Origin of the sequence: Xylanibacter ruminicola, assembly GCF_900142525.1 — a bacterium.
Lineage (GTDB): Bacteria > Bacteroidota > Bacteroidia > Bacteroidales > Bacteroidaceae > Prevotella > Prevotella ruminicola_A.
In genome coordinates this window covers 1-115,343 of sequence record NZ_FRBD01000007.1, presented here as the reverse complement: position 1 = coordinate 115,343, position 115,343 = coordinate 1, and the positions used below count along the sequence as shown (strand labels likewise).

The window sequence follows — 115,343 nt, the reverse complement described above, 5'->3', positions numbered from 1 at the left end:
TTCACCCGCTACCTGCCTTCACTCTATCTCTGGCAGATTCTGGATGAGATCAAGGGTACCGACCAGCGTTACAATGGCACCCTGCTCACCGAATATCGCGTACATCCCGACCTGGCTGGCAATGCTGCCAACTATCCAAAGATGGCCGATCAGACTTACAAGACCTACGACGAGGCTTACGCCGAGGATGGTAACTACTTCAACGGTGGTGTGATTGGTATCCAGTACGCCCTGATGGATGGTAACTCAGCCGAGGGTCAGGCTCTGCAGGCCGAGGCCAAGGACAAGTATCGCTTGCAGTTCGCATTCGGTGGCGACATTCCTGTTTACACCTCTGGCGATCCTGCTACAGCCCTGCCTACTGAGGGTGGAAAGGATATTAGCGATGTATATGGCGACGCCCGCTACAAGAGCGAGAAGATTGAAGGTCGCCGTTCGTTCCCTGGCATCAAGAAGTTCCTTGATGATCAGTACGAAGAGGATTATCCTACCTTCGATATTTCACACCGCGACATCATGGTACTGCGCTTAGCCGAGATGTACCTGATTAAGGCCGAGGCTGAGCTGGCAACAGGCGGCGATGCCCTGAAGACCATCAACCAGCTGCGCGCAGCCCGCGCCATCGCTGGCAAGGACAATTCCATCAGCGGTACCGTTACTATCGAGACTATCCTGAAGGAGCGCGCTATCGAGCTCTGCGGTGAGTATCAGCGCTGGTTCGACCTGAAGCGTACTCACACTCTGATCGACCACGTGAAGAAGTACAATGCACAGGCCTCTGGCAAAATCGCTCTGAAGCACTACTATCGTCCTATCCCTCTCTCTGAGTTGGAATCGGTTACCAACCGTAGCGACATTGCAGTTCAGCAGGATGCATACGGCGTACTGCAGTACAATAGCACATCAGAGTCAATGTGGCAGAATCCTGGATATTAAAAGGAACAACTCATTAAATAAAATCTCTTAGAGAGAGGCACTCAAAAAGTAATGAGTGCCTCTCTTTTTGTCTTTACACTCGAAAACGTTTACGTAATGTTTTTCGTTAAAAGCAGAAGAAAAAATTGTTTTTTCACAAAAATTTATCTAAATTTGCAGCAATTTAGAGACTAACTCCTAATAACGACATCATTCAAAACAAGTACTATTTTAAAACTAGTATAATTAATAACTTAAAAACAAAAGTATGAATCAAGCAATGAGAAGATTGTGCAAACTTTGCCTCTTAGCTGCATTCTTTGTTCTGGCTCCCCCCGAGGTGCTGGCACAGACTATTGCGAAAGGCCAGGTTTTTGACTCAACCAACGAGCCCGTTATCGGTGCTACAGTTGTAGAAAAAGGTAGTCCTAAGAACGCTACTGTCACCGATTTCAATGGAAACTTCGAGCTGAAGCTGCAAAGCGGCAAGCAGGTAGTTATCACCTACATCGGAATGAAATCGAAGATTGTTAATGCAACCTCAAACATGAAGGTTGTGATGGAAGACGACAACACCACTCTGAACGACATCGTAGTTATCGGTTATGGTGCTGTACGTAAAAAAGATTTGACAGGTTCTGTAGCAACAGTAGCTGGTCAGGATCTTGCAAAAGTTCCTGTATCAAACGTTTCTGAGGCTCTGACCGGTAAAATGGCAGGTGTTAACATTACTACTACCGACGGTTCTCCTGATGCAGAGGTACTGATTCGCGTACGTGGTGGTGGTTCTATCACAGGTGACAATACCCCTTTGATCGTTATTGATGGTTTTCAGGGTGGAAGTATGAGTGACCTTTCACCTAACGACATTGAGGATATTACAGTTCTGAAAGATGCATCTTCAACTGCCATCTATGGTTCTGAAGGAGCTAATGGTGTAATTCTTATCACTACGAAGAATGCTAAGGGTGGTAAGACTCAGGTTAACTATAACGGTTATCTGCAGACCAAGAAAGTGTCTAAACGCATGGACGTTCTCGACACCTATCAGTACGTCATGTCAAACTACGAATATGCAGCTCTTCGCGGCGAAAGCGCACTCAATTCTTTCTACAAGCAGTTTGGCGTATTCGATGACCTCTATCTTTATAAGAGTATAGAAGCTATTGATTGGCAGGAAGACTTGTTTGGTGCCGATGTTATTTCTCAGAGCCACAACCTGAGTTTGCAGGGAGGTACAGATAAGACCAAGTTCAACCTCTCAGGTACATACGACTTCAACGCAGGTCTGATGCCTAACAACGATTTCTCACGTTTTGCATTCCTCTTCAAGTTGAATCACGACATCAACAAGAGTCTGAAATTCTCTATGACCGCTCGTCTTACAGACCAGATTGCAAATGGTCAGGGTACTCAGGGCGGTACATATAAAGTACGTACAGAACAAGCTCTCTATGGTGTTGCCACTAAGGGACTTTCTGGTATGATTACTCCTGATTTCTCAACGATGTCGGATGACGAAATCACAGAATGGCAGCGTGCCAACATGTCACTGGCAGAGCAGTCTGAGCAATACTGGCGTCGCCGTAACAACCGTAGTTTTGTATTCAATGGAGCCTTAGACTGGAAAACTCCTCTGAAGGGACTTACAGCTCACTTGGAGGGTGGTTACACCTATGGATTCAACGAGGTTAAGAACTGGTATGGTGCAACAACCACACAGGCTTCTTACGTTGGTGGTAACCCTCTTGCAGACTGGACAAAGACCAACACCCGTTCTATCCGTGAGAGCTTCACTCTTACATATGATACAAAGATTAACAAGATCCATCACTTGAATGTAATGGGTGGTCAGGAAATTCGTTCAAGCCGTTCTGACTATAGCGCAATGAGTGCCAACAACTTCAGCCAGGCATTCACCGCCGAACAGGTATTTGCTAATTTCGATCTCAGTACGATGCAGTCTATGACTGGTTATGTAGCAGCTAATCAGAATAAGGTTTCATTCTTCGGGCGTATCAACTACACACTCCTTGACCGCTATCTGCTGACTGTTACTCTGCGTGAGGATGGCAGCTCACAGTTTGGCAGTGGACACCAGTGGGGTTTCTTCCCTGCAGCAGCTGCTTCATGGCGTATTATTGAAGAGCCTTGGATGGAAGGTGTGCGTAGCTGGATGTCAAACCTGAAACTCCGTGTATCTTACGGTAAGGTAGGTAACGATAAGATTGGTAATACCCAATATGTACAACTCTACAACAGTGGTGATGCCGTAACAAAAAAGCGCTATGGTGTTGGCGATGTTGCTAATGTACAACAGGCTGTGTCAACAACCCTGGCAAACCCACTGCTGACATGGGAGAAACGCACCACACGAAATATCGGTTTGGATTTCGGTTTCTTCCACGAGCGTCTCTCTGGAAACATTGATGTTTACTGGAACAGCACTGATGACCTGCTGATTAACCACGACATCGCAGCTCCTGGTTACACCACTGTCTGGGAGAACTCTGCTTCTACCAGCAATAAGGGTGTTGAGCTGACCTTAAATGCAGCAATCATCCAGAATAAGAATTTCCGTCTGAATGCTAACTTCAACATTGGCTTCGACAAGTCGAACGTAAAGAGTCTGGCTAACGGACTTCAGGAGATGACCTTCGCTTCCGGTTGGGCCAGCACCGACAACAAGAACCAGGATGATTACATTGTACGTATCGGCGATCCTATCGGACTTGTATACGGATGGCAGAGTGATGGTTACTACACTACCGACGACTTTGCAAGCTATAATGAAACCACAGGTGCCTATACCCTGAAGGATGGCGTTCCAACCACATCCCTACTCGGTGGTACTATCGGTATCCGTCCAGGTGCAATGAAACTGAAGGATCTTAACGGCGACGGCGTTGTTGATGCCAAGGATATCACTGTCATCGGCGATACTAACCCTGACTTTGCCGGAGGTTTCGGATTCAGCGGCGAGATCTATGATTTCGACTTCAACGTGAACTTCACATATAAAGTGGGTAACGACATCTACAATGCAAATAAGATTCAGACGACATCCCGTTATCGCGCAGGTACATATCCTAATATGCGTGCAGAGATGAGCCAAAGCAACGCCTACTCTTACATCAACCCGGAGACAGGTGTACTGCTTAAGAGTCTGGAAGATCTGAAGTACTGGAACGAGGGTGGCAACGGACTGGCTGCCAAAGCTATGTGGAGCCCCTTCTCTACCGGTGATGCAGTAGTTGTTCCTACAGACTGGGCTATGGACGATGCATCGTTCCTGCGTCTGCAGAGTTTGACCATTGGCTATACTATTCCTAAGAATATCACCAAGAAGTTCGGTGTACAGCGCCTCCGCGCTTATGTAACCGGTACAAACCTGTTTGTCATAACAAGCTATCCAGGCTTCGACCCAGAAGTAAGTTCTTACGCACGTAATAGCAGCTACTCTGGTCTGACTCCAGGTATCGACTTCTCTTCTTATCCAAAGAGCCGTGCATTTACCTTTGGTTTGAACGTAACGCTGTAATATAACAACAAACAATTTACAAGATTATGAAATTCAAGAATAAATATATTGCAATTGCAGCTCTTGGAATACTGGGACTAACGTCATGTAATGATATGCTCGACGTTGAATCTCCCTCACAGATGGACCAGAACATGGTCTATAGTACTACAGAGTTCGCAACTAACGCCATCAACGGCGTATATGTACTGTTCTGCGAAGACCCATTCACCAGCCGTATGTGTGGTGTATGGATGCAGAACACCGACGTGGAAGCTATGGCAGTCCAGGAGGCTGTTGCCACCAACCACCGTCAAGCAGTATGGCCCTTACAGGGAGCAGGAAACGTAGGCTGGAGTGACGTCAAGAAAGTATGGGACAATAACCTTCAGGCTATCGAGCGTGCTAATCAGGTTCGTGCAGGCGTTGATGGCAGCGCCATAGGCAGCCAGGACGAAATGCAGCAGATTAAGGGTGAGGCAACCTGTTTGAAGGGTTATCGCTACTACCTGATGTGCAACTTCTTCGGCGACGTTCCTTACTATGACGAGGCTGCCAAATGGGGTGACGAGATTGACAAGCCCCGTACTGACAAGAACGTTGTTTACAGTCGTGTTCTGCAGCAGTTGGTTGACATTGAGCCCAACATGAAATGGAGCGATGTGAACACCGGTGGTATAGAGCGTATGAACCGTGATTTCGCTATTGGTCTGATTGCTCGTTTGGCTTTGTTCCGTGCAGGCTACGGTATGACAAAGGACGGTACCATGAAGCGTGCTGACGACTATCTGACAGTTACAGCCGACTCTCTGACCGTTACTTATAAAGATGTAAATGGCCAGCAGAAGACAGCACAGACTTATACACAGTATTACCAGATGGCAAAGGACTATTGTCAGAAACTCATCCAGCTGAAGCCACGTGATCTCTATGCAAACTTCGAGCAGTCATTCATCAATGAGATGAACTATACCTGTGAGAATAATGCAGAGGTTCTTTACGAAGTTGCCTTTGTACAGAATTTCGGAGGAGATATCGGTTGGAGTTTCGGTGTACCCAACACTGGTACAAATGTTAATGGTAACACAACTGCTCAGGTGGCTGTAACACCGACCTACTACATGTCGTTTGCCGACAACGATAGCCGTCGTGATGTATGTGTAGCAAAATACCAGCACGTAAACGACACTATCCAGGCTGTAGCATCTACTGGCCTCTATGCCGGTAAATGGGATCGCGCCCGCGCTGCTAAGGAACTTGGCTCTGGTTCTTCTAAGGGAACAGGTATCAACTTCCCGTTGATGCGTTACTCTGATGTACTGCTCATGCTGGCCGAGGCTGAGAATGAACTGAATGGTCCTACATCAATTGCCAAAGAAGCTCTTACAAAGGTTCGTGCACGAGCATTTGCAAACAGCCCTACTTATGCAGACGATGTAACCGAATATGTAGCTAATCTTAATACAAAAGAAGATTTCTTCAATGCCATCGTTGACGAGCGTGCATGGGAATTTGGTAGTGAGGCTTTGCGTAAGTTTGACCTTGTACGTTGGAATCTCTACGCCAAAAAGATTGAAGAGGCTATGTACACAGCTCTCTGCTGGGGTATTGCAGCAAACGAAGATTTGATGAACGATCCTACTGTTTTGGCAAACTATCCAGAGGCAGCCAACTACACCACTTGGGCAAACAAACTTTGGTATGCTAAGAGTGGTAAAGACAACCGCAAATCAGACATTAAGTGGTTTAACGAGAAGTATAAAGCTCTTGACGAGACAGGAGTTCCTGTTGACGATGCCACAATGACAGCTGCAGGCTGGAAATCAGTAAACTGGGGTTCCAATATGCTGAAGCGTACACGTACCTATATTTATGATGGTAAAGATTACGGCACTACCACACCTACCAAGGTCGCAAATGCTGATGGCAGCACCACATACACCCTGGGTACAGCACCTAACACCAAGGAAGTTACTGTAGCAGCTGGCGAAGCTACTGGCATTACAAGAAAAGACGTATATGCTGCCAGCGACTACTACACTCGTTTGTATCGCGGTTACTCTAATGGTGCACTCCAGGGTAGCGGTGTAGTACCTTATCTGTTGCCAATCACCACCGAGACTATCTCAGCAAGCTCAGTTCTAAATAACGACGGCTACCTGATTCTTGACAGCAAGATGGAGAAGGGTGTCAACGTGGAAATAGCAACGATTGAACAAGAAAACTACAAATAATTAGGAAACGCATTATGAAAAAGATATTTAAGACCATGTTGCTGCTTGCAGCAGTAACCACAGGAATGGGAACATTTGTCAGCTGTAGTAGCGACAACGATCTCCCCAAGGCCGATGCTCTCTTCCGTCCCATCATCAATGATGATGATAATCTGGAGTTGGGTCTTGATGAGGACAACGTTCCCTATATGATCGTTAAATGGGACAACTATACTGATGCTAACCAGTATACAGTAAAGGCTGTGCCCGTAGATGCAAGTGTACCAGCTAAGGTAATCACCACCTCAGAATTGACATGTCGTTTTGACGGACTGGAGTATGATAAGGAGTATTTCGTGTACATCAGTTCTGCTAATACAAATACAGGACTTTCGTCTAAGGAGTATTCTATTACAACAACAACTCCCGACTTTCCAACAAACCTGATTAATCCAGCAGCTACTGACCTGATTGACATTCAGGCACGTATCAGTTGGCCAACAAGCGTGTCTTACGACAAGTTAGTTATTATTAAGGATTCAAGTGATGAAACAGTTGCTGAGTTCGAAGTTACCGAAGACGACAACGCTGCAGGCGAGAAGATCATTGGTGGTCTGGAGCCATCAACAACCTATCGTGTTGAGGCATGGAAAGACGACAAATATCAGGGAAAGAAGCGCTTTAAGACTACCGCATCTGAAACCTATAGCGGAACTGTTGTCGATCTCCGTTCACTTTCAGCCGATGAGAGTCTGAAATGGGTAAGTACAGAGCACCTCGACTCACTGGTAACACTCTATCCTGATCAGGATATCACTATCGTTATGCAAGGTGGAATGAACTATCGTTTAGGGGCTGTTAGTCTGCCTTCTACTACAGGTAACATCAAGTTCGTTACAGGCCTTAGCCTTAAGGGCTTCGCTATCTGGAACGTAACAGGAAACTTCGACCTTGCCAATGGTGTCAACCTGGGTGGTATCTACTTCGAGAAGATTGATTTTACCGATGATGAAAGCAAGCCTAAGTCAAGCAGCAACTATGGTGGAACCTATCTGTTCAACCCCAATAGCGATGCTACTGTTGGTACCGTTTCATTCAAGTCATGTAATGTCCGCTACAAGCGCGGTGTACTTCGTATCCGTAGCACCAACATGGTAGAGAACTTCATTGCCGACGACTGTATCTTCGAGTATATCGGTGGTTATGGTGTTACCAACGTAGACAACAAGGGTGCAGCCATTAAGAACATCAAGGTAACAAACTCTACATTCGCAAACTGCTCACGTTTGTTTGTTAATACCAAGAGCAAGGATATCGAATGTGGCACAGCCTTGATAGACCACTGCACATTCGCATACTTCTCTGGTAATAGCCGTGGTGCAATAGAGTTGCAGGAGAGTACTTGGAAGGGTGGCATCACAATCAAGAACTCTATCTACGGTTCTTGTGGTGAGGTTCACACCAAACCACAGGAAGGTATCAAGGGTTGGATTGGAACTGTTGTACCTACTACCGACAACGTATTCTTCACAAGCGACTTGGTTTGGGCCATCAGCGAGGTCGACGGCACTCCGGTTAATCCACTTGATGGAACCAAGTTGGCTACCGAAACAAAGAAGACTTTCAAGGATCCAAATCCAGAAGGAACTTTGATGCCTGGTGATTATACACTGATTAATTCTGACGCTATTAAGGCAAAGGTTGGCGATCCACGCTGGCTGCCATAATGTGCTGATCTAATAAAGAAAGGGCGAATGCTAACAAGGTGTTCGCCCTTTTTACAAAATAACAAGGATTACTACCTAAAGAAAAAAATGTCGAAACGAAACTATCTCTTATCACTTATGATGCTTGCGGCCAGTGTGACTGCAAACGCCCAAGTCATCAGTTTCTCAATGGACGCAGAAGAGGCTGGCAAGAACACCCCTGAGGGATGGACAGAGGTGAACCTCCCCCAAGACCTTCCTGCATTCACCGAAGCTAACACTTTCTATATCACCAGTTTCGGAGCATCAAGCGCTTCGGCCGATAACACCGCTGCCATTCAGGCTGCACTCGATGCAGCCAACGAGGCTGGTGGCGGCATGGTGGTAGTACCTGCCGGCGAATGGCTGTTTGGCCGAATCACCGTTAGTTCTAAAACGGTATTACACCTATGCGCTAACGCCACACTGAAACTACTAGCATACAGCGATCAACCTGACCACATCACTAAAGTACCATATATCACAGGCAAAAGCAATGCCTCTGACATCGTGATTGAAGGCGAAAGCAAAGAAACCTCCATCATCGAAGGACAAGGCGGTCCATGGTGGGACGCTGTAGAGAATAAGGAATCAGGACTACAGCGTGGTTCCATCATCCGATTCCATCAGGGACAACGTTATCTGTTCCGCAACTTCCGCATTCAGAATGCACCCGGCACCAACCTCACCTTAGGACAATCGGGTACGGGTGCTCATAACACGGTTCACGACATCAGCATCTATGCCCCCAGTTCGTCGGCATCCGATCCTTCACACAATACCGATGGCATCCCTGTCTGGGCGCCATATGCAAACATATACAACTGCGACATTGATACTGGCGACGACAACATCGTGACCGACAGCAATGCTCATCATATTCACGTATGGAATTGCGATTTCAAAGCCGGACATGGTGCATCACTAGGCAGCTATACCATAGATATGCACCATATCATCTACGAAAACCTGACTTTCGATGGTACCGACTGCGGTTTCCGACTCAAATCTAACACAGACCGTAGTGGCGATGTTCACGACATCATCTTCCGTAATTGCGCGATGACGAATGTGGCCACTCCTATCCAGATAACTGCTTGGTACGATAAGGTGCCCAACGACCCTGCAACGGCAGCAGCATCGCCAGAGACCAAGAAATCTACCACACCAGAGTATCACAACATCCTGATACAGAATGTCACTGCTACAGGTTATAATACTAAGAACAGCAACGACAAGAACTATAATGGCATCATGATTTACGGACGCCCTGAAAGCTACGTTTACGATGTCACCTTCGACAACGTACAGATCGCGCATCGCAATGGCGTTCGCCTGTTCTTCTGCAAGGATATCAAGTTCATCAACGGATGCACATTCACCAAGACGCGTACTAACCAGACCGTAGAAGCGACAGATCAGAACCTGAGCAGCGTAATGGAGAACTTGTACGAGGCTACCTATACTTGGCACAACGTAACGTCTGGTATCAGTAATCTCACCATGCCACAACGCTTACACCAATCAGATACATATTATAACTTGCAGGGAGGTCAGCAGAAATCCAGACCTACCCGTAAAGGTCTCTATATCCACAACCGAAAGATAATAATCATCAGATAAACCATACAGAAATGAAACAGTTTAAGATTTTATTTGCATCATTAGCCGTACTATTGTTTATATCGGCTGTACCCGACAAGCGGACCACCATCTTTGTTATCGGCGACTCTACCGCGGCCAACAAGGATACTACTGGCGGCAAGAAAGAGCGCGGTTGGGCCATGATGCTGCAGCAGTGTTTCGATGCCAACAACATCGTGGTAGACAATCATGCCGTAAACGGTCGCTCGTCCAAGAGTTTTATCGGCGAGGGGCGCTGGGATAAGGTTCTGAAGAAGATCAAGCCTGGCGACTACGTCATCATCCAGTTTGGTCATAACGACGAGAAGGCACAGCCCGATCGCCATACCGACCCGGGCAGCACCTTCGATGCCAACCTGGAGAAGTATATCACTGAGACACGTCAGCGTGGCGGAACGCCCATTCTGATGAACTGCGTGGTTCGTCGCAACTTCTTTGTCGAGGCACCTCAGATAGCCGACGATGAGCAGCTGCGCACCTCCACCTTCAAGGACGGTGTGAAGATGATTGAGGGCGACAAGCTGATTGATACCCACGGACTCTATAAGGAGGCTCCAAAAGCTGTTGCCCGCCGCATGAACTGCATTTTCGTTGATGCCAACAGAATCACCCACGATCTTGAACAAGGTCTGGGCCGTGAGGCGTCGAAGCAGCTGCACATGTGGTTCCTGCCTGGCACTGAGCCCAGCGAGCCAAAAGGTAAGCAGGACAACACCCACTATAACATCCTGGGCGCCACAACCGTGGCCAACCTGCTGGCCGATGCCATCTGCAACGAGGTGCCCGCACTCAAGCCGTATCGCAAGTTGCCTGATTACAAGAACCCTCAGCTCAGTGCCGCTCAGCGTGCTGACGATTTGCTCAGCCTACTCACACTCGAAGAGAAAGTGAGTCTGATGATGGACACGTCGCCTGCCATCCCTCGTCTGGGCATCCCCCAGTTCCAGTGGTGGAACGAGGCCCTGCATGGCATAGGTCGCAACGGCTTTGCTACCGTATTCCCTATCACCATGGCCATGGCAGCATCGTGGGACGACGCCCTACTACACCGCGTGTTTACTGCCGTGAGCGACGAGGCCCGCGTCAAAGCCCAGCAGGCCAAGCGTTCGGGCGACATCAAGCGCTATCAGAGTCTGTCGTTCTGGACACCCAACATCAATATCTTCCGCGACCCACGCTGGGGGCGCGGACAGGAGACCTACGGCGAGGATCCCTATCTTACCGGAAAGATGGGACTGGCCGTGGTACGTGGTCTGCAAGGTGTGGGCTACAACGGCGAAGACCTCGGCGTGAGCCCCTATCGCAAACTGTTGGCCTGTGCCAAACATTTTGCCGTGCATAGCGGTCCTGAGTGGAACCGCCACACCTTTAATATCGAAGACCTGCCCGAGCGCGACCTTTGGGAGACCTACCTGCCCGCCTTCAAGGCCCTGGTTCAGGAAGGTAAGGTAGCCGAGGTGATGTGCGCCTACCAGCGTATCGACGGACAAGCCTGCTGCGCCCAGACACGCTACGAGCAACAGATACTACGCGACGAATGGGGCTTCGACGGTCTCATCACCAGCGACTGCGGCGCCATCCGCGACTTCCTGCCCCGCTGGCACCATGTGGCCAATGATGGTGCCGAGGCATCGGCTAAGGCCGTGCTGGCCGGTACCGATGTAGAGTGTGGGTCAGAGTATAAGCATCTGCCCGAGGCTGTGCGCCGTGGCGACATCAAGGAGGCCGACCTCGATCGCAGTCTGCGCCGCCTGCTGATTGCCCGTTTCGAGTTGGGCGACTTTGACAGCGACGAGCTGAACCCATGGACTCAGATTCCTGAAAGCGTAGTGGCCAGCGATGCCCATAAGCAGTTGGCTCTCGACATGGCCCGTAAGAGTATCGTCCTGTTGCAGAACCGCAACAACGTATTACCACTGGCCAAGAGCTCAAAAATAGCCGTTCTTGGCGCCAACGCCATCGACTCGGTCATGATGTGGGGCAACTACTCTGGCTTTGCCACCCGCACCGTCACCGCCCTAGAGGGCATCCAGCAGCTGGCACCTCAGGCCCGCTTTATCAACGGCTGCGGCCTCACCCGCAACGAGGTGTTCGAGAGCCGCTTCGGTCAGCTGAGAGCGCCCCTCGGCCCCAAGGGCATGCAGGTAGCCTATTTCAACAACACCGAGATGCAGGGTATGCCTGTCACCACGGTTCACCTCACCTCGCCCACCATGCTGAGCAACGGCGGCAACACGGTGTTTGCCCCAGGTGTCAATCTCGAGCACTTCTCTGCCCGCCTCGATGCCACCTTCATCCCAGAAAAGGACGAGACCGTCATCTTCAATATCGCTGGCGACGACAAGGTACGCCTCATCGTGAATGGCGACACCTTGGTCAACATCTGGAAGGTACGCAATCGCATACAGACTGCCCAACAAGAGATGGCTGTCAAAGCCCGTCAGCACTACCGCATACAGATAGATTATGTGCAGGAGTCCGACTATGCTACTTTAGCCTTCGACATCCAGCACAAGGTGGCCCCCACCCATCAGCAGCTGTTGGCACAGATTGGCGATGCCGAGACCGTTGTCTTCGTTGGCGGTATCTCGCCCAAACTCGAGGGCGAGGAGATGCGCGTAAACGAGGAGGGCTTCAAGGGGGGCGACCGCACCAACATCGAACTGCCCAAGGCGCAGCGCGAAACCCTTGCCATGCTCCACAAGGCAGGTAAGCGCGTCATCTTCGTCAACTGCTCTGGCTCGGCTATTGCCTTGGTTCCCGAACTGGAGTCGTGCGATGCCATCGTCCAGGCATGGTATGGTGGCGAGCTGGGAGGTCAGGCCCTAGCCGAGGTACTCTTTGGCGATTACAACCCCAGCGGCAAGCTGCCCATCACCTTCTATAGGAATACCGACCAGCTGCCCGACTTCCTCGACTACACCATGAAGAACCGTACTTACCGTTACTTCACCGGCGAGGCACTCTTCCCTTTCGGCTTCGGTCTCAGCTATACCACTTTCAACATCGGCAAGCCTATATATAAGAACGGTAAGCTGCAGGTCAGCGTCAAGAACGCAGGCCAGAAGGATGGTCTGGAAACGGTACAGGTGTATATCCGCTCACTGGCCGACAAACAGGGCCCACTCAAGACGCTCCGCGCCTACCAGCAGGTAGAGCTGGCAGCAGGTCAGAGCAAGACCATCAGCATCGCCCTGCCTCGCAAGAGTTTTGAGCTATGGGATGCCAAGACCAACACCATGCGCGTGGTACCAGGCAAGTACGAGGTCATGGTAGGCTCATCCAGCGCCGACAAAGACCTAAAGAAGATCGTTGTTGATATAAAGTAAATCATACTTTTTCTAGTCCTACTTTATTGTTTTGTTGTTATCACGGCCATTAATCTCTGATTTTTCAGGCGGTTGGCTATGATAACAACAAAACTTTTAAGTCACGGTCGGTTCTTTTGATCATTTTTTCCATTATTTCTTTTGCAGATTACAAATAAGTTTGTATCTTTGCTCTCAAATTAATAAACCATCGGTAATAATGGCAAGACAGATTAGAAAGAAAAGCGGGACTGGTCTCCGTCAGATTACTATTAATTAGATAAAAATGTAACATCCATATGAGAAAACTGAAAACATTGTTGCAACAACTGTTGCAAAGTCCACTACGCTTCCCCGTAGAGTTTGCATTGGGAGTAGCTTTCTTTGTCATTGCAGTATGGGATAGTGAGTCAACTGGATGGAATAAAACAACTGCACAATGGGATAGTTCGGTTAATGGAGATATACTCTGGCTGTTCGTTCCCTTGATGGCACTAACGTTTTGGCTCCATCGAGTCAATCGTTGGGCTTATCTTGCCTCGTTTTTTCTCTTTCTGCCCTTGATGGCTCTTGACCTGAAGCCGTTCTTATGGACTTACGGCTTTGGATTTACCTATGTATTGGCTGTTATTCTGCTTATCGTAGGCAATAAACGGATGGACAATCGCCCATTCGCCGCTCATGCTCTGCATGTGGTCACTCAGATGTTCTTCGGTTTGCTCATTACTGGCATCTTTAATTTGGCGGTGATAACTATCTTTGCCTCTTTCTTCTATATTTTCGGCATCGACGAACCCAAGCATTTCTACGAGCATATCTATCAGTTTATCTGGTTTGTGTTGGCTTCTCAGGTTTGCTGTACCATGATTCGTCAGAACGAAGACGAGGTTGCCGAACCTTTTAAGGTTCTCCGACTTATCCTCAACTTCATCCTTTCGCCCGCTGTCATCATCTACACTGTTATTCTTTATACCTATTTTATTAAGATAGTATTTGAATGGAACTTACCCAAAGGCGGTGTAGCTTGGATGGTGATGGGTTTCATCGCAGTGGCTTTGATTGGACGTGTGGCCCAGTCTATTCTCAGCCAGCGTTACTACGACTGGTTCTACCGCCGCTTTACGTTTATCGCCATTCCTCCACTCATTATGTATTGGATTGGTTCCATCTACCGCATTAGTCTCTATAGTTTCACCGAGAGCCGTTTCTACCTGATGGTGGCTGGAGTGCTGATGACGCTCTTCGTGCTGATGTTATGGAAAGAGCGTACACGTAGATTCCAACTGATGGCACTCATCTTTGGAGCAGCTATCATACTCTTCACATATATTCCTGGCATCTCAGCCAAAAGCATCGGACTGAGTTGTCAGAAGCAACGTCTCGCCCAACTCATCAGCGAGATGAAGTTGGCAGATGCCAAGACGGGCAAACTGAATGATGAAATAGAAGACATGAGGCGCATCCAGCAAGACAGCCTATTGTGCGAGCAATACAAGGATGTGACAAGCGTCATAGACTATGTTCGCCACGAAATCGGAACCGACGAGTTCAAGAAGCAATATGGCGAGTGGTCGCACTCGGAGTATAGCTTTGCTTACATTAAAGACTCTGTCAATGCAAGCGACAACTTTTATTTCAGGAAGAAACCTGTAGAGTTGGGCGAATATACAATTATGCTACCCTCTAAAGCTTACCAATTCAACTTCAATGACCAGATTATTACAATCACTCAGGGGGAGAATAAAGTTGTTCTCAGATATCCTATCCAAGAGGTTATCAGACAGGATACTATGCTCCTCCATCATCCAGAGCAACTGCTCACCTATCGCAACGACTCGTTGATGCTGGTACTTGAAGGTATCTGCTTTAAAGACACCGTCGTTACAGATGTAAGGTACTATGGCCTACAGTTATTTAAGAAGAAACAATAAGAATAATGTAAAAAAACGTCCCTTCTGTGTTTATTTCCATCAGAAGAAAAGGAGACGTTTTTAAAAGAACATAAACATTGGTAAAAATAAAGCAGAGAAATGATGATTAAAAGTAAGATAGAGTTTATAACCGCGTACAAATAGCATAATGATTAATCCTCTGCCTAAAGGACTCGAGTCCTCCTACTAAAGGACTGGAGTCCTCTAGGCAGAGGACTCCAATCCTGGGTAAAGATGACTGATAAAAGAATTAGTCGAACCAGCAGAGATGCTTCTCATAGGCATCGAATTCCAAGTGTTCGAGGCCTATTTCTTTTAGCGCCGATTTCACCACTTTGATTTCGCTTGGTGAGCAAAGCCTTGCCCCCTTGCGACGATCAAAGTAGGGGTTACGTCCAAACTTGCCTATCAGTCGATAGCGGAAGGTATCATATTGACTAGGTAGCATCTGCTTCTGCATATTGGTGAACCCACGGCCATAAACCTGAGGTTCATCGCTGCGATAGTACTTGCAATTCTCTGATGGCTCAGGGAGCTGCGGATTAATGATCGGAACACTTATCTGATTTTTGGGAACAGCTTGCATCGCCATCTGGCGCAAACAATGACTAGCCATGGGGCAATCAGCCTCAAGACAATGCATAAATCCATAAGGAACTTCGTTGTAATTAATCTTATTCATAGTTTCTCTTTTTTTATATCACACTTACCATAATCTCTCGAAACGCCCTTGTACACAGGGCCTGCGGCATGGTAGGTCTTGGCGTGAGACCTACCACAGACCTACCATAGACCTACCATCAGGCAGCCTTGAGCGGAACCACATTGTATACCGACACATTCGAGTGTTTCTTGAATTCGTAGCCAAGTTCGAGCAGGGCATTACCCAAGCACACCTTATTACTATGGGTGTTCCTGATTGATGGGAAATCCTGCTGAATCAAAGAGAGAATCTCAGAACAGCTCATCTTCTTAACCGCCTCGCCCTCTTTGGGCTTGCGCAGACAGGTCTTAACGATGTCGGCTATGTCCTTCTGGTCCATATACTCCATGTTAAGTTCCTGAATACGTGCCACTTCGGAATTGCTGTACCAATAAGGCTCGTTCAGTACATTAAGCTCGTAAACCAGCTGAGCATAAAGCTGCTCGTAGTCAATCTCGCCCTCATTGTCGATCATCTCGCCATCAGGGATGGTGAAGCAGAGGAATCGACGGCTACCTGTGGCATCCTGAAGAGGATGATGATTGTTGGTAGTAGCTACGAACGATGCAAAACGAAGTCGATCCTGCTGGGTTCGACCAAAAACAGGTCGACCATTAACCTTATTCAACGACAGGATCTGTTTCAGGGCTGTCCATTGGCGACGCGTATAGACATCAACCTCGTCGAGATTAACCACCAGACAATCCGACAGGGCCATATCTCTATCAAACTTGTTGGTTACGTTGAAGTGGTCCAGATAAAAACAACGCAGAAAAGGAGGCAGAAGGCGACGCACAAAGGTAGTCTTTCCGCATCCCTGCGAGCCTATAAACATAGGTACGCATTCGTTTCCGTGCAGCATATCCTTCTGCAACCAATGGGCCACCATAGCCCTAAGCCAGATGGCAAGATAGTTGTGCATCTCCGTGCTGAGGCCAGGAATGCGGTTCAAAAGCTTGCCTACGTGGTTCTGACCATCCCATTGGGGCAGATTATTCAGGAAATCTGCAATTGGGTTGTAGGCTACGACTTCGGCTGACTGGACGTACTCCATAATTTCCGTTTTAGGATTGCCCTTATCCATCACATGTTCGCGCTTAGCACGAATCACGATACTCAGGATTTCCTCTTGAGTAAGGGCTTTCCACACAGGTTTACCGTCAATGGTTGTAACCCTGATGTCAACAAACTCCACCTTCCTGTTAAGCACGTTTCTGCGAAACAGATAATTCTCACTAAGGTACTGCTCGATGACGAGCGCATCCTTCTGAGAGGCCGCAAGGGTCTCTCCGTTAACTTTCATTTCTTCCATTATTTAAGTATTCTCAGTTATTAATAAATGTGGTTAAGATCGCATGCACTTTTCATACCGCTAGCTAGTAATCCTGCGTGCGTGTTTTCATTTCCGGCGTGCAAAGGTACAGCTTTAATTTTGCGGTTACAAATATTTTCCGTTATTATTTTCTTAAATTCTGTTAATGTTAATTTCCCCCTATTTTTGCATGGTAGGTCTATGGTAAGTCTATGGTAGGTCTCAACACAAGACCTACCATGTCTCAGCCCCTGTGTACAAAAGCATTTCTAGAGATTATGGTAGGTCTTGAGATAAATACACTTCACTGGGATTCTCTCGAAAAAAAACTATTTTAGTCCCGTGTTATTGTTTTGTTGTTATCATAATTAACTATTTGATTATTATAAGGTTACGCCCGCGCTAACAACAAAACAACATAGTCGGACTAAAAAAAAATATGAAAAGAAAAACCATCAAATTCATCGTCCAGCTTATCGCATCGATAGCATCGGCAGTATTGACAGCACTTGGCGCCACATCGTGTGTAGGCGTCTGAACCTAAACCTAAAGTATCGCAAGCAATCAACGCTTGTGATATTTTTTTAGTGATTTATTTGGCGAAATGTTTTTTTTGCCGTACCTTTGCAGTAACTAATTAATTCTTACATATAAAAGAAAACCTATCGAAATGATACAGAATAATCTTTTTCGCAGTTTTGCTTTGCTGATTACAGCAATCACACTTTCATCTTGTAGTAGCAGTGACGACAGTATCGAGGAACGACATAACTGGCGTCTGGTTTCAATACAATACAACGCATCGGATTATAGCTATCAAGACAGATTTAGCTATGACAACGCTGGCAGAGTAGTAAAGTGGGACCGATACCAAGACGATAAGTGCTATACCAATACCTATACATATGCTAACGACAAGATAACAGTCGACAACGGCTTGTATTTATACGAATGCACTCTTAGCGGTGGACGCATCGTAAGACAGGAAAGGGTAAACAGAATGCCTGAAATAATAGATTACTATTACGACAACGAAGGCAGAATGACAGGCGGAAGTGAGGATATAAAGTTCGAATGGAACGGCGAGAATATGACGAAAGTGACTTGGGGGGCAATATTTGAGTATACTTATACCACTATACCAAACAGTATTCCATTCATCACATCTCATTGTGATGATATACTGGAATGGCAGGGATATTTCGGAAAAAGAACAATGTATCTGCCCAAGAAAGTGAGCCGCATCACTTATTTCTATCCAAAAGATGCAAGTGTACATGATGAAACAAATGGGTCGCTAGAGTGTTATCAGTATGATGACTATGAATACGCAATAAAAGATGGAATTGTGACAGAAGTGAAACGCTCCACACATACAATAAGAGATTATAGTGGAACAACCATTCCGGAAGAAGTATATTTATGTAATTGGAAATTAGAATACGAGGAAATCAAGTAAACTAAATACGCTGGGCATGAGTGTCCCGTACCTGGGCCACCGAGGGTCACTCGGTTCCGCTGCCCAGACTGGGAACCATGCGTTTCGGTGTTCGCTCTAAGGCGGTAGAGAACCTGGAGGATGTAAAGACCGGTCTGATCAGTGTGCGTCGTATCATCTTCACTCCTAACACTGAGGTGAAGGAAGAGCTGAAGAATACCTCAATCCAGATTACCTGTCTTGACGAGGATGGCAACGTGCTGAAGCGCGTAACCTCTGGCGACAGCGGCGACATCGAAGACCCCGAGAGCGGCAACCAGAACGGTGAGCAGGGTGGTAGTCAGAATCAGAACCAGTGCGGCAACACCAGCGGTGGTGGAAACACCTCAGGAGGTGGTAACACCGGCGGCGGTGGCGGCGATGATGACGACGTAACCTACGATTAAACCACAGCCCCCTCTGTCATCTCGACTAAGCGTAGCGCATGGAGAGATCTTTACGGCATTCGAGGAGATTTCTTGGACAAGCCAAGCGGCAAAGCCGAGCGCTCGACTACGCTCGAGATGACAAGGTATGGGGCTCGAGATGACAGCCGAAGGGGGAACAAAATCAGTAAAATTCGTAAAATCCGTAGGAAAAACAAAATGCATATGACAAAGAAGGATTTTCTTTCATCTCAAATCAAAAGGACAAAAATATCACTATATTTTTAGAGGTTTTATTTCTTAATCTGAAAAAAAGTAGTACCTTTGCAACCAGAACCGCCAACTATTAATATGCGAAAAAATGTTTTTATAGCAATCTGCTTGCTAACGGGATGGGTAAAAACGCTCTGCGCCCAATCGCAATGTACCGTTACTCACTACGATGAGTTCAGCGGTATGGCGCAATGGTATGTCACCCAGATTGTTCAGGACAATCAGGGAATGATGTGGTTTGCCACATGGAATGGACTGAACCGCTACGACGGCTACGAGTTTGTATGTTTCAAATCGAGAGTAGGCGACGGCATCGACATGGCATCAGATCGTATTCAGGACATGGTGCTGATGGACGACGGAAATCTGCTATGCCAGGTAGAAGGTGTACCTTTTATATTCGATGTCAAGACCTGCCAGTTCCGCACCATAGCCGATAAGCAGAAAGCGGAATATAAAAGCATATTTGACGATAGGCAGAAGAAAGGTAGAGAAGGCGAAGGTGCACCTTATTATATATATGAAGACCATTATCACACAAAATGGAAAATAGGCACTAACGGCTCATTGACATATCTTGACGCAAAAAGCGGACAGGAGATACCATACTGGGCAGCAGGCGAACAGATGCCGGAGGTTCAGTATAACACTACCGACAGGAACGGCAATGTATGGCTATGCAGCCATTATGGAGCCTACAAACTGGCATTCCACAAAAAAGCCTATAACTATTTTCCGCAAGAAAAAACATCACAAATAAGATCATTCTATATAGACAATAAGAAACGCTATTGGATAACGAGCAAAGACGACGCCACCATCAGATTATTTAGTGCCGACAACCGCATGTTAGGCTATCTGGGACAAGACGGAAATCTGCACTCACAATACACCTCATTTAAGGAGGCCGTATACACCATGACACAAGACACCAAGGGTGTATTCTGGTTAGGAAGCAGATTTAACGGACTCTATAAGTTAGAGGAACAACCTAACGGCACTTTCCACATTGAGAGTTTTCAGCACAAAGCAGATAACAGCTACTCGCTGAGCGACAATTCTGTTTTCGATATAAAGGAAGACCGCCAGGGACGTCTATGGATAGCATCTTTTAACGGCGGACTGAACTGTATAGAAAAGCCTCACCAGAAAGAAATAAGTTTTCTGAATAAGAATAATGTTCTGAAATACCCCAAAGATATTGCGCAGAGGGCACGTCAGATATTCATAACCAAAGAAGGCAAGATGCTGCTTGCCACCACCACAGGCTTAATGATTGCCGACATTACATCTACCAAAACCAGAAACATTACCTTTAAACGCCATACAAAGGATGCGCACCGCAAAAACAGCCTCAGTAACGAGGCTACCATGTATGTGGCCGAAGACAATAAGCACAGGTTGTACGTATGCACGGAGAGTGGCGGTGTAAACCAAATCATCACCCAAGATCTTACTGCCGACCAGTTAGAGTTCCGACATTTCAACACGTCTACAGGTCTGCCATCCGACGTAGCGCTATCGGCCATCCCCTATGGCAACCAGCTGTTAGTGGTTAGCAACAACCAACTCATCATGCTTAAGCCCGATTCTGATGATGCTCAGAACTACGAAGCTTTCTTCTGGAAAGACAGACTGCGTTTCTCGGATGCCACCCCGACAATATTGCCCGACGGCAGAACTATCTTCGGTTTGCAGGATGGTGCATTCACCATCAGGCTTTCGGAAATACAGAAGAGCACTTTCGTACCACCGATAGCACTCACCAGTCTGTCGATAGAGAATGGGCAACCAAATTGTGCCGCGAATGCGCTCGACACCTTAATTTTGTCGCCAAAAGAAAGAGATATCACCCTACGTTTTGCCGCACTCGACTATTCGGCAGACAATCAGATTCTCTACGCCTTCAGATTCGGCGATGGTGATGAACCATGGAATCACATCGGCAAAGACCATTCGGCAACATTCCTGGATCTGAAACCAGGAACCTATCAGCTACAGATACGTTCTACCAACAGCGATGGCGTATGGGTAGACAATATTCGCACCATGACCATCATAGTAAAGCCAACCTTCTGGGAAACAAGATGGGCACAATTGCTTTACACCCTGCTGTTCGCAGCATTTATATGGGCAATTCTGCGCACTCGCCGATACATCAAGACCTTGAACCGCCGTCAGCGCGAACTGCACGAGGCATATCTGGCACTGCTTAATGCCAATAATGCACCACAAAGCAACAAGAGACAACAGGGTACTGCTGCCACCAAGCCTGAAATGAAACCGGAAGACGAGGCCTTCATGCAGCGTGCCATGAAGTTTATCGAAGAGCATATTGGCGACTCTGATATCAACATTGGCGATATGGCCGATGCCACAGCCACCAGCCGATCAGGACTGAATCGCAAGATGAAGTCGCTGCTTGGCGTTACTCCACTCGACTTCATCCATGAAGCCCGCATACGCAAGGCTTGCCAGATGCTGGAAGCAGGCTGCTCGGTTTACGATGTAGCCTATAACTGCGGCTTTACCGATCCCAAATACTTTGGCAAATGCTTCAAGACCGAGATGGGCATGACGCCTACTGAATACAGGAATCAACATTAAAACATACCGAAAAGAGTAAATTTGTGTCAACAAGGGTGGAATTTTATATCAAATTCCACCCTTGACGCAATTTTACACCCGTTTTGAATTGATATTGCGCTACAATTCATAAATAGGATTATACTTTTGCTGCGTCAAATTTTAAACGACATAATAATAACCAAATTCTTAAAATTAACAAAAACAAAATGAAAAAGTTTAAGCAGTTTGCAGCTAGGACTTTGTTAATGGCAGTCACATTGCTGGCAGCTCAGGGAGCTACAGCCCAGTCAAAGACCGTCAAGGGCAAAGTAACCGATGGTAGTCATGAACCACTCATCGGTGTAAGTGTAACTATTAAAGGTACTAACAACACAGGAGTAATAACCGACGTAAACGGTAATTACTCAATCACCGTACCTAACGAAAAATCCGTTCTTCTGTTCAACTATATCGGTTTCAGCGAGGCGGAACAGAACGTAGGAAACAAATCGACCGTAAACGTAGAGATGAAGGAAGACAACATCGGTCTGGACGAGGTAGTTGTTATTGGTTATGGTAGCGTGAAACGTAAAGACCTGACAGGAGCCGTAGCATCTGTAAAAGGCGATGACCTGGCAGCAGTTCCTGTCAACAACGTAGCACAAGCCTTACAGGGAAAGCTGGCCGGTGTGAACGTCATATCGGGCGACGGACGCCCAGATGCAGATGTTACCATTCGTGTGCGTGGTGGCGGTTCTATCACCCAGAGCAACGACCCACTCTTCATCGTAGATGGTTTCCCCGTATCAACCATCAGTAACATTCCTGCATCAGAAATCGAGAGCATTGATGTACTGAAAGACGCATCGTCTACAGCTATCTATGGTGCACGCGGTGCCAACGGTGTCATACTGGTAACAACAAAGAAAGCAGAAGGCGGCAAGGTAAAGGTAAGTTACGACGGATATGTGCAGGCAAAATCAGTTGCCAAGACATTGGAAACACTGAGTGCCCAGGACTACGTGTTATTCCACTGGGGCTACGGTACCTCACGCGGAAAGGGTGTTGGTGATGCTGTTGCCAAATATTTCGGTCTTGGCAGCGCCTACGGCAATCACTATGCACAATACGCAAATATGAGTACCCACGACTATACCGACGATCTGCTTCGTACGGCATGGACACACAGCCATAACGTAGCCGTAAGCGGTGGTACAGATAAGACACATTTTGTAGCTAACGTAAACTATATTAATGATAAAGGTATCAAAATACGTTCAGGTTTAGAGAAATTCTCTGCATCGCTGAAACTCCAGCAGCAGTTGCTCAGCAATCTGACCCTCGACTTTGACCTGCGTTACACAGAAGCATCGAAACAAGGTCAGGAGGGACTGCAAAACGGACGCGGCACTGAGATTTCAGGTGCTTACAAATACCGCCCTATCGACAATCCACTTGGTGGTGTAAGTGTATCTGAAATATCAGGTTTGAGCTTTGGTGTAAAGAACATCGACGACAGCTATCATGCTAACCCATTGCTCTTGGTAGAAAGTGTTACCAACGAGAGTGTTTCGCGCAACTTGCGCGGAAGCAGTGCACTATCGTGGGAGATAGTAAACGGACTAACAGCACGCACAGAGATTTCTATCTCACGCTCAAGCGGCACCAGTAAGTATTATGACAACGGCTATAACGATGCTGCTGAAAAACGTGCCACACTTAGTCGCAGCACAGGTACAGGCTTACGCTGGTTAAACACCCTGAACTACAATCTGGCTCTAGGTAAGAACCACTCACTGAATTTCCTGTTGGGCCATGAGTTGATTACAAACAACTCGGAATCGACTCAACTGAGCGGCTACGGATATCCCAACAACTTTGACTACGACACAGCCATCGGTATGATCAATACGGCCACACGCTCATTCTCGGCCATCAACTCGATTGCTGTTCCCACACGTACGGTTTCTTACTTCGGTCGCGCCAACTACTCTTTGCTTGACCGTTACCTCTTCACCGTAACCATGCGTGCTGACGGCAGTTCAAAATTCGCGCCCAACAACCGCTGGGGTTACTTCCCTGCAGCAGCATTCGGATGGCGCATCAGCGAGGAGCCTTTCATGGCTGGCACAAAGGATTGGCTCTCTAACCTGAAGCTACGCCTATCTTATGGAACATCAGGTGCTGACAACATCAGCCCTAACCTCTGGCGCGAAACATGGAAAACCACCAGTGCTGCCAATAACAAGGTAACAATTAACGGTGAGAAGACACCCTTCTATCAGCCTGATGGTCTGCTGGCCAACAATGATCTGAAGTGGGAAACCACCATCTCACGCAACCTCGGTATCGACTACGGATTCCTGGACGGGCGCATTAACGGTAGCATCGAACTCTATTGGAATACTACCAAGGATCTGTTGATGCTGGTTCCTATCGACAACACTACCGGATACACCTATCAGTATCAGAACTTCGGAAAGACATCAAACCGTGGTTTCGAACTCTCAGCTAATGTTGACATTATCCGCACCAAGGATCTGCGCTTCAACGTAGGTGTCATCTACAACTACAATAAGAACAAGGTTGACGAACTGACAAATGCTGATAACTACCTCTACTCTTCTTACTGGGCATCATCGGCCCTGATGCCAGTAAACGATTATATGCTCGTAGAAGGCAAGTCGGTTGGTATTGTACGCGGATTCAAATCTAAGGGATTCTATACAGTTGATGACTTCAACTATGTCAACGGACAATATATATTGAAAGAGGGTGTTGCCGACTTCGACCGCTCTATCTCTGCCAATTATATGAATCCCTTTAATCTTCCACAAGGCCAGTCAGCATTCCCCGGTGCAGCCAAGTTCGAAGATGTTGACGGAAACGGTCGTGTTACACTCGATGACGCTACAGAACTGGGCGAGGTAATGCCGCATCACACAGGAGGATTCTCGATGAACCTGCAATATAAGAACTGGGATGCCAGTGCCAACTTCAACTATGTACTGGATGGTAAGATATATAATGCCAACGCCATGATGAACCTCTCTGGTGGTGAATACAACGATCTGACAGCACAGAAACTGGCTTTCATATCAGAAGCTTACAAGATCTATAATGTAAACTCATCAGGCGAGCTCTATGCAGTAACCGACCCCACAGAGCTTACAAGTCTGAATGCAGGTGCAAAATATGCGGTTCCTTATCATCAGAACGGTATCGTGACCGACGAATTCCTGGAGAGTGGCGCATATCTGCGACTGCAGACACTGACCATTGGCTACACTTTACCAAAGACAATTCTGAAAAAGATAAGCATCAGCAACTTGCGACTCTACCTTACAGCAAGTAATCTCTTCACTATCACAGGCTACTCTGGCGTTGATCCTGAGGTTAATGCTAGCACAACAGGTAGAACAGGATTCCTTGAGAGCGTGAAGGTGCTGCCAACACTGAATATGGACTGGGGCGCCTACCCACGTGCACGAACATTCACCTTCGGTGCAAACATCAATTTCTAACTACAAGTTTAACAATTAAGAATCTAGAAAAATATAGATATGAAAAATAATATAATCAAGGCAATTGCAGCGGGAATGCTGCTACTTGCAACAGGATGCAGCGATTATCTGGAGACCACTTCACCTAGCGTGGTTGATAAGGATTTCGTATTCTCCGATGTAGAGTCGGCACGCGCTGCCCTTTACTATGGTTACCAGACACTACAGAACAACCGCAGTGTACACTCAGTGGGCTATTTCTGGTGTCCTATATGGGGATCGGATATTGAGGATGCCCAGGACACATATAGTGAAGGTAGTGCTGGATGTCAGGAGAAGACTTTCTACCCAGGTGGAACAGAAAACTACAATATTAATTCTGGTGAGGGCACTGAAGTGTTTGGTATGCTCTATCAAACTATTGCAGTCTGCAACTCACTCATCAACGCCTTTGAGGAGAAAAGCGACTTCGAGCAGATTATGAGTGGAGAGCCTAATGATATGTCGGATATATACGGACAGGCTGTTGCACTTCGTGCCACATGCTATTGGGAACTCTTCAAATGGTATGGCGACGTGCCTCACGCTCTGAAGACAGGTGAAAAGGCCGAGGGACTGACCTCACGCTTTGCCATTGCCGACTATCATATCCAGAAGCTGCGCGAGGTGGAGCCTCACATGTTCCGTGTGGGTGAGAGCAGCCATCGTGCAGACGTAATGAACCGTACATATGTTCAGGGATTGATTGGCCGTTTGTGTCTCTATAATGCAGGTTATACAACCCGTAGAACAGATCTTGGTGCCGATTTCTATGTAGACGGTGACGGCAAGCAAATCACATTCGAAGACTGGAGTGTAGAGAAAAACAAAGCCATCTACGGCCGTCGTAGCGACTGGCGCAACATCTATCAGATTGCAAAGGAATATCTGCAGGCAGCTGTAAATAATCATGGTTCTATAGAACTCCATCTTACCGACCCACGTACTAACGATGCAAATGGTCGTGAATACGGCAATCCGTTCCAGTATTGTTTCCAACAGATGCATTGCGGTATCACAGACGGACTGGCAGATGAATCTGTTTACGAGATTCCTATGGAATACAACAACGGTTCCGATCGTCCCGCATATATCGGTCGTCCATCGCGCGGTGGTAATGGCGATGCACCTTGCGTAGGCTGTGGTCAGGATCGTGTACAGGCCTGGTTCTACTACGGAGCTTTCAACCCGAAGGATCTGCGTCGCGATGCTTCCATCACTGTAACGGGTAGCGACGGTCAGGGTCATGAGGATATCCAGTCGTTTGAGCGCTCGAACTGGGGCTGCGGCGCCGGACCTGCCACCAACAAATGGGATTGGAACCGTCTGCCAGCTCCTAACACAAACAGCTATGGTACTTCTGGTATCAATGTAAGCTACATGCGCATCTCCGACATCTACCTGATGCTCGCTGAGGTTCAGGCAGCACTAGGAGAAGACAATGCTGCGAAATCAACACTGGCTATTGTACACAATCGTAACTATGTAGGCGGTGTCGACACTAACTTTGATAAGTACATCAATGACTGCGGCTCAGTATGGGATGCTGTTATTCAGGAACGTGCCTTTGAATTTGTTGGTGAAGGTGTTCGTCGCTTCGACCTCATCCGTACAGGAAAGTTACCAAAGGCTGCTGTTGAGAACCGTAAAGAGATGAACCGCATTATCGACGAGGTGGTGGCCAACGGTTATGCTCAGTTTGATAATGGCAACCAGTTGCCTGCCTATATCTGGACTAAGATGGTAGACGCTCGCAGCCAGTATGGTTATCGTCTCACGGGTCAGTGTCCTGTAGGTAAAGAGGATGATCCCGTACTCTATCCCAGCTGGCGCGGACAGCATGATGATTGGGGAAGCCTCTATCCTAAAGTTGCCGGTGCTACAGAAACCAACGTAGCCATCAAGGGCTTGTTTAAGTACATTGCCCCAGGCAGTGCCGAAGCCCAAGCATTGGAAGCAGCAGGTTATGTACAGAAGCCATGGGCTGTTGATATGGACAAATATAGAGACTCGTATGCCACCAAACTGCTGGCTGGTTATAGCGATGCCGACTATGCTGCAAAGAATCCACCGATTTACCTGCTTCCGTTTACATACAACACGCTGACAACCTCAAATATCACCAACGGATATGGTTTCCGCCAAGAACAATAAACGATTTAGGTAATATATTAATTAGTTAGTTATAGTTAGTTACATGCGTAGAGAGGGGGGAATGCGTGATGTATTCCCCCTTTTAAAAAGAAAACAAAAAAAATGAGAAAGAAGATAATAGGTATTTGTTTATTTCTATTTGCTGCTGCAAATGTAAACGCAGCCAGTAAGATCTATCATGCCATTGTAGCTGCCGACGGCAGTGGCGATTACACCACTGTTCAGGCTGCTATCGATGCTGTTCCGGAAAACAACTTGAACCAACACCTTATATATATTAAGGCAGGTACATACAAAGAACATGTTTTCATACCGCAGAACAAAGGCCGATTGAGCCTGATAGGCGAAGGACGCGACCGTGTGTTCATCACCGACAATAAAAAGAGCGGAGGCCCTGATGCTATTCCCGTAGACAAAGGCGCTACCGTTGTAGTACACGCCAGCGATATTACCTTCCAGGGCATTTCGTTCGTCAATTCCTATGGTGTAGAGGCCGAAAACGGGCCACAGGCATTGGCGCTCTATGCCAAAGGCGATCGCATCGCTATAGACCACTGCAACATCATGAGCTATCAGGACACATACCGTACATCCGAAAGCGACAATGGCCGCAACTATGTCAGTAACAGTTTGATTCTGGGCGCAGTAGACTTTATCTATGGCAGTGGCAATGCATGGCTGGAACGCTGTACCATCAAGATTAACCGCAAATCGGGCGGATGGATTGTAGCGCCTAAGCATCGTGCAGAAACACGCTGGGGCTATGTGTTCAATCATTGCACATTGACTGCCGACGGCAATCCTGCCGAGACAAGTATCCTGCTTGGTCGCCCTTGGCATCACAAGCCTCAAACGGTTTTCCTCTACACCCGCAGCGATATTACCATTCCTGCCGAAGGTTGGTGCCCCACCATGAATGGTCTGCCTTCTGTTTTTGCCGAATATCAGACAACCGATGCAAACGGCAAGCTGCTTGATCTCTCAAAGCGCATAAACCGTTATTACCGCTTTGACGAGAATAAAGACACCATCTGGTGTACTGCCAAAAACACGCTAACTGCCGAAGAAGCAGAGAAGTATACCATAGAAGCCGTTATGAGCGGCGACGACAAATGGAATCCTGAGCTGATATTCCAACCTGCAGAGAAACCGATTGGTTATGTTACCATCAATCGAAAGAAACTGCCCGTTAACCAATATGGATGCTTTGAAAGAGAGGAAAAATAAGAGATTTTCTTTGTTATGTGAATTTAAAATCGTATTTTTGCACCCAATAAAACTACTTAATAAATGAATAGATACAATTCTGTAGGGTTCATGAAGGTCGTAGTGCTGGTTTGCGCTATCATCTGCTCTATTTCGGCACTAGCCGAGCGCTCGAGCTCTGCTCGCTCGCTACCGCAGGGACGCGAGAATTATCCCTACCGTTCAGACTATCTGTGGACAACGGTACCCAATCATGCTGACTGGCTGTATAAGACTGGCGAGAAAGCCAAAGTTGAGGTTGGATTTTATCTCTATGGTGTTCCGCAGAATGTAGAAGTTGCTTACGAGATTGCCCCCGACATGATGTCGGCCACATCTACAGGCAAGACAACCCTTAAAAACGGACGTGCCACTATAGATATGGGCACCATGAAGAAACCGGGATTCCTTGACCTCCGACTTTTGGCCGAGGTTGGCGGCAAGAAGTTCCAGCACCACGTAAAGGTAGGATTCTCGCCTGAGCAGCTGAAGCCTTACACCAAGAACCCTGCTGATTTCGATGCTTTCTGGAAGGCCAATATCGAAGAGGCACGCAAAACGCCCGTCAGCGTCAGTTGCAAGCACGTTGATAGCTATTCTACTGCTGAATTTGATTGCTATCTGCTGAAGATAAAGACCGATCAGCGTCATAGCATCTATGGTTATCTGACCAAGCCCAAGGACCATAAGAAGCACCCCGTGGTGCTCTGTCCTCCAGGCGCAGGCATCAAGACTATCAAAGAGCCTATGGCAAACACCCACTACGTTAAGAACGGCTTTATCCGCTTGGAGATGGAGATTCATGGTTTGAATCCAGAGATGACCGACGAGCAGTTTAAGGAGATTACTACTGCTTTCGATTACGAGAACGGCTATCTTACCAACGGTCTCGACTGCCGCGACAACTATTATATGAAACACGTCTATGTGGCTTGCGTTCGCGCCATCGACTTCCTCTGCTCGCTACCCGAGTGGGACAGTAAGAACGTGTTTGTTCAGGGTGGCAGCCAGGGTGGAGCCCTGTCGCTCATCACCGCAGGTCTTGACCCTCGTGTGTCGGCTTGTGTAGCCAATCATCCTGCACTGGCAGATATGGCCGGTTATCTCGACAACCGTGCCGGCGGCTATCCACACTTCAACCGTCTCAGCAATATGCTTACGGCCGATAAGGTTAAGACCATGGCCTACTTCGATGTGGTGAATTTTGCACGTCGCATTACGTGCCCCGTATATCTTACATGGGGTTATAACGATAATGTTTGTCCACCAACAACCAGCTACATCGTGTGGAATCTCATTTCAGCGCCCAAAGATGCGCTCATCACTCCCATCAACGAGCACTGGACCAGTAAAGAAACTAGTATCAAACAAATGCAATGGCTAAAAGATCATACACGTTAATTCTCTGTCTATTCGCAAGTCTGCTGCTGTGGGCTGGCGAGGTGAAGACTTACACCATATTCCGTGCGGCTGATGAGACCGACCACTATACCAACGGCGTGGTGATGACAGCATTTAAGGGTAAGCTATACTGCATGTGGCAGAGCTCGCCCAAGGATGAGGATACCGACGACACTTGGGTGGCCTACAGCTGGAGTAGCGATGGAGGTAAGACGTGGGCTAGTCCGCAGAAGCTGGCCGTGCCATCGGCTTCCGACTACTGCACATCGGGCGGTTGGCTGGTGCGTGGCGGCACGCTCACGGCTTATATCGACCTGTGGAAGAAAGGCCTGACGCCGCGTGGCGGACGTACCTATTATATGACCTCTACCGACGGACTGACATGGAGCAAGTTGCAATCCGTCAGGATGGCCGATGGCAGCGCTATGCAGGGTGTGCTGGAGCAAGACCCCTATACGCTGAAAGACGGCCGACTGGTGGGTGCTGCCCACTTCATGCCAGGTTTGCACATCTGCCCTGTATACACCGACGATGCCAACGGCGTGAGCGGCTGGCAGAAAGCCCGCTTTGAGGCCGAAGACAAAGGCAAGACATCGCGCGAGATTGAGCCCAGCCAGTATATCCGCCCAGACGGCACGCTAGTCATGCTGTTTCGCGACCAGAGCAGTTCGTTCCGTAAGCTGGCCTCATACAGCACCGATCGCGGCGAGACGTGGACCAAGCCCACACTGACCGATTATCTTGATGGTCGCACCAAGCAGTGTGCCGGCAATCTGCCCGATGGCACGGCCTATATGGTGAGCTGTTCCTCAGGCAACAAAGAGCGCTGGCCACTGGTGTTACAGCTCTCAGAAGACGGAAAGACATTCAGCGAATCCATCACACTGCGCACCAAAGAGCAGCTGCCCCCGCAACGCTACGAGGGCCGATACAAAACCCTGGGCTACAGCTATCCCAAGGCGTTCTATCACAACGGCAGCCTTTACATCGGCTACTCAGTCAACAAGGAAGATGTAGCATGCACCATCGTCAAGCTAGACCAGCCGAAGCCTAAGAAGAAAGAGACCTCTCAGCAGAAGCGACAGAAATACGAGTTTGAGCGCAATCTGCCCGTTTATGCCAAGCAGCTGATAGCCGACCTCACCTACCCTATGGCGTGGGGCAACAGCAGCATCAAGAACTTCAGTAAGTGGAAGAAGGCCGCACGCCAGAAGGTCTTCGACTGCATGCTCACGCCACCACCCGCCCCAGCCGATGGCTACAACGTAACCGTTTTGGCCGAAGAGCAGCGCAACGGCTACAAGGCCCGCAAGATAGAAATCCAACTATCAAAGTACTATAAGGTGCCTGCCTACGTGCTGATTCCCGACGGCAAGGGTCCCTTCCCCGCCGTTAACGCCCTGCACGACCACGGTGCCCACCTGTTTATCGGTAAGGAGAAGATGATTCGCCCGCTGGCGTGCGAGACCGACGAGGTGAAGGCCGATGCCGAAGCCTGGCTGGCAGGCTACGAGGGGCAGTTCTTTGGCGACTACCTGGCACAGCACGGCTACGTGGTGTTCTCGGCCGATGCACCCATGTGGGGCGAACGCGGCCAGAAAGAGGGTGCACGTCGCGACCGCTACGACATGATAGCCGGCAACATGATGATGTACGGCATAGACCTCTCGGCCTATATGACCTACGACGATATGGCCGGCACCGAATACCTGGCACAGATGCCCGAGGTAGATGCCAACCGCATCGGCTGCACGGGCTGGTCGATGGGTGCCTATCGCGCCTGGATGCTCTCAGCACTCTCCGACCGCATCAAGGTGGGAACAGCTATCTGCTGGATGGTGACTACCGACGAGCAGATGGGCTTTAAGTACGATCGCACCGAGAACGGCGGCTTTGCCAACTGCTTCCCCGGTTTGCGCCGCTGGCTCGACTATCCCCATGTGGCCAGCATCGCCTGCCCCAAGCCCATGCTCTTCATCAACGGCAGTCAGGATAAGCTCTTCCCCGTGGCTGGCGTCGAGAAGGCGTTCAGTACGATGCACGACACCTGGAAGAGTCAGGGCGCCGACGATAAGTTGGAAACTGAAATATGGGATATGCCTCACAGCTGCCCGCTCAAGGCACAGCAGCGTGTACTCGACTTCTTTGACAAATACTTGAAATAATGAACAAGATAACTACTATTGTAATTGCAACAGGCCTGCTGACCGCACTGTCGGCATCGGCCCAATACCGTTCGCAGGTGTGGAGCCCCGACAATGGCAACGGCACCTATACCAACCCCGTGATTAACGCCGACTACAGCGACCCCGACGTGTGCGTGGGGCCCAGTGGCGAGGATTACTATATGACGGCGTCCAGCTTTCACTGCACGCCCGGCTTGCCCATTCTGCACTCAAAAGACCTGGTTAACTGGCAGATTGTGGGCTACGCGCTGAAGAACCTCTATGAGGGCCACGATGCCCTGCTTCAGCACTTCAGCAGTCGTCCGCAGCACGGCAACGGCGTGTGGGCGCCCAGCATCCGCTACCACCAGGGGCAGTACTACATCTACTGGGGCGACCCCGACTTCGGCGTGATGATGGTGAAGACCAAGCACGGTGATCCTGCCGGTGAGTGGGAGCAGCCCGTATGCGTGATTCGCGGCGAGGGCTACATCGATACTACCCCACTCTGGGACGACGACGGCCGCTGCTATCTGGTTAACGGATGGGCCAACTCGCGCTCTAAGTTTGCCTCGGTACTCACCGTGCGCGAGCTGAATGCCGAAGGCACCAAACCCATCGGTCAGCCCGTCATCGTGTTCGACGGCAACGGCACCGAGAACCGCACTTGCGAAGGCCCGAAGTTCTACAAGCGCGAAGGTTGGTACTGGATTATGTGTCCGGCTGGCGGCGTGCCCACGGGCTTCCAGTTGGCCATGCGCAGTAAATCGCCCTTCGGCCCTTACGAGCACAAGATAGTATTGGCACAGGGCAAGACCAAGATTAACGGCCCTCATCAGGGCGGTTGGATACATACCAAATACGGTGAAGACTGGTTTCTGCACTTCCAGGATAAGGAGGCTTACGGTCGCGTGGTGCATCTGAACCCTGTTGACTGGAGCAGCGGCTGGCCCATCATGGGTAAGAAGGGCGAGCCCGTTTCCACCTATCGAAAGCCCAAATCGTCGAGCAGCGTCATCGTAAATCCTGTTGAGAGCGATGAGTTCAACGCACCTACCATGGGGCTGCAATGGCAGTGGCATGGCAACTACGACGAGAAGTTCGGCGTGCCCACCGCCTTCGGCACCTTCCGCATCTATACCTATAAGTTGTCGGAGGGCTACAAGAACTTCTGGGAGGTTCCCAATATGCTGCTACAGAAGACACCAGCCGATGCCTTTACTGTTACCACCAAGATGCGCTTCACCTCGAAGGCCGAGGGCCAGATGGGCGGTCTCATCATGATGGGTCTCGACTACAGCGCCCTGGTGGTTCGTCGTGCTGGCAACAGTTTCGAGTTAGTTCAGATAACCTGCCAAGCAGCCGACAAGGGCCGCGCTCAGACAGAACACATTATAGCCACACTGAAACCCACTGCCGTCGACAAGATTGACTACAAGCCAGGCATCCACGAGGACATCTATCTGCGCCTCAAAGTGGCCGACTCTAAGCTACACTTTGCCTGGAGCATGGACGGCAAGAAGTTTAAGGATTGCGGCAATGAGTTCCAGATGAAAGAAGGCAAATGGATTGGGGCCAAGTTCGGATTCATAGCCGTAGAGACTGACTCTAAAAGTGATCGCGGCTGGCTTGATGCCGACTGGATCAGGATAACAAAATAGCAAAAAGTAGAGGCCCGCATCATTGCGAGCCTCTATTTTTCGTTTTGATAACAAATTAGAAAATAGTCGTTCTTCCAGCACTGACATTATCACCTAGGTTTGGATGAGAAGTACCACCACTTACTACATCGAGCTGCTCCTCGTCAAGCTCAGTCTGCTCAAATTTCTTGTCTGACATAATCGTAAATTTTAAAATGTTAATAAATAAGTTCCAATTCTTTATCTGTGGCAAAGATACAAATAAGTTCTCAATCACAACACAAAAAATACGTTTTTTGTTAAATTGGCACAAAGATTTTGTAAACTTGGCACAAAACAAGCATATTCATGGTAGACCTCAGCCGTTAATCCTCTTTACCAATCGTCGTTGTCATTTCCTACGATGCCGTTTTTGACGGCTTCTTCTACCTTATCGATGATGGCATTGCTATAGGCGTGGGTCATGACGAGGGCCTTTGAGCAGGTGCGCTTCTGCGCGTCCTTCTCGACAAACGGATAGTGGCGGGCTATCTCCCACTGCTCGTCGTAAAGGCTGGCATTGGTCTTATCGTCGGCCTTGCGCTTGGCATCGCCATACGACTTGTTAGGACCATCGAGAGCCACTCCGAACCATCCGCCGCTGATATCGTTCAGCACATCGTAGGTCTGAACGGTATAGGTGACGCGTATCTTGCCATCCTTGATATCAAGGCGGATGATAGGCGTGATGCTGACAGAGTACTTGCTGACGGTACCCATGTGCTCGGCGATGTTCTTGATGGTAGACGAGATGATTATGCAACCGGCATCCTTATCGTTAAGGGTAATGGCGTTATTATCCTTGAACGTGGCCGTGGCCCAGTAGTTAAGAGCCACATAGAGCTGCTGCTTGGTCTTGCCGGGAGCCTCGACCACCTGCTGGTAGGTAAGGCTCTCGTTCTTATCGAGCGTAAGGCCGCCTGCCAGATTCTTGGCTGCATCGAGCCACTTATCGCCATACTTCTGCTTGGCATACTTCTCAAGGTCGGCCGACTTCATGACCTGAGCCTGAACCGACGTATAGCCGCAAAGAAGGGCTACCGACAGGAATAACATACAAACTTTCTTCATACGTGCTAACATTTTTTAGAAACTCCAGTTATTTTTTGGGGGTATAGTTCATGTGTACATGCTCCCACGAGTTGGTGCCATCGAGCTTACAATTTACGCGCACCAGATAATCGCCTGGCTCGGGGTTGTTGTCCTCGCTCATTGAGTCGAGCGTGAGATACTCGATGCCATTAACGGTCTGGTGATCCCACTTATGTACGTGGCCTAGGAACACGATGTTGGCATTCCACTCGGCAAACTTGTCGAGCAGGAAGAACATCTCCTCGCGAGGGAAGGTAGATGCGAACTCAACCGAGCGCGGACGGAAGATGTTGGTATGACTGAACACGAAGGTGTTGCGAATCTTGACGCCATTCTCCTTCTCAATCTCCTTACCATCCATGATACCCTCTTCGATGAGCTTAACCTGCTCTCGGCCCAGTGTACCACTGGCTGAATCGAGGAAGATAAGATGGTCGAGCGCTACGATATTCTCATTTGCATCGAGAACGATGATGGGAACCTGATAGAACGACGAGTGGAAGATGTTTGACCACAGGGCCCAGCCATTGTGAGTGATGTCGTGATTACCCACAACAGGATAGAACGGCAGCGGCACATTATCGAGCGTATACACCATATCGGCAACATTGTCGACATAGACATAGAACTCTTCGGAGTTCATCTGATACTCGTTGCCTTCTTGGCCCACATATACCTCTTCAAAGTGCTTTTCGGCATATTTCTTTCTGAACTCGGTAATAACATCTTCGAGCGTGACATAGTACTCGGCCTTGGTGTCGGCAATATCACCCAGATGGGCCCAGAACAGGTCGCCGTGGTCGAAACCTATCTGAAGCATCTCCGCCATTCGTCCATCGTCGGTAGTCATATGACTATCGGCTCCAACCAGGAAGCTGTAGTCGCCCTTGGCCACCAGATATCGGAAATCATTCTTATGCTCATCGTAATACTTGCTCGACATTTTTACACGATCCTCAACGCCTGTACCCGATACAAGCACACCGATGGGACTCACCTTATCGCACGAGGTGAAGACGATGGCAGCTACGGCTGCCAGCAACGTATATTTCATGTTTCTCATAATTACCAAACGTATTTAATTCCTAACTTTCCTGATGTCTCGTACTTACTGGCCAGCTGGCTCATACTGCCTGCAGGACGGATGTTGAACTCACCAAAGAAATTCATGGTAGAGTTGATGCGGCCGTAAAAGTTCAAGCCCCAGTTGATGTTCCAGTTCTCGAAGTAGAAGTCGTCGTAGTTGCGGAAGAAGATGCCCACATTCCACGAGTTCCAGCGCGGACGCATCTGAGCGCCAAAGCCGAAGGTTAATGTGAGGGGCTCGGTATAACCGAAGTCGCGAATACTCCAGCGGATGTACGACTCGCCCACGCGCAGATAGAGATAAGGTGACTCTACCGTTACCGAGAGGTTGGCTATCTTCTCGTTGGCCTTCCAGCGCTCATAGCGGTTGTAGAGCAGCGTGGCATCGAAATAGAAGTCTAAAAACTTGAAAGGCAGGCGGTAGCCTCCCTTGGCATCGACAGAGTAGAGTTGCTTGCCCAGCTGTGCCTGCGCATCGCCGCCCACCGTCCAGCGATCGGTAAGGTGATACTTATATGAGGCAGCAAGGCCGCCATAACCCTGAACCACGACATTGTTGCCACCCATGAAGTAGCCCGACAGCTCGTTCTTATGTTCGCCGTCGTACTTGTGCTCGCCAGTAAATACCTGTGCGCTGGCGGTAGTAGCCAGAGCGGCAAGCGCCAAGGATAGAATAATTGTTCTTGTCTTTATCATACAGTTAAATAAATGTTGTTTTATTGCTACGGGTTAGTAAATCATAACTATTTATGGCGCAAATTTAATCAAAAATTTAAAAACTTTCAAACATTTTATAAAAAAAACAAAAAAAGGCCAGCATTTTTATGCCAGCCTATATAAATTAATGTACGCGTACGTGTTAGCGGCGAGCTGCCTCGGCAGCCTCACGTTTAGCCTTGTAGCAGCGGTCGATAAAGTCTACCTGCTCGCGGTTGGGGCGCATAATGAGCGAGGCACCGTTAGAGAACTGCATGGTGGTAGGCTTAGAATCGTCGAAGGCAGGCCAGTAAGGCAGGCCCTTGCCGTTAGGATTGCAAGTCTTGGCAAAGTTTACCCAGTACTGCTGGATGATTTCGGCCACGGCACTCTCAGCGGGATATTTGTCGCCCTGCAGCAGGAAGTGACCATTCAGGTACATGATATCGTCGGCATGGGCCACACCACGACGGCGTGGATCCTGCGAGAAACTCATGGTTGAAGGCTGAGCCAGATAAGCGGCATAGGCAGGACTCTTACCGGTCTTGTTCTGCAGGCTAACCCAAGCGTAAGACGGCCATGCAAAGCCCATATCGCGGAAGGCATCGCCAAAGCCGTGCCAAGCCTCATCGTCGGTGGCACCGGGGTAATACTTCAAAGCCTCATCGGCCCAATCGCCAAAGATGCCCTTCAGTGTTTTCTGATAATTCTCGGCCGTCATATTGCGAGGTGCAAAGAGGGCCCCCTCGTCGCTGTTGGTCATCACGATGACAGGCACATCGTTATACTCGCCACGCTCGTAGAGGCGATACTGGTCGTCGCAGATCACGTAGCCATCAACGCAAGGCCAGAAGCCGCTGAAGCCCACATCGCCATCGCACAGCAACATGGCATCCATCTGGCGCATCTGCTTGATATTCTTTTTCTTGAGATGCTTCATGAAAGCCACACCCTGCTGCTCGACACCCTTCTGCGAGGCATCCATACCCAGCGAACGGGGCTTATCGGTCCAAGGGGCAAACGAGCCGCCACTCTGACTGATGCAGGCACGGAACAGACCCTTGGCCATGGGCGAAGCACACAGCATGCTGCAGCTGATGGCACCAGCCGACTCGCCAAAGATGGTAACCTTTGAGGGGTCGCCACCAAACTGGCCGATATTGCGCTGAACCCACTGCAGAGCGAATATCTGGTCGAGCAGACCGTAGTTGCCCGAATGGCCCTCCTTGTTCTCCTTGGTGAGCTCAGGGTGAGCCATGAAGCCCAGAGCACCCGTGCGATACTCGATGCTAACGATGACCACACCGCGCTGAGCCAGATGCTTCCAGAGGTCGCCACCGTACCACTCGGTCTGGAATCCACCACCGTGAATCCACACCATCACTGGCAGTTTCTCGGCCTTACTTTTGGCGGGCGTAGCGATGCCCAGATACAGGCAGTCTTCGTTCATCATATCGGATGTACGGCCTGGACGTGTGGGCTGTGGGGGCATAGGTCCGAAGGTATCGCACTTGCGCACACCATCCCAGGGCAGTGCGGGCTGCGGAGCGCGCCAACGCAGATTGCCGATTGGAGGTGCAGCATAAGGAATAGCCTTGTAAACAGCCAGGCCATCGTCGAGAACGCCCTCGACATCACCTGTTTCAACATGGGTGCTCAGCAGTTGTGCCTGAGCGCTGACTGATGCTGCCATCATGAGGGCAGCAAACATGAATGTCTTGATGATTGATTTCATACTTTTGGTTTTCTAAAATAACTATTGTTTAGGGGTTGTACATTCGTTAACAAGATACACAATACTCATATAAGGGATGCCGGTATTGGTTTCGAGTCCTATCTCGCAGGTACGACTGTTAGAGTAGCCCACCTCGATGTGGTTGGCCTCAATCTGCGGGCGCAACTTGCGCAGACCGTACTTGTTGAGCTCGGGGAAGGTGAAACCACGATCGCCGGCAAAACCGCAACAGCCCACGCCCTCGGGCAGGAACACATTGGTAGAGCACAGCTTGGCCAGATTAATCAGGTCGTCGGCCACACCCATCTGACGGGTAGAGCATGTGATATGCAGGGCGATAGGACGACTGATGGGATGGAAGTCGAGGCGCGGCACCAAATACTTCATGATAAATTCGGCAGGCTCATAGAGTTTCATCTTCTTCATGACTTTTTTCATACGATGCAGGCAGGGGCTCTGGGCGCAGAGCACGGGGTACTTACCTTGCTCGGAGGCTTTCCACAGGGCGGCCTCGAGTTCGGCACTCTTGCGGTCGGCAATGTCGAGCATACCCTTCGATTCCCAGATCTGTCCGCAGCACATACGCTCCATGCCCTCGGGGAAGATGACCTCGTAGCCCGCCTTGGCCATGAGCTGGATGACCTCATCAACCAGGTCGTGAATCTTTCCGCCATGGCGCGACTGGCCCATGGTCTGATTGATACAGCTGGGGAAGTAAACGACTTTTGATTGACCATTGACCATTGACAATTGAACATTATTGGCATCCGTACCCTTTTGCGCAGCAGAATGGTCAATGGACTCAATGATAAATTGAGTCAAATCACTCTTCTTGGGCTGGCGATGCTTCTTAGGCATGGCGGTGGTCCAGAGCGGCAGACCCATCTTGTTCATGGTGCGGCACACGGTAGTCATCAGCGTTGGGCCCAGCGTGACGTGGGCGGCATGGGCCACATCGAGCACCACGCGCAGACCGCTCTTGATGCCTGCCATGTGGTTGGCTGCAAACTCACCGAGCTTATAGCCCATAGGACTCTGGTTCATATCCATCTGACGAATCAGGTGCGTCAGCTCGCCGGTATTGATCTTCATCGGGCACGATGTTGAGCAGAGTCCGTCGGTGGCGCAGGTCTGGTCGCCATAGTACTTATACTGCTTTTTGAGCGTAGCCAGGCGCTCGGGGTTAGAGCCCGTAGCGGTGAGATAGCGTATCTCGCGCTGAACGGCGATACGCATACGGCTGGAAAGCGTGAGTCCGCACGACATACAGTTGACCTCGCAGAAACCGCACTCGATACACTTGTTGGCACGCTTCACCTGCTCGATGGTCTCCTTAGCCGTTGAGAGGGCTGGATCCATGAGGTAATGACCGCCATCGGGTACGCTGCTGAAGTCAAAATCGAGCACCGGCAGCGGCTTGAGGCACTTGATGAAGCAGTCAGGATCATCGTTGAAGATAACGCCTTGATTCAGCAATCCTTCGGGGTCGAAAATCTGCTTGAGTTCCTTCATGGCCTCGTAGGCCTTATCGCCCCACTCGTACTTCACAAACGGTGCCATATTTCTACCAGTGCCGTGTTCGGCCTTGAGCGAACCGTCGTAGCCCTCCACCACCAACTTAGCCACATCGCGCATCATCTCAGCATAGCGAGCCACCTCATGCTCGTCGGCAAAGCTCTGGTTCAGAATGAAGTGGTAGTTGCCCTCGAAAGCGTGGCCGTAGATGCAGGCATCGTCGTAGCCGTGGTCGGCTATCAGTTTCTGCAGTTTTACTGTTGCCTCAGGCAGACTCTCGATGGGGAATGCCACATCCTCAATGAGGCACGATGTGCCCACCGGACGGGTGCCGCCCACACTGGGGAAGATACCACTTCGGATGGCCCAGTACTTGCCGTAGACTTTCGGGTCTTCGGTGAACTCAGCCGGAATGTACAGACGGAACTGCCCCAGACACTCCTGTATCTTTGCTATCTTATCGAGCAGCTGCTCGTGGGTGATGCCCTTTGTCTCTGTGAGGATGGCGGTGAGGTTGTGGTAATCGCCAGGCTCCACGCCCTCAATCTTACCAGCATCCACATCCTTCTGATACTGCAGGTAGACGGGATCGTCGACCGAACTGAGCGACTTGTAATCGAGCATCTCGGCACTCTTCACCACCAGATTCTCGGCGCTGTACTCCAGGTCTTCCTCGCCAGCCTTCATCTTCTTCATAGCCACCACAGCCTCGCAGCTCTCCTTCATGGTCATAAAGTAAACCATGGCCGAGGCCTTGAACGGATAGTCCTTCAGCGTCTTCATGGTAACCTCAGAGAGGAACGCCAAGGTACCCTCGGAGCCAACTATCGAGTGGGCAATGATGTCGAACGGATCATCGTAAGCCACCAGCGGGCGCAGATTCAGTCCGGTCACATTCTTGATACTGTATTTTCGGCTGATGCGGTCGGCCAACTCCTTATCTGCACGTACCTTATCACGCAGCGCCTCGATTTTGGCGATGAACTCTGGGTGCGACTGGCGGAAAGCCTCGCGACTCTTTTCGTCGCCCGTATCGAGCACGGTGCCATCGGTCAGAATGATGCGGGCCGAGAGCAGCATGCGGTCGCTATTAGCATGCACACCGCAGTTCATGCCCGAGGCATTATTGACCACGATGCCGCCCACCATGGCCGAACCGATAGAGGCAGGATCGGGCGGGAACACGCGGCCGAAAGGCTTTAATATCTGATTCACGCGCGCGCCCACAATGCCGGGCTGCAGTTTTATCGACTCCTTATCGGCAGCCAGCTCGTACTGCTCCCAATGCTTACCAGCCACAATGAGCACGCTGTCGGTACAGCTCTGACCACTGAGCGAGGTGCCAGCAGCACGGAAGGTGTAGGGCAACTTGTATTTGCGACAGGCGCACACGATCTTGGCAATCTCATCCTCGCTATCGCTGCGGACGACGACCTGTGGAATCTGACGATAGAAACTGGCATCGGTACCCCAACCAAGGGTACGGAGCTCGTCGGTGTAAATACGCTCATCGGGCAGGAACTGCCGAAGCTCTGACAGGAACTGAGTAATCATAGGGCGTCTAAGTTTTTAGTTATACTTTGATTTTTGCGAGCAAATATACAAAAAAAATCGGTATAGAATAGCATTTTTAGTATTTTTTCGTATCTTTGGCCCGATAAAATTCTCAAGACGTGATAAACAGTAGGATTTTGATACTACATACCATCTGGTTCGGCACACTGGCATGCGAGGCACAGAGCTTTGAACTGAAGAAACAGAACGACAGCCTATACTACCTTAACGGTTGGCGACTGCCCTACCCCGTGTATCAGTATCAGACGGGCGATGTAGATGGCGACGGAAACATCGATGCCATCGTGGGCGTGATCAAAAGCACACGTTTCTATCCGCAAAAGGCACGCAGAATATTCATCTTCAAGCAGGTTAACGGCAAGGCCCGCCCACTGTGGTTGGGCTCGAAACTGGGCGGCATACTTGAAGACTTCCGCTACGTTGACGGCAAGATTCGCGCACTGGAGCAGACCGGCAACGGACAGTATGTGGTATCGGACTACAAGTGGGGAGGATTCGGAATGGCCTTCGACCACTATATTATAAAAGGTGTAAACAAAGAAACAGCAAAAAAGACCTTTGACCAATGAAAAAGAGTAAAGTAATTATGTTGGCATGCATGGCAAGCCTGATAGCAGCCTGCAGCCAGAAACAGAGTGTGGTACAAGTACCGGTATCGACCATAGATGCCGAGAAACTGCGTGACAGCATCGACTACAACATGGACGTGTCGGGGCTGAACCTGAGCGACCTGCGCATACTGCGCAACGCCCCAGCTGCACAGCGCGGCTACCCGTTTAAGGACTCGTACCTGCGAGGCATATACGGCGTTACATCGTGGTACGACTCGCTGATGTATGTGCTCGACGAGAAAGTACAAAACGTAGACACCAAGGAGGGTGAGAACTGGCGTGATGCCTATCTGCGAACCATCGACGAGCAGAAACTGATAGTATACAACGACGAGGAGATGCAGTTTATGAAGCGACTGAAAGAGCGCGAGGACGAGCTGCAGAAACAGAACTTCGAGGTGGGAGAAGGGCTGCGCGTGAACATGAGCAATCTGCTGAATCCGCAACAGCTGAAAGACTTCGACTCTACGCTGTGTCAGAAACTGGCCGAAGAGGGATTCGCCATCGTGCCATCAAACACCGCACAGCTGTTCCACATCTACGAGCGGAACGACTACTCAGACTTCCCCAACTTTGTGACTACCGACCTCTACCTGCAGCTGTATCACCTCTACATAGACTGCATGCTGCGCGAGCTGGAGGAATATCAGCTGCTGCCACTGATGACATCATACTCGCAGGATATGATTGACGCCATGCTGGCCATCATCCACAACGCAGGCAACGACGACAGCGAGACCAAGCGTATAGCCGGCAGAAATCTGCAGTTCTTCCGCGTGGCTCTGCACTTGTTTAACGGCAAGCCGATTGATGCCAGCTACACCACCGAGAAGGCCGAGATAGAGAGATGCCTGAAAGCAAAGAACGAACGAAGCAGCATGCTGATGGACTATATGGGCGAAGTATCGTTCCCCTACAGCTTGTTCCGAGCCCGCGGCCACTACACCCGAAGCGACGCACTGAAGCGCTACTTCCGCGGTATGATGTGGCTGCAGACCGCCACCATGGGAATGGACCACGCGACCGAAGTGAAGCAGGCCGTACAGATGGCATTTGCCATGAAACTGTTTAAGAATACACGCCAGAAGTACGACAAGATAAACAACCTGATAACCATGCTGATGGGTCAGCACGACAACCTGAGTCTGATACAGGTAATGAGCGAGGTTGACAAGACGGGCATGGCAATGGAAGAGCTGCTGAACGACGACAAGGAGATGGCCAAGCTGACCAAGGTGCTGAACGAGATAGGCGACAAGCAGACACGCATACGACCGAAGTTTGAGAAGACCAGTCATAACAAGATAAACGTGATGCCACAGCGCTACCAGCCCGATGCCGAAGTGCTGCAGGAGATGGTGGACTACGACAGTAGAATAACCCAGCGCGGTGTGCCTAAGGGCATCGACGTGATGGCTGCCATGGGCGTATCGGCCGCCGAGCAGATTCTGAAGGAAGAGAAGACCGAGTGGAAAAAGCTGTTGCCCACACTAGACAGAATGAAGAAGCGTATGGGCGAGATAGACTGGCAGGAGACCACAGCCACTCAATGGATGCAGACACTGAAAGTGCTGACCACAGGCACCGACAGTCAGTCGCCCTACTTCATGCAGAACCCCAACTGGAGCAAGAAAGACCTGAATGCCGCCCTGGCATCGTGGGCCGAGCTGAAGCACGACGCCATACTCTATGCCAAACAGCCCATGGGAGCCGAGTGTGGTGGTGGCGAGAGCGTGCCCGACCCAGTGGTAAAGGGATATGTGGAGCCCAACGTGAAGTTCTGGAAGAAGGCCTCAGAGCTGCTTGAAAACACCGCCAAATTGCTGAAGGACCAGAACATGATGACCGAGAAGATAGAGGGTGTGACCGAGCGACTGAGAGAAGAAGTGACATTTCTGCTACGCGTGAGCGAGAAGGAACTGGCCGGCAAAGTGCTGACCGACGAGGAGTACGACCAGATATCGTACATAGGCGCCACATTCGAGAATATATCGCTCGACCTGCTGCGTATGCCCGATCAGAATCTGTATAACTGGGTAGACATAGAGGGTGCCGACCGCAAGGTGGCTCTGGTGGCCGATGTCTATACCGCCAACGCCGACAACAACCCCGACAAGGCCATACTATTCGAGGCTGTGGGTGATGCCGACGAGATTTACGTAGTAGTAGAGATAGGCGGCTATCTGTATCTGACACGCGGCGCTGTACTCAGCTATCGCGAGTTTGTACAGCCTATAGACCAGCCACGACTGACCGACGAGGAGTGGCAGAAGCAACTGGAAAGCAATCCGCGTAAGGGTGTGCCCGACTGGATGAAGCCCATACTGCTGCCACTGAAAAAGATGCCCGAACCGAATGAAGAGGTATTCTATAGTTCTGGTTGTTAGTTTGATGTTCAGCGTATCGGCGCTCTGCGCTGATACGCTGAATATCGTATTTACCGGCGACATTCTGCTTGACCGCGGGGTGCGGCGCGAGATCAGCAAACATGGAGTAGACCACCTGTTCTCCGCAGGTGTCGACTCCGTATTCCGTTCGGCTCAGGTGGTAGTGGGCAATCTGGAGTGCCCTGCCACCAAGATCCAGTCGCCCGTACAGAAACTTTTTATCTTTCGTGGCGAGCCTGAGTGGCTCGGCACGCTACGCCAGCACGGCATCACCCACCTGAATCTGGCCAACAATCACTCGATAGACCAAGGGCGAGCGGGACTGATGGACACCAAGTGCAACGTGATAGCAGCAGGCATGGTGCCCATAGGTGCCGGACAGAACATGCAAGAGGCCGCAGAGCCCGTGCTGCTGGCATCGCAACCACGCAACGTGTGGCTGGTGCCATCGCTACGACTGGCGCTGGAAAACTACGCCTATCTACCCGACAAGCCCTGCGTGAGTCAGGAACCGATGGACTCACTACTGAACCGCGTGCATCGGCTGCGCAAAGCTGATTCTACAGCGGTTATCATCGTATCGCTGCACTGGGGTGGCGAACACACACTGCAGCCAGTGAACAGACAACGTTGGGATGCCCACCAACTGATACGTGCCGGGGCCGACGTGCTGATTTGTCACCACACCCATACACTGCAAACCATCGAGGAATTCCACGGCAAAAAGATATACTACAGCGTGGGTAACTTTATCTTCGACCAGCAGAAACCACTCAACACAAAAGCCTGCATGGTGCGACTGAAAGTGAGCGCCGAAAATGTGGAAACTGAGACCATTCCGGTAGAAATTCGCAATTGCGTGCCCACAATTGTAAGCTATTTTTGATTTTTAACTAAATATTTGTGTAACATTGCGGATTTATTCGTATATTTGTCGGCAGAACTTATATAAATAACAAACTAATAACTAAAAGCCCTATGGCAGCAATTGTATCTGTAATTCCTATTATTCTGCTCTTCGTACTTATGATGGGCCTCAAGATGTCAGGCTGGAAGAGCGCGTTAATAACGCTTGTAGTAACCATTCTTCTAGCCGTACTCGTAGCACCGTCTATGGGCATCGTGCCAGATAAGTACGTGGGATCATCCATCTACGCCATCACTTTCTGGTCGATCATAGAAGGTGTGCTAAAGGCTTGTTTCCCCATTATCCTGATTATCATCTGCGCTATCTTCAGCTACAACATTCTGGTGGAGACGAAGGAAATTGAGACCATCAAGACGCAGTTTATACAGCTGACTAGCGACAAAGGTCTGCTGGTGCTCCTGCTAACATGGGGCTTTGGTGGTGTGCTCGAAGGTATGGCAGGATTCGGAACTGCCGTAGCTATCCCTGCCGCCATCCTGATAGGACTGGGATTCAAACCCATGTTCTCGGCTGTGATCTGTCTGGTGGCTAACACCGTGGCCGTAGGTTTCGGAGCTGTGGGACTGCCCGCCACCACACTGGCCAATCAGGTGGCCGATGGAACCGCTTCGCCCGAAATGCTTTGCGAGGTAGCCACCTTTATTATATTACAGCTATCGCTGATGTTCTTCATCACCCCGTTCCTCATCCTGATGATGACCGACCGCACCAAGATACTCAAGAATATCTCGCTGGCGCTGTTCGTGGGCTGTTTCTCAATCATCGTACAGTTCTGCTGCGCTTACTTCCTCGGTCCTGAAACGCCAGCTATCCTCGGCTCAGTAGCCGCCATCATCGCCATGCTGATTTACAACAAGCTGTTTATACACGATGAGAACCCCAACGACGAAGTGGTGGTTGAAAAGAAGAAATTCGGCATGACAAAGACGCTGAAGGCTTGGAGTGTTTACGGACTGATTATCTTCTTCATCCTGATTTCAAGTAAGATTGTGCCACCAATGAACGATCTGTTGAAGTCAACATTGGTTACCAAGTTTGACATGCCTGTTATCGGCAATACCTTCTCGTTCGGCTGGCTGAGCAATGCCGGACTGATGATTTTCCTGGGCGCCATGATAGGCGGACTGATTCAGGGACTGAGCTTCGGCAAACTGATGAAGATGCTGGCCAAGACCACCATCAATCTGCAGAAGACGGCTATCACCATCTGCTGTCTGGTTGCTCTGGCCATGCTCATGAACAATACCGGCATGACGCTTGCCATCGCTACAGGACTGGTAGCTGTGACGGGAGCAGCCTACCCATTCTTTGCGCCACTTATCGGTTCTATCGGAACATTCGTAACGGGTTCGGCTACATCGGCCAACATCCTGTTCGGAAAACTGCAGGCTGCTGCTGCCGGACAGCTTGGACTGGTTAACGACGCCCAGTTCTTCGGCGTGAACGGTAATGAGACCAACTGGCTGGCTGCTGCCAACTGCGCAGGCTCTGAGGGCGGTAAGCTGCTATCGCCACAAAGTATCGCCATCGCTACCGCAGCATGTGATATGGAAGGACAGGATGGTGACATTATGCGTAAGACGTTGCCGTTCGCTATCTTCTGGATACTGATGAATGGCATTATGGTATTCCTAGGATTACACGTTATCTGAAAATAGAAATCCCCTCCTGAGCAGGAGGGGATTCTTATTATTATTTGGTCATTTTAAGTAATTGCTTTGATGGAGCAGCATCGCCATCGAAAGGTTTGAGATACCAGCGAACCGTATATTTCACCTCCTGACCAGGTTGGAGTGTGGTGTAAGCGCCTTGGCTCTCGAGCTCGATATAGCTCTTGCCACGATTAACATAAACCTGAATTTCGGCCTCATCGGGAGCTGGCTGATCAGCTTTCAGATCATCGAACTTCTTGAGCAGCAGCAAACCGTTATTAGCGTAAGCCAACCAACCCTTACCATCGGCATTAATCTTACGGTTCTGGTTAGCCTCATCAGGGCAATACCATACAGCACCGTATTTTTCCTTAAACGCCATCAACCCTGCTGGGGTAATGCCCTTGAGCGGCGCCTTGAAGAAGATGACACCACCATCGTTGATGACGCGCGTAATCTCCCATGGAGCCACCTTACGCTCCTCGCCACTCTCGTTGATAATGGCGTAGGTAATCACAAAGGCACCATCCTTCTCATCGGTAGAGAACTCCTTGCGAATGCGGTATTTCAGGCGATTAGACACCTCGCCGGTAAGAATCAGCTTGCCGTCTTTTTCCTCAACAGTGTATGGATTCTTATCAAACTCAGGTACTGGAGGCCAGTTCCACTCCTTCTGAGGACTAGTCCAGAACGTTGAGCCAAACGACTCGGGGAACTTTGACTGCGAAATCATCTCCTGATCCTTGTACTTCAGCGAGAGGATTTTACCGCCCTGACGTGGCGAGATAGTCATCACTACATCGCCCACCTTAAGCTGGCGCCGACTCTGCTTGTCGCGGAATTCATCGAGCTGCTGGAAGCAATGCTTGTCGATAATCTCAGCCAGTTTGCGGTCGTGATTATGACGGAACTGCAGCTTGTCGCCAAACTCAAACAGTTCGCCATTCTCCTTGGTATAAGGATGCCAGGTATCGGGCAACCAAGAAACATTAGGATTGCCTTCTTTAGCAAAACGTGCCCAGATAGTGCTCATGGCATCAGCCAAACCTACCGAAGGATGCTCGGGTGAACCGGCATCGATATTGTCGAAACAGTACTTTAGCTCGGCACCATGAACGCATCCCTTGTTGACATCCGAACGTTTGGTAAACAGATACATATAGGTGGGTGCCTGGCGGGTCTGAGCTATCTCATCGGCGGTGATGATGGTCTTAGGACGGAACATCCAATCGATACTGAGCAGATCCTGAGGCGTATAGTCGGGATAAGCCTCGGCAAAGGCCTTGATATATGCCTGGGTGTCGAATCCGAAGGTGCGCATCAGCTCACGACGGGCTTCGTCGAGTGTCATATCCTTGCCATAACGCAGGGGCTGCACCTCGTTGAAAGTAGTACCTATCAGCAGAGGAATGTTATCGGAAATCTTAGCAAAACCATTCTGGAATGGCTGCTGCAACAACACCTCACCATCGGGCGTAGGACCAAAGCCCCACATCATCGGGGTGCCGGGCTTGCGTGCACCAATGCTGGCTGCCATGGCCTTCTGTCCGGCGGCACGCAGTTCTGCATAGGGTACATCCTTGATACGGTCAACATCCTCGGGCGCGATATTCAACTCTTTCAGCACGGCCTTACCCAGTTCTTCAGTCATCTGTTTGGTGTTGACATTCAGAATCGTTCCACTCATAATGATTGCCTTATGGAACAGTCCTTTGGCAGGTGGCATACACATCAGTGTGCCAACCTTGCCGCCGCCACCCGACTCGCCGAAGATGGTCACATTATCTGGATCGCCACCAAACTCGCGGATGTTGGCTTGCACCCACTTCAGGGCCTCAACGATATCGAGCATGCCAACATTGCCCGAATACTTGTATTTCTCACCAAACGGCGAGAGATCAAGGAATCCCAGAATATTCAGACGATGGTTAACGCTAACCACCACCACATCGTGCTGAGCCAGTTTCATGCCAGGGTCCCACTCTGATGTGCCAAAATCGAAAGCACCACCATGTAACCATACCATAACAGGTTTCAGCTTCTTGGTCGCAGAATCTTTCTGAGGCAGTTTGTCGGTCCACACATTGAGTACACAGCACCATTTCTCCGACATCTTATCTTCATCCAGTTGTTGTCCATTGGTGTTCTGCATGGCCTGAGGCCCCCACTTGTCACAATGGCGCACGCCTGGCCACTTGCCTATAGGCTTCGGAGGCATGAACCTCTCGACCAAAGCATAAGGAATACCAAGGAAGCCAACCGAACCTTCGTGGTTGAAACCTTTCACATAACCCGACTGGATCTTAACAATGAACGACTCTTCCTCCTGGTTAGGATCGTGACAATCTTGCGCCCAACTCGTCAACCCGAAGAAAAAAGTCAGCAGTAGCAATGATAAAGTACGTTTCATACAGTTTTTTTAAGCTATTATTTCAAAAATTTAGACGTAACAGACAGTCGAAAGTATATTCGTACACCTATTTATTATATAATGTTAACGTTACTTTGACCGATTACCGACCGAAAAAGTGTACCTTTGCACCCAAATATGGAAAGACTTTGGAACAGGAACTATTGCAAGGTGATGACAGCAAACTTCACGCTGTTCTTCGCCTTCTACATACTGACACCGTTGCTACCGCTATATCTTAGCGAGCACTTCGGCGCCACCAAGGACGTTATTGGACTGGTACTTTCGGGCTATACGATTACCGCACTGTTGTTCCGTCCGTTCAGCGGATATGTGGTTGACTCGTTTCCACGCAAGATGGTACTGATGATTGCTTTCGGCGCGTTCGCCATCGTCTTTGCCGGCTATCTGGCAGCCTCAACCCTACTGTTGTTCACCATTGTGCGCACATTGCATGGCGGACCATTCGGAGCGCTAACAGTGGCAAATTCAACGGTAGCCATCGATGTGCTGCCAAGCAGCAGGCGTACCGAAGGCATTGGCTATTACGGACTGAGCAACAACCTGGCAATGGCCATAGCGCCAACCATCGGTATCTTTATCTATCAGCTCACCCACAGCTTCGAATTCCTGTTCTGGCTAGCATTCATTGTAGCCTGCTTAGGCTGGCTGGTAGACTCTACGGTTAAGATTGAAAAACGCCCATGCACCAACGCACCATCAAAGTTGTCATTAGACCGCTTTTTCCTGATTCGTGGATGGTTGCTCGGACTGAACATGGTGGCCTTCGGCTTCAGCTTCGGTGTTCTCAGCAACTATTTAGCTATCTATGGTAAAGAGGTGATGGGCATTACAGGTGGCACCGGCACATACTTCATGCTTTGCTCGATAGGATTGATACTCTCACGCCTACAAGGCGGCAAAGCCCTGCGCAACGGACGCGTCACTCACAACGCTGCCGAGGGGATGGTCATCTCGTTAGTGGGCTACACCATTTTCATTCTGCTGCCAACAGTATCCTCACTCCTCCCTACTCCTTCCTCGCTTCTTGTTTACATCGGCTATTACGGCTCAGCCATACTCATCGGTCTTGGTAACGGCCATATGTGGCCCGCATTCCAGAATATGACTATTAATGTGGCTCATAATAACCAACGAGGCACAGCCAACAGTACCATACTCATATCGTGGGATATAGGTATGGGACTCGGCATACTTGTTGGTGGAATCGTATCAGAGTTGCTAGGCTACAGTGCCGCTTTCTGGACTGTTGTAGCCGTAAACGCCACAGGTGTGGCCACATTCTTCCTGGCCACACGCACATTCTTCCTGAAAAGGAATCTGAATGAAACCGTAAGGTAACTGTTTTACTTCTTATTGATGGTGTAATCAAGTGCGGCACCGATGGCGGTGCAGTACTGTGAGTATTTCGGAATATGGAATCGGATGTGATAGAGCGATTCCAGCGCAGGAAACACCTCTTTACACTGTGGCAGCAATGACAGATTACCAATCAGCACAAAGTCGCGGATATCGCTACCTATCGAAGCCAACCAAGCAGCCGACCCAATTGACTGCAGCACCATGTGTATCAGTCCTGCAGCAATATCTTCCTTAGAAGCATCGCTCTGAGCATTGGCAAAGTTAGATGCGGTAGTATCCATCGTCAGTCCAGGTACAGGAATAGCACTGATGTCGCCGATAGTAAGGTCGATATTACGGATATTACCATGCTTAGCCATGGTGGCCACCTGCTTAATATCGCTTGTGTTAAGCATGATGCGGGCCAAACCTGCTAACGTACCGCCCCCAACGCCGATACCTCCAATATGGCGCATATCGTTGCCGTCGCACTTAACAAACGATGTACCAGTACCCATCGACACAACAATAGTATGGTCGAGCTTCGACTCGAAGCGGGCGCCAAGTCCGTCGGCAATAAACTCCTGACTCTTTGCAGTTGGCAGTCCGTAGATAGACTGATCGATATATGCAGCGCCTACACCTGTAAGCATCACCTGCTCTACATCTTTCAGGTCGATATCGTTATCGTGCAGATACTTACCAAATGCACCAAATAGTGATGTGATAGGATCGGCAGCAGTAATACTGATAGGTGCTGACACCTTACCATTTTTGATTCCTACGATTTTTGTGGTCGAAATACCCACATCGATACCAATAACTATTCCCATGTTACATTATACATTGAACATTAAACATTAAAATGTACAAATACGAAAAAACCCGGCTGCATTACTGCAAGACCGGGCTAATGAAAGGAGGAGTGGTACCTCCAGGAATCGAACCGGGGACACACGGATTTTCAGTCCGATGCTCTACCAACTGAGCTAAGGCACCAACATTTCAAATTCGTTTTGCAAACATCCTTTCGTTGTTTTGCGGGTGCAAAGGTACGACTATTTTTTGAACCCACCAAACTTTTTAACGCTTTTTTACAAATTATTTTTCAGACCACCCCTATCCCCTCCTACTCAGGAGGGGGAATGCCTAGGGGCTATGTCAATGGATTCCACCCCTGTGCTTTCAACGTAAACTCCTGATTATCACGGGATACAAGCACCTGACCGAACTTTTCGTCGGTAATATGACCAATCAGCTTAACGCCGTCAATCTGCTCAATTTTCTCGTGATCGCCTATGGGAACAGTGAACAACAATTCGTAATCCTCGCCACCATTCAGGGCACAAGTAGTCACGTTCATATTCATCTCTTCGGCCATAACGGCTGTCTGATAGTCGATAGGGATGTTCTTTTCGTAGATACGACAACCTACCCCACTCTGCTTACAGATGTGCATCAGCTCTGACGACAATCCATCGCTGATGTCCATCATAGCTGTAGGACGTATGCCAGCCTCGTGCAACTTCTTAATGATGTCGCCACGAGCCTCTGTCTGCAACTGTCGCTGAAGCAGATATTCCTTACCACTGAAATCAGGCTGGAAGTGCGACAACTCTTCAAGCGCACGTTTATCGTTCTTCTTTTTAGCCTCTTCCACCTGCTGGTAGTACACGCTTTTCTCGCGCTCCAGCAGCTGCAATCCCATATAGGCTGCACCCAGATCGCCACTAACGCATATCAAATCTGTATCCTTGGCGCCACTGCGATACACAATATCCTCTTTAGCCGCCTCGCCGATACAGGTGATGCTGATAGCCATACCTGTATACGATGATGTGGTGTCACCGCCAATCACGTCTACACCCCACTTATCGCAAGCCAGCTTAAGTCCGCTATAAAACTCCTCGATATCCTCAACCGAGAAGCGCTTGCTGATGGCCAGTGATACCGTCATCTGCTTTGGAGTACCGTTCATGGCGAACACGTCGCTGATATTGACCATAGCCGACTTATATCCCAAATGCTTCAGGTCTATATAAGTAAGGTCAAAGTGCACGCCCTCCATCAACATGTCGGTTGTCACCAGCACTTCCTTATCGGGATAACTCAGCACGGCACAATCGTCGCCAACACCCTTCTTGGTACTGTCGTTCTTAATCTCAATGTTTTTTGTTAGTCTGTCTATCAGACCGAATTCTCCTATTTTTGCGATTTCCATTCTTCAGTAGGATGAGCAGTGTTAAATTGTTCCTTGTTATGAGCCTCAATACTCTCGGCTCTTGCTATCATCTCGCGCATAATGGCAGTCATCAGTGGCTGTGCCATGTTAGCAGCCTCCTGTACCTCTTCATGACTAACCTCTACGGGTACATCAAATCCGCCCAGATCGGTAATCACCGATATGCCAAAGGTCTTGATGCCACAATGGTGTGCCACAATCACCTCGGGTACGGTCGACATACCAACGGCGTCGCCACCCAATATGCGATACATCTTATATTCGGCTGGGGTCTCGAAGGTTGGGCCCTGCACACCTACGTACACGCCATGCTGCAGCTTGATTCCCTTTTCCTTAGCTATCTCTTCGGCCTCAGCTATCAGGTTGTGGTCGTAAGTCTCGTGCATATCTGGGAATCTTGGACCTGTTGGGAAGTTCTTACCACGCAGCGGATGCTCGGGGAAGAAGTTGATATGATCGGTGATAATCATCAGGTCGCCGATTTTGAAATCAGGATTCATACCGCCGGCAGCATTCGACACGAACAGGGTTTCTATGCCCAGCTCGTACATCACACGCACGGGGAACGTTACATCCTTCATCGAGTAGCCCTCGTAGAAGTGGAAACGGCCCTGCATTGCCATGATGTCAACACCACCCAGCTTACCAAAGATAAGCTTGCCTGAGTGTCCCTCTACGGTTGACACTGGGAAATTTGGTATCTCCTGATATGGAAACTCGTATCTATCAGTTATTTCTGAAGCTAATTGTCCGAGACCTGTTCCCAGTACTATCGCTGTTTTGGGACTTGTGGTCATTCTTTCTTTTAGCCAGGATGCTGTTTCTTGAATTTTTGTATACATAGCCTAATATTTTATTGTTGAATTCTTCCTCTTGTCCTTGCATAATGACTATGCGCATGGGCAGAACAAACAAGCTGCTCTTCACCTCATCGCTCAGTCCTTCTACAGCCACCAGTCGGGTAGCATCCTTCTCGGTGGTTAAAATAATCTTTGGCTCAACCATCGATGCAAAAGTGTTGTTGATATTTGCCACATCCTTTTTGCTGAAGTTATGATGATCGCCAAACGTAAGCGGAGTGATTTGCGATTTCAGCTCCTTCAGGTCGTGCATCAGTTGCTCAGGCGAGGCAATGCCTGTAAGTAGCATGATGTTCTTGCCGTCGAGGGCATTAAGTTCCTCAAGCTCATTCTGCTTGGCCACATCCTTAAACACCGCCCTTGGCGCATCGTAATCGTGCGATGAGAAGAACAACTGCTGATATGGATACAGTTTCATGGCCTTGGTGATGACACGGAATTCCATCGGCTTCAAGTCCTTCGGACATTTCGTAATAATCACTATATCAGCCCTGTCCTTTGCCCTTACAGGTTCACGCAGTCTTCCTGCCGGCAGCAGTCTGTCGTATATCACTAGTCTGTGATAGTCTACCAACAATATGTTGATACCAGGTTTCACGTAACGGTGTTGGAAGGCATCGTCGAGCAATATAACGTCAACATCAAGTCCGTTACCCTCTTCAGTAAGATTTTTGATACCACGGGTGCGTTTCTTATCAACTGCCACTGTAATATCGGGGAACTTATGCTTGATCTGATAGGGTTCATCACCTATCATTCGCATAGGGGTATCCTTATCTGAGAGGACATAGCCACTGCTCTTTCGTTTGTATCCACGACTTAACACTGCCACATTCATCTTGTCCTTCATCAGTCGGATCAGATATTCCACATGCGGCGTCTTACCAGTTCCGCCCACGGTGATATTTCCTACCGAAATCACAGGAGTCTTAAACGAACGGCTCTTCAGCACCCCCATCTCAAAGAGGATGTTTCTGATACCAACTCCCAAGCCGTATAACCAGCTCAGCGCCAGCAGTTTCTTATTGATTGTTATAAAGTCGCCTTCAACTCTCACTATTCACTCTTCACTATTCACTATTCACTATTCACTCTTCACTTCATGCGGATATCTTCAAGCATACGAGCCTGAATGCGACTATTGTTCTTGATGTCGTTACGAATCTGCATCAGTGGCAGATAGGCATCGCCCAGAAGCTCGCGGAGCTCTGCATCAAGATATGACCCCTTGTTATCTTTCGACAGCAGGTTGTCAAGCCAGCTTACCTCTCCAGGATAAGCTGCCGTATGATACTCGTCGAGCTTAGCCAGCTCAGCAGCCTTCTTTACGGCGTCATCAAGGCTTCCAAGCTTATCCACCAGTTTGATCTTGATGGCATCGGTAGCCAGCCATACGCGTCCCTGAGCAATCTCGTTCACCTGCTCAGGCTTCATGCCACGACCTTCGGCCACTACATTCAGGAAGTTCTGATAACCGCGATTGATATTATTCTGCAGTTTCGCCATGATCTCTTCGTTGTTCTTACCTACAACCAACTCAGTATCATAGTCAGCAAACTTATTGGTCTTCACACCATCGAAGGTCACACCCAGCTTATCGGTAACCAGTCCGCTGAAGTTAGGAATCAATCCGAAGATACCGATACTACCAGTGATGGTAGTTGGTTCGGCAATGATATAGTTGGCAGGCGAGCTAATCCAGTAGCCACCCGATGCAGCAGCACCACCCATAGATACCACAACAGGCTTCTTAGCCTTCACCAGCTTGATGGCATGACGGATATATTCTGATGCCACAGCGCTACCGCCACCAGAGTTTACACGGAACACAACGGCCTTCACGTCGTCATCTTCGGCCAGCTTACGCAGGTCCTCGGCCGTAGTCTTACCAACAATGCAGTGGCCACCGCCATCGAGCATATTCATAGCCTCGTTATCAACAATGCTACCATAAGCATAGTAGATAGCGATCTTGTCGCCCTTCTCCTTTTTCTTCGACTTCACATTCAGCATGTCTGCCAGTGTCAGCTGCTCAATATCGTCGTCCTTATCCAACTTCAGGCGCTGCTTAATTTCGTCCTTGATTTCTTCTGGGAACATAATCTTGTCTACCAGCTTAGCCTTCACATAGTCTTCGGTAGCAGCAAATGCCAGCAGACTGTCGTTCACCAACTGATCCAGGTTGGCGGCTTTAATCTTACGACCCTCGGCCATCTCCTTCAGCATATGGTTCCAGATGCCTTTGTAGAGCACCTCACGCTGTTCGCGGTCGTACTCGCTCATACCTGTCTGGGTGTTACTCTCTACATAACTCTTATATTTACCCACCTTGGCCACCATATATTTGATGCCAAGCTTGTCATACAGTCCTTTATAATATTCGCCCTTGCCACCAAGACCGCGAAGATCAATCGAACCCTCGCCGTTCAGATAGATTTTATCTGCCACGGTAGCTACATAGTATGAAGACTGATAGTAATCGTCGGCATAGCTCACAATCCACTTGCCACTCTTCTTAAAATCTTTCAGAGCATCACGCAGTTGCTGTGTTGTAGCAGGACTGTCGAAACTGGCTTCACCGCCTTCGATATAGATACCCTTGATGTTCTCTTCGTCCTTAGCCTTACGGATGCTGGTCACCAGGTCGTCCAGCCCCATAGAGCCTTCTCCGCCAAGTCCCAGCAGGTCATCAAACGGTGTTCCTGCCTCAGCGCGCTCGTTGATCGATCCATTTAGTTTAATTACAAAAACTGAGTTCTCCTTAACTTTAGTAGAAGCCGAATCGCTAGCCAGCATACCTACCAAAGAGATGGTAAAGAACAATGTCATTACCAGCCCCAGAACTACAATACCACAGATAGTGGCAAGTGTCATTTTTAGAAATTGCTTCATAAATGTCAATTAATTGGTTACGTAACAGATTGCAAAGATAGTAACTTTTTCTAATACTACAAACATTTTCGGCGAAAAACTCAAAAAAAACTGACTGTCATCACGACAGCCAGTTCCAAAAACAAACTACTTAAAAACTAATCTACTAAAACAAATCAAAAAAATTTTTTATTTGCGGTTGCAAAATTAGCGGGTTTTCATTTAATCCACAAAACTTTCCAGCATAAAAATGAGGTATTTATTTTAAAATAACTAAAAAAGGGGATAGATTCTAAAATCCATCCCCTAATTTGTTATGCTAAGTTTGCAAAATTACATCATTCCGCCCATTCCTGGAGCACCACCCATTGGCATGGCAGGCTCCTTCTCAGGCTTGTCAACAATCAGGCACTCAGTAGTCAGGAACATGCCTGCGATACTTGCTGCATTCTCCAGAGCTACACGAGCCACCTTGGCTGGATCAATAACTCCTGCCTCGCGCAGGTCCTCGTACTTGTCGAGACGGGCATTGTAACCGAAGTCACCCTTACCCTCGCGAACCTTCTGTACTACTACAGCACCCTCGCCACCGGCATTGGTAACAATCTGGCGCAGAGGCTCCTCAATAGCACGACGGATGATGTTAACACCAGTCTGCTCGTCGGCGTTGTCGCCCTTTACAGCCTCCAGGGCCTCCTGAGCACGGATGTAGGTTGTACCACCACCAGCTACAACACCTTCTTCGATGGCAGCACGGGTAGCGCACAGAGCATCGTCAACGCGATCCTTCTTCTCCTTCATCTCAACCTCGCTGTTAGCACCTACGTAAAGCACTGCTACACCACCGGCCAACTTAGCCAGGCGCTCCTGCAGCTTCTCCTTATCGTATGATGAGGTTGTATTCTCAATCTCCTTCTTGATCTGAGCAATACGATCCTGAATGGCCTGCTTGTCGCCAGCACCATTCACGATAGTGGTGTTATCCTTTGATACAGTTACCTTGTCGCAGGTACCCAGCATCTCGAGTGTAGCCTGCTCAAGCTTCAAGCCCTTCTCCTCGCTGATAACTACGCCACCAGTCAGAGTAGCGATATCCTCGAGCATAGCCTTACGACGATCGCCGAAGCCAGGAGCCTTTACAGCACATATCTTCAGTCCACCACGCAGACGGTTTACAACCAGTGTGGTCAGAGCCTCAGAGTCAACATCCTCAGCGATTACCAGCAATGGGCGTCCGCTCTCAGCAGCAGGCTGCAGGATAGGCAGGAAGTCCTTGATGTTCGAGATTTTCTTGTCGTAGATCAGGATGTATGGGTTCTCCATCACGCACTCCATCTTCTCGCTGTCGGTGATGAAGTAAGCTGAAAGGTAACCACGGTCGAACTGCATACCCTCAACAACACCGATATGAGTATCGCGGCTCTTGCTCTCCTCAATGGTGATAACACCGTCCTTGCTAACCTTGCGCATAGCCTCAGCCAGCAGCTCACCAATCTCCTTATCGTTGTTGGCAGATACAGTAGCTACCTGCTCAATCTTGTCGTAGTTGTCGCCCACCTGCTCAGCGCTCTTAGCGATGTGCTCGGTTACAGCCTTCACTGCCTTGTCGATACCGCGCTTCAGATCCATAGGGTTAGCGCCGGCAGTAACATTCTTCAAGCCCTCGGCTACGATAGCCTGAGCCAGGATGGTAGCAGTTGTTGTACCGTCACCAGCATCGTCGCCAGTCTTCGATGCTACACTCTTAACGAGCTGAGCACCTGTATTCTCGAACTTATCCTCGAGCTCAATCTCCTTTGCTACAGAAACACCGTCCTTAGTAATCTGAGGAGCACCGAACTTCTTTTCGATAACCACATTGCGGCCCTTAGGACCAAGTGTTACCTTTACTGCGTTTGCCAACTGGTCAACGCCCTGCTTCATAGCATCGCGGGCGTCAATATTGAATTTAATATCTTTTGCCATAGTTTTATTTTTTATATTTCCTACGGATTTTACGGATTTATCGGATTTTCTATTTCTATATTAATTCGTATAATCTGTATCGCTCGGCTTTGCCGCTTGGCTCGTCCAAGAATCCGTAGGCCTTATTAAACATTTATTTTTCGATCACTGCGAGTACATCACTCTGACGCATCATCAGATATTTTGTTCCCTCAAACTCGAGCTCAGTACCAGAGTACTTACCATAGAGCACTTCATCGCCCTCTTTCAGTATCATAGCCTCGTCCTTTGTGCCCTGTCCTACGGCCTTGATAGTTCCGTGGAGTGGCTTTTCCTTAGCGGTGTCAGGAATAATAATACCGCCGATCTTCTCTTCTGCAGGTGCTGGCAATACCAACACACGGTCTGCTAATGGTTTGATGTTCATAATAACTTTATATTTTTATATTTAACTTTAATTTCTGCCACAACATCTGCCAAAACCGTGCCAAACCCTGACACGGTTTCATATTATGCCACATTGGCAGATTATTTTCTTTTTTGGTTACGAAAGAGTGATGATCTCATCACAAAGCTCACTAACCGTTGGACGATGCGTGATAAAAATCATAGTGGTATTGGGATGAGCAGCAAAAAGACGACCGTAGAGTTCTCGCTCTGTAGGCTCATCGAGCGAGCTGCTTATCTCGTCCAGCAGCATGATATCGCCCGGATGTAGCAGTCCACGCGCTATGGCTATGCGTTGTGCCTGCCCCTCACTCAGTCCGCCGCCACGCTCGCCCAGTTCGGTGTCGATACCATCGGGAAGCTCCAGCACAAAGTCGGCACATGCCGTGTGCAGCGCCTTCAGCATCTCCTCGTCGGTAGCATCGGGCTTAGCCAGTTGCAGGTTATAGCGTATGGTGCCGCTCATCAGCGTGTTGCCCTGCGGCACAAAGCAGGGCTCGCTGCCCACCTGCACACGTCCTTCTGTTGGCGTGATAAAGCCCAGGATGAGTCGGAACAGCGTTGTCTTTCCAATGCCTGTCTCGCCCATGATGGCAGTCTTGGTGCCAGACTTGAACTCATGACTGAAGTGCGACAGAATCTCGCGGTCGCCCGAGGCGTAGCGGAAGCTGACGTCGGTGAAGGTAACGCTTTGCGAATTGCAAATCCGCCTATCAGTGCAGCCGCATTGCCGCTCGGCTTTGCCGCTTGGCTTGTCCAAGAAATGCGGCTGAACGGTGGAAGAGGCTGTTAGCTCCTCCAGCCTGTCGATGCTGGCAGTGGTATGTATCACCGTTGGCACCATGTTAAGCAGCTGCAGTATGGGGTGCTGAATCATACCCACCAGCTGCAGGAACGATGTCATCACACCAAACGTGATGGCGCCCGAGCGCAACTGCAGTCCGCCCCACACAAAGGCCAACATATAGCCAAGGCCGAACACGCATCCCATTATCAGGCGCATCACTACGGTGAACTTCAGTCGACGCATCACATTGCTACGCAGTCGCTGCTGCATGGAGTCAAGACGGTCGGTAACCCACTGCTCGCTGCCTAAACTCCTCCGAATACTCAGGCCGTTCGCCCTGACCAATAGTCAGGCTAAACAGCTGTTCAGGCGCACTTGCAACCCTAAACACCTCATAGTTCTCCATCAACTGAAAGCATTCCGCCTCAGCCTCCACGCAGAACCCATGTCCTGCCACTATATAGTATCTTGCTTCTCTCATTATGTTGATTTGCCAATTCGCCGGCAAAGTTACAAATATTTAATAAGATTACAAAATAAAATACCACAAAAAAGTTAGCCAAATTGCAATGAATAAAAGCATAGCTTTCGCATAATGAAAGCTATGCTTTTGGAGGGTGAAAGCTATGCTTTCGAGGTGCAAAACCTATGCTTTTGTAGAAGCACTACGCGCATGCTAAAAATTCTGGCCAAGGGGGCCTACGGGGGAGTCATATGCATCAGGCTGCGTGTCGTTAAGACACACGCAAGCCTGCCTTTTTCTTTATTTTCTTTTTCTATTTCTATATCTATATATATCTATATTTCACGCGCGCAAATTATAAGTACGCACGTGAGTATAGCAACCTTGGCGCAACTTTGGTGCAACTTTGGCGCAACTTTGATGCAACTTTGATGCATCTTTGCCGTACAGTTGCAGCATCCATCATGTCGGGATCGAATAGTGAAATGCATAGAAGGGCGCCACCTCAGCCGTAGCCGTCGTGGCGGTGAGCATTAAGAGTAGATTCAGTAAAAGTTTCTTCATGCTTTCTTTATTTTGTTAATTACTTGATTCTAATGCGGGTAGTTTTTACACCAAAACAGGCAAAAGATTACAAAAAAAAATGAAATAAAATGTTCAAAAATCGCAAATGGTGTTAGAAAATCCACAATTAGGTGTTAAAAACGTGGCCTTTTTAACACCTAACACACGCCAAAACTGTTTTGAGATACAAAATATGCATAATCCTCCTTTTATGATCTCAAGTAGTTTGCTTGTTAAAAAACGCGCAAAAAGCATCTGAATTATTGCTAGTTACAAATAATTATTGTATATTTGCAGACTGAAACCATACTATAGGAATTATTACATGATGGAGAATCTAAGAAAAATATTTGTGGGTGCTATGCTGCTGATGACATGTACAGCAGCTGCTCAAGACATTAACATGGTGGTTGACAGCGTGAAGTCGGGCTTGAAGGCAGGCTCGGTAAAGAATGCCTACAACACTGTTTCGGATGCCTTTAAGGTGAAACGAGCCGAAGCCGACTCGCTGGTAGGGACCTGGATATATTGTGAGCCAGCGGTATATGCCACGAAGGGGAACGTGCTGTTTAGAATGGTGGAAAATGCCACGACAACGCAACTGGAAAAAATGCTAAACAACTATCTGGAGAAATGCCATATCACCCCCAAGAATACAAAGTTTACCTTCCACCAGAATGGCACGTTCGAGCGCGATATCGTAGGCCATAAGGCTCAGGGAGTATGGCTGGTAAACGGCGACAGACTGATATTAGGCATTAAAAACGTGATGACAGCCGACATCACTACGCACCAGGATGGCGAAAAACTGATGTTTCTGATTGACATCGATAAACTGATGAATGCCTTAAAGATGCTGGGTGCCATGGAAGATAACAAAACGAACAGGGCGCTCATCAAGTTGACAAAAAAAATACCCGGCCTACAGGCCGGGCTATCGTTTGTTAAGAAACATCGTTAATTTACAGATTGCTAACTGAACCTTGGTAATCGATGTAGTCGCGATCTTCAGGAGTAAGGTGGATGCTGGCAGTACCGGTGTTATCGACGATGATTCGGAACTGATAGTCATCGCCTGAATAATTGATTTTGAAGGTGATGATACCGCACTTCTTTTTAGGCTGATACTGCAGCAGATAGTTCTGCACCTCACCACGATACTCAATCTTTGAGTCCATACGTACCTCACCACGTGTCTTCATGTGGGGGATGTCTTCGCGACCTACGTAGGGCAGACTGCAATCAATCTGATTACCATCGATCTTGAGCCAACGGCCCATGATGGTCTTACTGGTGCCACGCATGGGAGTCATAGAGGTGACGCTGATGCGATACTGCTGACTGCCAACACTGGCTTTTACCATCTTGAGGTTCTCAGCCTGACGGGCTGCACGCTCCTCGGATGTAGCACAAGATACAATTGCCATAACGGCAACAATCATTACGAGAATCTTTTTCATATTACTGCATGTCATAAACTACTTGCATCAACTGCTTGCCTAACTCGTCGGCCTGCTCCATGGTCTGAGCCTCGCTATAAACACGGATAATGGGCTCGGTGTTAGACTTGCGAAGGTGTACCCAACGATCAGGGAAATCGATTTTAACACCGTCGATATCGTTAACTACAGCTGAGTTATCTTTTGCAAACATCTCCTTAACCTTAACCAGAATAGCATCTACATCGGTTTCTGGAGTGAGGTCGATACGGTTCTTGGCAATCTGATATTCAGGGAAAGTGGCACGGAGCTCACTAACCTTACAGCCCTTCTGAGCCAGACTGCTGAGGAACAGAGCGATACCTACGAGGGCATCACGACCATAGTGGCTCTCGGGATAGATCACTCCACCATTACCCTCACCACCGATAACAGCTCCTACCTCCTTCATCTTGGTGGTAACATTCACCTCGCCTACTGCAGCAGCTGTGTACTTGCCACCATGCTTCTCAGTAACATCGCGCAGAGCACGGGTTGAACTGAGATTGCTAACGGTATTACCTACGGTGTGGCTGAGCACATAATCGGCTACTGAAACCAGGGTGTACTCCTCGCCGAACATTTTTCCGTCTTCACAGATAAAGGCCAAACGGTCAACATCGGGATCAACAACGATACCAAGATCGAAACCACCCTGCTTCATCTTATCCATAATACCCTGGAGATTCTTCTCAAGGGGCTCTGGGTTATGAGCGAAGTCGCCAGTACACTCGCCGTTAAGTATCTCGTAGTCTACACCAAGTGCCTTAAACAAATCGGGCAGGATGATGCCACCTACAGAGTTGATGGTATCAACACAAACGCGGAACTTGCGCTTGCTGATAGCCTCGCGGTCAACAAGTTTGAGTGCAAGCACTGAGTCGATATGACGCTGATTAAATGAATCATCAACAGTACAAGTGCCCAAATGATCTACCTCGGCATAGTTAAAGTCCTCGGCTTCAGCCATACGGAGCACTTCTGCACCATCAGCAGCAGTCAGGAACTCACCCTCGCTGTTAAGTAGCTTCAAGGCATTCCATTGACGTGGATTGTGAGATGCGGTAATAATGATACCACCATCGGCACCAGCCATACGTACAGCCAACTCTGTAGTTGGTGTAGTTGCATAGCCAATATCTATTACATCGTAGCCCATACCCATCAAGGTTCCAACAACAACGTTGCGAACCATCAGGCCCGAGATACGGCCATCGCGGCCAACTACGATTTTTTTGCCTCCAATAAACTGGGCATAGGCAGTAGTAAACTTTACAATGTCTAATGGATTAAGTGTGTCACCAGTACGTCCGCCAATAGTACCGCGGATACCGGAAATAGATTTGATAAGTGTCATATTAATTAACTAAATAAATCGTTATGATTCTCGTTGATATGTTATTTCATAATAGCACGGAATAACATTGCTCGACGCAGTGGCATGCCCCTGAGAATGAGGAACAATAATACGCACTTTTGCACAGTCATCTGTAGCCGACTGAGGACGCCCCACCTTGATATACGACAGTGGAACCAACCAACCAGAAGGAACCGAAGCACTGCCATAAACCTTATACATGATGCCACTCTCGAACGAAGCACTGAAAGAGCCACTGGTACGTGTTACCTGAATGATATCAGGCAGAGCCACAACCGAACGGCCATAATAGTACAGTGATGGATTATTGTTGCACACCGTAGTTGTATCATCAAGAATATCGAACTCAGAGAATCGGCATACCAAACGAGTGGTCTCACCATCCTGCAGCTTAGTGCCACATCCCTCACGAACAATCTGCATGTAAACACCGCTCTTGTCGAACTTAACAAACTCATTACGTGACAGATTTGTGGTATAACCCTGCTGATTGAACTGATCTTCGGTAATAACAACAATAGAAGAGTCGGAAATGAACTTAGCAATAGCGTTACGCTCCTTTTCCTTCTTATCGCCGTAGGTCTCATAGTCATTACAACTACTGAGAACAGCGGCAAAAGCTATCATGATAAACAGTATTTTCTTCATTATATAATCAAATTGATGGTGCAAAAATACGAATTATTTCGCAAACTGCACCAACATTTAGGCTACTTTAACTTGTTTTGATAAGCAATAATAGCTTTTTTTGTAATTTCGATAGCATCTTCGATGCTTCCATCTACCCTTCCACCCGATGCATTGAGGTGGCCTCCACCATTAAAGAACTCCTCGGCCATAAGGTTGCAAGGGAAGTCATCGACCGAGCGCAGACTCACCCAAACCAGGTTAGGCTTTTCGGTATCTTCGCGCAACGAGATAGAGAGTTTCAGGCCCTTAATCTGCTGCGGGATATTAACGAGTCCCTCGGTATCGCCCTTGATATAGTTGAAGCGCTTAAGTTCGTCGCGGGTAAGCGAGTAGAACGCAGCATGATACTCAGGCATATACTGCAACTTCTCATACATCACATAGCCCATGAGGCGAATACGGTTCTCAGAATAGTTGTGGAACACATTTCGATAGATGCGGTCCTTATCGATATGCTTGGTGAGCAATTCGCTGATGATGAGAAAGATTTCAGGACGGTTGCTGTTGAAAGTAAAACCACCAGTATCGGTCATCATACCGCAATAAACAGGAACGGCAAACTGCTTGTCGAGCTGATCGAACGCTCCCATCTGCCAAACAATACGGAACACGAGTTCGCAAGTGCTCGAAGCCTCTGGATGCGACACCACGAGTGCAGCATCGAGATCGGGCTTAAGGTGATGGTCAATCTGTACCTTCTTGGCAGGACTGCTTACCAAAGCCTGCTGCATCTCATCGACACGACTGGGCGTGTTGAAGTCGAGACAGAAAATGAGATCGGCAATCTTAAACAGCATATCGCACTTCTCGGTGTGCTTGTCGTAGCGCACAATCTTCTCGGTGTTAGGCAGCCACTTCAGGAAGTCGGGATACTGATCGGGCACGATAACGGTAACGTCTTTTCCACGATGACGCATGAACTCTGCCCAACCTAATGTGGAGCCAACAGCATCGCCATCGGGACTCTTGTGACATACTACGAGTACGGTATTTGCATCAGAAATCAGCTGGTCCATCAGAACCAGCTGATCATTATCTAAAATGTTGATATTCATTTAGAAAAGTTTGTTTGGATATACGCCCTCATCAACGAGCTTCTTAATGCGAGCCACAGTTGCATCGCGATCGGCTGCATAGGTAACACCGAACCACTTGCTGGTGGTATCGAGCACCTCGACAGTAGCAGTGCCCTCATTGATAAGCTTGTTAACCATCAGAGGAATAAAGAACTCGGCCTTCAGGTTCTCCATGTTCTTAGGATCGCTGAGGAACTCCTTGAAATACTCCTCAGAGTACTGGAAGTAATCGGGAGTGAAGCCCCACATATTCATTGAAACAGGGGTGTTATCCTCTACTGCCACCCACTTGCCGTCTTCATCTTTATAACGAACAGGCTCGCTGGCAGCACCGGCGTTTGAACCATCGGCAGCGCAACGTACAATCTCAGTGCGCTCTACTACTGTAGTAAGATGACCCTTCTCGTTCTTAGAGCATACGCCACGAGCCACAGTACCGTTCTCGCTCAAGGTATTACCTACACGGAAACCTACCATAGCATACTGGTTCTTAGCGTCCTCAGGCAGATTAGCCAGATACTTACCGATAACCATAAAGGCATCGCGGTTATAGAAATCGTCGCAGTTAATTACGCAGAAAGGCTCCTTGATAACATCCTTACCCATGAGCACAGCGTGGTTAGTACCCCAAGGCTTCTGACGCCCTTCAGGAACACTGAATCCTTCGGGCAGAGCATCGAGTGCCTGGAAACAGAGCTCACACTTAACCTTACCTTCGTACTTAGCGAGAATCTGAGTGCGGAACTGCTCTTCGAAATCCTTACGGATAACCCATACAATCTTGCCGAATCCAGCCTGGATGGCATCGTAAATACTGTAATCCATAATTGTCTCGCCGTTAGGGCCCAGACCGTCAAGCTGTTTCAGGCCGCCATAACGACTTCCCATGCCAGCTGCAAGCAGAAATAGAGTTGGTTTCATAAAGCTGTAATTTTTTGAGTTATATTAATTTGCGTGCAAAGTTACAAAAAATATCTTGATTAAGATACGTATTAACGTGCCTTAACAATTAAAATGGATATCCGATGGCAAAATGGAGTGTATGGGCCCCTTTAAAGCTTGGTACATTAAAATAGCCCGACTTGCCTGTGGGATACGGGCAGTGGAGTGCTATACCCCAGTCGAGACGTATTACCAAGAAACCCATATCGTAACGAACGCCTACTCCAGTACCTAATGCCAGCTGGTCGAAGAAGTCGCCAACTGATTTAGGATAATCGCCCTCTGTAAATTCACTCTTAAAGTTCCACACATTACCAGCATCGAGGAACACAGCGCCATTCAAATCGCCAAACAACTTGGCGCGATACTCTAGGTTACCTACCAGTCTGGCTTCACCATTCTGTACCAAGTAATCAATCTGGCGTGAATAATCTCGGCCATCAAAATTACCTGGTCCTATCTGGCGCACACCAAAGGCACGAACCGTATTGGCACCACCCACATAGAACAACTCGCTGAACGGCGCGCTTTCGCTATTACCATAACAATAGATGAATCCGCCATTGGCATGACCTACAAGCTGTGATGTAGGTGTGAGGTTCCACGTCTTACTGAAGTCGCCCTCAAGTCGCACAAACTGCGAATATGGTGTTTTGAACATGGTCTTTCCTTTCTCATTGAACGAGTGGCCTCCGGCTATATCCCAAAGCGATACCAGATTGCCAGCCTCTTCGAGTGTTGCCTCGAAACGGATGGGATGGCGCTTAGACTGCGGACTGCTATACATAAAGGTATAACGCATCTTCGGGATGAAACAGTCTTCCATTGTTGCAGCCAGATAAAGGTTGTTCACGATAACAGAATCGAACTTCGCTGTAGAGCTGTTCATATACTGATACTTGACCGTAAGTGGCGAGAACTCATGGCGAACAGTAGCCGAAGATTGCCAACGATAGGTCCACTCACCGCTTACGATATGCATCTTGTAATACTCTGGGCGGCGAACCACATCGCTCGAAACCTTGGCATAGGTAGTAGGCGAAGAATAGAAGCGGCGACGGATAGGTCGACCGTTCTTATCACGACGTATACGGTCGCTATTATAGAAAGGCGCGATAATACGCGGAAACTCTATCGACAGATCGGCACCATACTGGTAGCTGTTCATATCAGAGTTAGCTCCCTTCTGCCACTCGTAGGCGCCATGCAGGTTTAGATCGAGCTTCTCACCGGCACGGAAGGCATTACGACGCGTAAGACCGATTTTAAGCTCAGGACCGTAACGGCCACTGGTACGACCTTTGGCATTGCCCTCGATATAGAAATCGTAAGGCTTATCGAAAGTGCAGTTCAACTTCAGGTCGAGGGTATCAGTACCTGGTCGAGGCGTAAACTGGAAGTCGGTGCTTGAGAACACACCGGTAGCATTAATCTTACTAGCTGACTCCTGATACTTCTCGTAACTGAACTCCTGACGCGGACGTAGACGCATATTGCGCAATACCACGCGAGGCATGATGGGCGACTTCTTACCATTGAAGTGCAACGTCAGCGTGCGACGCTTAATAGAGTCGTTCAACACCTCGCGAGACGACTTACGGAAGTTAACATCCAATTTACCGATATACCACTTCTGCAGCGCCTGTTCGGGCAGTCCAGATGCCAGTTGGAATCTGAGCTGCGTTTTATTATCAACAGCAAACGTATCGGCCAGATACGATGAATAGCTCGAGTTGTAGTAGTAATAGCCGTTGTTACGCAGCAGCGTGTTGATGCGCGAGCGTTCGGCATCAAGATTATTGATACTGAACGGCGACTGGCTCTTAATAAGACTCTCTTCGCTAGTAGAATCGATGAGTGCCTGCATAGGCGCAGGGAAGTTAACGTAGCTCACAGAATCGAGTTTGAAGAGCGAATCGAGATGGATGGTATAGCCTATCTTGCACTTCTTGGGATTCTTCTGCTGCACAAGGTCGAAAGTAACATCGCCACGGAAATAGCCGTTGTTGCGAAGCACCGAACGGGCTACCGAACTACGTAGCGTGGGGTTTACCTGACTCATCAGTACAGGAGCCTTACCAAAAGTCTTGGTCATCCAGCGTGCAAAGCCAGAATTCTTGCCACTATACGTATTATATACCCACAGATGCCACGACCAGGGCACCGTGTAATAGCTACTACCGAACAGCGAACCGTTAGGCTGGGTAGCCAGAGCTGCCTCCAGCTCCAGTTTGGTATTCTCCAGATGTTTCTCGTACGCCTCATTTTCGTATTCTCTATCGTCTGGATAAGCAATCTTGGTCAGACCCACAAAGAGTTGTTCATCTTCGGGGATGTTTTTTGTCATCGAACAGGATACGAGACAAAGCGTAATGGCTATATACTTTATTTTATTTAGCATTTCGATCTCTGTTTATTGGTCTGACACTATCGGTGCGCAGGCTATCGCGCGATGTTGCAGTAGGCGATGTTCTAGGCGCCATCGTAGGCTGTGGTTCCTTCTTCCAGAAAGTGAGCACATCAAGCAGACTGTTGAGTTTGCGACGCCATACGAAACCGATACCGTATTCGCCGGTATAACCCTCAAGCCAGTCGTACACGTTCTGATTGTAGAACACCTTCAGGTTCTTGGTAGCGTCCTGATTCAGGCGGTACTCCATCGTTACATTGTCGAAGAACGACTGGTTGCTGCCCACAGCCTCGCTAGCTCCCGACGATACCTTTCCGCCCAATTCAATCTTCAGACGGTTGTTAAAGAATCGCTTGGCAAACTTAAACGAATAGTCGGTACGCATGGTTCCTGAGGCATCGGTGGTATTGTCGATACCCACACTCAGGTCGAGCGTTTTGAGTGCTGAGCCGGCAATATTGTTGATTTCGCTCTGCAAGAACGAGCTGAGCGCCGAGTTCATTGAGAATCCGCCAGTGTTTCCATCGGCCAGATACATACCCGTGGTAAGCATGGCCACGGCCATCTTACCTCGCTCTTCCTTCGACATGGTGGCCAACTCACCACTAATATTCTGATCCTCGGGTGCATCGATGGTAAACTCAAGACCCATATCGTTCAGCGTCTTGGTGATGATAACACCGCAATCGAACTGAACGGTGCGGCTGGCACCCGACTCATCGGTAACATTCGATTTTACACGCTCGGTAGCCGTAATGTTCAGCTTCGGGTTCATCGGGTCGCCCGTAAACTCTACGTAGCTGCCCTCCTTAACGGTAAACGTCTTCAGGGGGATGACAGGCAGCGAGTACTTCATCTCGCCGCTCGAAAGCGTGTATCTACCCTTCAGGTCTATACCCTCCGAGTTGTATTTCATTCTCAGGTCGCCACCACCCATCAGGTCGACATAGTTCGACTCGTCGGCATTCAGATTGCACACAATGTGGGCGCCCTGCGATACATTGACGTTGAGGTCGATATTAAGTCCTGTTGGTGCGGGATGAGTTACCACTACCAGCGTTGAATCGCTGAAGTCGGTAAACTTAACCAGTTCATCCAGTCGGTTATCGGTAGAAAGTGGCGAATCGAGCAACAGGTACTTCATATCTGTTGATCCCAGCACATCCAGACGGCCACGCATGTTCAGACTCTCAATCGGGCCCTGCAGTCGAGCCAGGAAGTTAACGTAAGCTTTACCCCAGGCCACACTCTTAGCCTGCTGCTTCGAGTCGATCAGCAGGAAGTTGCGGGCACGCATACGCATATCCATCGTCATGTGGTCGGTATCCGAGAAGTCGATGTTACCCATCAGGTTCAGCAGGTCGTTATTGCTGGAGCGCAAACCGAAGTTCTCGAGCAAAAGCTTTGAGTCAACGATACGCACAGGGTCATCATCAAATCGCATGCGGATGCCGTATGGGATGCTCACCAGGAAAGCCGAATCAACAAACATCTCGCCGTTAACCTCCGGATGACTTGTAGTGCCGCGGATGGTTACACTACCCTCGCCATAACCCTCAAGACCCACCATCTGATCGGGCACGAAACCATTAACCAGCGATAGCGGCAAACGGGTCATATTGAAAGTGGCATCAATAAATCCTTCACCCTCGTTCTGATAGGTTCCGCTCAGCATACCGAACTCCTCATCGTCCAGCATCAATCGGGCTTCTACGGCATGCTTGTCGTCCTCCTTCATCAGATAAACCATTTCGGTACTGATGTTACCTATGGGCGAACCCTCGTAGGTCATCTGATGTACCGACATATCCGCTGCTACTGATATATTCTCGTTGCGGTCCTGCAGTATATGGTAGTCGCCGTTCAGCTTTCCGGTAATGCGGGGCAGATATGGAATTACAGATGTCAACTCACCGAGATCCAGCCTGTTGATACTCATGGTGATATCCTGCAGCATGGTAGAATCCTGATTCTCGGTATACAGTTTGATACCGGTCTTATCGTCGGCTATCAGGTCAACCTTGGCCTGTAAGCGCTTGTTACGGCCCATAAACAGATAGTTATCCTTGTTCAGGTTGAACACCTTATATCCGATGGTGGGGCGCTCGGGCAGCAGCCTGAAGCGTATGCCATCGCTTTCCATTTCGGCAGTAGCACCTAAGCGTACTCCCAGTCGGTCTTTATCATCATAATATCGCAAGCCTGCCAGTGCACCGTGCTGATGGATGGTACCATCGAACAAGGCATTGAATACAAACTGCGGATTGCGCTTGTTATTACGCACCTGTCCCTGATATGTCAGTCGGTCGCCCTTCTGCGTCAGGTTCAGCCTGATGGTGTCTATGCGCGTACTATCGTAAATCAGCGAGTAGAGATAGCTCTTACCATTGATACCCGTTTGGGGCGATGTAGCCACATCGAGCATCATCTCCTTGAACTGTATGTCGAGCACCTGCATCAGGTTGGCTATCGGGTTATCGCGCTTACTCTCGATATGTACCTTCATCTCGGGCAGCAGACGCTTGATGGCAGACTGGTCGATAATACGCTTGTCCATCTGTGCCATCACCGAATCGCCCAGAATAGTCAGCTTGTTCAACAAGCGCTCGTAGTTTCCGCTGGCATCCAGTTTCACAATGAAGTCGCCGCTCTGCATGCGGAAGATAACGGTGTCGAGATTGGTATTGATATGCAATCCGATAAAGTCAGGACGCAGTGTACTCTTCTGTCCGGTGATGTAAATCTCATCTACCAGTCCGGTTACCTTATGCGTGAGTTTCATGTCCGACACCACATCAACCGAACCGCACAGTCCGATAGCCAATGGCTTTTCTACCAGTCGCATACGGTACAGGTCGGCCTTATCCAGGTCGGCACTGATGGTGGCCATGAGTTTCTTGGTGTTCAGCAGGGCATCTACACCAATGGTACCGTTCAACAGCTCGTTGTGGCCCACTATCGATGCCAGTGCATGGCCGTTAGCCAGAGTAGCCTGGGCTGTGATGTTCTTCAGGTTCTGCCTACCGTATTGCAGCTGATGCACTTTAGCGTCGGCAGTCAGTCGGCTCTTGTTCGACAGGAAGTCGGTACCATAACCCTTAGCCTTCACATCGGCAGTAAAGGTGTAGATAGAGTCGCGAGGCATAAAGTGATGCAGGTTCAGGCGGTTGATGCTGATATCGGCATCGTAAGTCATAGCCTCGGTTACCAGATCGCCCTTAGCATTGAGCGGAATGCTGGCGCCGCCTTTAAACTTAACCGTTCCAGCACCCTCGCGAGCTATCAGGTTGGTTTGGTAGCGCGTGCCGTTGGCCTTCAGCGTTCCGTCTACCTGCAATCCGTTAGGTATGCGGTAGTTACGCATCAGTGCGGGGTCGGCCAGCCCTAGTGTAAAGTTGATGTTCTCTGCACGGGCACTCATTTTGATATCTGCCTGCATGCGGGCCATATCGGTCACGTTGTCGGCCGTACCGGTGGCAGTCATTCGGAATGCCGTTGGCAGATGTATGTCGAGCCCTGTAAAGGCCATGTGCTGCATGTTGCCGTTGATAGAGCCTTTGATACTGATGGGGTGGTTAGGATAGTTTTTAACGAAGGCCTGCGGCATGTCGCCCATAAAGCGCATCAGGTCTTGCTTACCTATCTGTGCATTCATACGGAAACGCATGGCTCCTGGATTCAGTTCGTCGAAGGTATTGAAGTCCATGGCCAGTTCGGTTTCTATGTCAGTATCAGGGGTTTTCAGCTTCAGTGTGGGTATCATCAGGCGCTTATCATCCATCGTAATCTTAGCCATCAGATTACTGATTTGCAGTCCGCTCTTCTCCTTGGCCTGCAGGCTCCTGATGATAAGCGATGTGTTAGGGTCGATGTATTCTATCGAATCTACGCGCAGGTTGATATCGGTCAGCGACAGATGGTTGTAGTCCAGTCCGTCGGTCTCGGGTTCGAAGCGGTTGTCGTATTTCAGTCGGCCGTCGGTCCAGTCCAGACTTTCCACCTTATATATATTATGGCCCAGGTCGGCCAGCACCGTGCGAGCCACTGCCCTACCCATATAGGCCTGAGCATTCAGCGTATCGCCTGGCAGATGAACCATCAGATTGCTCTTCAGGATACTCACCGAATCAGCATTCACTATCCATTTAGCTGTTGATTCCGTGGTGTCTACAGCCGCTGTATCGCTGAGTGCGATATCCAGTCGGGCTTCTGAGAGTCGGGCGCCGTTCACCTCTACGGTTTCCTTATCGAGGTCGATGCCGCGCGACGAAAGCCATAGTTCCTGCAGCTCACCTTTTACGCGCAGGTCGCCGATAAAACCATTGGTGTTAATCTTAGCCTGAGTCATCGACAGTTCGTCGATAACCACACGTTTTTCAAGTAGTGGCAGCAGCTGCACATCGCACACCATTTTCCGCACATCGGCAATGGTATCCTGCAGTTGGGGGATAGAGTCGTTCTTGGACGAGCCAAGCGGCGAAGCCGAGCGCGGATGTAATGCACGGAAGCCCTCGATGCCAAGGTCTAACGGAAATTCCAGGTTCACATGCTCTATGGTAATCTGCATGCCTGTTTTTTCTGAGGCGATAGATGCTACCTTCTTTACCGCCCAGTTTTGCACGGGTGGTAAATACAGAAGTACGGCCAGTATAAGAATAAGCAGTATGGGCGTTATGGCCGCAATACCCAACCACTTCAGTGTTTTTTTCATTTCCTATCTGTTAGCCGCAGCCTGCCACAACGGGTCGTTAGGCAGTGGGGCTTCGACAATGATGGTTTCTTTCGATACCGGATGCACAAACTCTACTCTGCGCGACATCAACGAGATACTGCCGTCGGGATTGCTGCGGGGCGCGCCATACTTCAGGTCGCCCTTGATGGGACAGCCCATAGCGGCCAGCTGGCATCGTATCTGATGGTGACGTCCGGTCATCAGGTTTACTTCGAGCACGCTGTAGTTGTCGGTATGTCCAATCGTGCGATACTTCAAGATGGCTTTCTTGGCATTGGGCCGCTCTTTATCGTATGCGTAGCTTTTGTTTTGCTTCTCATTGCGCACCAGCCAGTTCTCAAGCGTACCTTCGGGTGCTTTGGGCCTATTTTTAACTATTGCCCAATAGGTTTTGTGCACTTGGCCCTCGGCAAACATTTTGTTGAGTCGGGTCAGTGCTTTCGATGTGCGGGCAAAGACTACGAGTCCGGAAACAGGACGGTCTAAACGGTGCACCACCCCTAGAAAAACGGCTCCCGGCTTGGCGTACTTTTCCTTGATATAGTCTTTCACTATATCAGAAAGGGGGCGATCGCCAGTTTTATCACCCTGTACGATCTCCCCACTCTGTTTGTTTACTATGATAATATGGTTGTCTTCGTAAACGACTTCCATAATGTTCAATGTTCAATAATCAATGTTCAATGAACTACATGTTCATACCACCATCTACCTGGATAACCTGTCCGCTTACGTAGCTAGACATGTCTGAAGCCAGGAAGGTAGCCACGTTAGCGATATCCTCAACCTGACCGCCACGGCGCAGAGGAATCTTATTGCACCACTCCTTGCGGATATCCTCGGGCAGAGCTGCAGTCATGGCAGTCTCGATGAATCCAGGAGCGATAGCGTTGGCACGGATACCCTTTGGTCCCATCTCCTGAGCGATACTCTTAGCCAGAGCAATGAGTCCAGCCTTTGAGGCAGCATAGTTAGCCTGACCGGCGTTACCGTGAACACCTACTACCGATGCCATGTTGATGATAGAACCGCCACGCTGACGCATCATAACGGGCACACAAGCATGGATAAAGTTGAAGGCCGACTTCAGGTTTACTGCGATTACGGCATCCCACTGCTGCTCGGTCATGCGCAGCATCAGGCCATCCTTAGTGATACCAGCATTGTTAACCAGAATATCGATTGAACCGAACTCCTCTTTCACAGCCTTTACAACCTCCTCGGTCTGAGCAAAATCGGCAGCGTTGCTGGCGTAGCTCTTAGCCTTTACACCGAGTGCTGCAATCTCCTGCTCAGTCTCCTCGCAGATGTTGAGGTCGGTGAATGCGATGTTACAGCCCTCTGAGGCATACTTCAGTGCGATAGCCTTTCCGATACCGCGTGCAGCACCTGTAATCAGCGCTGTCTTACCACTTAATAATCCCATAATTCTTAAATTCTTTATTTAAATTAATAACTGTCATTTGTCATCTGTCATATTTACCTGCGCTGCAGTTTTCCCAGCGCACCGTAAACCACCTTGGCCACCTGCGGCTTGGTATCCTCCTCTTTCATACCGTGGGCAATACGTCCATATATATAAGGTACTTCGAGGCCCTTGATACAGTAGTGGGTAATGTCGGCCACCAGATCTACATTATCTATGTCGAACTCGCCGACTTCCTTTCCTTCGGCATACACCTTGCGAAACAGCTCTATCTCGGCATCGTCAAAGTGGCGGCGCACTTTCTCTACCATCCAGATATTACGGAAGAACTCGGCGCGCAGATTACCATTACGAACCACGGTTTCGCGAATCATGCTCAGATGGGTGTAGATAAGCTCGATAATCTTATCCTGCGGACGGATTTTTCGGGCTGCCACCTCGTCTAGCTTATCGCTCAGTCGCTCAAGCTCGCTTTCGATAACGGCATAATAGATTTCCTCTTTAGATTTAAAATAGGTATATAGCGTACGGCGACCCTTACCCGACTGCAGGGCAATATCATTCATCGTCGTATTCTCCAGTCCATTCTTAGCGAATAACTGTCGGGCTACATCAACCAGTTTTTGTCTTGTTTTCGAAATCGACATGACTGTTTTCTTCTATTTTTAAAAATTGCACACATTAATATGATGTGCAAAAGTAAGGTATTTCTTTTAAATACACAAGAAAAACGGGCAAAAAAGTTACAAAAACAACAAATTTATAAAAAAATCGCCCAAATATTTGGTCAATTCAAAAAATGTTCGTACCTTTGCACCCGCAAAACAGGAAACGCCCTGATTTGCAGCGAAAATTTAACATCGCGGAGTGGAGCAGTTGGTAGCTCGCCAGGCTCATAACCTGGAGGTCGCACGTTCGAATCCTGCCTCCGCAACTAATGAAGAAAGCTCGACATTAAGTCGGGCTTTTTTCGTATGCGTTTGATCAAATACAAAAAAATATTCCGGTCGTCGGGGTTCGAACCCTCGACAACCGGATTAAAAGATCCTTCTACTTCATCTTGGCCAGTACCTTACGATAGTACCTGTTTGTGGCCTTGACACTGTACTTAACTCCTCCATTCCATGAACGTATAGCCTTCTCGACGTTGTTCTCTGGGTTAAAGTACTTTTGGATTAACAGGAACATCTCCTTCGATTTCTCTACACTGTAGCGATCGGCCATCGTGTAGCGCTTATTACTCTTCTGCTTCTCTAGAATATTGTTACATTCCTTTACAAGAATCGGAGTAATCTGCATCGCGCCTACTGAGTTTCCACTCACGGCATTGGGATTTCCTTCGCTCTCTACAAGAATAATTGCATCCATTACTGGATTCCAGTCGAAAGCTGATGTCGTAGCGCTCTTTAAACTATCTCCGCCTGCAGAAATCGTTATGCTCACCAGCAAAAGAGCCATCAGGACGACTGCCTTTTTAATAAATTGAATCATATCTCTATACTTTAAGCGGCCCCTTGCGGATACCGCGTTATCCTTTAGATCTCATCTTCATATTCAGTCGACTTCGCGTCGATTTCTGGGTGCAAAGTTACGAATTATTCCTATAGGTGGTTCAAATGTTAAGTTCTTTTAACTTTTATTGTGTACGCACACTGACTTACATCAATTATTTAACAAATTCTATTCTAAATCAACAACTGTTATACCTGAGCCACCAAACTGCACATGCTCATCGCGATAGTGGGTAACGTTTGGAATCGTGGCCAGATACTGGCGAATAAGCTGGCGCAGAATGCCCGTACCGGTACCATGCAGTATGCGTACGCGCGATACACCCACCAGTATGGCATCGTCTATAAAATAGGTAATGGCATTGATGGCCTCGTCGCCTCGCATGCCGCGCACGTCGATATCCTGCTTGAAGTTCAGCTTGCGGTTGTCTATCACATTGCGGGTGTCGCGCGATACCACGCCATACGATCCTGCTATGTTCTGGTTGCGCTCTTCGGCTTTGGTAGTCGATGTCTTGGGCTTTTCAGCATGCTCCAGGCGGTCGGCGCGCATTTTGGTTTTCATGCCGCCAAAGATAACTACGGCCATCTTACCGTCGATGCTATCAACCACGCCCACCGATGTTAAGCCCTTTATGCGCACGGTATCGCCTAGCTTTAAAGGAATACTAGCAGTACTAGTCATACTAGCCGGGCTAGTTTCTCCCTGGCCGAGTCGGCCAGGGGCACTAGCAGCTTTTTCGGCTTTTTCGGCCTTTCGCTTCTCGCGGCGCTCTTTGCGCTCCTGCAGCTGGCGTATCTTGCGGGCTATAGCCTCGTCGTTAGCTCGTGTATCTATCTCGGCCACCTCTTCCTTAAAGGCATCCAACTCCTCACGTATCTTGCGGGTGCGCTCTTTCTCGGCCTGCTGCTCACGTATCTCGCGTATGGCGTTTTCTATTCGCTTGTTGCTCTCGCGCAGCATCTCTTCGGCCTCCTCCTTAGCCTTGCGTAGTATCTCTTTGCGCTGGCGTTCTATCTCGGTCAGTTCGGCTTCCAGTCGTTCGCCGGTAGCCTCCAGCTTCTTCTCGTGCTGATGAATGGTCTGGCGCTTGCCCTCCCAGTATCGCTTATCACGCACGATATCCTGCAGATACTTATCGCTCTGAATATAGTCCTGACCTACGATGTCGCTGGCATCGCGTATCACCTCCTCGGGTATGCCCGTCTTGCGGGCTATCTCGATGGCAAAGCTAGAGCCTGGCTGCCCGATGGAGAGCTGGAACAGGGCCTGCATCTCGTGGCGGTCGTACAGCATGGCGCCGTTAACCACACCTTCGTGGTCCTCGGCAAAGTGCTTCAGATTCTGATAGTGGGTGGTAATCACACCAAAGGTTTTCTTCTTCCAGAACTGCTTGAGCATGGCCTCGGCTATAGCACCTCCGATGGTGGGCTCGGTACCGCTACCAAACTCGTCTATCAGCAGTAGCGAACGCTCATTGGCCGAGCGCATCATCTGCTTCATGTTCATCAGATGGCTCGAATAGGTAGAGAGGTCGTTCTCTATGCTCTGCTCGTCGCCGATATCAATCATGATGCTCTCGAAGAGACCTACGGTAGAGCGATCGCCTATGGGTATGGGCAGTCCGCATTGCAGCATGTACTGCAGCAGTCCCACAGTCTTCAGGCACACCGATTTACCGCCGGCATTCGGACCGCTGATAATAAGAAGCCTACCGGCTTTTTTCCTCACTCCTCCCTCCTCACTCCTCGAAAGCGTTATATCCAAAGGAACAACGCTTGCACCCTTCTTCTCGAGCGAGAGCTGCAGCAGGGGGTGGACGGCACGAATCCAATCGATTACGGACTCGGCCTTCACGGTGGGTTCAAAGGCGCTGGTAAGCTTGGCCCACTCGGCCTTGGCCTGAATCAGGTCTATCTGTGCCAGCAGTTGGTACGAATCGATTATCTCGCGCACGTACGGGCGTACCTCATCTGTAAATACGGTCAGTATGCGGATAACCTCGCGGCGCTCTTCGGCCTCCAGCTGGCGCACCTTGTTGTTGGCCTCTACCACCTCGGTAGGCTCTATAAACACGGTTTTACCAGTAGCACTCTCATCGTGCACTATACCGCTTATGCGGCGCTTCAGCTGCGGCTGTACGGGTATCACCAGTCGGCCGTCGCGCATAGCGGGTGCGGCATCTCTGTCCACCAGTCCGTCGCGCTGTGCAGCATGCAGTATAGTATATAATGTACGCGAGATGGAGCCCTGCGTTTTTTCCAAGTCGTGGCGGATTCCAGCCAGCGTCATCGAGGCCGAATCCTTGATTTTGCCGAATTTATCCAGTATCGAGTCGATGCGTCGCAGCATGGCAGGGAAGGTTACAACGCCGTCGGTCAGTCGATGCAGCGCCGGATAAGGATACTTCACATCGCCCTGAGCCGTCTCTTCAGCACCACGCTCCAGATAGCGCACAATATTCACAATGGTTTCCAGCGAGCGGCGCAGATCCCACACCTCATCCTCTTCCAGATGGGTGTTTTCCAGGCGTATGCGCGCTATGCTCTCGCGCACATCAAAGAAGTACTGTAGCGGAAAATCATCGTGCTCCTCCTGCAGTCGGCGGAACTCGCGTACCTGCGCCAGCCATTCGTTAACAACATCGGCATCGGTAGAGAAAGCCATTTCATCTACTTTCTCCTGCCCAAGAGTGCTCTGGCAACGTGCCTTTAAGAGCTTTCTAATCTCATCGAATCCGAGCTTGCGCTCAAAGTTATTTGGATAAATCACGCTGCAAAGGTACGATTTTTATATGAAAAAGGGGCAAAAATAGGCAAAAATGCGATTTTTTTATAAAAAGTTGGCCAAAAATTTGTTTGTTTCAAAAAATCTCCGTACCTTTGCACCCGCTTTCGAGACAATCAGAGCACTGGAGAGATGGTAGAGTGGTCGATTACAGTAGTCTTGAAAACTACCGTGCTGAGAGGCACCGGGGGTTCGAATCCCTCTCTCTCCGCTAAAAAAAATGGGAACCGATTTGGTTCCCTTTTTTTGTTTTCTACGAAGAGGGCTCTCACCCTTTTGTTTCTACAACCCCAAACATGAGGTGGTTCCGAGTGCAGTAACAATAGCAGTTGCTATAGCCGCAATCATCTGCACAATAAACTTAATGGTTTCTTTCTTGCTCATAGTTGTTTTGTTTTTAAATGGTTAATACTTTCCGATTACTTAATCCCCAGGATTTGGAGTGAGGCCGCCGGTTGGGCCGTCATCTTCGGGATCCTCGATGTCGCCACTATCGGTGCTGGTTACTCGCTTCACCTCCTTGCCATCGCGGTCGTAGCAGGCAATCTGGATGGCGGTATTGGCCAACTCATCCTTCAGCTCCGTGTTGGGGGTGAAGATGATACGACGACTCGAAATCAGACCGGCCTTCACCTCATCTACCTTCTCGACCGACTTGGCGCGCAGTCCGAATCGCATGGTGCCCAGACCTGGCAGCGCTACCGAGTGGCCCTCGGTGGCCCACGCCTTGATCACCTCGCCGGCTGCATCCCAGCAGGCCTGCATCACGCCTCGGCTCACACCGCTGCGGAGGGCTGCCTCCTTAATCACTTTCTCCTGCGAGAGCGCCGTATAGAGCTCGGGCATCATCACGTAACGATACGTGTCGGCATACTTGCCAATCTTAATCAACTGTTCTTTTGCTTTTACTTTCAGTGCCATAACTTTGTGTGTTTTTTAAAGGGTTAAACTTATGTTTTTTTACTGCCTAACTAGGGAGATTTTTTTCTTTAACTAGCGCGCTGTTTTCTCCTTTGTTTTTGACAATGCAAAGGTACAACATTTTTGGTGTGTTTCCAAATTCCGACCGCCGATTTGGACCGATTTTCAGCACAAATTCGTCGAATTCTGAAATGACAGATGACAGATGACAGATAATTGATAGTCAACCCCAAAAGTAAGATTAGTATTATATAATATATATATTATATATATACTAATACCTCTTCTTCTTTCAATTTTCATAAACTGTCATCTGTAAGAACTGTCATTGTCATCGCCGGGCAGAGATCTATAACTTTCTGATAATCACCTGATTGACATATGTTAACACTAGGAGGTCTGAAAAAAAGCACTTTTTTATGCTTGTTTTTAAGCAGAATTTACTAATTTTGCAAACCGAAATGAACCAAACCAAAGTGCTAACACAACAATGACAGAATTTGAAGTTACAGGGATAACTTACCAGATTGGGCGGGGATTGCCCAGAGAAGAGGCAAAGGCCGCCGCCAACAAATTTATCATGAGCCTAAAAGCCGGCACACCGCTGATATTGGTTGCCGAGCCAAACAATGCGCATGATGAAAATGCAATAGCCGTTTACATTAACTACACCCAGCACATAGGCTATATCAAGAGCACATCGTGTCTTGAAGTAAAACCTCTGCTCGATGAAGACGGGCAGTGCAACGCTCTAGTATCGGGCAACGATGGCAACATCACCATGTTTATAACCATACCCGATGTGCAAGACCCTCCTATTACCACCCGAACCCACAAGCGAGTGCTGCCTGCCAATCCGCTGCCCGAGGTGTTGTGCATGGACTATACCGAGCAGGAGAAGGCCCTGCAGGTGGTGGCTCCACGATTATCGAAGATGAAGCCCACCGTAGAGAACATCCCCACCCTGCTTACTATGGTACAAAGTTATATGCCGCTGGCAAGCTTATCATTATGTTATGAGGACTACTACTGGCGCGACCATATACTGAGAAACCTCAGGAGTGCATGCAAGCTGAACCTGGAGCCCGAACTGAAACAGAAACTGACAGAGATAAGAAACAAACTGTCGGATATTGAGGGCGATATGACCCGATCGGTCGACCACCCAAAATTCAAGCTGATGGAACGGCAGTTGGAACAGCTTCGCACGCTAGCCCAAAGCAACGACGGACTGATAGCAAAATTCGATAAGCACATAGCCACCAGCGGGAGCACGGTAAAAGAGGAGTTGAAGAAACTGACCGACTGGTTTAAATCCATGCCCCGACTGATGCTACGTGATTATCAGAACCACGAGAAACTGGCAGAATGCCTAGGCTACCAACACGTATCGCGCAAGGAGCTATATGAGGTCTATGCAGCCATCATCATTATAGAGATGTACACGCGCGTATCCGACGAAAGCACCGACGACTTTAACGACATACTAGAATACACAGGCAGGGTTAAGGGCATGCTGGCTGCCAGCTGGACTACCGAACGCTACGACGCCCTATGGGACGCCATACTCAGCATCCCTGCAGTGAAGTGGCAGGCCAAGAAAGTAGGTAAACAGCAAAACACCACATTCAATCGAAACCTGATAGCCAACATTCTGCACACCATGATAGATAAGCATGTGTTTGCCCCATCGGCCAGCAACCAAACCATCTGCGAGGCGCTAGAGGGTACTAAAGACCACTCGGTTAGATCGGCCCTAGGTACAGCTCTAAAAGACAAAGCGCTGAAAACCGACATAGAAAGACTGATAGAAGAAATGAATCGATAATAGTTTTTGTATTTACATAACTCACTGATTATCAGCAGTGAAAGAAGAAAGAAAGTTGGCGTAGCTTTCTTTCTTTTTTTCTCTACGCCACTCGCCGTACCTTTGCACTCGAAATCAGATAACAATAATGTTTAACCCTGAGTTGGAGTGAGGAGGATGTTCCCGGGTAAATGCGCAAAGATTCCAACCTTCTTCTCGCAAACACAACTCAAAAAAAATGAAGAAAGTTAACAACACTTACAAGGAGCAGATTTTGCACAACGTCCAGATGGACACACAGACCACATTTATGAACAACGGCGACATCAACATCTACCCATGCGTGTGGGAGCAGGATAACAAGCCCGTAACGGCCGATGGCAACAGTAGGATTCGCTATCGTGCAGGAGTAACAGTTGATGAAGATGGCAGAACCCACATGAAGCGTTACCGCGACGGACTGAACGGACCGAAGCATGAGACTCTCTTTGAGACAGCCCACGGAGCAGTGAAGGCAACCCGACCATATTACCGCAAAACCGCGTGCGGAGGGCATAAGGCTGGCGAGCGCATAATTAACAGGGAATATGTGTACGTAACCTTCAAGTTCCCCAAGAAGTACGGCCGAGCACTCATCATGTCGCTCTATCAGGAGGAGGCCGACCAGATCATGTCGTACCTTAAAACCAGAAAGGAGGAAACCATATGGTAGAAAACGAACATAGAAATTATTTTACATGCATAGGCAGGGGCCATGGCGCCCCATGCCTGCCTGCATCGCGAGAGTATTGGGAGATAATGCGCCGCGAGCCTTGGCTGGCCGACATGTGCTCGAGGATAGAGAAAGGCGATGACGAGCTAAAGCACCGCTTGCCGGTATGGACGCCCAGTTGCGCCGAGTTTAAGAACAACCATCGCGCTGCAGCCGATGCACTCAAACCTTTGAACCGCCTGATGATAGATTTTGACGAGAAAGGACACACCACCGAGATCTTTGAAAAGTTGAAAGATGCCGCTCAGCCCGATATCAGAGGCATGTGGGTGCTGCTGGTAGAGGAATCGGCCCGCCGAGGTACACACGTGCTGGTGGAGCTGCCCGCGGGTATGGATGCCGACACGGCTCAGCAAATCATGAAGGAGGTGACCGGATTTGAGCCCGACAAGCAGGTGAAGGGCATAGACCGATGTATCTACATGGTGCCAGAGGACCATACCAGGTTTGTATCAGAGCGGCTGTTTGAGGCATCGCCAACCAGTTTGGGTAAACAAGGTGGTTCGGATGCATTTGCATCAGGAGGGGAAAACAAGTACCCTCAGGAATTCAGCGGTATACCCTACTCCGAAATCATCGCTGAGTACTGGCGGCGTACGGGGGGCGAACCGCCCATCGGCAAGCGAAACACACGACTGCACCAGTTGGCCGTTAACCTGCGAGCTATCTGCGATGATAACGAGGAATGGCTGCTGCAGGTGATGCCCCGCTTTGAACTGAAGGAGCAGGAGATGCGCAGCATTATCCATTCGGCCTGTAAGGAGCCTACCAAGGGTTCGAAGCTGATGGATAAGATAGTGAGAGAGATACCCCTGTTGCCCCCCGAAGAGGGCGCTGGTGAAGCCGAAGACATATCACCCTCGGCCGACGACAAGGGGATGCCCCCGATGCCTCATAGGCTGCCTCCGATAGTCAAGTTGCTCACCTCGAAAACGCCCGACATCTACAAGCCGGCTGTGGCTCATGCCATCTTTCCCTCGCTGGGCGCACACCTGTGGAAGGTTAGGTTCAAATACATCGACAATGTGATGCACGAGGCCACGTTTATGAACGTGCTGATGGCCGGAACGGGTGCTGGTAAGGACTGCATATCGCAACCCATCAACCACATCATGGCCGACATCCGTAAGCGCGATGCCGAGAACCTGAAGCGCGAGGCCGAATGGAAGAAGGAGGTAAACTCGAAGGGCTCGAACAAGGACAAGCGCCAGCGCCCTGAAGGCCTTGTGATACAGGAGGTTGACCCCGACATGACCAACCCCGCCTTCGTGATGCGTATGGCCGAGGCCGACGAGCACTTCCTCTACACCAAGATGAACGAGATTGACCAGTTTGACGCCCTGCGCGGTTCGGCTCATGGCTCGCAGCAGTTTCAGATTATGTGTCTGGCTTTCGACCCCGACAACCGCTACGGACAGACACGTGTGGGCACGCAGAGCGTAACCGAGAAGGTGTGCATCCGATTCAACTGGAATGCCGCCACCACCATCCAGAAGGGGCAGCGCTACTTTCGCAACGTGCTGACCGATGGCCCTATCAGCCGCATCAACTTCTGCACCATACCAGAACGCGAAATAGGAGCCGACATGCCCGTGTATGGCACGTACGACTCTGAGTTCGACGAGGAGTTGCGCCCCTATATCGACCGCCTGTGCCGGGCTGCTGGTGTGGTAGACTGTCCGCAGGCATTCCGACTGGCCAAGAAGCTAAAGGATGAGTGTGCCGAGTTTGCCCGCCTCTCGCAATCGAGGGTCTACGAGAATCTGTCGTTCCGCGCCAACGTAATCGCCTACCTGAAGGCCTGCGTGCTCTACATCTGCAACGACTACAGATGGAGCAAGGAGATAGAAGAGTTTGTGCGCTGGAGCCTGCAGTACGACCTGCACTGCAAGATGACATTCTTTGGCGAGGCCATCGACAGCGTGAACCGAGGGGCAGAAGAGAAACAGCGTCGCGGACCGCGAAACCTGCTCAGTTTGCTGCCCGACGAGTTTACCACACACGATGCCGAACTGATACGCCAGGCCAACGGTATGGACACTCGCGGCACCCGAAACATGCTGTCGCAGTGGGTTCACCGAGGTTACATCTTACAGATGACAGATGACAGTTTTAAGAAATTAAACATTAAACATTAAACATGATGGAATTGATACTAGAACGCATAGCAAAGCGCAAGACCTACACCATAGGCCACCTTTACATCCGCCGCGAGGTGATGGATGAATACCGCCCAGGCACAGCCGACGAATACTTCTGCGACACACTGGAGCCCACATGGCGCGATTACGAGCACGGAGCGTATAAAATCAAGGGCCACTCGGCCATACCCGAAGGCCGATATGCCGTGGTCATATCGTGGAGCCCTAAAATCAAGCAGTGGCTGCCCATTCTGCTGGGTGTGCCCAAGTTTGAGGGCATACGCATCCATGCGGGCAACACGGCCGAAGACACCGAGGGATGCATACTGGTGGGCAGGAATCGCGAAGTGGGTAAAGTACTCGACAGCCGCATCTGGCTGCACCGGCTGAAGCAGAAGATAGTAGAAGCCAAAGACCGAGGCGAGCCCGTGTGGATCACCATCAAGTGAAAATAGTATAATAAATTTGGTATTTTAAGCACTTATTCGTACCTTTGCAGCATGAAACAGGTTATAAAGACACTTTCGGTGTACGGCGTGGCCTATTTTGTGCTGCTTTCGGTGGTGCTGGTACTGCTCTGCATGTATCCCAAACCCGAGCTGCACATGATGCTGAACGCCCACCACACCGGTTTTCAGGATGTATTCTTTAAGTACTACTCTGTGCTGGCCGAGTGGCCGCTATATGTGCTGATGCTGCTGATACCACTGCTGCTGAAGAAGCGCGAGCTGATACTATACTTTGCGATGAGCGAACTGGCTAGCGGAGCGGCGGTGCAGATACTGAAGCACGCGTTTCACGCAGCGCGACCCATCGTGCTGTTCGAGAGCTACCCCGACATGCTGCTGCCGCTGGTTCAAGGCGTAGAGATGCGCCACAGCAACTCGTTCCCCTCGGGCCACACCTCTACCTTCTTCGTATTCTTTACCTGCTGCGCCATCCTGCTGGCCTACCACTATCTGCATGCAGCCCGCCAGCGTAATGCCCGCACGTTTGTAGCATTCAGCTTAGGCTCGCTGGTACTGCTGGCCATGGCCGCACTGGGAGGCTACTCGCGCATCTATCTGTCGCAGCACTTCCTGTCGGATGTCTGCGTGGGCAGCATCATCGGCTTTACCATGCCCTGGGTGGTATTCTACTATAGTAGAGAAAAAATAATGAAACTCAGAAAATGAAGAATCAAGGCATCAAGAATCTGATAAAAAAGCCTATCTCGCTTCTGGCCTTCTCGGCCATTGTGAGTCTGGCCACCATGTTGCTTTACAACATACCTTTCTTTAACTACGTGGCCCACAATACCAATGCGGGCCCCATGGGCCGCATGTTCCTCATGGCCTCGCTGGTAGTAATCATGCTGCTGGTAAACTTCCTGATCACTTATCTCATCATGTATCTCATGAGGATGGCGGGGCGCATTCTGCTGGCCATCATGGCCATTATCAATGCCACATCGCTCTACTTCATACTGACCTACAGCGTGATAATCGATGAGGTAACCATCGGCAACGTGTTCAACACGCGATACTCCGAGGCCTCGGCATTCTTCAACTGGCAGCTGTGGGCCTTCATCGCGGCCTTTGGCGTGCTGCCTGCCCTGTTCTGCCTGCTGCAGCCAGTGGTGCGAGGCAAGGCCAAGAAAATGGGTAAGTACTGCGGAACATCGCTGGGCATCGTGCTGCTGGTGGCTCTAGCTAACATCAACCAGACGCTATGGATAGGCGAACACGATACCGAGCTGGGCGGCTATCTGCAGCCATGGTCGTACGTGGTTAACAGCATACGCGTGGTGAGCATCAACATGGCCAAGCAGGCCGAAGAAATAAAACTGCCCGACGGCAAAATTACCGACAACCAGAAGACCGTGGTGGTGCTGGTTATAGGCGAGTCGGCACGCAAAGCCAACTTCCAGCTGTACGGCTATCAGCGACCCACCAACCCGCTGCTATCCAAACAACAGGGGCTGAAGGTGCTGCAGGCCGAATCGTGCGGCACATTTACCACTGCCGGCGTGAAAGCCATACTCGAACCCAAAAACTCGGGCGACCTGTATGAGCCCCTACCCAACTACGCCTTCCGTACAGGCGCCGACGTGGTATGGCGCTCGTTTAACTGGGGCGAACCACCCATACACATCGACGAGTACGTAACCGATAAGGATCTGGCCAAACAGTATCCCGAAGCTAACAGAGACTACGACGAGCTGCTGCTGGCCGGACTGCGCGAGCGTATAGAGCAGAGCACCAAAAACAAGGTGCTGATAGTGCTGCACACCAGCACCAGCCATGGGCCCACCTACGCGCTGAAGTATCCTAAGAAGTTTGAGGTGTTTAAGCCCGTGGCCCACAACGTAGAAGAAGGTGAGAAAAACGTAGACCGACTGGTGAATGCCTACGACAACTCTATCGTTTACACCGACTTTCTGCTAGACAACATCATCAACACCCTGCGCCCCATGACCCACTGGAACAGGGCTATGATATTTGTATCAGACCACGGCGAATCGCTGGGCGAGAACAACATTTTTATGCACGGACTGCCCATGAAGCTGGCCCCGAAAGTGCAGTACGAGATACCCTTGCTGGTATGGACATCCGACGGATTCAGAGAGTATAAGACCGATCTGCCACAGGTCATCGACCAGCATTACATCTTCCACTCTGTGCTCAATCTGCTGTCAATCCAATCGCCGGCTTACAATCAGGAATTAGACATCTTCAAAAAATAAATAGGAGTTTTTTTGATTTAAAACTCCTATTTTCTCATTAATATTTCGTATCTTTGCACCCGAATTCAAACTTGATAATGACAGGACTTAGAAATACACAAATACTGATAGCTTTGCTGGCAATGTTAGCTATTGCTGGCTGCAAGAAGCATGAACACTCTGAATCGGCTGGTATCTACGAATATTACGAGACCGACGGATTCAACCGTGCCGACTCAATCATCGATAAAATCAGCGATACACGCGAATACGACTATATGCTGTTTGCTATCGACAGTCTGAACAATATTGGCGAACTCTCGAAGACCAAATACCTGTTCTATCGCACCATCACGCTTAATCTGATTAATCAGCAGCTCCAATCGCTCAAGCTGTACTACCAGCTGGATACGCTCGACCTGAAGCAGATTAAGACGCAAACCGACATAGAATCGTATGTGTACACCTACAACAACTACGTCAGGATGCTGAGCGAGATGCGCCGCTTTGACCGTGCACTGCGCGAGGCCAACAAAGCCGACAAGCGACTGAAATCAATAGGCTACACCACCTTTACCGAGCACCACGACATCGCTCAGATTATAGGCGAGTGCCAGCTGTATATGGGAGAGGAAGATTCGGCTGCCATCAGCTTCCAGAAGTCGCTGGCAGGCATATACAAGCGCCTGGAGCACCACAACGGTCCGCTGGATCTGCGTGAGTGCCAGAAAACCATGAACGCCATAGCAAAGGCTTACATACACAAAGAAATGTTTGATAAAGTGGAGAGCTGGATAACCATACAAGACACACTTTACAACATGGCTGCCAGAGACTCAAGGCGCGACTCGGTATATCTTGACGAGATGAGCGCCGAGATAAACTACAGCAAAGCCCTGCTGGCCATTAAGCAAGGCAAGAAAAAGGAGGCCGAACAGGCCTACGAACTATACAAGCAGACCAACACCGCCAAGCTGCTGTACAACGTGGTGAACAACAACGAATACCTGATGTTTGCAGGGCGCTATGCCGAGGCTGCACGCAACTTTGAGCGCCTCGACGAATTCCTGCTGGGAAACGGATACAAGTGCGATCTGGAAAACATAGGCCGATACATGATACCGAAGTATCGCGCTAACATGCTGGCAGGGCGCCGCGATTCGGCCATACACGTAGCCAATGTAGTAGCCGAAAACTACAACCGCGCGCTAACCGACCAGAAGAAAAACGATGCCGACCTGCTGACCATGGTTTACGATACAGAAGGCAAAGAGCGCCAGATAGCCGAGAAAGAGGCTGAGATATCAAAGCAGCGACTGGTAGCCGTGGTAATAGGACTGATAGTACTCACACTCTTCTTCCACATCTATGGCATGATGCGCCGCCGAGCCTACCGAAAGCTCGACGCTACCAACAAGCAGCTGAAGCTGGCCAACGAGCGTGCCGAAGAATCGAGCCGCATCAAGTCGAAGTTTATCAAGCAGATATCGCACGAGGTGCGCACACCGCTCAACGTGCTGTCGGGATTCAGTCAGGTACTGGCCTACACCGACATCGAGATAGATAAAGAAGAACTGAAGAGCATCAGAAAAAAGATAGTAGAAAACACCGAGCGTATTACGCAGCTGGTTGATAAAATGCTGGATTTGAGCATGGTTAACAGCGAAGCCGACATAGAATGCCACGACAAGATGACCCCACTAGATATGGCATACAAGGCCATAGAGCAGAGCGGCATTAACCATGCATCGCATCTGGTACTTGAACTGCAGCATGAGCCAGAGGCTCAGACCACAAAGATACTGACTAACCAGAAGGCGGCAGTAAAAACACTGGCTTTGCTGCTTGATAACGCCAAGAAGTTTACCCACCCGCTGGCATATAAAGGCAGCATTGTGCCAGAAGGAAAGGCTCGCGTAACCATGACGATAGCTATCGGCCACAAGCAAATGAGGTTTACCATTGAAGATACCGGCATAGGCATACCGGCAGAACAAGCCGAGAATATATTCACAGAGTTTGTACAGATTGATGAATATACCGATGGTGCCGGACTAGGCCTGTCGATAGCACGATCGCTGGCTCGCCATATGGGTGGCGACGTACAGCTGGACACCAGCTATACCGATGGCGCACGCTTTGTGGTAACACTGCCACTACGCAAATAACCAGACGAAAAAAAGAGAGACGGACAACTTAAAAAGTGCCCGCCTCTACTGTCAAAAATTAATGGACTGATAGTTTAGTATGTCTTAGAAGTTCAGATACAAACCAAAGCTCAGTTTGTTGTCCAAGTCGAGCTCAAATGAATTAGTGCTCTTGTCGGCACCCTTAACCTTTCTAGTCTCGTAGCCCAGGAAACCGAAGTGAGCAACAAAGCTCAGCTTGTCGTTAAGGTTTACAGCAACACCTGGCTCAATACCTACGTTAAAAGAATTGACCTTAGCACCAGCTAAGTCAGTGTGAGTGTAGCCTACACCACCATCCAGGAATACATTAACCTTGTCGAGCTTAGCAACAGTGTAACGTACATAAGGAGCAACTGTGAAGTTCTTTAACTTAGCATCGCCCTTACCACTCTGACCATAACCGATTGTAGTACCGATAGCCCAGCTGTCGTTGAGGTTATAACCTACTTCAGGCATGATGCTCCATGTTGTTGTGCTCTCACCATCGTAAGAAGTGGTTTTAAAACCGAGGCTACCACCAATGTAACCCTGAGCGTTCATAGCAGTTGCAATGAAAGCAGCTACAATAGTCATCAAAATCTTTTTCATGTTCATTTCTATTTTAAATGTTAAACTTTCAGCATTTAATCCTTTCAGATTGCCTGCCCTTAACTAATTGCGGTGCAAAGGTATGAATAAAAACCGAAATCGAAAGAAAAGTTTTCCTATATTTACAAATGTTAACCATTTTATTGATTAAAATCATTATTTCGGCACAATTCAGCCATTAATCGAATAAAAGAGGTCCGTTTCCGTGACCAATATTAACATTTACGGAACGCTGAATAGCTGCAGAAACAAACTGTTTGGCCCGACTAACCGCCTCCTTCAGACTGCATCCAAGGGCAAACTGCGCTGCAATAGCCGATGAGAGCGCACACCCGGTGCCATGCAGATTACGGCTGGTAATACGCGGTGTAGAGAAAGCAGCCTTGCTACCATCGGGCAGATACAACACATCGGTCATCTCGTAGCCCTCAGCATGCCCGCCCTTCAGCAGATAGGCATACGGGCTAAGGCTATCGCCCAGACGTTCGGCCTCAGGCAGATTAGGCGTAATCAGCGTGCAGAGCGGAAACAGGTGTAGCGCAATATACTCGATGGCCTCAGGATCCATCAGCAGGAAACCACTGGTAGACACCATGACTGGGTCGTAAACCACGGCAGCCTGATGCGACTGCAGGTAACCGTCTAACATTTGCACTACAGCCTCGGCCACCGATTGATCGGGCAGCATACCAATCTTAATGGCGCGTGGCTCTAAATCGGTGAGTACCGCACTGAGCTGCGAAGCTACAACAGCAGGCGGAACCGTCATGGCCGACTGAACACCCAGCGTATTCTGCGAGGTAATAGACGTGATAACAGTGGCACCATAACAACCATGTGCCACAATGGTTTTAAGATCTTGCTGGATACCGGCACCTGCCGACGAATCGCTACCAGCTATGGTTAATACTACTTCCATGCGTCACCAAGTATCATGGCTCCTCCGAAACCCATTTCTAAAACATCATTTACTTTCTCGAAAGTTACGCCGCCCAGTGCCATCACGCACTTATCAATCAGTCCCTGCCGCCTAGCCTCAGCTATCTGCCCGGCACTAAAAGCTGACTGGTAGCCAGGCTTAGAGATACTATCGAAAATGGGGCTCAAACTCATGTAAGCGTAAGGCTGCTGGCGGCATTCAGCCAGTTCACTAAGCGAGTGGCACGATATGCTGACAGCACTCTTAAAGCCCTCGGGCGGCTGCGGATTTCGAGAGTTAAGATGAACCCCACGCAACCGATACTTAACCGCCAACTGATGATGGTCGTGCAGCACCAACCGATCGTAAACATCAGGCGGCAGCTGCTGTATGAGCTGCTCAACCTGATGCATACTGGCTTTAGGTTTACGAATATGTATGATATCAGCAGCACCGCTAGTCAGCAGCCAGCTGATACGCTTAGCTTCACCATCAAAGAATTCGGGCTTAGTTATTACTATAATCATTTGTCCCTTTATTCCCTTTAACTTCCCTTTAACTTCCCTTTAACTTCCTTTTCCATTCCCTTTAACTTCCTTTTAACTTCCCTTTAACTTCCTTTTAACTTCCCTTTAACTTCCCTTTAACTTCCCTTCCATTCCCTTCCATTCACAAAATCAAAACTCGCATCCCAATCCTTCCAAACCGGCTCGCGGCCCAGCTCTTTCAATCGGGTGTTGATAACCTTGGCCGTACGTTCATCACTCACAGTAAACTGCTCGAGCGCCTGCGGATAAGTATGGTAGCCACCAGGATTAACATGGCTCTCGGCCGACATGGTGGTAACACCCAGCGTACACATATTATCGCGTATGTACGCGGGCTCGCGCGTAGAATAAGATATGTCTACATCGTGGTCGAAGATTCGCATGGCAAACGTGGCCTGAGCTAACTCGCGGTCGGTCATGAAGCAGTTAGGTTGGAAACCTTCGTTCTGAGCGGGGCGCATACGGGGAAAGTTAATGGAGTACTTGGTACGCCAGTAGTGCTTCTGCAGATAGCGCAAGTGGTGAGCCATCATGGTTACATCGGTGCGCCACTCCTTTTCCAGTCCTATCAGCACACCCATACCAATGGAGTGAACACCCGCCTGCCCCATACGGTCGAATCCATCGCAGCGCCACTCAAAGCGGCTCTTCATGCCTCGGGGATGATACAGCTGGTAGTGCTCGCGGTTATAGGTTTCCTGAAAGCATATCACGCCGTTCAGGCCGTGGTGAGTCAACTCGCGATACTCCTCCATTTTGAGCGGCATCACCTCTATTTTGATGTTCGAGAAGTAGCGCTTAGCTATATCGATGGCCTTGGCCAGATAAGGCACGCCGGCCTTAGCCGGATTCTCGCCCGTTACCAGCAGGATATTCTCAAACGGCGCCAGCTTTTTAATAGCACGGTATTCGTCCTCAATCTGCTCGGGAGTAAGTATGGTGCGTGCCATCGGGTTCTCGCGGTGGAAGCCGCAATACACGCACGAGTTACTGCACGAGTTGGTGATGTAGAGCGGAATAAACATCGACATGGTGCGGCCAAAACGCTCCTCGGTATATCGGCGTGATAAGCGGGCCATCTGCTCCAAGTAAGGCTCAGCAGCAGGCGACAGCAGCGCCATAAAGTCGTTGACATCGCAACGCGATTTGCTGAGTGCTCGGCGCACATCAGCATCTGTCATCGAGGCAATACGATCGGTTGTCTCGTCCCAACTGATATTTTTTAGTTCGTCTGAAAACATTTTCTATTTTGATTTACAGGGTTGAAATGCATATTCCTTTAGTTCGTGAATGGTAGGGTTGCTACCACAAAGCTCACAATCGTTACGATGCGGGAAATCAAAACGATTCCACTGCATCGAGAGGGCATCGAAAGTGAGCAGAGCATTAGTTAACGGCTGCCCCACACCAGCAATACATTTGATACACTCAGTGGCCTGAACGGTGCCCAGCATACCGGCAATAGAACCCAGCACACCCACCATCGCACAGGTTTCTACATCCTGCTTAGCAGGGGGCTCAGGAAACAGGCAGCGGTAGCAGGCCGAGCCAGGAACGTGCGTCATCAGCTGTCCGCTATAGCGGTTGATACCACCCATAGAGAAAGGCTTATTGAGCATTACGCAGGCATCGTTAACCAGATACTTCGTGGCAAAGTTATCAGTGCCGTCGATAACAAAATCGTACGGACGAATCAGCTCCAAGGCATTGGCCTCGCTCAGATAGCACTCGTAGGTTTCTACCTGCACATCGGGGTTCAGCATGCTGATGCGTTGCTTAGCCACTTCTACCTTTGGTCTGCCCACATCGGATGTAGCGTGCAGCACTTGGCGCTGCAAGTTGGTTAGGCTCACGCTGTCTCCATCTACAATACCAATGGTGCCTACACCTGCAGCCGCCAGATACAAGGCTACAGGCGAGCCCAAGCCACCAGCACCCACAAGCAGTACCTTTGACTGCAACAGCCTCGTCTGAGCCTCAACACCAAAGCCATCCAGCACCAGGTGCCGATTATATCGCTGCCGTTGTTCGCGCGTAAGTTCCATCAATTTTTATTTTTACATTTTCTCATTTTTTAATTCTCCTAAGGTCGTGCGACAGCTTGGCCGCACAGAAGTTGGGCCCGCACATGGTGCAGTACTCGCCATCAGTATGTCCAGCCTCCTCGAAATACTGCAGTGCCCTCTCAGGGTCGAGCGACAGATGAAACTGATCGCGCCAACGGAACTCGAAACGAGCCTTCGACAGGGCGTTATCGCGGATGGTAGCACCAGGATGGCCTTTAGCCAGATCGGCCGCATGTGCAGCTATCTTATAGGCAATGATTCCTGCGCGTACATCTTCTTTATTAGGCAGTGCCAAATGCTCCTTAGGGGTAACGTAGCACAGCATGGCCGTGCCTAGCCAGGCTATCTGAGCACCTCCAATAGCGCTGGTAATATGGTCGTAGCCAGGAGCAATATCGGTAACAATCGGGCCAAGCGTATAGAACGGAGCCTCATGGCATTTATCAAGCTGACGCTCCATATTCTCCTGGATTTTGTGCATGGGTACATGACCAGGCCCCTCAATGAAGGCCTGCACACCTTTATCCCAAGCCCTCAACACCAGCTCTCCCATCGTGTCGAGCTCGGCAAACTGAGCTGCATCGTTAGCATCGGCTGTACAACCAGGGCGCAAACCATCGCCAAGACTCAATGCTACATCATACCGGGCCACAATATCGCAGATATCATCGAAATGGTCGTAAAGGAAACTCTCTTGGTCGTGAATCAGGCACCACTTGCTCATAATGCTACCACCGCGACTCACAATGCCACACAGACGGCTATCGGCCAGGTGCACATTATGTCGACGGATGCCGGCATGGATGGTGAAGTAGTCTACACCCTGCTCGCACTGTTCTATCAGCGTGTCGCGATACACCTCCCACGAGAGGTCTTCAACCTTGCCATCCACCTTTTCAAGTGCCTGATAAATAGGAACGGTACCCACAGGAACAGGACTGTTTCGCAGAATCCACTCGCGGGTTTCGTGAATGTTGTTTCCTGTTGAGAGATCCATCACGGTATCACCACCCCACTTACACGACCATACCGACTTTTCTACCTCCTCATCGATGCTCGATGTGGTGGCCGAGTTGCCAATATTGGTATTTATTTTAACAGCAAAGTTCCTACCGATAACCATTGGTTCGCTCTCAGGATGATGAATGTTAGCAGGGATAACGGCACGTCCACGCGCCACCTCCTGACGCACAAACTCGGGGGTGATATGACTCTTGATGCCAAGGCTCTCGCAATTCATGTTCTCACGAATGGCCACATACTCCATCTCGGGAGTTATGATGCCGGCCTTGGCGCATGCTATCTGAGTTACAGGCTGACCTGCCTTAGCTCTGTCGGCTATCCACTGTTGGCGCATGGGGGGCAGACCTTTCTTTAAATCCACCTCATAATCGGGGTCGGTATAAGGACCGCTGGTATCGTAAATATAAACCGGAGCATTGGGCGACATGTGCGGAATACCGTTTTCATCGCGGGTTACGGTTGGCGTAAGGTTTACTTTTATCATGCCAACGCGAACATCGGGATACAGTTTGCCCTGCATATATGCTTTCTCGCGCTGGGCGTATGCTTTGTGATCATTTATCATATTTTTATATTTTGAAGTTAAAGGGAATTGAAAGGAAGTGAAAGGGACAAATGACTTCCGTTAACTTCCTTTCCATTCCTTACTAAACGTTTAAGAATGCGGTTAGTGGACTTGAGGCTTCGGCGCTATCGGCAATAGCACCAAGACCTGCTTCAAAAGCCTGTCGACCGGCTATCACGGCCTGACGGAAGGCATCAGCCATAGCCACTGGATCACCAGCTACAGCAATAGCCGTATTCACCAGACAGCAATCTGCCCCCATCTCCATAGCTTCAGCAGCATGACTTGGAGCACCAATACCCGCATCAACTACTACTGGTACGGTGGCCTGGTCGATAATTATCTGCAGGAAGTCCTTCATGCGTAGGCCTTTGTTAGTACCGATGGGAGCAGCCAACGGCATAACCGTAGCTGCACCAGCCTCCTCAAGATGTTTACACAATGTTGGATCGGCCTGGCAATATGGTAACACTACAAAACCTAGTTTTACAAGCTGTTCGGTGGCTTTCAGCGTCTCTACCGAATCGGGCAACAGATAACGTGGATCAGGGTGAATCTCCAACTTCAGCCAGTTGGTACCAAAGGCTTCTCGCGCCATCTGGGCAGCAAACACAGCCTCCTCGGCATTACGTACGCCCGAAGTGTTGGGCAGCAATTGGATGTTGGGGTTCTGGGTGATGTGGGTAAGCAGGTCGTCGTTCTCATCATCGAGTTCAACACGCTTCATCGCAACGGTAACCATTTCTGTTCCTGAAACATCGATAGCACGAGCCATCAGTTCGTTGTTATTGAACTTACCCGTGCCTAAAAACAGGCGGGAGTTAAACTCTCGTCCCGCAATAACTAATTTACTCATGATTGACTATTTTTAAGATATTCTTCATTTTCTGTACAGGGTCGTCAGCACGCAACACGGTACCGCTCAGGGCAATACCGGTGATGCCGGTGGCTAATATATCAGGGATGTCATCCTCGGTAATGCCTCCGATAGCCACAATGGGGATGTTGATGTTAGCTGCCCGCATCCTACTAACAATGCCACGATAGCCTTCAAGTCCCAGAACAGGAGCCAGTTTCTGTTTGGTGGTAGTAAAACGGAACGGACCGCAGCCGATGTAATCGGCCGATGACTCAAAATGCAACTTAACATCTTCGAACGTATTGGCCGTTCCCCCGATAATAAAATCCGGACCTAAGATACTGCGCGCCTCACGTATCGGCATATCATTTTTACCCAGATGCACACCATCGGCATAAAGCTCGCGAACAAGCTCTACACGATCATCAATGATGAACTTGGCACCTGCATCACGACACAACCGCTGAGCTGCCTGAGCTAGCGGGAGCACTTCATCGTCAGTAGCATCTTTTACACGCAGCTGAATCCATCGGCATCCACCTTCAAGTGCCAGGCGGATGGAATCCAGATAGCTATGACGATCGGAATAATGTGAAATGAACTGCAACATACACCCTACCCCCCGCAAGCTGCTTTGATAATAGTGATACATACGCCCTCTTGGAGAATGGTATCGCCCCAAGAACTACGTGGTTTCAACTGATTATCGATGGCTATTGCCACACCTTTCTGTGGCAATTGCAGTTCGGAGGCAAGCTCGTGCAAATTTGCGGCTTGCGTCTGGTGTTGTTTGTTGTTGATTGTTACTTTCATATTTCTTTCCTCCGGCGGCATTACCCGCATCAGGTTCTATGGGTATTCTCTCAGCTTCGGCACAACGCCTCAGCACCCCGAATATTAATTTTTACGGCGGCAAAGGTAATGCAATTCTAGCAAACAGCCAAATAATTTTGTCGTTTTTTTAAATAAAAAATTAACAAAAGCATAGCTTTTGAGCCCTTTTATTAATCTGCATCTTCTAAAACTGGGAATTTCCGGCGGAAGCGGTTAAGTTCATCCATATCAAGTTCTGCTGCAGCAGTTCCAACCTCTCCCGAAGTGCACTGAGCAATGGCTTTTCCATAGGCATTGATAATCACCGAATCGCCTAGGTATTCGCAATACTTATCACTACCCACTATATTTACGCCTATCACAAAACATTGATTTTCGATGGCTCGCGCCTTGAGCAACGTCTGCCATACATCGCGACGTTTCTGTGGCCAGTTAGCCACATAGATAATCGTATCGTAGTCACCATGATTACGCACAAACACCGGGAAACGCAGATCGTAGCAAACCTGTAACATAAAACGTACGCCTCGCCATTCCACCACTACACGGCGATTGCCTGCAACGTAATCTTTTGTTTCTCCAGCATACGAGAAAAGATGGTGCTTATCATAATAATCGAATGTACCATCGGGACGCACAAAGTACAGTCGGTTTCGCAACACCCCATCCTCATCCACCATCGCCACACTACCAGCCACAGCAGCATCAAGTCGGCAGGCCTGCTGCTTCATCCAACTTAATATCCGGGCACCTTGCACATCGGCATGAGCGGTTGCATCTTCAGCCATAAACCCAGTAGCAAATGTTTCGGCCAAGACATACAAATCAGCTCCTGATTGCTGATCAAACAAGGAAGTAATTTGCTGCAAATTCCACTCAATTTGGTTCTCACAGATGGTATGTTGAACGACTGCAACTTTCATATATGTATACATTTCTTTATTATATGTTGCAAAGATACATCATTTTTATAACAGGGCAAAGATTTATCGAGAAAACCCACAATTGTTTCGGATTATTTTTGTATCTTTGCGGCCAAATAACGTTTTTCAATTAATTATTTATTATGAACGACAACAAAGTTATGAACATGGCAGCGGATAATATTCGTATCCTTGCTGCTTCGATGGTTGAAAAGGCAAAGTCGGGTCACCCCGGCGGTGCTATGGGTGGTGCAGACTTCATCAACACCCTGTACAGTGAGTTCCTGGTATACGATCCTGAGAATCCCGCATGGGAGGGTCGCGACCGTTTCTTCTTGGACCCTGGTCACATGGCTCCAATGCTGTACAGCCAGCTGGCTCTTATTGGAAAATATACTCTTGAGGATCTGAAGAACCTCCGCCAGTGGGGTTCTGTAACTCCAGGTCACCCAGAGCGCGAGATTGAGCGTGGTATCGAGAATACCTCTGGTCCTCTTGGTCAGGGTCACTGCTTTGCAGTAGGTGCCGCTATCGCCGCTAAGTTCCTGAAGGCTCGTCTGGGCAACGTGATGAATCAGACCATCTATGCCTACATCTCTGACGGTGGTGTGCAGGAGGAGATTTCACAGGGTGCTGGCCGTATTGCTGGTAACCTGGGTCTGGACAACCTCATCATGTTCTATGACGCTAACGATATCCAGCTTTCAACAAAGACTGAGGTTGTGACCTGCGAGGACACAGCTAAGAAATACGAGGCATGGGGCTGGTTTGTACAGAAGATCAACGGTAACGATGTTGATCAGATTCGTGAGGCTATCAAGAAGGCTCAGGCCGAGAAAGAGCGCCCAAGTCTGATTATCGGTCACTGTGTAATGGGTAAGGGTGCACGTAAGGCTGACAACAGCTCTTACGAGAGCAACTGCGCTACTCACGGTGCTCCTCTTGGTGGCGATGCTTACATCAACACCATGAAGAACCTGGGTGCTGATCCTGAGAATCCATTCCAGATCTTCCCTGAGGTTCAGGAGATGTACGCTAAGCGTGCTGAGGAACTGAAGAAGATTGTTGCTGAGCGCTACGCTGAGAAGGCTGAGTGGGCTAAGGGGCATCCCGAGCAGGCTAAGCTGATGGAGGAGTGGTTCAGCGGCAAGGCTCCAAAGATTGACTGGAGCAAGGTTGAGCAGAAGGCTGGTGCTGCTACTCGTGGTGCTAGTGCTACTGTTCTGTCAGCTCTCGCTGAGCAGGTTCCCAACATGATCTGTGCTTCAGCCGACCTGAGCAACTCTGATAAGACCGACGGCTTCCTGAAGAAGACTCACGATTTGGTTCGTGGCGACTTCAGCGGTGCATTCTTCGAGGCTGGTGTAGCTGAGCTCACTATGGCTTGCTGCTGTATCGGTATGGCTCTGCACGGTGGTGTTATCCCCGCTTGCGGTACCTTCTTCGTATTCTCTGACTACATGAAGCCAGCCGTACGTATGGCTGCCCTGATGGAGCTGCCAGTTAAGTTCATCTGGACCCACGATGCATTCCGCGTTGGTGAGGATGGACCTACCCACGAGCCTGTTGAGCAGGAGGCACAGATCCGCCTGATGGAGAAGCTGAAGAACCACCACGGTAAGAACTCTGTATTGGTAGTTCGTCCTGCCGATGCTGAGGAGACCACCGTTTGCTGGCGCATGGCCATGGAGAATGTAGATACTCCTACAGCTCTCATCTTCTCTCGTCAGAACATCGAGATGCTGCCCGAGGGCAACGACTACAACCAGGCTACTAAGGGTGCTTACGTTGTAGCTGGCTCAGACGAGAAGTTCGATGTCATCCTGCTGGCTTCAGGTTCAGAGGTTTCTACTCTCGAGGCTGGTGCTAAGCTGCTCCGCGAGGACGGCGTAAAGGTTCGCGTGGTAAGCGTTCCTTCTGAGGGTCTGTTCCGCAGCCAGAGCAAGGAGTATCAGCAGAGCGTTCTGCCTGCTGGCGTGAAGAAGTTCGGTCTCACAGCTGGTCTGCCAGTAAACCTCGAGGGTCTGGTAGGTGCCGATGGTACGGTATGGGGTCTGGAGAGTTTCGGTTTCTCTGCTCCTTACAAGGTACTCGACGAGAAGCTCGGCTTCACCGGTGAGAATGTTTACAAGCAGGTTAAAGCCCTGTTAGCATAATTTGAAGTTAAAGGGGAGTAAAAAAGGAAGTGAAAGGGAAGTGAAAAGGACAAATAACAACTATTCAAAATAGTAAAAGTAATGTCCCTTTAACTCCCAAGCGGTTGCAAACTGCGATAACTTCCTTTTAACTCCCCTTCCATTCTTAAAATTATAAACTATGGAAGTAAAGACAGTTGGAGTTGCTTGCGATCACGCAGGTTTTGCTCTTAAGAAGTTTGTGCTCGAGTATCTGGCCGAGAAGGGTTACCCCTATAAGGACTATGGTACATGGAGCGATGCCAGCGTTGACTATCCTGACTTTGGTCATGCTTTGGCCGAGGGCATCGAGAGTGGTGAGGTTTATCCTGGTATTGCCATCTGTGGTAGCGGCGAGGGTATATCTATCACGCTGAACAAGCACCAGCAGGTGCGTGCCGGCTTGTGCTGGATTCCTGAGATTGCTCATCTCATCCGTCAGCACAACGATGCCAACGTACTGGTGATGCCAGGTCGTTTCATCGACAACAATATGGCTCGTAAAATTATGGACGAGTTCTTTACCGCAACCTTTGAAGGTGGCCGCCACCAAAAGCGCGTGGATAAGATTCCTGTTCAGAAGTAATATACCCCCAATTCCCCTCCTTAAGCCTAAGGAGGGGCGAGGGGTGGTTTGATATAGCTCTGTCCTATCCTATTATTGGATGGGACAGCGTTTTTTCTCCTCCACCCCTTACCCCTCCTCCCATGAGGAGGGGATTTTTTATATATCGTATTTATTTTTTCGTTTATCGGCTTTGCGAGGCTTGCTGGAGTGAGAGCCCATAAACGGTGTTTTAACACCTTGATAACCAGCATGGCGCTGACGTATGCGCTGCACATAATCTACCGTCTCAGAACCTCGCATGTATCCATACTTTACTATAGGATCATTGTAGTACTGAGGTGTAGCCAACTTCAGCACATACGGCGCCACATCGCTCCAACGGTGCGGATTCTTGCCATCGCGCTTAGCCAGATTCATGGCATCACGAATATGGTGAGCACCACCATTGTAACTAGCCAGTACAAAGTTAGTACGTTCATAATTATCGCGCACATCCGAGAATGTATTCTGCAGCTGTCCGATATACTTAACCGCAGCCGAGATATTAGCTTCAGGCTCATAGAGTTTGCTACGTGGCACGCCCAGATGGTCGGCCGTACCTGGCATAATCTGCATCAATCCCTTGGCCCCGGCAAACGAAACAGCACGCGGGTCGAATGTTGACTCCTGATAGCATTGTGCTGCCAGCAGGCGCCAATCCCATCGGATATCGCGCGCATAAGCCATAAAGAACTGATCGTAGTGAGAGATGATACCTCCTTTCTTATCAAGCATAGGCGAGAAAATGCGTCGCTGCACCTTACGAACGGTTAGCAGGTCGTTCTCCTCCTTCTGTACAGCAGCTATCAGCCCCGGATGATACCACGTTTTCAGTTCCTTCATCAGGTCGTTCTTCGCCGTATCGGCATCAATATGCCCTGGTGTTGGCCAAGCTACAAGGTCAACCTCGCCCTCGGCAAAACGCTTCACCAGCTCCATACTGTCGCGATACACCTCTACACGCAGGCGTACGCCCAATGAGTCGGCAAACCGCTGGCAGATGAGGAACTGAGTACCCAGATGATGCCCATGATAGTCATAATATGTCTGCGGTCCACTCACGGTGGCCATAATCAGTTCACCACTAGTCTGAATGTCGTGCAGATCGAACTCATCTGATACCGAAACCGTATCATCTATCACGCCCCAGGGCGCAACAATGGGCTCGTGTTTTTTCTCAAAACACGATAGAAGCGATAGTAAAACCGCCACGAAACCGACATATTTATACCATTTTTGCATCAATCTGCACCATTTTGTTAGTAAAAACGGTGCAAAGGTAGTAAATAATTGATAATTGACAATTGATAATTGAGAATTTTTTTGTAATTTTGCAGCCGATATTTTAGATTTAACAGATATGTTAAGAATTGCAGTACAATCAAAAGGACGTCTGTTTGATGACACCATGAATCTGCTCGCAGAGGCTGATATCAAGGTGAGTGCATCAAAGCGCACCCTATTGGTGCAGTCGTCCAACTTTCCGCTTGAGGTTCTGTACCTCCGCGATGACGACATCCCCCAGAGTGTAGCCAGTGGAGTGGCTGACATCGGCGTGGTTGGCGAAAACGAGTTTGTTGAGCGTGGTGAAGATGCTGATATCATCTCACGTCTCGGCTTCTCTAAGTGCCGCCTGTCGCTGGCCATCCCCAAAGAGATCGACTACAAGGGAGTAGAGTGGTTTAACGGCAAGAAGATTGCCACCAGCTACCCCGGAATCCTTCGACATTTCCTTGAGAAGCATCATATCCATGCAGAAATCCATGTTATCACCGGTAGCGTAGAGATCAGCCCAGGCATCGGTCTGGCCGATGGTATCTTCGATATCGTATCGTCAGGTTCTACCTTGGTCAGCAACAATCTGCGCGAGGTTGAGGTTGTTATGAAGAGCGAGGCTCTGCTCATTGGCAACAAGCAGATGAGCGAGGAGAAGCGCCAGATACTGGAGCAGATGCTGTTCCGTTTCAAGGCCGTAAAGGATGCTGAAGACAAGAAGTACGTGCGCATGAATGCTCCTAAGGCTCGTCTGCAGGAGATTATTGATGTGCTGCCCGGCTTGAAGAGTCCCACCATCATCCCTCTGGCTGACGAGGAGTGGTGCTCTGTTCACACCGTATTAGACCAGAAGCAGTTCTGGGACATTATTGGCAAGCTGAAGGAAATGGGAGCTCAGGGCATCCTGGTAACTCCAATCGAAAAAATGATAATATAGAATTGAAAGGAAGTTATAAGGAAGTGAAAGATTGGTCGAAGACCACGATAACTTCCCTTTAACTCCCCTTTAACTTCAAAAAAGAATCATGAATATAATTCGTTTTCCTGAAAGAAGTGAATGGGCTAAGATTGTGGAGCGTCCTCATTTGGACGTTTCACAACTTAATGATATAGTAGCATCGGTTCTGGCCGATGTCAAGAAGCGTGGCGACGATGCCGTAAAGGGCTACGAACTGAAGTTCGACCATGTCGACCTGCCTACACTTGCTGTATCCGAGGAGGAGATGAACGAGGCCGAGCAGCTGGTAAGTCCCGAGTTGAAAGCCGCCATTCAGGTGGCCCACTACAACATCAAGGCTTTCCACGAGTCTCAGCAGTTCAAAGGCAAGAAGGTTGAGACGCAGCCTGGCGTAGTATGCTGGCAGAAGAGTGTAGCCATCGAGAAGGTGGGCCTCTACATTCCTGGCGGCACAGCTCCACTCTTCTCTACCGTATTAATGCTGGCCACACCTGCCAAGATAGCAGGCTGTAAGGAGATTGTGCTTTGCACACCTCCAGGTCGCGATGGCAAGGTGAACCCAGCCATATTGGTAGCTGCCCGTATTGCAGGTGTTAGCAAGATATTCAAGGCTGGTGGCGTACAGGCCATCGGTGCTATGGCTTATGGCACTCAGAGTGTGCCCAAGGTCTACAAGATCTTCGGCCCTGGCAACCAGTATGTCATGGCAGCTAAACAACAGGTAAGTCTGCACGATGTGGCTATCGACATGCCCGCTGGCCCATCAGAGGTGTGTGTGATTGCCGATCAGCATGCCAACATCGAGTTTGTGGCAGCCGACTTGCTGTCGCAGGCCGAGCACGGCATCGACTCACAGGTGTTCCTCATCACCACATCCGAGCAGGTAATTCTCGACGTTCAGGCCGAGGTGAACCGTCAGCTCGACATGCTGCCCCGTAAGGAGATGGCAGCTAAGTCGCTCGACAACAGCCGACTGGTGTTGGTCAAGAACATGCAAGATGCCATCGACCTCTCGAATGCCTACGCTCCTGAGCACTTGATTCTGCAGGTCAAGAACTACAATAAGCTGGCCAGTCAGGTAGTGAATGCTGGTAGCGTGTTCCTAGGCGAATATGCTTGCGAGAGTGCAGGCGATTATGCCAGCGGCACTAACCACACTCTGCCCACACACGGATACGCTACTGCCTACAGCGGTGTAAACCTGGACAGCTACTGTCGCAAAATCACCTTCCAGCATCTCTCTGAAGATGGCATCCGCAGCATCGGCCGCGCCGTAGAACTCATGGCCGAGGCTGAGCAACTAGATGCCCATAAGAACGCCATGAGCGTTCGTATTCGCTCGATTGAAAAATAATAAAGCCTACGGATTATACGGATTTTACGGATTTAATTATTCCAAAGGTCCGAAATATCTAAAAAATTAATAATCCATATAATCCGTAAAATCCGTAGGTAAAACTATAAGAATTATGAAGTCTTTAGAAGAATTAACAAGACCTAATATTTGGAATCTGGCACCTTACAGCAGCGCTCGTAATGAGTACGCTGGCCGTGAGGCAAGGGTTTTCCTCGATGCCAACGAGAATCCATACAATCAGCCCTTCAACCGCTACCCCGATCCATTGCAGCTGGAGCTCAAGGCTGCCCTCAGCAAGGTGAAAGGCGTGCCCGCCGAGAATATCTTCCTGGGCAATGGTAGCGACGAGGCCATCGACCTGCCCTACCGCTGTTTCTGCGAGCCGGGCGTCGACAACGTAGTAGCCATCGAGCCTACCTATGGTATGTATAAGGTATGTGCCGATATCAATAACACCGAATATCGCACCGTGCTGCTCGATGAGCATTATCAGGTAACTGCCGATAAGCTGTTGGCTGCTACCGATGAGCATACCAAGATTATATGGCTGTGCACACCTAACAACCCCACAGGTAACAGTCTGAACCGCGACGAGATCATCAAGGTGATTGAGGGTTTCGAGGGTATCGTCATTGTCGACGAGGCCTATAGCGATTTCTCATCGCAGAAGCCACTGCGCACCGAGTTGGCCAAGTATCCCAACCTCATCGTGCTCAACACCATGTCGAAGGCATGGGGCTGTGCAGCCATCCGTTTGGGTATGGCATTTGCCTCAACCGATATCATCGCTATATTTAATAAGGTGAAGTATCCTTATAACGTCAACCAGCTCACTCAGCAGCAGGCTCTCGAGGCGCTGAAGGATCCTTATGAGGTTGATAACTGGGTGAAGGTGCTGCTTCAGGAGCGCGGACGCATGATGGATGCATTCAGCGAGCTGCCCATCTGCCAGAAGGTTTACCCCACCGAGGCCAACTTCTTCCTGGCTAAGATGACCGATGCCACCAAGATCTACAACTATCTGGTTGATCGCGGCATCATTGTGCGCAACCGCAACCGCGTTCAGCTCTGCCAGAACTGTCTGCGCATCACCATCGGCACCAAGACCGAAAATAGTGAACTCATCGCCGCATTAAGGCAATATGAATAATTAAAACACTAAATTTTTATGGAACCACAAAATGCCATTTATGATGCCCGACAGCTTGGCACACCACGCATGATGATTCTTGGTGTGCAGCATCTATTTGCTATGTTCGGAGCTACGGTGCTTGTACCTCTACTTACTGGGTTGGATGTATCCATCACCCTTCTTTTTGCAGGAATCGGTACATTGTTATTCCATTTCATCTCGAAGTGGAATGTACCAGCTTTCCTTGGCTCTTCGTTTGCATTCCTAGGCGGTTATGCCTCTGTTAAAGAGATGGGCGTATCGCAAGGTCTATCTGAGACGCTGGCCCTTGATTATGCCTGTCTAGGTGTAGCCTGTGCCGGACTGATGTATTTCGTCATGGCGGGATTAATCAGGTCGTTTGGTGTCAAGAAGATACTGCAGTACTTCCCACCAGTAGTTACCGGTCCTATCGTGATTGCCATTGGATTGGTGCTTTCGGGTTCAGCCATCACCAACTGTCAGACTAACTGGCTGCTGGCCATCATCTCCATCATCACTGTCATTGTTTCATCTATATGGGGCAAGGGTATCATCAAGATCATCCCCGTGCTTCTGGGTGTCATCGTGTCTTATGTGATTGCAGCCTGCATGGGCCAGGTAGATTTCTCACCTCTTGGCGAGGCAGCATGGGTAGGATTCCCCATCCATAAGGACCGCACCATACTGGCAGTTCTCGAAGATGGCAACACCACCCTGATGCTCTCTACCATTCTGGCTGTTATGCCTATCGCCTTTGCCACCATCATGGAGCATATCGGCGATATGTTTGCCATCAGCTCTACAGTAGGTAAGGATTTCCTGGCCGAGCCTGGATTGCACCGCACACTTACTGGCGATGGTATTGCTACTGCTATTGCATCGGTATTCGGTGCTCCGGCCAATACCACCTACGGCGAGAACACAGGTGTGCTCAACCTGACTAAGGTGTTCGATCCAAGAGTCATTCGCATCGCTGCTTGTTTAGCCATCATTCTGGCTTTCTGTCCTAAGTTTGCTTGCCTTGTTCAGCTCATGCCTGCTGCCACTATCGGTGGTGTCAGCCTCATTCTGTATGGCATGATCTCTGCCGTTGGTGTGCGCAATCTTGTAGAAGAGAAAGTCGACCTGAAGAGCTCGCGCAACGTGTTTGTGGCAGCCCTCATCCTGGTACTTGCCATTGGCGTGAAATATGGTGCCAACGACGATATCGCCCTCGGGCCTATCCATCTGTCAGGTCTGGCCATAGCAGCCATTGTAGGTATTTTCCTCAATGCTATTATGCCCGATAAACTTGGTATGAAAGTAAAATCCTTTAAGGGTAAGGAAAAATAAAAAATAAAAACAATAAAAAAACACCCGCCACACTGAAATGGCGGGTGTTTTCTTATTTCACGGTCTTCTTACCGTTTACGATATAGATACCATGCGGCACATCTTCTAGCGATTTTGCCGATAGTTTCACGCCGTTAAGGTTATAGATGCCTTCTGGAGCCTCAATAGCCCTATCGGCCTCACCCCCTTCAATACCGCTAGTCACGCTGCTCAGTCCGCGTACGATACCTGCATACACGTGTTTGCGATAGTAGTTGATATCCCATATACCCACCGGGGTATTGGCACGCCATCCGCTATTCGATGGCGAATCGGTAGTACACCATTGGCATATACCCCACTGCTGGGCAGGAGGAATCAGACGGAAATACTCCTTGATAATCCACTCGTAGAAATCGGCCATATTCTTGTGGCGTGTTTCTGTCATGCTAGCCGTATGTACGTCGTTGCCGTTAGCATCCACATAGCCCATATCCATCTCGCTTACGCGCACCAGCTTACCAGATGCCGCCATCAGTTGGAACATCTTGGTAATATGTTCCTTCTTGCTGTTCTGGATATAGCTGTTCTCGTAATACGACACGTGCATCTGGGTTCCGATGCCGTCAATCTTGGTAACGCCATCGCTCTCCCACTTCTTGATCCAGTTAATCAGCGACTTCAGTTTCTTGTTGTCATCCCAGTCCGACTCCAGATTGTAGTCGTTGATAAACAGGACAATATCCTCTGGACCATACTTGCGAGCCAGCCTGCAAGCCTGACGCACATATTCATAGTCGCCCATGTAGTCCTGCCAGTAGAAGGCATAACCGCCCACATCCCAGGTACCACTTTTATAGCCTTTAGAGTGCTGCAGTTCGTAATTACCTTCACCGTCGTTACCATCTCCCGATAGAGGTTCGTTTACCAGGTCCCATGCCTTTACCTTACCGCCGCAAGCTTCCATCATACCCTTTATCCACTTGTCCATGGCATACACCAGGGTATCACATTTAGCTTGTTTTGTGGGTGCAGCCGTCACCAGCTTCTGCAACCAGTTTACGGGCTGCTGCGCGTGCCACGCCAAGGTGTGTCCATACACACTGAGTCCTGCATCTGTGGCAGCATTCACAAAGTTCGTTACTGCAGCAAAGCTCATGTAGCCATAGTTGTCAACACAGCTCTGCATCTTCATGGCATTACCAGCTACGGTTTCAGTAAAGTTCTTGTTTACCAGGTTTCTTACCGTAGGATTCACCAGATAGTCGTAAACAATAGTACCGGCACCCAACTTAAAGTTCGGGAAGTCTGAATAGTTGATATAGCTTTTCAGCGCCTGATAGTTATCCAGATACCTATAGTTGCTGTCGCCGGGCTTACCTATCTCAAACTTTTCCTGTGCCACCGCCGAAACCGACAGTGACACAGAAAACAATAATAAACAGAATTTATTCATCAGAAATTCTTGCGCACGCCCTGCCACTTAATTAGAATAATTCTTCGTGATCATATCTCGGCATGCGTCGCACCAGTTTGTGCGCAGCTGCCTGAGCCATCGCCTCGTAGGCCAGCTCACTGGGATGCAGATGGTCGCCGCTGTCAAATCCGTCGGCAAAAGCCTTGGGGTTAGTAACGCTACGTACAGCAGCATCAAAGTCAATACATCCGTCGAAGATGGGCGATGTGCGCAGCCACTCGTTAAACTGCTGGCGCATCCGTTCGCGATCCTCATTATAGGTACGCCAGCCGTATATGGGCAGCAGCGTGCCGCTCCACACCTTCAGCCCCATGGCCTTGGCCGGCTTTACGTATATATCCTCTACCCCGTGTTCCATCTCCTCTACCGTAGGCAGGTCGCTCCATGGGCGGAACGGGTTCACATCGGTACCCACAGGGTGTATAATATCGTTGATGCCGTGCTGAATAATCACATCGGTTGCCCCCGCCACGTTCATCTCTATGGGGAATCGTGTGGCGCCCTTCAGTCCGTAGGCCTGATAGGTAATGCAGTCGTACTGTCGCAGAATGCGGGTGCCGCTCACGGCTCGGCGAATGATCGAGGCATTGGTGCCGAAAGCCAGCTGCGCCATATAGTCGGGCCACGACTGGGCCGTGATCGAGTCGCCATAGCACACCACGGCGTGGTTCTCTTGCGATGTCAGCACATCGATGGTGTTCAGAAAGTAGAACCAGTTGGTGTTGCGGCTCAGGTCCAGCGGCAGCTCGTCGGCCTCGGCAAAGTCGCCATAGGCATACTGCCCTTTCGATAGCGGCCCCGTAATGAGCGTACCGCTGTTCATCTGCGTGTAGCCGGCCATATACATGCTCACCTCGATGGTATCGCCACGGTTCACGGCATAGCCGATGGCATCGCTCTCGGTTTCCTTACCAGGCATCAGTGTAACCCCTGCCTTGCCTTCGAAAGTGATGGGCGTGCGGCCCACAAACACCTTATCTAGCGTCACAGGTTCTGTTCCCGTAAGGTTCGAGAATCGGAAACGCAGCATGCTGCCGCTGAAGCACATACGTATGGGATATCGCAATGTGAGGTCTTTAGCATACACAGCCTCTCTACGGTTAGTAATCGATGTGGCATTTCCCCAACAAGCCACCCATTTATTATTGTCTTTCATCACGTCGTTTTTTAGTATAATCACAAATATCGATGCAAAATTAGCAAAAATCCCACAAATATCGCAATCTATAGCATCAGATTTAATTGTATTTAAAAAAAAATGTGTACCTTTGCAGCCGGAAAAAGTACAGTAGGTATTATTATTTTACAAAACGAAACAAAACACAAGTTAATTTATGCGTAAAGAATGGCGTGGTTTTAAAGGAACCAAATGGACCGAGGAGGTCAATCTCAGAGACTTTATTCAGAACAACTACACAGCTTACGAAGGCGACGAGTCTTTCTTGGCTGCACCTACCGATGCCACCAACACATTGTGGGGCCGATTGCAGGAGCTGCAGAAGGAGGAGCGTGCCAAGGGCGGTGTGCTCGACATGGAGACCGAGATCGTGTCGAGCATGACAGCTTATGGCCCAGCTTACATCGACGAGAGTAAGAAGGACCTGGAGAAGGTAGTTGGTCTGCAGACCGATAAACCCCTTAAGCGCGCCTTCATGCCTTTTGGCGGCATCAAGATGGCTGAGCAGGCTTGCACCACTTATGGTTACCAGCCCTCAGAGAAGCTGCACGAGATTTTCACCAAGTACTGCAAGACCCACAACGATGGTGTATTCGATGCTTACACCGAGGAGATGATGCACGTGCGTCATAACCACATCCTCACCGGTCTGCCCGACACCTATGGCCGCGGCCGTATCGTGGGCGACTACCGTCGTGTGGCTCTGTATGGTATCGACTTCATCATTGCCGAGAAGGAAGCCGACAAGCGCAACTGCGGTGCCGGTGTGATGAGCGACGATATCATTCGTCAGCGCGAGGAAATCTCTATGCAGATCAAGGCCCTGAAGGAGATGAAGGCTATGGCCCAGATCTATGGCTTCGATATTTCTCAGCCCGCCAGCAACGCCCGCGAGGCTGTTCAGTGGCTGTACTTCGGCTACCTGGCTGCCATCAAGACTCAGAACGGCGCTGCCATGTCAGTAGGTCGTGTTTCTACCTTCCTCGACATCTATATCCAGCGTGATATGGAAGAGGGCACACTGACTGAGGCCGAGGCTCAGGAGCTCATCGACCACCTGGTTATGAAGTTCCGTATGGTTAAGTTCGCCCGTATTCCTTCTTACAACCAGCTCTTCTCTGGCGACCCTGTATGGGCTACCCTCGAAGTAGGTGGTATGGGCATGGACGGTCGCCACATGGTAACCAAGAACGACTACCGTTTCCTCCACACTCTGGAGAACATGGGTCCTTCGCCCGAGCCAAACCTCACCGTACTCTACTCACCACGCCTCACCGATAACTTCAAGAAGTACGCTGCTATGATCTCTGTTAAGACCAGCTCTATTCAGTACGAGAACGACGAGGTGATGCGTCCTGTATGGGGCGATGACTATAGCATCTGCTGCTGCGTAAGTGCTACTCAGACTGGTAAGGAAATGCAGTTCTTCGGCGCACGTGCCAACCTGGCTAAGTGTTTCCTCTATGCATGTAACGGTGGTGTCGATGCCAAGACCCGCGAGCAGGTTGCTCCTGGCTTCCGCCCCATCAAGGACGAGTACCTCACTTGGGAGGAGCTGGCTCCTCGCTTCGATCAGGCTATGGACTGGTTGGCTGGTGTTTATGTCAACACCCTGAACCTCATCCACTACATGCACGACAAGTACTTCTATGAGGCTGCCGAGATGGCTCTTATCGACACCAACGTACGTCGCACATTCGCTACCGGTATCGCAGGTTTCTCTCACGTAGTCGACTCTATCTCAGCCGTTAAATATGCTAAGGTCAAGATGATTCGCGACGAAGAGGGCTTCAACGTAGACTATGTAGCCGAGGGCGACTTCCCACGCTACGGTAACGACGACGACCGTGCTGACGAGATTGCAGTATGGTTGCTCAAGACCTTCGTCAAGAAGATCCGCAAGCACGCCACCTATCGTAACGCTACTCCTACCTGCTCTATCCTCACTATTACCTCTAACGTGGTTTATGGCAAGTACACAGGCAACCTGCCCGACGGACGCCGTGCCGGCACTCCTCTGGCTCCTGGTGCCAACCCCAGCTACGGTGCCGAGAAGAACGGTCTGCTGGCTTCGCTCAACTCAGTAGCTAAGCTGCCTTACGAGTATGCCCTCGATGGTATCTCTAACACCCAGACCATCAGTCCTAACACCCTGGGACAGAACGACGATGAGCGTGCTACCACTCTGGTTCGCGTCATGGATGGCTACTTCAGCCGTGGTGCTCACCACCTGAACGTGAACGTGTTTGGTGTCGACAAGCTGCGCGATGCCATGGAGCATCCTGAGAAGCCCGAGTACGCCAACTTCACCATCCGCGTATCTGGTTATGCCGTTAAGTTCATCGACCTCACTCGCGAGCAGCAGGAAGATGTTATTGCACGTCAGTCGCACGAATCGCTCTAAACTAGATAATCTAGAAATACTAGTATGTCTAGAAAAGGCTATATACATAGTACCGAATCCTTTGGCTCTGTCGATGGGCCAGGGATTCGGTTCCTTATTTTCCTTCAGGGTTGCCAGATGCGCTGTCGCTACTGCCACAACCCCGATACCTGGAAGCTTGGTTCAGATGCTTGCGGCACCACTGCTACCGTCGAGGAACTTCTCGACAAGGCCGAGCGCTACCGCAGCTACTGGGGCGCCGATGGCGGCATCACCGTCAGCGGAGGCGAGGCATTACTGCAGATTGATTTCCTCATCGATCTCTTTGAGGAAGCCCATCGTCGTGGCATCAACACCTGTCTCGACACCGCCGCCCAGCCTTTCACCCATCAGGAACCATTCTTTTCTAAGTTCCAGCGTCTGATGCAGAGCACCGATCTGGTACTGCTCGACATCAAGCATATCGACAGCGAGAAACACCGTTGGCTCACGGGCCACAGCAACGAGCCTATCCTCGACTGCGCCCGCTATCTGTCCGACATAGAAAAACCCGTTTGGATTCGTCACGTATTGGTGCCTGGCATCACCACCGATGAAGAGCAGCTCACCCGTCTGCGCCAGATGCTCGATACGCTCCGCAACATTCAGAAGGTAGAGGTACTGCCCTACCACACCCTGGGCACCTTTAAATGGCAGCAGCTGGGCGTTCCCTATTCCCTGAAAGACGTCCCCGCTCCCACGGCCAGTCAAATCACCCGCGCCCAAGAAATCCTCTGCCCAAAATGATTTTAGGATAAAAAAAAGGACCTGTCATCGCGACAGGTCCTTATTCATACAATTCCAACCACCAAGCATGGCGAAGTCATCTATACTCTCCGTGCCGTTTTCCTGTATGGCCATCGCCCGCCCTACAGCTATCCAGCGGGCTGGTTGAAATGTCAGGTGTCAGGAGTTATAACTTTATAAGTTAAGGAAGTTCCTGCACCAGTTTTCGATAGGTACCGTACTTCACTTTTTTAACGATACCCTCACTAACAAAGCGGTTGATGGCCTTCCATGCCGTTGGCTGCGAAGTGCCGAAACAGTTTATAAACTGCTGCGTCTTAAACTCATCGGGCAACTTGCGGAAGCACTCATCATAGCGGGTGGTGCGACGGCGCTGTACAAACTCCTTGTTCTGATTGGCAAAATAGTTGAAAGCCATCTCGCCAAAGTAGAACTTCTGACACTTGTACTGGATGTCCATAGCCAGGCGGCACAGGCGCTTATCTCTGTCGTCCATCGTCAGCGTGCGGTGCTCCTGCCACTCATCCCAATGGCGCATCAGGATAAAGGGCAAAGAGATGCCGATGCCGTAATATGGTATACGCTTCAGCAGCGTGCGGTCTGCCTTGTCGCCGTTAAACTCAGCTATCTCCATGTGGCTGGTCTGCCAGTCGTAGGTCTCGTCATTCAGCGGTTCTATAGGCAGTTCACCCTCCACCTTGTCCAACTTGTAAGCCCACTCACGAATCACCTCGTCGGCTCCCTCTATCACCTCCTGATGGCGCTGGGCTGTGCCCTTATCGGGCAGAGGTATCACAGCCAGACGGGTGCTCATACCGGTACCGAAGTTACGCTGGTTCACCTTGCGGTTCAGAGCATACGGCGTGCCAGTGTAGATAAAGTTCCAATACACGTTGAACATGCCGGTGACGCTCTCCTGATTGGCATACATCTGTCCATCCTCCTCGTTATGAAAAGCCTTCAGTTCGAGCACTTCGCGGTCTTTCCAGTCGCCGCCCTTGTTCTGCTTCGTCACGTTGTCGAGCTCCGCATCAAACGAGAACATGTGGAGGTTCAGGGGCATGCCCTGTATCGTCTCTACAGCCGCATTCATGTGGCGGATAAATTCGCCTGTAGCCGTACGTGCCGGGTGCACGCGGATGCCTACTACAGGGCGTTTCAGCGCCTCGCCCTTCTGGGCTTTGGTAGAGGTGGTGCGCTCCGTGCGCCCCTCCTTATAGCGGTTCACCGCGTCTATCAGGCACTGGTCTGCCTGTATCATCGGGTCGGCAATAATCTTGTAGAACTCCTCTATCAGATGCTTTCCGGCACCGGGATCGCCGATAATGAAGATGCAGTAGTTCAATCGGCGGATGATTTTAGGTGCAAACCAGAAGTGGTACCAGGCGCGGGTCATCAGCGTGCCAAACAGCGCTGCACTCGAAAAGAGTACCGCAGGCAACTTATGGGGATGTACATTAATAAAGAGTTCCTTCATACAAGGGTAATACTCTGACATTTCCAGCAACTCCTCAGCCCACTTATCCAGCGGCATTGTTGCATAGATATCATCCTCACCCTTTGTCATGCCGCGCTCAGGTAGCTCTGTCGAATTTGCAATGCGACTGGCCTGCTCTGGGGATTTATCGCTCGGCTTTCTTGCTTTGCAAGATTCTGCGCAAACTTCCAAATATTGAATAGGAAAAATAGGACCTTTTAACAATATGGTTTCGTAATTACCTTGAGACAACAGGGATACTTCTTGGCCGTGGCCAAGACTCTATATTATATCAATATAGTTTGTTTTTGTCTTTTTCCTTTGCAGTTCTACTGATTTTGTTGTATCTTTGCAGCCATTAAGGGAAGTCTTTGGTGCTATCCACCAGTTTTGTACTATCTCGTGTGGCTGTGTCTCGAGGCTCAGCCACTTTTGTTAGAAATCCCTTGTCTCATCGTATTCCTCCCCGCTTTTCCAAAGTGAGTATATAAGTAGCAGCATCTTACGCAT

At 49.5% G+C, this 115,343-nt stretch carries 84 protein-coding genes, 3 tRNA genes, 1 pseudogene and 1 riboswitch (1 of these 89 running past the window's edge); of the genes and pseudogenes, 41 read left to right on the top strand and 47 right to left on the bottom strand.

The window, feature by feature from the left end; genetic code table 11:
- The 7 genes from BUB86_RS06045 to BUB86_RS06010 form a co-directional block, all read left to right on the top strand.
- Positions 1-936, top strand: the 3' portion of a protein-coding gene (locus BUB86_RS06045) for a RagB/SusD family nutrient uptake outer membrane protein (protein WP_073207024.1). 1,179 nt of this gene lie to the left of the window's left edge; 936 of the gene's 2,115 nt are visible here — the last part of the coding sequence; its start codon lies beyond the left edge, outside the window; its stop codon occupies positions 934-936.
- Positions 937-1,195: 259 nt separating this feature from the next.
- Positions 1,196-4,456 carry a SusC/RagA family TonB-linked outer membrane protein gene (locus BUB86_RS06040; RefSeq protein WP_081373128.1) on the top strand — a complete coding sequence of 1,087 codons (3,261 nt, stop codon included), beginning with the start codon at positions 1,196-1,198 and terminating at the stop codon, positions 4,454-4,456.
- Between the two features lie 26 nt (positions 4,457-4,482).
- Complete coding sequence (locus BUB86_RS06035; protein ID WP_073206939.1) at positions 4,483-6,669, top strand: RagB/SusD family nutrient uptake outer membrane protein; 2,187 nt, start codon at positions 4,483-4,485, stop codon at positions 6,667-6,669.
- Positions 6,670-6,683: 14 nt separating this feature from the next.
- Entirely contained in the window at positions 6,684-8,375 is a 1,692-nt protein-coding gene (locus BUB86_RS06030) for a DUF5123 domain-containing protein (RefSeq protein WP_073206938.1), read from the top strand.
- An 87-nt stretch (positions 8,376-8,462) separates the two neighbouring features.
- A complete protein-coding gene (locus BUB86_RS06025) occupies positions 8,463-10,016 on the top strand; it encodes a glycoside hydrolase family 28 protein (RefSeq protein ID WP_073206937.1) in 1,554 nt (517 codons plus the stop codon).
- 11 nt (positions 10,017-10,027) lie between these two features.
- Complete coding sequence (xyl3A, locus tag BUB86_RS06015) at positions 10,028-13,366, top strand: xylan 1,4-beta-xylosidase (RefSeq protein ID WP_081373126.1); 3,339 nt, start codon at positions 10,028-10,030, stop codon at positions 13,364-13,366.
- 278 nt (positions 13,367-13,644) lie between these two features.
- Positions 13,645-15,276 (top strand): DUF4153 domain-containing protein, encoded by a 1,632-nt coding sequence (locus BUB86_RS06010; protein ID WP_081373125.1) that lies wholly within the window; start codon positions 13,645-13,647, stop codon positions 15,274-15,276.
- A 250-nt stretch (positions 15,277-15,526) separates the two neighbouring features.
- Here BUB86_RS06010 and BUB86_RS06005 read toward each other — a convergent pair whose 3' ends face one another.
- On the bottom strand, positions 15,527-15,958 hold the full coding sequence (locus BUB86_RS06005) for a DUF6078 family protein (protein WP_073206935.1): 432 nt from the start codon (positions 15,956-15,958) through the stop codon (positions 15,527-15,529).
- A 118-nt stretch (positions 15,959-16,076) separates the two neighbouring features.
- Entirely contained in the window at positions 16,077-17,282 is a 1,206-nt protein-coding gene (locus BUB86_RS06000) for a VapE domain-containing protein (RefSeq protein ID WP_254795108.1), read from the bottom strand.
- Between the two features lie 448 nt (positions 17,283-17,730).
- On the opposite strand from BUB86_RS06000, the gene BUB86_RS17580 reads away from it, so the two are divergent.
- From BUB86_RS17580 to BUB86_RS05950, 11 genes and pseudogenes are all read left to right on the top strand, one after another.
- Positions 17,731-17,829 (top strand): smalltalk protein, encoded by a 99-nt coding sequence (locus BUB86_RS17580; RefSeq protein WP_175549422.1) that lies wholly within the window; start codon positions 17,731-17,733, stop codon positions 17,827-17,829.
- Between the two features lie 132 nt (positions 17,830-17,961).
- Positions 17,962-18,750 carry a hypothetical protein gene (locus BUB86_RS05995; RefSeq protein ID WP_073206932.1) on the top strand — a complete coding sequence of 263 codons (789 nt, stop codon included), beginning with the start codon at positions 17,962-17,964 and terminating at the stop codon, positions 18,748-18,750.
- A 20-nt stretch (positions 18,751-18,770) separates the two neighbouring features.
- Complete coding sequence (locus BUB86_RS05990; protein ID WP_317041755.1) at positions 18,771-19,175, top strand: hypothetical protein; 405 nt, start codon at positions 18,771-18,773, stop codon at positions 19,173-19,175.
- 330 nt (positions 19,176-19,505) lie between these two features.
- A complete protein-coding gene (locus BUB86_RS05985) occupies positions 19,506-22,034 on the top strand; it encodes a helix-turn-helix domain-containing protein (protein WP_073206931.1) in 2,529 nt (842 codons plus the stop codon).
- A gap of 188 nt (positions 22,035-22,222) precedes the next feature.
- Positions 22,223-25,519: a SusC/RagA family TonB-linked outer membrane protein gene (locus BUB86_RS05980; RefSeq protein ID WP_073206930.1), complete on the top strand. Its 3,297-nt coding sequence runs from the start codon at positions 22,223-22,225 to the stop codon at positions 25,517-25,519.
- A gap of 39 nt (positions 25,520-25,558) precedes the next feature.
- Positions 25,559-27,691: a RagB/SusD family nutrient uptake outer membrane protein gene (locus tag BUB86_RS05975; protein WP_073206929.1), complete on the top strand. Its 2,133-nt coding sequence runs from the start codon at positions 25,559-25,561 to the stop codon at positions 27,689-27,691.
- Between the two features lie 102 nt (positions 27,692-27,793).
- Positions 27,794-28,918, top strand: coding sequence for a pectinesterase family protein (locus BUB86_RS05970; RefSeq protein ID WP_073206928.1), 1,125 nt, complete (start codon positions 27,794-27,796; stop codon positions 28,916-28,918).
- A gap of 63 nt (positions 28,919-28,981) precedes the next feature.
- On the top strand, positions 28,982-30,337 hold the full coding sequence (gene axe7A / locus BUB86_RS05965; RefSeq protein WP_254795107.1) for an acetyl esterase Axe7A: 1,356 nt from the start codon (positions 28,982-28,984) through the stop codon (positions 30,335-30,337).
- Positions 30,313-31,311, top strand: a pseudogene (locus BUB86_RS17950) (sialidase family protein); the annotation flags it as partial. The gene axe7A and the pseudogene BUB86_RS17950, both read left to right, overlap by 25 nt.
- A gap of 51 nt (positions 31,312-31,362) precedes the next feature.
- Positions 31,363-32,502 carry an alpha/beta hydrolase family protein gene (locus BUB86_RS17945; RefSeq protein WP_073207017.1) on the top strand — a complete coding sequence of 380 codons (1,140 nt, stop codon included), beginning with the start codon at positions 31,363-31,365 and terminating at the stop codon, positions 32,500-32,502.
- Complete coding sequence (locus BUB86_RS05950; RefSeq protein ID WP_073206927.1) at positions 32,502-34,163, top strand: glycoside hydrolase 43 family protein; 1,662 nt, start codon at positions 32,502-32,504, stop codon at positions 34,161-34,163. Before BUB86_RS17945 ends, BUB86_RS05950 begins: the two co-directional genes overlap by 1 nt.
- Before the next feature lie 55 nt (positions 34,164-34,218).
- Here the strand turns inward: BUB86_RS05950 and BUB86_RS18120 are convergent, their stop codons facing one another.
- The 6 genes from BUB86_RS18120 to BUB86_RS05920 all read right to left on the bottom strand — a co-directional run bounded on the left by BUB86_RS18120 (position 34,219) and on the right by BUB86_RS05920 (position 41,859).
- Positions 34,219-34,341: a hypothetical protein gene (locus tag BUB86_RS18120; protein WP_262503381.1), complete on the bottom strand. Its 123-nt coding sequence runs from the start codon at positions 34,339-34,341 to the stop codon at positions 34,219-34,221.
- A 176-nt stretch (positions 34,342-34,517) separates the two neighbouring features.
- Positions 34,518-35,252: a DUF4468 domain-containing protein gene (locus BUB86_RS05940; RefSeq protein ID WP_073206922.1), complete on the bottom strand. Its 735-nt coding sequence runs from the start codon at positions 35,250-35,252 to the stop codon at positions 34,518-34,520.
- Positions 35,253-35,280: 28 nt separating this feature from the next.
- Positions 35,281-36,327 (bottom strand): metallophosphoesterase family protein, encoded by a 1,047-nt coding sequence (locus BUB86_RS05935; RefSeq protein ID WP_217653232.1) that lies wholly within the window; start codon positions 36,325-36,327, stop codon positions 35,281-35,283.
- Positions 36,328-36,338: 11 nt separating this feature from the next.
- Entirely contained in the window at positions 36,339-37,055 is a 717-nt protein-coding gene (locus BUB86_RS05930; protein WP_139261455.1) for a hypothetical protein, read from the bottom strand.
- A gap of 163 nt (positions 37,056-37,218) precedes the next feature.
- Positions 37,219-38,790: a carboxylesterase/lipase family protein gene (locus BUB86_RS05925; protein ID WP_073206915.1), complete on the bottom strand. Its 1,572-nt coding sequence runs from the start codon at positions 38,788-38,790 to the stop codon at positions 37,219-37,221.
- 21 nt (positions 38,791-38,811) lie between these two features.
- The gene (locus BUB86_RS05920) at positions 38,812-41,859 is read right to left on the bottom strand and encodes an FAD-binding and (Fe-S)-binding domain-containing protein (protein WP_073206913.1); all 3,048 of its coding nucleotides are present in this window, start codon (positions 41,857-41,859) and stop codon (positions 38,812-38,814) included.
- 137 nt (positions 41,860-41,996) lie between these two features.
- On the opposite strand from BUB86_RS05920, the gene BUB86_RS05915 reads away from it, so the two are divergent.
- The 4 genes from BUB86_RS05915 (at position 41,997) to BUB86_RS05900 (ending at position 47,458) form a co-directional block, all read left to right on the top strand.
- On the top strand, positions 41,997-42,449 hold the full coding sequence (locus BUB86_RS05915) for a hypothetical protein (protein ID WP_254795106.1): 453 nt from the start codon (positions 41,997-41,999) through the stop codon (positions 42,447-42,449).
- Positions 42,446-44,878 carry a DUF3160 domain-containing protein gene (locus tag BUB86_RS05910; protein WP_073206911.1) on the top strand — a complete coding sequence of 811 codons (2,433 nt, stop codon included), beginning with the start codon at positions 42,446-42,448 and terminating at the stop codon, positions 44,876-44,878. Before BUB86_RS05915 ends, BUB86_RS05910 begins: the two co-directional genes overlap by 4 nt.
- Positions 44,847-45,764, top strand: a complete 918-nt coding sequence (locus BUB86_RS05905; RefSeq protein WP_073206909.1) for a CapA family protein — start codon at positions 44,847-44,849, stop codon at positions 45,762-45,764. The genes BUB86_RS05910 and BUB86_RS05905 overlap by 32 nt, the downstream gene beginning before the upstream one ends.
- A 92-nt stretch (positions 45,765-45,856) precedes the next feature.
- The gene (locus BUB86_RS05900) at positions 45,857-47,458 is read left to right on the top strand and encodes an L-lactate permease (RefSeq protein ID WP_073206907.1); all 1,602 of its coding nucleotides are present in this window, start codon (positions 45,857-45,859) and stop codon (positions 47,456-47,458) included.
- 40 nt (positions 47,459-47,498) lie between these two features.
- Here the strand turns inward: BUB86_RS05900 and BUB86_RS05895 are convergent, their stop codons facing one another.
- Entirely contained in the window at positions 47,499-49,868 is a 2,370-nt protein-coding gene (locus tag BUB86_RS05895; protein ID WP_073206905.1) for a carboxylesterase family protein, read from the bottom strand.
- 138 nt (positions 49,869-50,006) lie between these two features.
- Between BUB86_RS05895 and BUB86_RS05890 the strand changes: the two genes are divergently transcribed.
- A complete protein-coding gene (locus BUB86_RS05890; protein WP_073206903.1) occupies positions 50,007-51,230 on the top strand; it encodes an MFS transporter in 1,224 nt (407 codons plus the stop codon).
- A 5-nt stretch (positions 51,231-51,235) separates the two neighbouring features.
- Here BUB86_RS05890 and coaW read toward each other — a convergent pair whose 3' ends face one another.
- The 10 genes from coaW to BUB86_RS05840 all read right to left on the bottom strand — a co-directional run bounded on the left by coaW (position 51,236) and on the right by BUB86_RS05840 (position 60,862).
- On the bottom strand, positions 51,236-52,063 hold the full coding sequence (gene coaW / locus BUB86_RS05885; protein ID WP_073206901.1) for a type II pantothenate kinase: 828 nt from the start codon (positions 52,061-52,063) through the stop codon (positions 51,236-51,238).
- Positions 52,064-52,156: 93 nt separating this feature from the next.
- A tRNA-Phe gene (locus BUB86_RS05880) sits at positions 52,157-52,229 on the bottom strand.
- Positions 52,230-52,386: 157 nt separating this feature from the next.
- On the bottom strand, positions 52,387-53,451 hold the full coding sequence (thiL, locus tag BUB86_RS05875) for a thiamine-phosphate kinase (protein ID WP_073206899.1): 1,065 nt from the start codon (positions 53,449-53,451) through the stop codon (positions 52,387-52,389).
- Entirely contained in the window at positions 53,433-54,269 is an 837-nt protein-coding gene (locus BUB86_RS05870; protein WP_254795105.1) for a purine-nucleoside phosphorylase, read from the bottom strand. The genes thiL and BUB86_RS05870 overlap by 19 nt, the downstream gene beginning before the upstream one ends.
- Positions 54,199-55,389 carry a tetraacyldisaccharide 4'-kinase gene (gene lpxK, locus BUB86_RS05865; RefSeq protein ID WP_073206894.1) on the bottom strand — a complete coding sequence of 397 codons (1,191 nt, stop codon included), beginning with the start codon at positions 55,387-55,389 and terminating at the stop codon, positions 54,199-54,201. Before lpxK ends, BUB86_RS05870 begins: the two co-directional genes overlap by 71 nt.
- Before the next feature lie 38 nt (positions 55,390-55,427).
- Complete coding sequence (gene sppA, locus BUB86_RS05860) at positions 55,428-57,224, bottom strand: signal peptide peptidase SppA (RefSeq protein ID WP_073206889.1); 1,797 nt, start codon at positions 57,222-57,224, stop codon at positions 55,428-55,430.
- A 312-nt stretch (positions 57,225-57,536) separates the two neighbouring features.
- Positions 57,537-59,168, bottom strand: a complete 1,632-nt coding sequence (gene groL / locus BUB86_RS05855; RefSeq protein ID WP_073206886.1) for a chaperonin GroEL — start codon at positions 59,166-59,168, stop codon at positions 57,537-57,539.
- Positions 59,169-59,301: 133 nt separating this feature from the next.
- Entirely contained in the window at positions 59,302-59,574 is a 273-nt protein-coding gene (locus tag BUB86_RS05850) for a co-chaperone GroES (RefSeq protein WP_028907353.1), read from the bottom strand.
- 117 nt (positions 59,575-59,691) lie between these two features.
- Positions 59,692-60,651: an ATP-binding cassette domain-containing protein gene (locus tag BUB86_RS05845; protein WP_073206883.1), complete on the bottom strand. Its 960-nt coding sequence runs from the start codon at positions 60,649-60,651 to the stop codon at positions 59,692-59,694.
- Between the two features lie 4 nt (positions 60,652-60,655).
- Positions 60,656-60,862: a hypothetical protein gene (locus BUB86_RS05840; protein ID WP_073206881.1), complete on the bottom strand. Its 207-nt coding sequence runs from the start codon at positions 60,860-60,862 to the stop codon at positions 60,656-60,658.
- An 871-nt stretch (positions 60,863-61,733) separates the two neighbouring features.
- Here BUB86_RS05840 and BUB86_RS05830 point away from each other — a divergent pair.
- A complete protein-coding gene (locus tag BUB86_RS05830; protein WP_073206875.1) occupies positions 61,734-62,369 on the top strand; it encodes a lipocalin-like domain-containing protein in 636 nt (211 codons plus the stop codon).
- Between the two features lies 1 nt (position 62,370).
- Here BUB86_RS05830 and BUB86_RS05825 read toward each other — a convergent pair whose 3' ends face one another.
- The 10 genes from BUB86_RS05825 to BUB86_RS05780 all read right to left on the bottom strand — a co-directional run bounded on the left by BUB86_RS05825 (position 62,371) and on the right by BUB86_RS05780 (position 76,187).
- The gene (locus BUB86_RS05825; RefSeq protein ID WP_073206872.1) at positions 62,371-62,868 is read right to left on the bottom strand and encodes a DUF4251 domain-containing protein; all 498 of its coding nucleotides are present in this window, start codon (positions 62,866-62,868) and stop codon (positions 62,371-62,373) included.
- A 1-nt stretch (position 62,869) separates the two neighbouring features.
- Positions 62,870-64,243, bottom strand: coding sequence for a phosphoglucosamine mutase (gene glmM / locus BUB86_RS05820; protein WP_073206869.1), 1,374 nt, complete (start codon positions 64,241-64,243; stop codon positions 62,870-62,872).
- Positions 64,244-64,264: 21 nt separating this feature from the next.
- On the bottom strand, positions 64,265-64,912 hold the full coding sequence (locus BUB86_RS05815; protein WP_073206867.1) for a DUF4827 domain-containing protein: 648 nt from the start codon (positions 64,910-64,912) through the stop codon (positions 64,265-64,267).
- A gap of 62 nt (positions 64,913-64,974) precedes the next feature.
- A complete protein-coding gene (locus tag BUB86_RS05810) occupies positions 64,975-66,009 on the bottom strand; it encodes a DHH family phosphoesterase (protein WP_073206864.1) in 1,035 nt (344 codons plus the stop codon).
- On the bottom strand, positions 66,010-66,951 hold the full coding sequence (locus BUB86_RS05805) for a sugar phosphate nucleotidyltransferase (RefSeq protein WP_073206861.1): 942 nt from the start codon (positions 66,949-66,951) through the stop codon (positions 66,010-66,012).
- Between the two features lie 88 nt (positions 66,952-67,039).
- The gene (locus BUB86_RS05800; protein ID WP_139261453.1) at positions 67,040-69,373 is read right to left on the bottom strand and encodes a BamA/TamA family outer membrane protein; all 2,334 of its coding nucleotides are present in this window, start codon (positions 69,371-69,373) and stop codon (positions 67,040-67,042) included.
- Positions 69,363-74,093 (bottom strand): translocation/assembly module TamB domain-containing protein, encoded by a 4,731-nt coding sequence (locus BUB86_RS05795; protein WP_073206854.1) that lies wholly within the window; start codon positions 74,091-74,093, stop codon positions 69,363-69,365. The genes BUB86_RS05800 and BUB86_RS05795 overlap by 11 nt, the downstream gene beginning before the upstream one ends.
- A 3-nt stretch (positions 74,094-74,096) precedes the next feature.
- Positions 74,097-74,768: an RluA family pseudouridine synthase gene (locus tag BUB86_RS05790; RefSeq protein ID WP_073206852.1), complete on the bottom strand. Its 672-nt coding sequence runs from the start codon at positions 74,766-74,768 to the stop codon at positions 74,097-74,099.
- Between the two features lie 34 nt (positions 74,769-74,802).
- Entirely contained in the window at positions 74,803-75,540 is a 738-nt protein-coding gene (fabG, locus tag BUB86_RS05785; RefSeq protein WP_073206848.1) for a 3-oxoacyl-[acyl-carrier-protein] reductase, read from the bottom strand.
- A 53-nt stretch (positions 75,541-75,593) separates the two neighbouring features.
- Positions 75,594-76,187, bottom strand: coding sequence for a TetR/AcrR family transcriptional regulator (locus BUB86_RS05780; RefSeq protein ID WP_073206846.1), 594 nt, complete (start codon positions 76,185-76,187; stop codon positions 75,594-75,596).
- A gap of 214 nt (positions 76,188-76,401) precedes the next feature.
- Here BUB86_RS05780 and BUB86_RS05775 point away from each other — a divergent pair.
- Positions 76,402-76,474, top strand: a tRNA-Met gene (locus tag BUB86_RS05775).
- Positions 76,475-76,590: 116 nt separating this feature from the next.
- On the opposite strand, the gene BUB86_RS05770 is transcribed toward BUB86_RS05775, so the two are convergent.
- Entirely contained in the window at positions 76,591-77,031 is a 441-nt protein-coding gene (locus BUB86_RS05770; protein WP_073206843.1) for a lytic transglycosylase domain-containing protein, read from the bottom strand.
- A 189-nt stretch (positions 77,032-77,220) separates the two neighbouring features.
- Positions 77,221-79,824: an endonuclease MutS2 gene (locus tag BUB86_RS05765; RefSeq protein ID WP_073206840.1), complete on the bottom strand. Its 2,604-nt coding sequence runs from the start codon at positions 79,822-79,824 to the stop codon at positions 77,221-77,223.
- 141 nt (positions 79,825-79,965) lie between these two features.
- Here BUB86_RS05765 and BUB86_RS05760 point away from each other — a divergent pair.
- A tRNA-Ser gene (locus BUB86_RS05760) sits at positions 79,966-80,050 on the top strand.
- Positions 80,051-80,121: 71 nt separating this feature from the next.
- Here the strand turns inward: BUB86_RS05760 and BUB86_RS17575 are convergent.
- Both BUB86_RS17575 and BUB86_RS05755 read right to left on the bottom strand, forming a co-directional pair.
- On the bottom strand, positions 80,122-80,223 hold the full coding sequence (locus BUB86_RS17575) for a smalltalk protein (protein WP_175549421.1): 102 nt from the start codon (positions 80,221-80,223) through the stop codon (positions 80,122-80,124).
- A gap of 39 nt (positions 80,224-80,262) precedes the next feature.
- Entirely contained in the window at positions 80,263-80,760 is a 498-nt protein-coding gene (locus tag BUB86_RS05755; RefSeq protein ID WP_073206837.1) for a DNA-binding protein, read from the bottom strand.
- A gap of 490 nt (positions 80,761-81,250) precedes the next feature.
- Between BUB86_RS05755 and BUB86_RS05750 the strand changes: the two genes are divergently transcribed.
- The 7 genes from BUB86_RS05750 to BUB86_RS05720 all read left to right on the top strand — a co-directional run bounded on the left by BUB86_RS05750 (position 81,251) and on the right by BUB86_RS05720 (position 90,352).
- The gene (locus BUB86_RS05750; RefSeq protein WP_073206835.1) at positions 81,251-82,588 is read left to right on the top strand and encodes an HIRAN domain-containing protein; all 1,338 of its coding nucleotides are present in this window, start codon (positions 81,251-81,253) and stop codon (positions 82,586-82,588) included.
- 217 nt (positions 82,589-82,805) lie between these two features.
- Positions 82,806-83,279, top strand: a complete 474-nt coding sequence (locus tag BUB86_RS05745; RefSeq protein ID WP_139261451.1) for a hypothetical protein — start codon at positions 82,806-82,808, stop codon at positions 83,277-83,279.
- On the top strand, positions 83,273-85,477 hold the full coding sequence (locus BUB86_RS05740) for a hypothetical protein (protein WP_254795104.1): 2,205 nt from the start codon (positions 83,273-83,275) through the stop codon (positions 85,475-85,477). The genes BUB86_RS05745 and BUB86_RS05740 overlap by 7 nt, the downstream gene beginning before the upstream one ends.
- Positions 85,478-85,482: 5 nt before the next feature.
- Positions 85,483-85,929: a DUF5675 family protein gene (locus BUB86_RS05735; RefSeq protein ID WP_073207014.1), complete on the top strand. Its 447-nt coding sequence runs from the start codon at positions 85,483-85,485 to the stop codon at positions 85,927-85,929.
- Positions 85,930-85,980: 51 nt separating this feature from the next.
- On the top strand, positions 85,981-86,655 hold the full coding sequence (locus tag BUB86_RS05730; RefSeq protein WP_073206831.1) for a phosphatase PAP2 family protein: 675 nt from the start codon (positions 85,981-85,983) through the stop codon (positions 86,653-86,655).
- Positions 86,652-88,205 (top strand): phosphoethanolamine--lipid A transferase EptA, encoded by a 1,554-nt coding sequence (eptA, locus tag BUB86_RS05725; RefSeq protein ID WP_217653230.1) that lies wholly within the window; start codon positions 86,652-86,654, stop codon positions 88,203-88,205. Before BUB86_RS05730 ends, eptA begins: the two co-directional genes overlap by 4 nt.
- A gap of 77 nt (positions 88,206-88,282) precedes the next feature.
- Positions 88,283-90,352 carry a sensor histidine kinase gene (locus tag BUB86_RS05720; RefSeq protein ID WP_073206828.1) on the top strand — a complete coding sequence of 690 codons (2,070 nt, stop codon included), beginning with the start codon at positions 88,283-88,285 and terminating at the stop codon, positions 90,350-90,352.
- An 84-nt stretch (positions 90,353-90,436) separates the two neighbouring features.
- Here the strand turns inward: BUB86_RS05720 and BUB86_RS05715 are convergent, their stop codons facing one another.
- The 10 genes from BUB86_RS05715 to BUB86_RS05670 form a co-directional block, all read right to left on the bottom strand.
- Complete coding sequence (locus BUB86_RS05715) at positions 90,437-90,961, bottom strand: outer membrane beta-barrel protein (protein ID WP_073207012.1); 525 nt, start codon at positions 90,959-90,961, stop codon at positions 90,437-90,439.
- A 178-nt stretch (positions 90,962-91,139) separates the two neighbouring features.
- Positions 91,140-91,880: a hydroxymethylpyrimidine/phosphomethylpyrimidine kinase gene (locus BUB86_RS05710; protein WP_073206825.1), complete on the bottom strand. Its 741-nt coding sequence runs from the start codon at positions 91,878-91,880 to the stop codon at positions 91,140-91,142.
- Complete coding sequence (locus BUB86_RS05705) at positions 91,871-92,407, bottom strand: thiamine phosphate synthase (RefSeq protein WP_073206822.1); 537 nt, start codon at positions 92,405-92,407, stop codon at positions 91,871-91,873. The genes BUB86_RS05710 and BUB86_RS05705 overlap by 10 nt, the downstream gene beginning before the upstream one ends.
- Before the next feature lie 116 nt (positions 92,408-92,523).
- Positions 92,524-93,669: a 2-iminoacetate synthase ThiH gene (gene thiH, locus BUB86_RS05700; protein ID WP_073206819.1), complete on the bottom strand. Its 1,146-nt coding sequence runs from the start codon at positions 93,667-93,669 to the stop codon at positions 92,524-92,526.
- Between the two features lie 3 nt (positions 93,670-93,672).
- Complete coding sequence (locus tag BUB86_RS05695) at positions 93,673-94,473, bottom strand: HesA/MoeB/ThiF family protein (protein ID WP_073206816.1); 801 nt, start codon at positions 94,471-94,473, stop codon at positions 93,673-93,675.
- 22 nt (positions 94,474-94,495) lie between these two features.
- A complete protein-coding gene (gene thiC / locus BUB86_RS05690) occupies positions 94,496-96,082 on the bottom strand; it encodes a phosphomethylpyrimidine synthase ThiC (protein ID WP_073206813.1) in 1,587 nt (528 codons plus the stop codon).
- Positions 96,083-96,164: 82 nt separating this feature from the next.
- On the bottom strand, positions 96,165-96,938 hold the full coding sequence (locus tag BUB86_RS05685; RefSeq protein ID WP_073206810.1) for a thiazole synthase: 774 nt from the start codon (positions 96,936-96,938) through the stop codon (positions 96,165-96,167).
- Positions 96,931-97,551 (bottom strand): thiamine phosphate synthase, encoded by a 621-nt coding sequence (locus BUB86_RS05680; RefSeq protein ID WP_073206807.1) that lies wholly within the window; start codon positions 97,549-97,551, stop codon positions 96,931-96,933. Before BUB86_RS05680 ends, BUB86_RS05685 begins: the two co-directional genes overlap by 8 nt.
- 5 nt (positions 97,552-97,556) lie before the next feature.
- Complete coding sequence (thiS, locus tag BUB86_RS05675; protein ID WP_073206804.1) at positions 97,557-97,754, bottom strand: sulfur carrier protein ThiS; 198 nt, start codon at positions 97,752-97,754, stop codon at positions 97,557-97,559.
- A riboswitch (TPP riboswitch) is annotated at positions 97,741-97,844 on the bottom strand. (Overlaps the previous gene by 14 nt.)
- A 101-nt stretch (positions 97,845-97,945) precedes the next feature.
- On the bottom strand, positions 97,946-98,698 hold the full coding sequence (locus tag BUB86_RS05670) for an amidohydrolase (RefSeq protein ID WP_073207011.1): 753 nt from the start codon (positions 98,696-98,698) through the stop codon (positions 97,946-97,948).
- A 143-nt stretch (positions 98,699-98,841) separates the two neighbouring features.
- On the opposite strand from BUB86_RS05670, the gene BUB86_RS05665 reads away from it, so the two are divergent.
- Positions 98,842-100,854: a transketolase family protein gene (locus BUB86_RS05665; RefSeq protein WP_139261449.1), complete on the top strand. Its 2,013-nt coding sequence runs from the start codon at positions 98,842-98,844 to the stop codon at positions 100,852-100,854.
- Between the two features lie 160 nt (positions 100,855-101,014).
- Positions 101,015-101,458 carry a ribose 5-phosphate isomerase B gene (gene rpiB / locus BUB86_RS05660; RefSeq protein WP_073206798.1) on the top strand — a complete coding sequence of 148 codons (444 nt, stop codon included), beginning with the start codon at positions 101,015-101,017 and terminating at the stop codon, positions 101,456-101,458.
- A gap of 138 nt (positions 101,459-101,596) precedes the next feature.
- On the opposite strand, the gene BUB86_RS05655 is transcribed toward rpiB, so the two are convergent.
- On the bottom strand, positions 101,597-102,721 hold the full coding sequence (locus BUB86_RS05655; RefSeq protein ID WP_073206795.1) for a transglycosylase SLT domain-containing protein: 1,125 nt from the start codon (positions 102,719-102,721) through the stop codon (positions 101,597-101,599).
- 118 nt (positions 102,722-102,839) lie between these two features.
- Here BUB86_RS05655 and hisG point away from each other — a divergent pair, with 118 nt between their 5' ends.
- The 4 genes from hisG to BUB86_RS05635 all read left to right on the top strand — a co-directional run bounded on the left by hisG (position 102,840) and on the right by BUB86_RS05635 (position 107,554).
- Positions 102,840-103,691, top strand: a complete 852-nt coding sequence (gene hisG / locus BUB86_RS05650) for an ATP phosphoribosyltransferase (protein WP_073206792.1) — start codon at positions 102,840-102,842, stop codon at positions 103,689-103,691.
- An 88-nt stretch (positions 103,692-103,779) separates the two neighbouring features.
- Positions 103,780-105,066, top strand: a complete 1,287-nt coding sequence (hisD, locus tag BUB86_RS05645; RefSeq protein WP_073206789.1) for a histidinol dehydrogenase — start codon at positions 103,780-103,782, stop codon at positions 105,064-105,066.
- 115 nt (positions 105,067-105,181) lie between these two features.
- Positions 105,182-106,219 (top strand): histidinol-phosphate transaminase, encoded by a 1,038-nt coding sequence (gene hisC, locus BUB86_RS05640; protein ID WP_073206785.1) that lies wholly within the window; start codon positions 105,182-105,184, stop codon positions 106,217-106,219.
- An 18-nt stretch (positions 106,220-106,237) separates the two neighbouring features.
- The gene (locus BUB86_RS05635) at positions 106,238-107,554 is read left to right on the top strand and encodes a uracil-xanthine permease family protein (RefSeq protein ID WP_073206782.1); all 1,317 of its coding nucleotides are present in this window, start codon (positions 106,238-106,240) and stop codon (positions 107,552-107,554) included.
- Positions 107,555-107,606: 52 nt separating this feature from the next.
- Here the strand turns inward: BUB86_RS05635 and BUB86_RS05630 are convergent, their stop codons facing one another.
- Positions 107,607-108,938, bottom strand: coding sequence for an endo-1,4-beta-xylanase (locus tag BUB86_RS05630; RefSeq protein ID WP_073206779.1), 1,332 nt, complete (start codon positions 108,936-108,938; stop codon positions 107,607-107,609).
- Positions 108,939-109,020: 82 nt separating this feature from the next.
- Positions 109,021-110,166 carry an SGNH/GDSL hydrolase family protein gene (locus tag BUB86_RS05625; protein WP_175549423.1) on the bottom strand — a complete coding sequence of 382 codons (1,146 nt, stop codon included), beginning with the start codon at positions 110,164-110,166 and terminating at the stop codon, positions 109,021-109,023.
- A 178-nt stretch (positions 110,167-110,344) separates the two neighbouring features.
- On the opposite strand from BUB86_RS05625, the gene pflB reads away from it, so the two are divergent.
- Both pflB and pflA read left to right on the top strand, forming a co-directional pair.
- Positions 110,345-112,591 carry a formate C-acetyltransferase gene (gene pflB / locus BUB86_RS05620; protein WP_073206776.1) on the top strand — a complete coding sequence of 749 codons (2,247 nt, stop codon included), beginning with the start codon at positions 110,345-110,347 and terminating at the stop codon, positions 112,589-112,591.
- Positions 112,592-112,615: 24 nt separating this feature from the next.
- Positions 112,616-113,356: a pyruvate formate-lyase-activating protein gene (pflA, locus tag BUB86_RS05615; RefSeq protein WP_073206773.1), complete on the top strand. Its 741-nt coding sequence runs from the start codon at positions 112,616-112,618 to the stop codon at positions 113,354-113,356.
- Positions 113,357-113,537: 181 nt separating this feature from the next.
- On the opposite strand, the gene BUB86_RS05610 is transcribed toward pflA, so the two are convergent.
- Complete coding sequence (locus BUB86_RS05610; RefSeq protein WP_254795103.1) at positions 113,538-114,923, bottom strand: hypothetical protein; 1,386 nt, start codon at positions 114,921-114,923, stop codon at positions 113,538-113,540.
- Between the last annotated feature and the right edge of the window lie 420 nt (positions 114,924-115,343).

What these genes read in the sequence shown, in the direction of transcription:
- BUB86_RS06040 (WP_081373128.1), top strand. Translation starts at nt 1,196, where the DNA reads ATGAGAAGATTGTGCAAACTTTGCCTCTTAGCTGCATTCTTTGTTCTG.
- BUB86_RS06035 (WP_073206939.1), top strand. Translation starts at nt 4,483, where the DNA reads ATGAAATTCAAGAATAAATATATTGCAATTGCAGCTCTTGGAATACTG.
- BUB86_RS06030 (WP_073206938.1), top strand. Translation starts at nt 6,684, where the DNA reads ATGAAAAAGATATTTAAGACCATGTTGCTGCTTGCAGCAGTAACCACA.
- BUB86_RS06025 (WP_073206937.1), top strand. Translation starts at nt 8,463, where the DNA reads ATGTCGAAACGAAACTATCTCTTATCACTTATGATGCTTGCGGCCAGT.
- xyl3A (WP_081373126.1), top strand. Translation starts at nt 10,028, where the DNA reads ATGAAACAGTTTAAGATTTTATTTGCATCATTAGCCGTACTATTGTTT.
- BUB86_RS06010 (WP_081373125.1), top strand. Translation starts at nt 13,645, where the DNA reads ATGAGAAAACTGAAAACATTGTTGCAACAACTGTTGCAAAGTCCACTA.
- BUB86_RS06005 (WP_073206935.1), bottom strand. Translation starts at nt 15,958, where the DNA reads ATGAATAAGATTAATTACAACGAAGTTCCTTATGGATTTATGCATTGT.
- BUB86_RS06000 (WP_254795108.1), bottom strand. Translation starts at nt 17,282, where the DNA reads ATGAAAGTTAACGGAGAGACCCTTGCGGCCTCTCAGAAGGATGCGCTC.
- BUB86_RS17580 (WP_175549422.1), top strand. Translation starts at nt 17,731, where the DNA reads ATGAAAAGAAAAACCATCAAATTCATCGTCCAGCTTATCGCATCGATA.
- BUB86_RS05995 (WP_073206932.1), top strand. Translation starts at nt 17,962, where the DNA reads ATGATACAGAATAATCTTTTTCGCAGTTTTGCTTTGCTGATTACAGCA.
- BUB86_RS05985 (WP_073206931.1), top strand. Translation starts at nt 19,506, where the DNA reads ATGCGAAAAAATGTTTTTATAGCAATCTGCTTGCTAACGGGATGGGTA.
- BUB86_RS05980 (WP_073206930.1), top strand. Translation starts at nt 22,223, where the DNA reads ATGAAAAAGTTTAAGCAGTTTGCAGCTAGGACTTTGTTAATGGCAGTC.
- BUB86_RS05975 (WP_073206929.1), top strand. Translation starts at nt 25,559, where the DNA reads ATGAAAAATAATATAATCAAGGCAATTGCAGCGGGAATGCTGCTACTT.
- BUB86_RS05970 (WP_073206928.1), top strand. Translation starts at nt 27,794, where the DNA reads ATGAGAAAGAAGATAATAGGTATTTGTTTATTTCTATTTGCTGCTGCA.
- axe7A (WP_254795107.1), top strand. Translation starts at nt 28,982, where the DNA reads ATGAATAGATACAATTCTGTAGGGTTCATGAAGGTCGTAGTGCTGGTT.
- BUB86_RS05950 (WP_073206927.1), top strand. Translation starts at nt 32,502, where the DNA reads ATGAACAAGATAACTACTATTGTAATTGCAACAGGCCTGCTGACCGCA.
- BUB86_RS18120 (WP_262503381.1), bottom strand. Translation starts at nt 34,341, where the DNA reads ATGTCAGACAAGAAATTTGAGCAGACTGAGCTTGACGAGGAGCAGCTC.
- BUB86_RS05940 (WP_073206922.1), bottom strand. Translation starts at nt 35,252, where the DNA reads ATGAAGAAAGTTTGTATGTTATTCCTGTCGGTAGCCCTTCTTTGCGGC.
- BUB86_RS05935 (WP_217653232.1), bottom strand. Translation starts at nt 36,327, where the DNA reads ATGAAATATACGTTGCTGGCAGCCGTAGCTGCCATCGTCTTCACCTCG.
- BUB86_RS05930 (WP_139261455.1), bottom strand. Translation starts at nt 37,055, where the DNA reads ATGATAAAGACAAGAACAATTATTCTATCCTTGGCGCTTGCCGCTCTG.
- BUB86_RS05925 (WP_073206915.1), bottom strand. Translation starts at nt 38,790, where the DNA reads ATGAAATCAATCATCAAGACATTCATGTTTGCTGCCCTCATGATGGCA.
- BUB86_RS05920 (WP_073206913.1), bottom strand. Translation starts at nt 41,859, where the DNA reads ATGATTACTCAGTTCCTGTCAGAGCTTCGGCAGTTCCTGCCCGATGAG.
- BUB86_RS05910 (WP_073206911.1), top strand. Translation starts at nt 42,446, where the DNA reads ATGAAAAAGAGTAAAGTAATTATGTTGGCATGCATGGCAAGCCTGATA.
- BUB86_RS05905 (WP_073206909.1), top strand. Translation starts at nt 44,847, where the DNA reads ATGAAGAGGTATTCTATAGTTCTGGTTGTTAGTTTGATGTTCAGCGTA.
- BUB86_RS05900 (WP_073206907.1), top strand. Translation starts at nt 45,857, where the DNA reads ATGGCAGCAATTGTATCTGTAATTCCTATTATTCTGCTCTTCGTACTT.
- BUB86_RS05895 (WP_073206905.1), bottom strand. Translation starts at nt 49,868, where the DNA reads ATGAAACGTACTTTATCATTGCTACTGCTGACTTTTTTCTTCGGGTTG.
- BUB86_RS05890 (WP_073206903.1), top strand. Translation starts at nt 50,007, where the DNA reads ATGGAAAGACTTTGGAACAGGAACTATTGCAAGGTGATGACAGCAAAC.
- coaW (WP_073206901.1), bottom strand. Translation starts at nt 52,063, where the DNA reads ATGGGAATAGTTATTGGTATCGATGTGGGTATTTCGACCACAAAAATC.
- thiL (WP_073206899.1), bottom strand. Translation starts at nt 53,451, where the DNA reads ATGGAAATCGCAAAAATAGGAGAATTCGGTCTGATAGACAGACTAACA.
- BUB86_RS05870 (WP_254795105.1), bottom strand. Translation starts at nt 54,269, where the DNA reads ATGACCACAAGTCCCAAAACAGCGATAGTACTGGGAACAGGTCTCGGA.
- sppA (WP_073206889.1), bottom strand. Translation starts at nt 57,224, where the DNA reads ATGAAGCAATTTCTAAAAATGACACTTGCCACTATCTGTGGTATTGTA.
- groL (WP_073206886.1), bottom strand. Translation starts at nt 59,168, where the DNA reads ATGGCAAAAGATATTAAATTCAATATTGACGCCCGCGATGCTATGAAG.
- BUB86_RS05850 (WP_028907353.1), bottom strand. Translation starts at nt 59,574, where the DNA reads ATGAACATCAAACCATTAGCAGACCGTGTGTTGGTATTGCCAGCACCT.
- BUB86_RS05845 (WP_073206883.1), bottom strand. Translation starts at nt 60,651, where the DNA reads ATGCAGCAGCGACTGCGTAGCAATGTGATGCGTCGACTGAAGTTCACC.
- BUB86_RS05840 (WP_073206881.1), bottom strand. Translation starts at nt 60,862, where the DNA reads ATGAGAGAAGCAAGATACTATATAGTGGCAGGACATGGGTTCTGCGTG.
- BUB86_RS05830 (WP_073206875.1), top strand. Translation starts at nt 61,734, where the DNA reads ATGATGGAGAATCTAAGAAAAATATTTGTGGGTGCTATGCTGCTGATG.
- BUB86_RS05825 (WP_073206872.1), bottom strand. Translation starts at nt 62,868, where the DNA reads ATGAAAAAGATTCTCGTAATGATTGTTGCCGTTATGGCAATTGTATCT.
- glmM (WP_073206869.1), bottom strand. Translation starts at nt 64,243, where the DNA reads ATGACACTTATCAAATCTATTTCCGGTATCCGCGGTACTATTGGCGGA.
- BUB86_RS05815 (WP_073206867.1), bottom strand. Translation starts at nt 64,912, where the DNA reads ATGAAGAAAATACTGTTTATCATGATAGCTTTTGCCGCTGTTCTCAGT.
- BUB86_RS05810 (WP_073206864.1), bottom strand. Translation starts at nt 66,009, where the DNA reads ATGAATATCAACATTTTAGATAATGATCAGCTGGTTCTGATGGACCAG.
- BUB86_RS05805 (WP_073206861.1), bottom strand. Translation starts at nt 66,951, where the DNA reads ATGAAACCAACTCTATTTCTGCTTGCAGCTGGCATGGGAAGTCGTTAT.
- BUB86_RS05800 (WP_139261453.1), bottom strand. Translation starts at nt 69,373, where the DNA reads ATGCTAAATAAAATAAAGTATATAGCCATTACGCTTTGTCTCGTATCC.
- BUB86_RS05795 (WP_073206854.1), bottom strand. Translation starts at nt 74,093, where the DNA reads ATGAAAAAAACACTGAAGTGGTTGGGTATTGCGGCCATAACGCCCATA.
- BUB86_RS05790 (WP_073206852.1), bottom strand. Translation starts at nt 74,768, where the DNA reads ATGGAAGTCGTTTACGAAGACAACCATATTATCATAGTAAACAAACAG.
- fabG (WP_073206848.1), bottom strand. Translation starts at nt 75,540, where the DNA reads ATGGGATTATTAAGTGGTAAGACAGCGCTGATTACAGGTGCTGCACGC.
- BUB86_RS05780 (WP_073206846.1), bottom strand. Translation starts at nt 76,187, where the DNA reads ATGTCGATTTCGAAAACAAGACAAAAACTGGTTGATGTAGCCCGACAG.
- BUB86_RS05770 (WP_073206843.1), bottom strand. Translation starts at nt 77,031, where the DNA reads ATGATTCAATTTATTAAAAAGGCAGTCGTCCTGATGGCTCTTTTGCTG.
- BUB86_RS17575 (WP_175549421.1), bottom strand. Translation starts at nt 80,223, where the DNA reads ATGAGCAAGAAAGAAACCATTAAGTTTATTGTGCAGATGATTGCGGCT.
- BUB86_RS05755 (WP_073206837.1), bottom strand. Translation starts at nt 80,760, where the DNA reads ATGGCACTGAAAGTAAAAGCAAAAGAACAGTTGATTAAGATTGGCAAG.
- BUB86_RS05750 (WP_073206835.1), top strand. Translation starts at nt 81,251, where the DNA reads ATGACAGAATTTGAAGTTACAGGGATAACTTACCAGATTGGGCGGGGA.
- BUB86_RS05745 (WP_139261451.1), top strand. Translation starts at nt 82,806, where the DNA reads ATGAAGAAAGTTAACAACACTTACAAGGAGCAGATTTTGCACAACGTC.
- BUB86_RS05740 (WP_254795104.1), top strand. Translation starts at nt 83,273, where the DNA reads ATGGTAGAAAACGAACATAGAAATTATTTTACATGCATAGGCAGGGGC.
- BUB86_RS05735 (WP_073207014.1), top strand. Translation starts at nt 85,483, where the DNA reads ATGGAATTGATACTAGAACGCATAGCAAAGCGCAAGACCTACACCATA.
- BUB86_RS05730 (WP_073206831.1), top strand. Translation starts at nt 85,981, where the DNA reads ATGAAACAGGTTATAAAGACACTTTCGGTGTACGGCGTGGCCTATTTT.
- eptA (WP_217653230.1), top strand. Translation starts at nt 86,652, where the DNA reads ATGAAGAATCAAGGCATCAAGAATCTGATAAAAAAGCCTATCTCGCTT.
- BUB86_RS05720 (WP_073206828.1), top strand. Translation starts at nt 88,283, where the DNA reads ATGACAGGACTTAGAAATACACAAATACTGATAGCTTTGCTGGCAATG.
- BUB86_RS05715 (WP_073207012.1), bottom strand. Translation starts at nt 90,961, where the DNA reads ATGAAAAAGATTTTGATGACTATTGTAGCTGCTTTCATTGCAACTGCT.
- BUB86_RS05710 (WP_073206825.1), bottom strand. Translation starts at nt 91,880, where the DNA reads ATGGAAGTAGTATTAACCATAGCTGGTAGCGATTCGTCGGCAGGTGCC.
- BUB86_RS05705 (WP_073206822.1), bottom strand. Translation starts at nt 92,407, where the DNA reads ATGATTATAGTAATAACTAAGCCCGAATTCTTTGATGGTGAAGCTAAG.
- thiH (WP_073206819.1), bottom strand. Translation starts at nt 93,669, where the DNA reads ATGTTTTCAGACGAACTAAAAAATATCAGTTGGGACGAGACAACCGAT.
- BUB86_RS05695 (WP_073206816.1), bottom strand. Translation starts at nt 94,473, where the DNA reads ATGGAACTTACGCGCGAACAACGGCAGCGATATAATCGGCACCTGGTG.
- thiC (WP_073206813.1), bottom strand. Translation starts at nt 96,082, where the DNA reads ATGATAAATGATCACAAAGCATACGCCCAGCGCGAGAAAGCATATATG.
- BUB86_RS05685 (WP_073206810.1), bottom strand. Translation starts at nt 96,938, where the DNA reads ATGAGTAAATTAGTTATTGCGGGACGAGAGTTTAACTCCCGCCTGTTT.
- BUB86_RS05680 (WP_073206807.1), bottom strand. Translation starts at nt 97,551, where the DNA reads ATGTTGCAGTTCATTTCACATTATTCCGATCGTCATAGCTATCTGGAT.
- thiS (WP_073206804.1), bottom strand. Translation starts at nt 97,754, where the DNA reads ATGAAAGTAACAATCAACAACAAACAACACCAGACGCAAGCCGCAAAT.
- BUB86_RS05670 (WP_073207011.1), bottom strand. Translation starts at nt 98,698, where the DNA reads ATGAAAGTTGCAGTCGTTCAACATACCATCTGTGAGAACCAAATTGAG.
- BUB86_RS05665 (WP_139261449.1), top strand. Translation starts at nt 98,842, where the DNA reads ATGAACGACAACAAAGTTATGAACATGGCAGCGGATAATATTCGTATC.
- rpiB (WP_073206798.1), top strand. Translation starts at nt 101,015, where the DNA reads ATGGAAGTAAAGACAGTTGGAGTTGCTTGCGATCACGCAGGTTTTGCT.
- BUB86_RS05655 (WP_073206795.1), bottom strand. Translation starts at nt 102,721, where the DNA reads ATGCAAAAATGGTATAAATATGTCGGTTTCGTGGCGGTTTTACTATCG.
- hisG (WP_073206792.1), top strand. Translation starts at nt 102,840, where the DNA reads ATGTTAAGAATTGCAGTACAATCAAAAGGACGTCTGTTTGATGACACC.
- hisD (WP_073206789.1), top strand. Translation starts at nt 103,780, where the DNA reads ATGAATATAATTCGTTTTCCTGAAAGAAGTGAATGGGCTAAGATTGTG.
- hisC (WP_073206785.1), top strand. Translation starts at nt 105,182, where the DNA reads ATGAAGTCTTTAGAAGAATTAACAAGACCTAATATTTGGAATCTGGCA.
- BUB86_RS05635 (WP_073206782.1), top strand. Translation starts at nt 106,238, where the DNA reads ATGGAACCACAAAATGCCATTTATGATGCCCGACAGCTTGGCACACCA.
- BUB86_RS05625 (WP_175549423.1), bottom strand. Translation starts at nt 110,166, where the DNA reads ATGAAAGACAATAATAAATGGGTGGCTTGTTGGGGAAATGCCACATCG.
- pflB (WP_073206776.1), top strand. Translation starts at nt 110,345, where the DNA reads ATGCGTAAAGAATGGCGTGGTTTTAAAGGAACCAAATGGACCGAGGAG.
- pflA (WP_073206773.1), top strand. Translation starts at nt 112,616, where the DNA reads ATGTCTAGAAAAGGCTATATACATAGTACCGAATCCTTTGGCTCTGTC.
- BUB86_RS05610 (WP_254795103.1), bottom strand. Translation starts at nt 114,923, where the DNA reads ATGACAAAGGGTGAGGATGATATCTATGCAACAATGCCGCTGGATAAG.